The organism is Streptomyces sp. NPDC085596 (genome assembly GCF_044541565.1).
GTDB lineage: Bacteria > Actinomycetota > Actinomycetes > Streptomycetales > Streptomycetaceae > Streptomyces.
Genome location: NZ_JBITTC010000004.1, coordinates 476350 through 591692 on the forward strand (window position 1 = coordinate 476350; position 115343 = coordinate 591692).

The 115343-nt window shown below is 72.2% G+C and carries 92 protein-coding genes and 2 pseudogenes (2 of these 94 only partly in view); 47 read left to right on the plus strand and 47 right to left on the minus strand.

Annotated elements, in window-relative coordinates:
• Positions 1 to 806, minus strand: the 5' portion of a protein-coding gene (locus ACIGA3_RS15255; RefSeq protein WP_399714990.1) for a LysR family transcriptional regulator. It extends 109 nt beyond the left edge of the window; 806 of the gene's 915 nt are visible here — the first part of the coding sequence; the start codon lies at positions 804 to 806; its stop codon lies beyond the left edge, outside the window.
• A gap of 102 nt (positions 807 to 908) precedes the next feature.
• On the opposite strand from ACIGA3_RS15255, the gene ACIGA3_RS15260 reads away from it, so the two are divergent.
• The gene (locus ACIGA3_RS15260; protein ID WP_399714993.1) at positions 909 to 1274 is read left to right on the plus strand and encodes a YybH family protein; all 366 of its coding nucleotides are present in this window, start codon (positions 909 to 911) and stop codon (positions 1272 to 1274) included.
• A 31-nt stretch (positions 1275 to 1305) separates the two neighbouring features.
• Here the strand turns inward: ACIGA3_RS15260 and ACIGA3_RS15265 are convergent, their stop codons facing one another.
• The 10 genes and pseudogenes from ACIGA3_RS15265 to ACIGA3_RS15310 all read right to left on the minus strand — a co-directional run bounded on the left by ACIGA3_RS15265 (position 1306) and on the right by ACIGA3_RS15310 (position 11859).
• Positions 1306 to 2040: an isocitrate lyase/phosphoenolpyruvate mutase family protein gene (locus ACIGA3_RS15265; RefSeq protein WP_399714995.1), complete on the minus strand. Its 735-nt coding sequence runs from the start codon at positions 2038 to 2040 to the stop codon at positions 1306 to 1308.
• Positions 2041 to 2194: 154 nt separating this feature from the next.
• Positions 2195 to 3442: an MFS transporter gene (locus tag ACIGA3_RS15270; protein WP_399714997.1), complete on the minus strand. Its 1248-nt coding sequence runs from the start codon at positions 3440 to 3442 to the stop codon at positions 2195 to 2197.
• 150 nt (positions 3443 to 3592) lie between these two features.
• A complete protein-coding gene (locus ACIGA3_RS15275; RefSeq protein WP_399715428.1) occupies positions 3593 to 5161 on the minus strand; it encodes an MFS transporter in 1569 nt (522 codons plus the stop codon).
• A 38-nt stretch (positions 5162 to 5199) separates the two neighbouring features.
• A complete protein-coding gene (locus ACIGA3_RS15280; RefSeq protein WP_399715431.1) occupies positions 5200 to 5505 on the minus strand; it encodes a BBE domain-containing protein in 306 nt (101 codons plus the stop codon).
• 259 nt (positions 5506 to 5764) lie between these two features.
• Positions 5765 to 6325 (minus strand): annotated as a pseudogene (locus ACIGA3_RS15285) (FAD-binding oxidoreductase); the annotation flags it as partial.
• Between the two features lie 117 nt (positions 6326 to 6442).
• Positions 6443 to 6733, minus strand: a complete 291-nt coding sequence (locus ACIGA3_RS15290; RefSeq protein WP_399715000.1) for a hypothetical protein — start codon at positions 6731 to 6733, stop codon at positions 6443 to 6445.
• Positions 6706 to 6897, minus strand: a complete 192-nt coding sequence (locus ACIGA3_RS15295; RefSeq protein WP_399715002.1) for a hypothetical protein — start codon at positions 6895 to 6897, stop codon at positions 6706 to 6708. Before ACIGA3_RS15295 ends, ACIGA3_RS15290 begins: the two co-directional genes overlap by 28 nt.
• A 149-nt stretch (positions 6898 to 7046) precedes the next feature.
• Positions 7047 to 8159, minus strand: a complete 1113-nt coding sequence (locus tag ACIGA3_RS15300; RefSeq protein WP_399715434.1) for an amidase domain-containing protein — start codon at positions 8157 to 8159, stop codon at positions 7047 to 7049.
• 196 nt (positions 8160 to 8355) lie between these two features.
• Complete coding sequence (locus tag ACIGA3_RS15305) at positions 8356 to 9630, minus strand: hypothetical protein (RefSeq protein WP_399715004.1); 1275 nt, start codon at positions 9628 to 9630, stop codon at positions 8356 to 8358.
• Positions 9631 to 9696: 66 nt separating this feature from the next.
• Positions 9697 to 11859: a transglycosylase domain-containing protein gene (locus ACIGA3_RS15310; RefSeq protein WP_399715436.1), complete on the minus strand. Its 2163-nt coding sequence runs from the start codon at positions 11857 to 11859 to the stop codon at positions 9697 to 9699.
• 556 nt (positions 11860 to 12415) lie between these two features.
• On the opposite strand from ACIGA3_RS15310, the gene ACIGA3_RS15315 reads away from it, so the two are divergent.
• From ACIGA3_RS15315 to ACIGA3_RS15345, 7 genes are all read left to right on the plus strand, one after another.
• Positions 12416 to 13204: an SAM-dependent methyltransferase gene (locus tag ACIGA3_RS15315; protein WP_399715006.1), complete on the plus strand. Its 789-nt coding sequence runs from the start codon at positions 12416 to 12418 to the stop codon at positions 13202 to 13204.
• A 133-nt stretch (positions 13205 to 13337) separates the two neighbouring features.
• Positions 13338 to 13889, plus strand: coding sequence for an MSMEG_1061 family FMN-dependent PPOX-type flavoprotein (locus ACIGA3_RS15320; RefSeq protein ID WP_399715008.1), 552 nt, complete (start codon positions 13338 to 13340; stop codon positions 13887 to 13889).
• A gap of 77 nt (positions 13890 to 13966) precedes the next feature.
• Entirely contained in the window at positions 13967 to 14866 is a 900-nt protein-coding gene (locus tag ACIGA3_RS15325) for an ABC transporter ATP-binding protein (protein ID WP_399715011.1), read from the plus strand.
• Positions 14863 to 15840 carry an ABC transporter substrate-binding protein gene (locus ACIGA3_RS15330; RefSeq protein ID WP_399715013.1) on the plus strand — a complete coding sequence of 326 codons (978 nt, stop codon included), beginning with the start codon at positions 14863 to 14865 and terminating at the stop codon, positions 15838 to 15840. The genes ACIGA3_RS15325 and ACIGA3_RS15330 overlap by 4 nt, the downstream gene beginning before the upstream one ends.
• 4 nt (positions 15841 to 15844) lie before the next feature.
• The gene (locus ACIGA3_RS15335; RefSeq protein ID WP_399715016.1) at positions 15845 to 17911 is read left to right on the plus strand and encodes an iron ABC transporter permease; all 2067 of its coding nucleotides are present in this window, start codon (positions 15845 to 15847) and stop codon (positions 17909 to 17911) included.
• Between the two features lie 208 nt (positions 17912 to 18119).
• Complete coding sequence (locus ACIGA3_RS15340) at positions 18120 to 18827, plus strand: FAD binding domain-containing protein (RefSeq protein WP_399715439.1); 708 nt, start codon at positions 18120 to 18122, stop codon at positions 18825 to 18827.
• Between the two features lie 293 nt (positions 18828 to 19120).
• On the plus strand, positions 19121 to 20278 hold the full coding sequence (locus ACIGA3_RS15345; RefSeq protein WP_399715019.1) for a UDP-N-acetylglucosamine--N-acetylmuramyl-(pentapeptide) pyrophosphoryl-undecaprenol N-acetylglucosamine transferase: 1158 nt from the start codon (positions 19121 to 19123) through the stop codon (positions 20276 to 20278).
• A 100-nt stretch (positions 20279 to 20378) separates the two neighbouring features.
• On the opposite strand, the gene ACIGA3_RS15350 is transcribed toward ACIGA3_RS15345, so the two are convergent.
• From ACIGA3_RS15350 to ACIGA3_RS15360, 3 genes are all read right to left on the minus strand, one after another.
• Positions 20379 to 22100: an MFS transporter gene (locus ACIGA3_RS15350; RefSeq protein ID WP_399715022.1), complete on the minus strand. Its 1722-nt coding sequence runs from the start codon at positions 22098 to 22100 to the stop codon at positions 20379 to 20381.
• Between the two features lie 72 nt (positions 22101 to 22172).
• Complete coding sequence (locus tag ACIGA3_RS15355) at positions 22173 to 22643, minus strand: MarR family winged helix-turn-helix transcriptional regulator (RefSeq protein WP_399715025.1); 471 nt, start codon at positions 22641 to 22643, stop codon at positions 22173 to 22175.
• A 117-nt stretch (positions 22644 to 22760) separates the two neighbouring features.
• A complete protein-coding gene (locus tag ACIGA3_RS15360; RefSeq protein WP_399715027.1) occupies positions 22761 to 23414 on the minus strand; it encodes a heme oxygenase (biliverdin-producing) in 654 nt (217 codons plus the stop codon).
• Between the two features lie 236 nt (positions 23415 to 23650).
• On the opposite strand from ACIGA3_RS15360, the gene ACIGA3_RS15365 reads away from it, so the two are divergent.
• From ACIGA3_RS15365 to ACIGA3_RS15375, 3 genes are all read left to right on the plus strand, one after another.
• A complete protein-coding gene (locus ACIGA3_RS15365) occupies positions 23651 to 25156 on the plus strand; it encodes a purine-cytosine permease family protein (protein WP_399715030.1) in 1506 nt (501 codons plus the stop codon).
• On the plus strand, positions 25153 to 25722 hold the full coding sequence (locus ACIGA3_RS15370; RefSeq protein WP_399715033.1) for a cysteine hydrolase family protein: 570 nt from the start codon (positions 25153 to 25155) through the stop codon (positions 25720 to 25722). The genes ACIGA3_RS15365 and ACIGA3_RS15370 overlap by 4 nt, the downstream gene beginning before the upstream one ends.
• Before the next feature lie 274 nt (positions 25723 to 25996).
• The gene (locus ACIGA3_RS15375; RefSeq protein WP_388998405.1) at positions 25997 to 26401 is read left to right on the plus strand and encodes an SseB family protein; all 405 of its coding nucleotides are present in this window, start codon (positions 25997 to 25999) and stop codon (positions 26399 to 26401) included.
• 201 nt (positions 26402 to 26602) lie between these two features.
• On the opposite strand, the gene ACIGA3_RS15380 is transcribed toward ACIGA3_RS15375, so the two are convergent.
• The gene (locus ACIGA3_RS15380) at positions 26603 to 27004 is read right to left on the minus strand and encodes a MarR family winged helix-turn-helix transcriptional regulator (RefSeq protein WP_399715036.1); all 402 of its coding nucleotides are present in this window, start codon (positions 27002 to 27004) and stop codon (positions 26603 to 26605) included.
• 233 nt (positions 27005 to 27237) lie between these two features.
• Between ACIGA3_RS15380 and ACIGA3_RS15385 the strand changes: the two genes are divergently transcribed.
• The 4 genes from ACIGA3_RS15385 (at position 27238) to ACIGA3_RS15400 (ending at position 30525) form a co-directional block, all read left to right on the plus strand.
• On the plus strand, positions 27238 to 27522 hold the full coding sequence (locus tag ACIGA3_RS15385) for an ArsR family transcriptional regulator (protein ID WP_399715039.1): 285 nt from the start codon (positions 27238 to 27240) through the stop codon (positions 27520 to 27522).
• A gap of 222 nt (positions 27523 to 27744) precedes the next feature.
• Entirely contained in the window at positions 27745 to 28581 is an 837-nt protein-coding gene (locus tag ACIGA3_RS15390) for an undecaprenyl-diphosphate phosphatase (RefSeq protein ID WP_399715042.1), read from the plus strand.
• 127 nt (positions 28582 to 28708) lie between these two features.
• Positions 28709 to 29467, plus strand: a complete 759-nt coding sequence (locus ACIGA3_RS15395) for a FadR/GntR family transcriptional regulator (protein ID WP_399715044.1) — start codon at positions 28709 to 28711, stop codon at positions 29465 to 29467.
• A 41-nt stretch (positions 29468 to 29508) separates the two neighbouring features.
• A complete protein-coding gene (locus ACIGA3_RS15400) occupies positions 29509 to 30525 on the plus strand; it encodes an asparaginase (protein WP_399715442.1) in 1017 nt (338 codons plus the stop codon).
• Positions 30526 to 30548: 23 nt separating this feature from the next.
• Here the strand turns inward: ACIGA3_RS15400 and ACIGA3_RS15405 are convergent, their stop codons facing one another.
• Entirely contained in the window at positions 30549 to 31757 is a 1209-nt protein-coding gene (locus tag ACIGA3_RS15405) for a D-alanyl-D-alanine carboxypeptidase family protein (protein WP_399715047.1), read from the minus strand.
• Positions 31758 to 32033: 276 nt separating this feature from the next.
• Here ACIGA3_RS15405 and ACIGA3_RS15410 point away from each other — a divergent pair, with 276 nt between their 5' ends.
• Positions 32034 to 32921 carry a hypothetical protein gene (locus tag ACIGA3_RS15410; protein ID WP_399715049.1) on the plus strand — a complete coding sequence of 296 codons (888 nt, stop codon included), beginning with the start codon at positions 32034 to 32036 and terminating at the stop codon, positions 32919 to 32921.
• A gap of 86 nt (positions 32922 to 33007) precedes the next feature.
• A complete protein-coding gene (locus ACIGA3_RS15415; protein WP_399715052.1) occupies positions 33008 to 33733 on the plus strand; it encodes a class I SAM-dependent DNA methyltransferase in 726 nt (241 codons plus the stop codon).
• A gap of 23 nt (positions 33734 to 33756) precedes the next feature.
• Here ACIGA3_RS15415 and ACIGA3_RS15420 read toward each other — a convergent pair whose 3' ends face one another.
• From ACIGA3_RS15420 to ACIGA3_RS15430, 3 genes are all read right to left on the minus strand, one after another.
• Positions 33757 to 34338, minus strand: coding sequence for a hypothetical protein (locus ACIGA3_RS15420; RefSeq protein ID WP_399715055.1), 582 nt, complete (start codon positions 34336 to 34338; stop codon positions 33757 to 33759).
• Positions 34339 to 34423: 85 nt separating this feature from the next.
• Positions 34424 to 35143: a ferredoxin reductase gene (locus ACIGA3_RS15425; RefSeq protein ID WP_399715445.1), complete on the minus strand. Its 720-nt coding sequence runs from the start codon at positions 35141 to 35143 to the stop codon at positions 34424 to 34426.
• Positions 35144 to 35207: 64 nt separating this feature from the next.
• Positions 35208 to 35813: a sulfite oxidase-like oxidoreductase gene (locus ACIGA3_RS15430; protein ID WP_399715057.1), complete on the minus strand. Its 606-nt coding sequence runs from the start codon at positions 35811 to 35813 to the stop codon at positions 35208 to 35210.
• A gap of 171 nt (positions 35814 to 35984) precedes the next feature.
• On the opposite strand from ACIGA3_RS15430, the gene ACIGA3_RS15435 reads away from it, so the two are divergent.
• Complete coding sequence (locus ACIGA3_RS15435; protein WP_399715059.1) at positions 35985 to 36809, plus strand: GNAT family N-acetyltransferase; 825 nt, start codon at positions 35985 to 35987, stop codon at positions 36807 to 36809.
• Here ACIGA3_RS15435 and ACIGA3_RS15440 read toward each other — a convergent pair.
• Positions 36764 to 37201 (minus strand): MarR family winged helix-turn-helix transcriptional regulator, encoded by a 438-nt coding sequence (locus tag ACIGA3_RS15440; protein WP_399715061.1) that lies wholly within the window; start codon positions 37199 to 37201, stop codon positions 36764 to 36766. The genes ACIGA3_RS15435 and ACIGA3_RS15440 overlap by 46 nt on opposite strands.
• A 137-nt stretch (positions 37202 to 37338) precedes the next feature.
• On the opposite strand from ACIGA3_RS15440, the gene ACIGA3_RS15445 reads away from it, so the two are divergent.
• Entirely contained in the window at positions 37339 to 38427 is a 1089-nt protein-coding gene (locus ACIGA3_RS15445; protein ID WP_399715064.1) for a hypothetical protein, read from the plus strand.
• A gap of 258 nt (positions 38428 to 38685) precedes the next feature.
• Positions 38686 to 39474: a putative protein N(5)-glutamine methyltransferase gene (locus tag ACIGA3_RS15450; protein WP_399715067.1), complete on the plus strand. Its 789-nt coding sequence runs from the start codon at positions 38686 to 38688 to the stop codon at positions 39472 to 39474.
• A 20-nt stretch (positions 39475 to 39494) separates the two neighbouring features.
• Here ACIGA3_RS15450 and ACIGA3_RS15455 read toward each other — a convergent pair whose 3' ends face one another.
• Positions 39495 to 41576, minus strand: coding sequence for a SpoIIE family protein phosphatase (locus ACIGA3_RS15455; RefSeq protein ID WP_399715069.1), 2082 nt, complete (start codon positions 41574 to 41576; stop codon positions 39495 to 39497).
• A gap of 306 nt (positions 41577 to 41882) precedes the next feature.
• On the opposite strand from ACIGA3_RS15455, the gene ACIGA3_RS15460 reads away from it, so the two are divergent.
• The 4 genes from ACIGA3_RS15460 (at position 41883) to ACIGA3_RS15475 (ending at position 46062) form a co-directional block, all read left to right on the plus strand.
• Positions 41883 to 42764 carry a hypothetical protein gene (locus tag ACIGA3_RS15460; protein WP_399715071.1) on the plus strand — a complete coding sequence of 294 codons (882 nt, stop codon included), beginning with the start codon at positions 41883 to 41885 and terminating at the stop codon, positions 42762 to 42764.
• Positions 42765 to 42850: 86 nt separating this feature from the next.
• Positions 42851 to 43225 carry a hypothetical protein gene (locus tag ACIGA3_RS15465; RefSeq protein WP_399715074.1) on the plus strand — a complete coding sequence of 125 codons (375 nt, stop codon included), beginning with the start codon at positions 42851 to 42853 and terminating at the stop codon, positions 43223 to 43225.
• Between the two features lie 240 nt (positions 43226 to 43465).
• Positions 43466 to 45481 (plus strand): FAD-dependent oxidoreductase, encoded by a 2016-nt coding sequence (locus ACIGA3_RS15470; protein ID WP_399715077.1) that lies wholly within the window; start codon positions 43466 to 43468, stop codon positions 45479 to 45481.
• Between the two features lie 26 nt (positions 45482 to 45507).
• Complete coding sequence (locus tag ACIGA3_RS15475) at positions 45508 to 46062, plus strand: PadR family transcriptional regulator (RefSeq protein ID WP_399715080.1); 555 nt, start codon at positions 45508 to 45510, stop codon at positions 46060 to 46062.
• A gap of 14 nt (positions 46063 to 46076) precedes the next feature.
• On the opposite strand, the gene ACIGA3_RS15480 is transcribed toward ACIGA3_RS15475, so the two are convergent.
• Together ACIGA3_RS15480 and ACIGA3_RS15485 are read right to left on the minus strand one after the other, a co-directional pair.
• Positions 46077 to 46610 carry a hypothetical protein gene (locus tag ACIGA3_RS15480; RefSeq protein WP_399715082.1) on the minus strand — a complete coding sequence of 178 codons (534 nt, stop codon included), beginning with the start codon at positions 46608 to 46610 and terminating at the stop codon, positions 46077 to 46079.
• Positions 46611 to 46770: 160 nt separating this feature from the next.
• Positions 46771 to 47745 (minus strand): fibronectin type III domain-containing protein, encoded by a 975-nt coding sequence (locus ACIGA3_RS15485; RefSeq protein WP_399715085.1) that lies wholly within the window; start codon positions 47743 to 47745, stop codon positions 46771 to 46773.
• A 377-nt stretch (positions 47746 to 48122) separates the two neighbouring features.
• Between ACIGA3_RS15485 and ACIGA3_RS15490 the strand changes: the two genes are divergently transcribed.
• A complete protein-coding gene (locus ACIGA3_RS15490) occupies positions 48123 to 48824 on the plus strand; it encodes a glycoside hydrolase family 75 protein (RefSeq protein ID WP_399715088.1) in 702 nt (233 codons plus the stop codon).
• Positions 48825 to 48867: 43 nt separating this feature from the next.
• Here the strand turns inward: ACIGA3_RS15490 and ACIGA3_RS15495 are convergent, their stop codons facing one another.
• Genes ACIGA3_RS15495 through dhaK form a run of 3 tightly spaced genes read right to left on the minus strand, consistent with a single transcriptional unit; the run spans position 48868 to position 50921 of the window.
• Positions 48868 to 49278 carry a PTS-dependent dihydroxyacetone kinase phosphotransferase subunit DhaM gene (locus tag ACIGA3_RS15495; RefSeq protein ID WP_399715091.1) on the minus strand — a complete coding sequence of 137 codons (411 nt, stop codon included), beginning with the start codon at positions 49276 to 49278 and terminating at the stop codon, positions 48868 to 48870.
• Entirely contained in the window at positions 49271 to 49882 is a 612-nt protein-coding gene (dhaL, locus tag ACIGA3_RS15500) for a dihydroxyacetone kinase subunit DhaL (RefSeq protein WP_399715094.1), read from the minus strand. The genes ACIGA3_RS15495 and dhaL overlap by 8 nt, the downstream gene beginning before the upstream one ends.
• Positions 49883 to 49928: 46 nt before the next feature.
• Positions 49929 to 50921, minus strand: a complete 993-nt coding sequence (dhaK, locus tag ACIGA3_RS15505; protein WP_399715097.1) for a dihydroxyacetone kinase subunit DhaK — start codon at positions 50919 to 50921, stop codon at positions 49929 to 49931.
• 955 nt (positions 50922 to 51876) lie between these two features.
• Here dhaK and ACIGA3_RS15510 point away from each other — a divergent pair.
• Positions 51877 to 52533, plus strand: a complete 657-nt coding sequence (locus ACIGA3_RS15510) for a fasciclin domain-containing protein (RefSeq protein ID WP_399715100.1) — start codon at positions 51877 to 51879, stop codon at positions 52531 to 52533.
• Positions 52534 to 52987: 454 nt separating this feature from the next.
• Here the strand turns inward: ACIGA3_RS15510 and ACIGA3_RS15515 are convergent, their stop codons facing one another.
• A complete protein-coding gene (locus ACIGA3_RS15515; protein ID WP_399715102.1) occupies positions 52988 to 53560 on the minus strand; it encodes a DUF3291 domain-containing protein in 573 nt (190 codons plus the stop codon).
• A gap of 434 nt (positions 53561 to 53994) precedes the next feature.
• Here ACIGA3_RS15515 and ACIGA3_RS15520 point away from each other — a divergent pair.
• Positions 53995 to 54324 (plus strand): annotated as a pseudogene (locus ACIGA3_RS15520) (hypothetical protein); the annotation flags it as partial.
• Between the two features lie 47 nt (positions 54325 to 54371).
• Here the strand turns inward: ACIGA3_RS15520 and ACIGA3_RS15525 are convergent.
• Positions 54372 to 55973 (minus strand): ATP-binding protein, encoded by a 1602-nt coding sequence (locus ACIGA3_RS15525; RefSeq protein WP_399715105.1) that lies wholly within the window; start codon positions 55971 to 55973, stop codon positions 54372 to 54374.
• Positions 55974 to 56084: 111 nt separating this feature from the next.
• Between ACIGA3_RS15525 and ACIGA3_RS15530 the strand changes: the two genes are divergently transcribed.
• The gene (locus ACIGA3_RS15530; RefSeq protein ID WP_399715108.1) at positions 56085 to 56861 is read left to right on the plus strand and encodes a response regulator; all 777 of its coding nucleotides are present in this window, start codon (positions 56085 to 56087) and stop codon (positions 56859 to 56861) included.
• A gap of 209 nt (positions 56862 to 57070) precedes the next feature.
• Here the strand turns inward: ACIGA3_RS15530 and ACIGA3_RS15535 are convergent, their stop codons facing one another.
• Together ACIGA3_RS15535 and ACIGA3_RS15540 are read right to left on the minus strand one after the other, a co-directional pair.
• Positions 57071 to 58441 (minus strand): MFS transporter, encoded by a 1371-nt coding sequence (locus ACIGA3_RS15535; RefSeq protein WP_399715111.1) that lies wholly within the window; start codon positions 58439 to 58441, stop codon positions 57071 to 57073.
• Positions 58407 to 59294, minus strand: a complete 888-nt coding sequence (locus ACIGA3_RS15540) for a MurR/RpiR family transcriptional regulator (protein WP_399715112.1) — start codon at positions 59292 to 59294, stop codon at positions 58407 to 58409. The genes ACIGA3_RS15535 and ACIGA3_RS15540 overlap by 35 nt, the downstream gene beginning before the upstream one ends.
• 52 nt (positions 59295 to 59346) lie before the next feature.
• On the opposite strand from ACIGA3_RS15540, the gene ACIGA3_RS15545 reads away from it, so the two are divergent.
• Positions 59347 to 60798 carry an aromatic amino acid ammonia-lyase gene (locus ACIGA3_RS15545; protein ID WP_399715115.1) on the plus strand — a complete coding sequence of 484 codons (1452 nt, stop codon included), beginning with the start codon at positions 59347 to 59349 and terminating at the stop codon, positions 60796 to 60798.
• Positions 60799 to 60904: 106 nt separating this feature from the next.
• Positions 60905 to 61549 (plus strand): dihydrofolate reductase family protein, encoded by a 645-nt coding sequence (locus ACIGA3_RS15550; RefSeq protein ID WP_399715118.1) that lies wholly within the window; start codon positions 60905 to 60907, stop codon positions 61547 to 61549.
• A gap of 46 nt (positions 61550 to 61595) precedes the next feature.
• Here the strand turns inward: ACIGA3_RS15550 and ACIGA3_RS15555 are convergent, their stop codons facing one another.
• Genes ACIGA3_RS15555 through ACIGA3_RS15565 form a run of 3 tightly spaced genes read right to left on the minus strand, consistent with a single transcriptional unit; the run spans position 61596 to position 62716 of the window.
• Positions 61596 to 62132: a hypothetical protein gene (locus ACIGA3_RS15555; protein WP_399715121.1), complete on the minus strand. Its 537-nt coding sequence runs from the start codon at positions 62130 to 62132 to the stop codon at positions 61596 to 61598.
• Positions 62133 to 62175: 43 nt separating this feature from the next.
• Positions 62176 to 62511, minus strand: coding sequence for a helix-turn-helix domain-containing protein (locus ACIGA3_RS15560; protein ID WP_399715123.1), 336 nt, complete (start codon positions 62509 to 62511; stop codon positions 62176 to 62178).
• A complete protein-coding gene (locus ACIGA3_RS15565) occupies positions 62501 to 62716 on the minus strand; it encodes a hypothetical protein (RefSeq protein ID WP_399715126.1) in 216 nt (71 codons plus the stop codon). The genes ACIGA3_RS15560 and ACIGA3_RS15565 overlap by 11 nt, the downstream gene beginning before the upstream one ends.
• A gap of 556 nt (positions 62717 to 63272) precedes the next feature.
• Between ACIGA3_RS15565 and ACIGA3_RS15570 the strand changes: the two genes are divergently transcribed.
• The gene (locus ACIGA3_RS15570) at positions 63273 to 63590 is read left to right on the plus strand and encodes a DUF397 domain-containing protein (RefSeq protein WP_399715129.1); all 318 of its coding nucleotides are present in this window, start codon (positions 63273 to 63275) and stop codon (positions 63588 to 63590) included.
• 282 nt (positions 63591 to 63872) lie between these two features.
• The gene (locus ACIGA3_RS15575; protein ID WP_399715447.1) at positions 63873 to 64664 is read left to right on the plus strand and encodes an SAM-dependent methyltransferase; all 792 of its coding nucleotides are present in this window, start codon (positions 63873 to 63875) and stop codon (positions 64662 to 64664) included.
• Between the two features lie 14 nt (positions 64665 to 64678).
• Here ACIGA3_RS15575 and ACIGA3_RS15580 read toward each other — a convergent pair whose 3' ends face one another.
• Positions 64679 to 65617 carry a helix-turn-helix domain-containing protein gene (locus ACIGA3_RS15580; RefSeq protein ID WP_399715132.1) on the minus strand — a complete coding sequence of 313 codons (939 nt, stop codon included), beginning with the start codon at positions 65615 to 65617 and terminating at the stop codon, positions 64679 to 64681.
• Positions 65618 to 65831: 214 nt separating this feature from the next.
• Complete coding sequence (locus ACIGA3_RS15585) at positions 65832 to 66062, minus strand: DUF2945 domain-containing protein (protein ID WP_399715134.1); 231 nt, start codon at positions 66060 to 66062, stop codon at positions 65832 to 65834.
• A 136-nt stretch (positions 66063 to 66198) separates the two neighbouring features.
• Here ACIGA3_RS15585 and ACIGA3_RS15590 point away from each other — a divergent pair, with 136 nt between their 5' ends.
• Positions 66199 to 66627, plus strand: a complete 429-nt coding sequence (locus ACIGA3_RS15590) for a cyclic nucleotide-binding/CBS domain-containing protein (protein ID WP_399715449.1) — start codon at positions 66199 to 66201, stop codon at positions 66625 to 66627.
• A gap of 163 nt (positions 66628 to 66790) precedes the next feature.
• Positions 66791 to 67174: an SRPBCC family protein gene (locus ACIGA3_RS15595; RefSeq protein WP_399715136.1), complete on the plus strand. Its 384-nt coding sequence runs from the start codon at positions 66791 to 66793 to the stop codon at positions 67172 to 67174.
• Between the two features lies 1 nt (position 67175).
• Here ACIGA3_RS15595 and ACIGA3_RS15600 read toward each other — a convergent pair whose 3' ends face one another.
• On the minus strand, positions 67176 to 68555 hold the full coding sequence (locus tag ACIGA3_RS15600; protein ID WP_399715138.1) for a DEAD/DEAH box helicase: 1380 nt from the start codon (positions 68553 to 68555) through the stop codon (positions 67176 to 67178).
• 262 nt (positions 68556 to 68817) lie between these two features.
• Here ACIGA3_RS15600 and ACIGA3_RS15605 point away from each other — a divergent pair, with 262 nt between their 5' ends.
• Positions 68818 to 70887: a SpoIIE family protein phosphatase gene (locus tag ACIGA3_RS15605; RefSeq protein ID WP_399715140.1), complete on the plus strand. Its 2070-nt coding sequence runs from the start codon at positions 68818 to 68820 to the stop codon at positions 70885 to 70887.
• A gap of 53 nt (positions 70888 to 70940) precedes the next feature.
• Here ACIGA3_RS15605 and ACIGA3_RS15610 read toward each other — a convergent pair whose 3' ends face one another.
• Positions 70941 to 71426 (minus strand): phospholipase, encoded by a 486-nt coding sequence (locus tag ACIGA3_RS15610; RefSeq protein WP_399715143.1) that lies wholly within the window; start codon positions 71424 to 71426, stop codon positions 70941 to 70943.
• Positions 71427 to 71674: 248 nt separating this feature from the next.
• On the opposite strand from ACIGA3_RS15610, the gene ACIGA3_RS15615 reads away from it, so the two are divergent.
• Positions 71675 to 73204 carry an amidohydrolase family protein gene (locus tag ACIGA3_RS15615; protein ID WP_399715146.1) on the plus strand — a complete coding sequence of 510 codons (1530 nt, stop codon included), beginning with the start codon at positions 71675 to 71677 and terminating at the stop codon, positions 73202 to 73204.
• 184 nt (positions 73205 to 73388) lie between these two features.
• Here ACIGA3_RS15615 and ACIGA3_RS15620 read toward each other — a convergent pair whose 3' ends face one another.
• Positions 73389 to 74696 carry a lysine N(6)-hydroxylase/L-ornithine N(5)-oxygenase family protein gene (locus ACIGA3_RS15620; protein ID WP_399715149.1) on the minus strand — a complete coding sequence of 436 codons (1308 nt, stop codon included), beginning with the start codon at positions 74694 to 74696 and terminating at the stop codon, positions 73389 to 73391.
• Positions 74697 to 74794: 98 nt separating this feature from the next.
• Here ACIGA3_RS15620 and ACIGA3_RS15625 point away from each other — a divergent pair, with 98 nt between their 5' ends.
• Positions 74795 to 75748, plus strand: a complete 954-nt coding sequence (locus ACIGA3_RS15625; RefSeq protein ID WP_399715151.1) for a methionyl-tRNA formyltransferase — start codon at positions 74795 to 74797, stop codon at positions 75746 to 75748.
• Positions 75749 to 75769: 21 nt separating this feature from the next.
• Here the strand turns inward: ACIGA3_RS15625 and ACIGA3_RS15630 are convergent, their stop codons facing one another.
• From ACIGA3_RS15630 to ACIGA3_RS15640, 3 genes are read right to left on the minus strand one after another with little or no spacing between them, the layout of a single operon-like run.
• Positions 75770 to 76654 carry an ABC transporter ATP-binding protein gene (locus ACIGA3_RS15630; RefSeq protein ID WP_399715154.1) on the minus strand — a complete coding sequence of 295 codons (885 nt, stop codon included), beginning with the start codon at positions 76652 to 76654 and terminating at the stop codon, positions 75770 to 75772.
• A gap of 5 nt (positions 76655 to 76659) precedes the next feature.
• On the minus strand, positions 76660 to 77736 hold the full coding sequence (locus ACIGA3_RS15635; protein ID WP_399715156.1) for a FecCD family ABC transporter permease: 1077 nt from the start codon (positions 77734 to 77736) through the stop codon (positions 76660 to 76662).
• Between the two features lie 2 nt (positions 77737 to 77738).
• Positions 77739 to 78728, minus strand: a complete 990-nt coding sequence (locus tag ACIGA3_RS15640) for a FecCD family ABC transporter permease (protein WP_399715159.1) — start codon at positions 78726 to 78728, stop codon at positions 77739 to 77741.
• A gap of 300 nt (positions 78729 to 79028) precedes the next feature.
• Here ACIGA3_RS15640 and ACIGA3_RS15645 point away from each other — a divergent pair, with 300 nt between their 5' ends.
• Positions 79029 to 100856 (plus strand): non-ribosomal peptide synthase/polyketide synthase, encoded by a 21828-nt coding sequence (locus ACIGA3_RS15645; protein ID WP_399715161.1) that lies wholly within the window; start codon positions 79029 to 79031, stop codon positions 100854 to 100856.
• Positions 100857 to 100892: 36 nt separating this feature from the next.
• Positions 100893 to 101108 (plus strand): MbtH family protein, encoded by a 216-nt coding sequence (locus tag ACIGA3_RS15650; protein ID WP_388998100.1) that lies wholly within the window; start codon positions 100893 to 100895, stop codon positions 101106 to 101108.
• A 56-nt stretch (positions 101109 to 101164) separates the two neighbouring features.
• Here ACIGA3_RS15650 and ACIGA3_RS15655 read toward each other — a convergent pair whose 3' ends face one another.
• The 3 genes from ACIGA3_RS15655 to ACIGA3_RS15665 are packed head-to-tail and all read right to left on the minus strand — an operon-like array spanning position 101165 to position 105760.
• The gene (locus ACIGA3_RS15655; protein WP_399715163.1) at positions 101165 to 102229 is read right to left on the minus strand and encodes an iron-siderophore ABC transporter substrate-binding protein; all 1065 of its coding nucleotides are present in this window, start codon (positions 102227 to 102229) and stop codon (positions 101165 to 101167) included.
• A gap of 49 nt (positions 102230 to 102278) precedes the next feature.
• Positions 102279 to 104048, minus strand: coding sequence for an ABC transporter ATP-binding protein (locus tag ACIGA3_RS15660; protein ID WP_399715451.1), 1770 nt, complete (start codon positions 104046 to 104048; stop codon positions 102279 to 102281).
• A gap of 2 nt (positions 104049 to 104050) precedes the next feature.
• Positions 104051 to 105760 (minus strand): ABC transporter ATP-binding protein, encoded by a 1710-nt coding sequence (locus ACIGA3_RS15665; RefSeq protein ID WP_399715166.1) that lies wholly within the window; start codon positions 105758 to 105760, stop codon positions 104051 to 104053.
• 150 nt (positions 105761 to 105910) lie between these two features.
• Between ACIGA3_RS15665 and ACIGA3_RS15670 the strand changes: the two genes are divergently transcribed.
• Entirely contained in the window at positions 105911 to 106360 is a 450-nt protein-coding gene (locus ACIGA3_RS15670) for an RpiB/LacA/LacB family sugar-phosphate isomerase (protein WP_399715168.1), read from the plus strand.
• Positions 106361 to 106408: 48 nt separating this feature from the next.
• Here ACIGA3_RS15670 and ACIGA3_RS15675 read toward each other — a convergent pair whose 3' ends face one another.
• The gene (locus ACIGA3_RS15675; RefSeq protein ID WP_399715170.1) at positions 106409 to 106774 is read right to left on the minus strand and encodes a DUF6479 family protein; all 366 of its coding nucleotides are present in this window, start codon (positions 106772 to 106774) and stop codon (positions 106409 to 106411) included.
• Between the two features lie 143 nt (positions 106775 to 106917).
• Between ACIGA3_RS15675 and ACIGA3_RS15680 the strand changes: the two genes are divergently transcribed.
• The 4 genes from ACIGA3_RS15680 (at position 106918) to ACIGA3_RS15695 (ending at position 111175) form a co-directional block, all read left to right on the plus strand.
• Complete coding sequence (locus ACIGA3_RS15680; RefSeq protein WP_399715173.1) at positions 106918 to 107307, plus strand: ferredoxin; 390 nt, start codon at positions 106918 to 106920, stop codon at positions 107305 to 107307.
• Positions 107308 to 107496: 189 nt separating this feature from the next.
• On the plus strand, positions 107497 to 108018 hold the full coding sequence (locus ACIGA3_RS15685) for a hypothetical protein (protein WP_399715175.1): 522 nt from the start codon (positions 107497 to 107499) through the stop codon (positions 108016 to 108018).
• Positions 108019 to 108066: 48 nt separating this feature from the next.
• Complete coding sequence (locus ACIGA3_RS15690) at positions 108067 to 109626, plus strand: phytoene desaturase family protein (protein ID WP_399715177.1); 1560 nt, start codon at positions 108067 to 108069, stop codon at positions 109624 to 109626.
• Between the two features lie 55 nt (positions 109627 to 109681).
• Positions 109682 to 111175: an acyl-CoA synthetase gene (locus ACIGA3_RS15695; protein ID WP_399715178.1), complete on the plus strand. Its 1494-nt coding sequence runs from the start codon at positions 109682 to 109684 to the stop codon at positions 111173 to 111175.
• Here ACIGA3_RS15695 and paaK read toward each other — a convergent pair.
• The gene (gene paaK / locus ACIGA3_RS15700) at positions 111172 to 112467 is read right to left on the minus strand and encodes a phenylacetate--CoA ligase PaaK (protein ID WP_399715180.1); all 1296 of its coding nucleotides are present in this window, start codon (positions 112465 to 112467) and stop codon (positions 111172 to 111174) included. The genes ACIGA3_RS15695 and paaK overlap by 4 nt on opposite strands.
• Positions 112468 to 112728: 261 nt before the next feature.
• On the opposite strand from paaK, the gene ACIGA3_RS15705 reads away from it, so the two are divergent.
• The 3 genes from ACIGA3_RS15705 to ACIGA3_RS15715 all read left to right on the plus strand — a co-directional run bounded on the left by ACIGA3_RS15705 (position 112729) and on the right by ACIGA3_RS15715 (position 114607).
• A complete protein-coding gene (locus ACIGA3_RS15705) occupies positions 112729 to 112971 on the plus strand; it encodes a DUF397 domain-containing protein (RefSeq protein ID WP_161150257.1) in 243 nt (80 codons plus the stop codon).
• 165 nt (positions 112972 to 113136) lie between these two features.
• A complete protein-coding gene (locus ACIGA3_RS15710) occupies positions 113137 to 114039 on the plus strand; it encodes a universal stress protein (RefSeq protein WP_399715183.1) in 903 nt (300 codons plus the stop codon).
• Between the two features lie 70 nt (positions 114040 to 114109).
• A complete protein-coding gene (locus ACIGA3_RS15715; RefSeq protein WP_399715186.1) occupies positions 114110 to 114607 on the plus strand; it encodes a hypothetical protein in 498 nt (165 codons plus the stop codon).
• 7 nt (positions 114608 to 114614) lie between these two features.
• Here the strand turns inward: ACIGA3_RS15715 and ACIGA3_RS15720 are convergent, their stop codons facing one another.
• On the minus strand, positions 114615 to 115343 hold the end of the coding sequence (locus ACIGA3_RS15720) for an N-acetylmuramoyl-L-alanine amidase (RefSeq protein WP_399715189.1). The gene runs 1239 nt beyond the window's last position; 729 of the gene's 1968 nt are visible here — the last part of the coding sequence; its start codon lies beyond the right edge, outside the window — the gene reads right to left on this strand; its stop codon occupies positions 114615 to 114617.

The following is a 115343-nucleotide window of genomic DNA, read 5'->3' on the forward strand; positions in this document are numbered from 1 at the left end:
ATCAGCGCGAGCACCGCGGGGATGCCGGCGTCGGTGATGGCGATGGTCTTGAGCCCCTCCTGATGCGCGGTCATGGACTCGGAGAGCACCGCGACCCCGAGGCCCCGCTCGGCCAGGTTCATCACCGCGCCGGGCGCGCTGGCCTGCAGGGCGATGGTGGGGGTCAGGCCGAGCGCGGCGGACGCCTCGTCCAGCGTGGCCCGGATACCGGTTCCCTCGGGCAGGCAGACCACGGGGTAGGCGCTGAGTTCGGCGAGGGTGACCCCGTCCTTCTCGGCCAGCGGGTGTGCGTGCGGCACGGCGGCGACGATCGGCTCGCTGATCACCTGCCAGCCGTCCAGGTCCTCCGGCGCGCGCCGGGCGGCGCCGATCAGCGCCAGGTCGACGCTGCCCTCGCGGACGTACTCGACCAGCTTGGCGGAATCGTCCTCGAGCAGACTGATCTCGACGCCGGGGTGCGCGAGATGGAAGCCGGACAGGGCGTCGAAGAGGGGCTGGACGGTGCAGGCGGTGACCATGCCGACGACCAGCTTGCCCCGGACCAGGCCGTTCATCTCGTCCACGGCCTGCCGCAGCGAGTCCATCGAGGACAGCACGGACTTGGCGTGGGCCAGCACCACTTCACCCACGGCCGTGAGCTGGGCACTGCGGCCGGAGCGGTCGATCAGGGTCGCCCCGAGGTCGTTCTCCAGCTGGCGGATCTGCGCGCTGATGCCGGGTTGGCTGATATGCACCAACTCCGCCGCCCTGGTGAAATTGGCTTCCTGTGCCACGGCGATGAAGTACCTCAGCTGCCTGATCTCCATAACTTCAAGTTATCACGCCGATCCGGACGATTGATTGGACTTATTCTCGGCCGATAACGGAAAATTGCCATGTCGATAGCCGGACCGCAGGAAAGGATGATCGTGTCCGAGAACGAGAAGGCCCTGAAGCCGGAAGACCTCACCCGTCTCTTCGTGGAGCGCGCCAACGCGGGTGACGCCGCCGGCCTCGCCGCGCTGTACGACGAGGAGGCCGTGATGGCCTACCCGCCGGGCAGTACCACCGTGGGCCGGGAGGCGATCCGCCGGCTGTGGGAGAAGGTCCTCTCCAACGCGCCGCACTTCGAGCCCGAAGCGCCCCTGCCCACGCTGGTGTTCGGTGACATCGCGCTCACCTCCACGCCGCCCAAGGACGGCTCGGGCGCCCGCGCGCAGGTCGTCAAGCGCCAGGCGGACGGCAGTTGGCTGCGCATCATCGACCAGCCGGAGTTCCGCCCGCCTACCAGCTGACGGTCCGGCCCGGCATCGACAGGGCGGAGGTTCAGGCGGGCAGGGTGCGGGCGATCTCCGTCAGGGACGCCTTGGCGCGTTCGTGCAGTCCGCCGCCGAAGGTGACGCGGGCGGCACCCAGCAGGCCCAGCTCCGCCGGGGACGGTCCGTCCGGGCGGTACAGGGCGTTCAGCGGGGCCGGGACGGCCTTGGACAGCTGGGGCAGCAACTCGGCCGGGGCCAGAATCGGATAGACCACCTCCGCCCCCGCCCCGGTGTAGAGGCGGCCCCGGACGATCGCCTCCTCCGCGTCCCTCGCGCCGTGCAGGAACGTGTCCACGCGGGCGTTGAGCACCAGCCGGCCTCCCGCAGCCGCGACGAACTCGGCCAGCCGGTCGGCGTGTTCGTGGGCTTCCCTGAGCTTGCCCGAGACGTGGTCGGTGTCCTCCAGGTTGCAGCCGACCGCCCCCACGGCGAGCAGCCGCTCCACGATCCCGGCGGGCGGCAGCCCGTACCCGTCCTCGATGTCGACGGTCACCGGGACATCGACCGCGCTGATGATCCGGGCGAGCGCGTCGAACATCTCGTCGGCCGGGGTGGCGCCGCCGTCGGGGTGGCCGAGCACGGCGGCGACCGCGGCACTGGAGGTGGCCAGCACCCGGTGTCCGGCGTCCGCGAACACGCGGGCGCTCACCGCGTCCCAGACGTTGGGGATCACCAACGGGTCGCCGGGGTCGGGCCGCTGGTGCAGCGCGCGGAAGTCCTCGGTCCGGGTACGGCGGGGCACAGGTCGCCTCCTGAGGTCGGATGGCACGGACGAGCCGCCGCCGGCGTAGGCAACAGGTACGGGTACCGGGCCGGATCGAGCAGTTCCGCCGGCTCGGGACTGTCCAGCACACCAGCCGACTCCGGCATGGAGGGTGTCTCGAACCCCCTGAGGTTCAGTCCCGTGCAGGCGTCGACTCCCGCGCCTCGGCCGGGCGTTGAGCCTCCGCCCAGCGTACGGCGGGTTCCATGGCGACGCCCGCTCCCAGGAACAGCGCACCCACGACCAGCCAGCCGCCGGTGCCCCAGGACAGGATGAGCGTGGTCAGCAGCAGCGGGCCGATGAGCCGCGCGACGGCGGTCCCGGCGCCGTAGAAGCCCTGGTACTGGCCCTGCTTGTCGGCCGGGGCGAGGGCGAAGCCGATCTCCCAGGACCCGGAGCCGAGCAGCATCTCCCCGAAGACCTGCACACACGCGGCGACCAGCAGCACCAGCACGGGCAGCCAGACCGAGGTGCCCACAGCCGAGACGGCGAAGCACACACAGGCCACCAACAGCACGAGCCCCGCCTGCCGTACGGCACGCGCGGCGGAGCGCAGCCCGGTCACCCGCGCGGCCATCCGCACCTGGAACAGGACCACGCTGAGCGTGTTGAGCACCAGCAGCGCCGACACCGTCCAGCCCGGCGCCCCGGTCCGCTGCACGATCCACAGCGGCAGAACCACGCTGAGCAGCGGCATGTACAGCAGCATGACCATGTTCAGCAGCGCGACCAGGGCGTACGGACGGTCCCGGAGCACGGTGAGGGTGCGTCCGGCGGGCCGGTCGGCCTCGGGGAGCTGTCGGGCAGGCGCGGGCAGCCGGCCCAGTACCCAGGCGGCCAGGACGAAGGTGACCGCGTCGATGGCCAGCGCCGTGAGGTACGACCCCTCGCTGTCGAGCTGGAGGGCGATGCCGCCGAGCGCAGCACCGAGGACGAGGCCCGCGTTGACCGTCGACTGGAGGTACGCCCGTGTCCCGGTACGCCGGGCGGGCTCCACCAGCCCGGCCAGCAGGGCCTGCCGGGCCGCCGCCAGCCCGCACTGGCAGCAGGTGTACAGGCACACCGCGGCCAGGAAGGCCGGGTAGGTCCGCACGAAGAGCAGGGAGGCGATGGCGGCGCCGGTCGCCAGCGACATCAGGACGGCGATCCCGCGCGGCCCGCGCCGGTCGGCGAGATGGCCGAGGGGCACACCGACGACGGCACCGAGCGCCCAGCCGACGGTGAGCGCGGCGCCGATCTGCGTCGGGGACAGTCCGATGACCCGGCTGAAGTACAGCACCGAACACACGTAATAGGCGCCGTCACCCACGGAGTTGGTGAGCTGCGCCAGGGCCAGGGTCCTTGGCGGGCCCGGCGGGGGGATGATCCGGCTGACGCGCATTCGGTTCCTTCCGTACGGGTCCGTGGTGGGAGGAGTCTTCAGGGCAGTGGTGGGGCGCGCCACCGGAAAACGGCTCGACCCAGGGCAGGTGCCGGCGCAGGGCAGCGGCCGCCTCCCTGCCGGCGGGAGGCGGCGTGGGCGTCGTACGGCTCAGCTCTCGGCGGCCACCGGCGACTGGCCGGGAGCGTCCTTCGCCTCGGGCATCGGCTGCTGGGCCGCCTGGAAGTCGGCGGGCCGGATCAGCACCAGCGCCAGCACACCGCCGAGCAGTGCCAGGCCCGCCGACACGGCGAGCAGGGTGTTGAGGCCGTCCACGAACCCGGTCGTGGCGATCTGCTGCACCTTCTCCCCGTACTGCCCGGGCACCAGCCCCACCGCCCGACGGGTCTCGCCGCCCCGCGTCAGCGCGGCCAACTGGTCGCTGCGCCCCGCCAGTTCCGGCACCCCGCGCAGCCCGTCCCGGAACCGCTCGCTGATGACCCCGGCGAAGGTCGAGCCGAGCACCGCGACACCCGCGCTCACACCGAGCTGACGGAACGTGCCGTTCACGCCCGAGGCCATGCCGGCGCGGGAGAAGTCCACGACGCCCACGGCCGTGGAGGCCAGCGGGGGATTCACCAGACCGGCGCCGATTCCGCCCAGCACCAGGCCGGGGATGAAGTGTTCCCAGCCGCTGGACTCGGTGACCCCGCCCATCAGCAGCAGGGCGACACCGACCAGCAGCAGCCCGACCCCGATCAGATAGCGGGGCTGGACCTTGGCGCTGAGCCGGCCGGCGACCAGGGAGGCGGCCAGCATCGACAGGGACGCGGTGAGCAGCCGCAGACCGGTCTCCAGCGAGGAGTAGTCCAGTGCCTCCTGGAAGTAGATGGCCAGGAACAGGAACATGGCGAACAGCGAGCCGTTCATGGCGAAGGCGGCGATGGAGCCGCCGACGAACGTGGGGATGCGGAACAGCCGCAGATCGAACATGGGCTGCTCGGACTTCGCCTCCACCAGCAGGAAGGCGAGCAGCAGCACCGCGCCCACCACCAGACCGGTCACCGCGCGGCCGTCGCTCCACTCGGTCTCACCTGCGCGGATCAGGCCGTAGACCAGGGTGGCGAGGCCGCCGGTGAGCAGGACGAAGCCGGGCCAGTCCAGCTTGCGGGCGAACGGAGACTTCGACTCGTCCACACGCAACGCGATGATCAGGGCCACGATGACACCGATCGGCACGTTGACCAGGAAGATGCCGCGCCAGCTGATGCCGCTGGAGATCAGACCGCCGGCCACCGGGCCGACGGCGGAGGCCAGGCCCGTGACCATGCCCCACACGCCGAACGCCATGCCGCGTTCCTTGCCCTGGAAGCTGCCCGCGAGCAGCGCCAGACCGGTGGCGAACATGACCGAACCGCCGACGCCCTGGAGCACCCGGGACAGGATCAGCATCAGCGGGGACTGCGCCATACCGCACAGCAGCGAGGCGAACGTGAACAGGGCCACGCCGATCGCGTAGAGGCGCTTGCGCCCGAACCGGTCGGCCAGCGTGCCGCTCGTCAGCAGGAAGGAGGCCAGCGCCAGCGCGTATCCGTCGATCACCCACTGGAGGTCGGCGAAGCTCGCCTCGAGGTCCCGCTGCACATCGGGCATGACGACGTACACGATGGTGGTGTCCAGCAGGAGCATGAACGTCCCGCCGCACACCCCCAACAGGGTCCACCATTTCTTTTCCATCATCTTTCCTTCTGCTGTCCGGAGCGGTCGGCCACGGCCCGTCAGCGGGGGCCGGGGGAGAGGATGGGCCTGATGTTGTGGTTCAGCCGGAAGAGGTTTCCGGGGTCGTACGCGGCCTTGATCCGGCGAAGGCGCGCGTAGTCGTCGGGTGCGTACGCCAGTCGCACCTGGTCCGGTGTCGCGTCGGCGCCGTACAGGAAGTTCAGGTTGCGGCCCGTGGTGAGCGGGGCCAGTGCGCCGGTCAGCCGGGTGTGCGCGGCGCGGACGGTGTCGGCGTTCGCGTCGGTGACCCGGTCGAGCACCGTGAGCAGATAGCGGGCCGAGCGGTTGCCGACGGAGTTCGGCACGCGCGGCGGCCGGGACTGTCTCCGTCCAGCGCAGGTAGGCGTTCAGGACGCGCTCCGCCGTGGTGCCGTCGAAGTACAGTCCGCCGCCGTACAGCCCGGTCACCGGGACCAGGTCCACCTCCAGGCCGGTGACCAGGCCGAAGTTGTCCCGGCCGCCGCGCAGCGCCCAGAAGAGGTCGGGGTCGCTGTCGGCGGTGACCTCGCGGGGCCGGCCGTCGGCGGTGACGCACTCGACGCGCCGGACGTGGTCGGCTGCGTACCCGAACTTCCGGGCCATCAGGCCGATTCCGCCGCCCAGGGTGTAGCCGACCGCGCCCACGTCCGGGGCGCTGCCGCTGAGCGGGGCCAGGCCGTGCGGCGCGGCCGCCTCGATGACCTGCTTCCACCGCACGCCCGCGCCCAGGAAAGCCGTGCGGGCGGCCGGATCGACGCGCACCTCGGTCATCCGGCGGGTGCTGACGACGACTCCGGTGTCGGCGGGCAGCGCGGGGCAGTGCCCGGTGGCCTGCACCCCGACCGGGAGATCACGTGCGGCGGCGAACTCCACCGCCAGCTGTACGTCCTTGGGCTCGGCCGCGCCGACGACGAGCGCCGGGCGGTGCGGCCGGTGGGTCTGGTAACGGGCGCGTTCCTCGTCGTAGCCGTCCTGGCCCGCGGCGAACAGGGGTCCGCTCACGCGCTCGGCCAGTTGCCCGGCGGCCGCACTCAGTTCCTCGCGCGCGGTGGGCGGTTCGGGGCGAGCGGGCACGGTCCGTTCCTTTCGTCGAGGAACGACAGTGCCGCCTACGGGGGGACGCAGCGGCACTGCCGTCCCCTTCATGGTCCCGACGTCGCGATCAGAAGTCCAAGACCTGGTTTTTCTGGGATGCCGAACTTTTGGTTATGGATCGGCGCGGCAGTACCGCCGCGGCCCGCGAGCGGTGTCCGCCGGCGCCGCTCACTCCCGCTCCTGGAGCCGCTCCCGCAGCGCCGCCTTCTCCTCCGCCAGCATCCGCAGCCGCTCCCGCACCGGCTCCAGCGCCTCGGCCAGCTCCGCCTCCGAGTAGCGCGGGGTAATGTGCTTGGGGCAGTTCCAGAACAGGCCCTCCACCCGGATCACCATCAGCTGCTCCAGCGGACCGTCGGTGTGCGGATCGGCCAACTTCTCGTGCAGCTCCGGGAACTCGGCCGGATCACGCGTCTCGGCGCGGCCGAAGATCTTCAGCCGGGTGGGGTTCGCGTAGTCCATGACAACCCGTCGCGGGCCATGATGAAGTCCGCCTCGTCGGGACCCAGCCGGTCCGGCTCCTCGGTGTCCCGCGCCAGCAGCCGCGCCATGGCCTCGGCACTGCCCCGCTCCTCCTGCACGCCCCGCACGTTCTTGGTGAACGCCAACCGCGCATACCGGCTCATCCGGTCCCCCTGAAGCCGCACCCGCCGAAACCTGGTCGGTGCACGACCATAGCCAGGCCGCGACCCACCGCAAAGGACCGGCACCCACACGCGCGAAAGCCCCCGTACGACGCCGGAACCGGCGCGCCGTACGGGGGCCCTCGCTCACCTCAGGTGCGGTAGGCGAAGAACGCCGCCGTCGGGTAGGACGCGACGAGGCTCGCCACCGACCGGTTGTAGGTGTTGGTGGAGTGGTACGTCACGTAGGGCACGCCCTGGGCGTCGCGCTTCGTGACGATCATCGTGTGGTCCTTGGACCCGTCCTTGTTGAAGTCCATCTGGACGACATCACCGATGTCGGCCTGATAGACGTTGGCAAGGCTGGTGACCCGCTTCGAGGACAGCGCGAACCAGGAGAACTCGTTCACACCGACGAAGGAGTCCGACTGGATGTCGGCGTTGCCGAACCACTTGTGGAAGTCGTTCGTGTAACCGGGAACGTGCTTCCAGCCACCCGCCTTCAGCGACTGGCTGACGAAGTTGGTGCAGTCACCACCCGCGCCGGCCCCGTTGAAGTCGGGGTACTCGGAGTTGTACTTGCTCCAGTACTTCGTCGCGTACGCGACCATGGCCTGGTAGTCGTAGCCGGACGCGGTGAGGTTCTTCGGGTTCGCCGGAGCGGGCCGCGTAGTGGCCGCGCGAGGCGCCTCCGGAGGGCCGTCGTCCGCCTTGACGGTGACCTTGGCGACCTCGGGCTTCGCCACCTGGTTCACCGCGAGATAGCCCTCGTCGGTGTCCCGGATGCGGGTCAGCTGCCAGTTGCCGCCGCGGTCCGCCTGGAACGTCAGCTCGTGGTGGGCCTGGAAACCCGTGGTCGGGGGCTGGGAGCCCGTGACCTTCTTGTACGTGAGCGACGTCGTCTCGGTGACGGCCACCGTGGCACGCCGTCCCTTGACCTGCGTGGCGTCCAGCTTCACGCTGGTGTTGCCCGCGCTGTACTGCTCGCCCAGCGCGGCCAGACGGCCCTTGCGGCCGCGCAGCTGGCTGAGCGCGGAGTCCTCCTGGCGCGACTGCGTGCCGGACATGCGCACATCGCCGGAGAAACCGGAGGTCCGCTGCTTACGGTCCTCCGTAGCACCGCCCACCAGGGCCTGGGTGCGGTCGGTGAAGACCGCGTCCGCCAGCTTCTGGAAGGTCGCCTTGGTCGCCGTGTCGACGGTCGGGTCGTCGGTGACCGCCGCGCCCGCACTCCAGTTGGGCAGCAGGGCGACGCCCGCCACCACGGAGGCGGCCGCCGCCGAGATTATGGTGGCGCGGCTCCGCTTACGGCTCAATTTCCTTGACTTCAATGATGTTCCCCTCTACGCCGGTACACAGACCGGGACTCCGGTGACAGAGACCGGGCGAACGCATCTTCGCATGCCGTGTGCGATGGATGTGAAGACGGGATGCACAAGTGGAACCAGACTGTTTCACAGGTCACTTGACGACCGAGGACCAGTCGGGCGACTGAGCCGGGTCCAGACTGCGCAGCCGGGCCAGCGTCTGCGGTGTCTGCACGTCCATCCAGTCCGCCAGCTCCTTGAACGACACGCACTTCACGCCCTTCTTGACGCACACGGTCTTGACCACCTGGTCGATGGCCCGCATGTAGATGCCGCCGTTCCAGTCCTCGAAGTGGTTGCCCACGAACAGCGGCGCCCGGCTGCCGAAGTACACCCGGTTGAAACCCGCCATGTACGAATCGACCGTCTGCTGCTCCCACTTGGGGAAGTCGGCCGGGTTGCCCTGGGTCTCGCCGTCCGACTGGTTGTACAGGAAGTTGAAGTCCATCGACAGGCCCTGGTACTTGCCCGACTCGTACGGCAGCATCTGGAGCGGGAAGTCCCAGATGCCGTCCTTCTTCGCCGGCCAGATCTGGAAGTCGCCCGCGGAGCTGGCGTCGTAGCGCCAGCCGTAGTCCTTGATTGCCTTCAGCAGGTTCTTCTGGCCCTCCAGACAGGGCGCCCGGCCGCCGGTGACCTCCTTCTTGAAGTCGAAGGGCAGCGGGTCGATGTCCTTGTAGCCGGTGTTGGTCTTCCAGCGCTCCACGAACGAGAAGAACTGGTCGATCTCGCTCTTCCACTCCTTGACGCTCCAGTCGCCGCCGCCCTTGGCGCCGCAGAAGTGGCCGTTGAAGTGGGTGCCGATCTCGTTGCCGTCCTCGTACACCTTGCGCAGCTGCTCCACGGTCTCGCGGATGTGCTCGTCCGTGGCGTAGTCGATGGCGGCGGCGCCGGGCGAGTGCTGCGGCGGGTGGTAGAGGTCCTTCTTGGCCTTCGGCAGCAGGTAGATGCCGGTGAGGAAGAACGTCATGTGGGCGTTGTACTGCTTGGCCAGCTCGCGGTAGTGCGAGAAGAGGTGGTCGCTGCCCTCCAGCCCGCCGTCCCAGGAGAAGACGACGAACTGGGGCGGTTTCTCACCGGGCTTGAGCCGTACGGGCTTCAGCGTGCCCTGCTGAGGCCCGGTGTAGGACGTGGAGCCGTCCCCGAGCACCTTGGTCTTCCCGTCCCACTTCGGCTCCGCGGACGCGCCGGGCTCCTTGGCGGGGGAGACCGCCGACGCTATGTCGTCGTCGTGGTCCAGCAGCAGATATCCCGTGACCGTGGAGACGAGCACGAGCAGCACGGCCAGGGCGATGACGGCGGGGCGCGAGACGCCGCGGCCCTCGGTGGTGCGTGCCTTGCGACGGCGTCCTGTGCTCGACGACTTCATACGGATCGATCTCCGGTGCGGGTTGCGGGTGTGGAGCCGGGAGGGGGTGGGCCGGTGCGGCGGGGGTCAGCCGACGCCCACGGCCCGCGACCAGATTCCGTACGGCACGCTGTTCTCGCGGGTGCCGGCCAGACCGTCCAGCGGCAGCGGCTCCAGGCTCTTGCCCAGGTCGATGCGGTAGACGACGATCGCGGTCGACACCGACTTGAGGGTGCCCGTGTACCAGAGCGCGGTGTCCTTCTCGGTGGTCCCGTCCTTTCCGGCGGCCGGGGCGGTCGCGGCGGGGGTGGGGTGGGAGGTGCGGAAGTTGTCCCCGAGCGCCTCGCTGACCTGACGGGCGACCTGCGGGCTGACCGCCCGGCGCCGGTCGGGGGCGTCCAGCCGGACACCGGCGCCGTTGCGGGTGACACGGCGCACCGAGTACGGCTCGGTGTGCCTGCCCTCCGCGGCGAAGGTGGCGTAGCCGCTGGCCATGCGGATCGTGCTGGGCGTGGAGGTGCCGAGCGACAGCGCGGGCGTCGCCGGGCCGAAGCTGGAGGAGAGCAGCCCGGCCGCCTGCGCGGTGGACTTCACCTTCTCCAGCCCGGTGTCCATGCCGAGCTGCATGAACGGCGTGTTCACCGAGCGGGCGAGCGCCTGGCGCAGGCTGATCGGCCCGTAGGAGCGCTTGCCGTCGTTGTGCGCGGCGACCTTGCGGCCGCTGCGGTCCCAGTAGGGGCCCTCGGGGGTGGTGACGGGCACCGCGTCGTTGCCGTCGTACACCGACTCCGGGGTGACCGGGGTGGCCGGGCCCTCACGGGTCTTGTGCACACCGTGTTCCAGGCCGGCCGCGTAGACGAACGGGGTGAAGGCCGAACCGGCGGGCACGGTGGTCGCGTTGGACTCGTTGTAGCCCTGCTTGCGGTGGTCGGGGCCGCCGTAGACGGCGACGATCCGGCCGTCGGTGGCGACCGACGCGGCCCCGTAGTGGGCGGTGCGCGCGCCCTTGGGGTCCTTCTTCAGCGCCGCCTCGCGGGCCTTGGTGACCGCGCCGGTCAGCTCGCTCTCCCGCTTGCGGTCGAAGGTCGTGTAGATCTGGTAGCCGCCGAGGTCGAACTCCTTGTCCGACAGATGGGCGTTCTTCCTGGTGTACTGGGAGGCCAGCTCCACCAGATAGTCGCTCTGCTTGCCGGTGTCGTAGATCTGGAGGGTCTTCAGCGGCTCGGGGAACTTGGTGTACTTGGCGCGTTCGGCCGGCGACAGCTTGCCGATCTTGACCATGCGGTCGAGAATCCACGACCAGCGCTCCACCGCCCGGCGGTGGTTGGCCGCGCTGAGGGTGGGGTCGTACAGGCCGGCGCCCTTGAGCAGTGAGGCGAGCATGGCGGCCTCGCTCGGGTTCAGCTTGCTGACGTCCTTGCCGTAGTACGCCTGGGAGGCGCGCTGGATGCCGTAGGTGCCGCGCCCGAACCAGCTGGTGTTGAGGTAGCCCTCGAGGATCTTGTCCTTGCTCATCCGGTTGTCGAGCTTGAGGGCGATCATCGCCTCGGTGAGCTTGCGGCTGAGGTTCTGGTCCTGGTTCAGATAGACGTTCTTGACGTACTGCTGGGTGATCGTGGAGCCGCCCTCGGTGTCACCCTGGCCGACCGTGCGCCACAGGGCGCGGGTGATGCCCTTGGCGGAGATGCCGGGGTCGGAGTAGAAGCTCTCGTTCTCCGCCGCGAGCACCGCCCACCGCACGCCCTCGGGGATGTCCTTGAGCGGCATCGCCTGGCGGCGGACCCAGCCGGTGCGGGCCATCGGGGTGCCGTCGGACCAGAAGTAGACGTTGTCCTGCTGGGTGGCGTACGAGTTGAGGTTGGTGGGCACGTCGGTCGCCGCGTACGCCACGGTCAGGAAGAGACCGGTGATCCCGGCCGTGGCGAGCCACCCCGCGAGCCACTGGCGCCAGGACGGCATCCAGCGCCGCCAGCCCTCCCGGCCCGGACGCGGGTACTCCGGCCGCAGCTTGCGCACGTGGGGGGCGGCGAGTTCGGCGTAGGGGGCGAGCCTGGCGGTGACCGGCGCCAGGAGGCGGCGCAGTACGGCGAGCACGGTCAGCAGCGGGGCCAGGACACCCGGGACGCGGGGGCCGCCCGGCTCCTCGGTGACGGCGGGCTCGGGCTTCGGCGCGGGACGGGTGCCGTCCAGCGCGACGATCTTGAGCTGCATCGTCTCGTCCGGGCGGATCGTGCCGACCCGGAGCTGCATGGTGGCCTCCGGCTCGAACGCGGGGCCGTCCGGGGTCTCCTCGGGCTCGTGCCCTGCCTCCTGGTCCGGCTCCTGCTCCTGCGTACGGCGTCCCCACGCCCGTTTCGGCGCCGCGCGCCGCCCTCTCCCGCGACGGCCGCCGTCGTTGGCGTCCGCCCCCCGCCCTGCCTCGGTCACGACAGGTCTCCCTCCCCACTCGGCCTTGCTCGCGTGGGCAGACGGACCGGCCGGAATCGGCGACCACCACGGTGGCACCGACGGCCATTTTGTTTCCCCCTGGCCCCGTGTCTGCCCGCGAGCTTCACAAATTATCAGCTAATACTTTCGAAACCTGGAGACCAGGGTCGGTCATGGGTCACACCCCGGTCCCCGGGTGATCGACCCCGGTCACCCACCCCGCGCCGACGGCCCGCGCGGACGGCCCGCGCGCCTGGCTCCCGGGGTGGTCCATAGGTACCCCGGCCTGGTCAACTCCCGTGCCACGCATGCAGAATGACGTCCATCACTCGATGATCGTCTGTGTTCGCACCGGCCAGAATCATGACGGAGTCCGCCCATGACCACCGCCACACCCGGCCCCCGGCAGATCGACACCAGCACGGCCCACCCGGCGCGGGTGTACGACTGGCTGCTCGGCGGCAAGGACAACTACCCCGTCGACGAGGCGGTGGGAGAGCGGCTGCCCCCTGAGGCGCGGGACGGCGCCCGGCAGAACCGCGCCTTCATGAACCGCGCGGTCGCCTGGCTCGCCGCGCAGGGCGTCGACCAGTTCCTCGACATCGGCACCGGCATACCCACCGAGCCGAACCTGCACCAGATCGTCCAGCGGATCGTGCCGACGGCCCGGATCGTATACACCGACAACGACCCGATCGTGCTGCGGCATGCCGAGGCGCTGCTGGTCGGCCGTCCCGAGGGCGCCACCCAGTATGTGGAGGCCGATGTCCGCGACCCGGCCGCGATCATCAAGAACGCCCGGCAGACGCTCGACTTCGACCGGCCCATCGCCCTGTCCCTGATCGCCCTGATGCACTTCATCAACGACGACCAGGACCCCTACGGGCTCGTCTCGAACCTGCTCGCCACCCTTTCCCCGGGCAGCTACCTGGTCCTCTCCCACGCCTCCTCCGACATCTTCCCGGAGCTGTCGGCGCAGGTCACGGCCGAGTACGCCAAGGGCGGCATCCGGCTCGGCTTCCGCGACCGCGCGGGCGTCCAGCGCTTCTTCGAGGGCCTGGAACTGGTCGAGCCCGGCCTCGTCACGGCCACGGAGTGGGTCAAGGACGGCGAGGCCCCGGCGGCCGAGAAGAGCGGGATCTACGCCGGGGTTGCGCGCCTCCCCTGAACAATTCCACTTAGGTAAGCCGAACCTAACTTCCGATAATGTGTGCCGGGCAATCAGCCGGGCCCGCAGCGTGGGTCCGTGTGACACGGCTGCGGGCCGGGCGTTCCGGCGCGCATGTACCACGGGAGTCGGCTTGTCCCAGATCATCGACGCGACGGCGCGGCAACCGGACGGTGCGGACACCGGCGGCTTCGTGGAACTGGGCTCGCGGGAGGAGTTGCGCGCGCTCCTGGGCGAGCCGCTCCCCCTCGTCATCGACAAGGTGCACCGTCAACTGGACGACACCGACCGGGACATCCTCGACCGCTCGCCCTTCTGCCTGCTGGCCACCTCCGACCGCCAGGGCAACTGCGACGTCTCGCCGCGCGGCGACGGCCCCGGTTTCACCCACATCCTGGGCCCGTCCACGCTGGCCATCCCCGACCGCCCCGGCAACCGGCGGGCCGACAGCTTCCACAACATCCTGGACAACCCGCACGCCGGACTGCTCTATCTGATCCCCGGCGGCACCGACGTGCTCCGGGTCAACGGCCGGGCCCGCCTGCTCACCGACGCGCCCTTCTTCGACGCGATGGCCCAGAACGGCCGGCGCCCCCTGCTCGCGCTCGTGATCGACATCGACGAGATCTATCTGCACTGCCCGGCGTCGCTGCGCCGCTCCGGCCTGTGGAACCCCTCCTCCTGACCGGAGGGCTGACCTCGGGGGAGATTGCCCCGGTCAGAGGGTGATCAGCCGAGGTAAGGATAGGCTAACCTTCCTTCGTGAGTTCCGGTGAAGAGACAACCGAGGTCCCCCGTACGCGCGGTCATGAACTGACCGCCCGTGACGTGACCGTGGCGTACGACGGAACGGACGTGGTGCACCAAGTGGCCATCACGCTCCGGCCCGGCCAGGTCACGGCGCTCGTGGGCCCCAACGGCAGCGGCAAGTCCACCCTGCTGCGCACCGTCGCCCGCCTCCAGCGCCCCCGCACCGCCACGCTCACGCTGGCGGAGCAGGGGCAATCGGGGGAGGGGAACGGGGAGAACGCTGCGGCGGTCGACGGACTGGCCCTGACGGCCCGCGAGTTCGCCCGCCGCGTCGCCCTGCTGACCCAGGGCCGCCCCACCCCGGGCGGGCTGACGGTGCGTGACGTGGTCGAGTTCGGCCGCTACCCGTACCGCAGCCGCTGGACCCGCGCGGACGCGGGCGGCGCGGACGCCGTACGGCGCGCCCTCGCCCTGACCGACCTGACGGACCTCGCCGAACGGGGAGCCGAACACCTCTCCGGCGGCCAGCTCCAGCGGGTCTGGCTCGCCAGCTGCCTCGCCCAGGAGACCGGGGTCCTCCTCCTCGACGAACCCACCACCTACCTCGACCTGCGCTACCAGGTCGAACTCCTCGACCTCATGCGGGACCTGGCGGACGACCACGGCATCGCGGTCGGCGTCGTCCTGCACGACCTGGACCAGGCCGCCACCGTCGCCGACCGGATCACCCTGCTCCGCGCGGGCCGGATCATCGCCGACGGCGACCCCGTCGACGTCCTCACGGCCGAGCGCCTCACCGCCACCTACGGCATCCGCATCGACGTCGACACCGACCCCTTGACCGGCCGGCTGCGCACCCGCGCCATCGGCCGCCACCACGCACGCACCGGAAGGCTCAGCACCACCTCATGAGACGCCACCTCATCGCCCTCGCCGCCCTGTCCGTCGGCACGCTCGCCCTCACGGCCTGCGGCACCACCGAACCCGCCGCCTCCGGCACGGACAAGGGCGCCGCCAAGAGCATCACCCTCACCGACGACACCGGCGCCAGGATCAAGCTCGACGGCCCGGCCAAGAAGGTCGTCGGCACCGAGTGGAACGTCGTGGAGAGCCTCGTCACGCTCGGCGTGGACCCGGTCGGTGTCGCGGACGTCAAGGGCTACAAGACCTGGGACACCGCCGCCCCGCTGCGCGGCACCCCCAAGGACATCGGCACCCGTGGCGAGCCCAGCATGGACACCATCGCCTCGCTCAGCCCCGACCTGATCGTGGCCACCACCGACCTGCCCGCCGCCGCCGTCAAGCAACTGCGCAAGATAGCCCCGGTACTGGAGGTCAAGTCGGCGGACGCCGCCGACCAGATCGGCCGGATGAAGAAGAACCTCGACCTCATCGCCAAGGCCACCGGCACCACCGCCCAGGCCGAGAAGGCCGGCGAGGAGTTCGACGCCAAGGTCGCCGAGGCGAAGAAGAAGCTCGCCGACGCCGGCCGCGCCGGTGACCGGATCGCCTTCGCCGACGGCTATGTCGCCGCCAACCAGGTCTCCCTGCGCGCCTACACCGACGGCTCCCAGCTCGGCTCCGTCAACAAGGCCCTCGGCCTGAAGAACGCCTGGAAGCTCAAGGGCGACCCCGCCTACGGCCTCGCCGCCACCGACGTCGAGGGCCTGTCCTCGCTCGGCGGCGACGTGCGGTTCGCGTACATCGGCAGCGACAGCGAGGGCGACCCGTTCAAGAAGGAACTCGCCAGGAACGCCGCCTGGAAGGCGCTGCCCTTCGTCAAGAAGGGCGACGTGCACCGGCTGCCCGACGGCATCTGGATGTTCGGCGGCCCCAAGTCCATGCAGGCGTACATCGACGCCCTGACCGGCGCCCTGACGAAGTAGCACCATGGCCGTCACCGCGACAGTTCCCGCCACCGGCCGAGCGGCCGTCACCACCCGGACGGGCGCGGTCGCGGTCGCGACCCTGCTCGTCCTGCTGGTCGCCGCCCTCGCGGTCGTCGACATCGCGCAGGGCACGGCGGCCGTCGGCGCGCCCGAGGTGTGGAAGGCGCTCACCGGGCGCGCCGACCCCGGCGACGCCTCCGTCGTCGTCGCCTCCCGGCTGCCTCGCGCCGCCGCCGGGCTCCTCGTCGGCGCCGCCCTCGGCATCGCGGGCGCCGCCCTCCAGGCCGTCAGCCGCAATGTGCTCGCGGCACCCGACACCCTGGCCGTGAACGCGGGCTCCTACCTGGCCCTCGGCCTGCTCACCGTCACCGGCGTCTCGCTGCCCCTGCTCGCCTCCTCCGGCGTGGCCTTCGCCGGGGCGCTCGCCGCCGCTGCCGTCGTGCTGTCCCTGTCCGGCCTCGCCGCGGGCACCGTACGGCTCGTCCTCGCGGGCAGCGCCGTCACCCTCGGGCTGTCCTCCGTGACCGACGCCCTGCTGCTGCTCTTCCCCGAGCGGACCAACGGCCTCTACCAGTGGAACCAGGGCAGCATCGCCCAGAACGGCTTCGACGGCGTCCTCCAGATGACCCCGGTCGCCCTCGCGGGCGTCGCCGGACTGCTCCTGACGGCCCGCCGGATGGACGCCCTCGCCCTCGGCGACGAGACCGCGCGCGGACTCGGCGTACCGGTCCGGGGCACCCGGATCACCGTCGTGGTGTGCGCCTCGCTGCTCGCCGCGGCCGCGGTCACCCTCGCCGGACCCGTCGGCTTCGTCGGCCTGTGCGCCCCCGCGCTGGTACGCCCCCTCGCCCGGCGCATCCGGCCCTTCGTCCGGGTACGGGCCGCGCTGCCCGTCGCCGGACTCACCGGCGCCGGACTGGTCCTCGGCGCGGACGTGCTGCTGCGCCTGCTGGTGTCGGCACAGTCCGCCGTGGCCGTGCCCACCGGTGTGGTCACCAGCCTGCTCGGCGCGCTGTTCCTCGTCGGGATGGCCGCGCGGGCGCGCGACACCGGCGCCTCCGGCACCCCCGAGCGGGGACGCCTGGTCGGCCGGACCACGTACCTGGTCACGGTGGCCGTGCTCGTCCTCGTCCTGGCCGGCGCCATGGTCGCCGGGGTGCTGCTGGGCGACACCAAGCTCCTGCTGGGCGATGTCGCCAACTGGGCGGGCGGCCTCGCCGGACAGTCCGTCACCCTCGTACTGGACACCCGCGTGCCGAGGGTCCTCGCGGCGCTCCTCGCGGGCGCGGCGCTCGCCCTCTCCGGCACCCTCGTGCAGGCCGTCACCCGCAACCCGCTCGCCGAACCCGGCATCCTCGGCGTCTCCGGCGGCGGCGCGCTCGGCGCGGTCCTCTTCGTGACGACGGCCCCGTCGGCCGCGTCCTGGGGCATCGCCGGGGCCGCGTTCGCCGGGGCGGGAGTGGCCGCCGTGGTCGTCTTCGGGCTCGCCGCCCGAGGCGGGTTCGGGCAGAACCGGCTGGTCCTGGTGGGCGTCGGCGTACAGGCCGCGACGACGGCGCTGATCGGGCTGCTCATCGTGCTCACCGACCCGTTCAACGCGACCAAGGCCCTCACCTGGCTGTCCGGCTCCACCTACGGGCGCACCCTGACGGACACCCTGCCCGTGGCGGGCGCGCTCGCCGTGGGGCTGGTGATTGCCGTCGCCCGGCGCACCGAACTCGACCTGGTCTCCCTGGACGAGGACACGCCGAGACTGCTCGGACTGCGCACGGCACCCGCCCGGTTCGGGCTGCTGGTGGCCAGCGTCCTGCTCAGCGCCACGGCCGTCGCCGCCGCGGGCTCCATCGGCTTCGTCGGCCTGGTCGCCCCGCACGCGGCACGCGCCCTCGTCGGCCGTCGCCACACACGGGTGATCCCGGTGGCCGTCATGCTGGGCGCCGTCCTGGTCTGCGTGGCCGACCTGATCGGCCGCACCGTCATCGCCCCCGCACAGCTCGGCGCCGGTCTGATGACCGCGGTCATCGGCACGCCGTACTTCCTGTACCTGCTGGTCCGCACCCGGCGCTGAACCGACAGCGCCCTCCCGAACCTTCGGGCCGTCACATCCCGGTGTGGCGGCCCGAAGCGCGTTTTCAGCGGGGCGACCAGGGGGCGCGAAGGGGCGCACGGGGCGCGCGTCCATGAGCCCTGTACGCGCCCCTCAGTGAGCGGCGAGAATGCCCCTGGCGGCGGAGGCGGCCGCTCGCCGGACCCCCGAGGAAGGCAGGTTGGCCACTGTGCTGCTGCGTCTGCCCACGTCCGTTTCCGAAGCGCGGGACTACCTGGCCGAGGGAGCCGTCCCCGTGGGCGGCGCCACCCTGGTCTGGGCCACCTGGCAGCGCGACGGGTTCCCGGCCCAGGCCATGTCGCTGCGCGAACTGCCCGAGGCCAATGTCCTCGGCCCTGAGGAACTGGGCGGCGCCGTCGTCCTGAACCGCGTGGACGACCGGGTCCCCGAGGTCCTGCGCCGAGCGGCGGCCGCGGTCGGCACCGGCGCCGTGCGCCGCGCGGCCACCGTCGGCGGCAACATAGCGGGCAGCACCCTGCGCTGCCTGCTCCCGGCCGCCCTCGTACTGGACACCCGCGCCTCGGTCCTGACCTCCACCGGTGTCCATGACACCGACCTGGCCGAGGTCGTCGCCAAGAGCCCCGTCCTGCTCAGCCTGCGCTGGCGCACCCCCGTCGCCAGCGCCTACCGCAAGCACGAGGGCGAGCCGGGCGGACCACCGCCCCTCGTCGTCGCCTCCGCCCTGTACGCCCTCGGCGAGGGCCGCCACCGGCTGAACATCGCCGTCCGCGACGGCTACGAGGTCATCAGCGAGAGCACCGAGTGCGGCACCGACCCCGAAGAGCCGCTGGAAGCACTGCGGTCCACCCTGCTGCACGACATCCCGGCCGCCCGCACGGCGGTCCACGACCAGATCAACGGTCTGCTGCCCCGCTGAACCGGACACGGAAAAGGGGGCCCGGCACACACCGGGGACCCCTTTGTCGTGCGCGGCTCAGACCGCGCGCGCTCTGGACCGCCCGGCTTCCGCGTGTCCCCCTGCGCGAGAGGCCGACGCGCGGTACGTCACCGGACTGCGCGGAACCGCGTGCGACTTCACCGTTACGACGAAGTCCGGGCGTCGGCGGACGCCGACTTCCTTGACGTGCCGAGCTGCCCCGTGCGCCCGCGACTGGCGGCCGCAGCACCCGCTACTGTGGCGGCTCGTCTGATCCCCGAGGAGTCGTCCCGATGACCAGCGCCCCGTTCCGTCTCGTCGTCACCGGTGGCGGCACCGGCGGCCACACCTACCCCGCGCTCACCGCTGTGCGCACGCTCGAGGCCCGCCTCGCGGCGCAGGGGCGCGGACTCGAAACGCTGTGGATCGGCACCGCCGACGGCCTGGAGGCCCGCGTCGCTCCGGCTGAGGGAATCCCCTTCACCGCAGTCGTCACGGGCAAGATCCGTCGCGCCAGGAACCCGATCAAGCTGGCGTCCCCGGCGAATGTGCGGGACATGGCACGGGTCCCGATCGGCGTGCTGCAAGCCCGCCGGGCGATCGACGAATTCCAGCCCCATGTGGTTCTGGCGACCGGCGGCTACGTAGCTGTCCCGGCCGGTCTGGCCGCGAGGATGTGCCGTCTCCCTCTGGTCCTGCACGAGCAGACTGTCCGGCTGGGCCTGGCGAACCGGAAGCTGGCGGCCTTTGCGGCTCGGATCTGTGTGTCGTCGGAGTCGACACTGCCGCTGCTGTCCGAAGCGGCTCGGTCCGTCGCGGTGGTCACCGGCAACCCTGTCCGGCCGGAGGTCCTGACCGGGCACGCGGACAAGGCGGTCCAAGCCTTGCAGTTGCACGGCTTCGACCGGCGGCTGCCTACCGTGTACGTCACCGGCGGCGCGCAGGGCGCCCAGCAGATCAACGAGCTGATCGCCGGGGCGCTTCCGTGGCTGCTGCGGCAAGCGAACGTCATCCACCAGTGTGGGCCGGCGAACGTCGACGCGCTCCGTGCCGGGGCGGCGGGCCTGCCTCCCGAGCTGGCCGGCCGCCATCACCTCACTGGCTTCGTCGGGCCAGAGCTGCCGGATGTCCTGGCGCTTGCCGATGTCGTCGTGTCCCGCTCCGGCGCCGGCACTCTGGCCGAGCTGACAGCACTGGGCAAGCCTGCGGTGTTCGTGCCGCTGGCGTCCGCTGCCGGGAACGAGCAAGCCCACAACGCGCGGCATTTGCAGGATTCCGGAGCTGCGGTCTCCCTTGAGGGCGATGTCACCGTGGACCAGGTGCGCGGCGCGATGGGCCCGCTCCTGTCCGATGCCCACCTGCGCAGGGCAATGGCGGAGCGGGCCCGTGCGCACGGCCGCCCGGACGCGGCCGACAGGCTCGTCGACGAGATCCTCTCGGCCGCGCGCTGACTTACCGGATGTGGAGTGCCGTCCTGGCCGCGACGAGGATCTTCATCCTGCTGCGCCCACTGTCTTGAGGCACCGCGCGAGCGCGGTTGTCGTACGGGGATCAGACCGCGCTGTCACGCAGCTCCGCCAGCGAGCCCCTGGTCAGCTGCCGGGGCATGGACTCGGCGTCCACCAACAGCACGTCGCAGGGCGCGTCGTGGGTGAGGGCGGAGGTGAGGCTGCCGTCCGCGAACTGGGCCAGCGGACCGCGCGGCGAACGGCCCACCGCCACCGCCCGCGCACCGACCCGCGCCGCGTGCTCGGCCAGCACCCGCCCCGAGGCGGCATGGTCGCCCACGCTGGTCAGGACCTGCCCCGACGCGGTCACCCCGTGCGCGGCCAGCCGGGCGAGATGGGCGGTCACGGCCGCCCGTGCCTCCTCGGCACCCTCCGGCTCCACGGCCTGCCCCTCCACCACGACCGTCTCCCGGACGTGCACGACCTCCAGCGGGCTGCCGGTCTCCCGCGCGAGCCGAGCCGCCGCGTCCACGATGGCCGGAGCCCCGCCGTGCGCCCCGACCGCCACGATGACCCGGGGCACGTCGGTCCCCGCCGGCTCACCGACAGCGGTGAGCGAGGGCGCCACGACCGACGCCTCCTCCGGCCGCTCCTCCGCCTTCCGCAGCAGCCCGTGCCCACTGGCCAGCACCGGAATGGCCAGCACGAAGGTCGCCGCGCCCAGGTAGAACGGCACACTCAGATCGGTGGCGTCCGCCAGCTTGCCCGCGACGAACGGCGCGAGACCGCCGCCGATGAACCGCAGGAAGCCGTACGAGGAGGAGGCCACCGGGCGCTCGACGGGGGAGACGAGCATGACGGCCTGCGTGGTCAGCGTGTTGTTGATGCCGATGAAGGCTCCCGAGGCGATGACCGCCACGATCACCACCGTGGGACTGCCGACCCCCGCGGCGATGACCGTCATCACGATGCCGAGGCCCAGCAGGTTGGCGTACAGCACCGGCGCCGTGCCGAAGCGGGCCTGGAGGCGCGGGGCGAAGAACACGCTGAACGCGGCCACCAGCAGACCCCAGCCGGTGAAGACCAGGCCCAGCTCATGGGCGTCCAGCTTCATCGGGTAGGGCGCGTAGCCCAGCATGGTGAAGAAGCCCCAGTTGTAGAGCAGGGCCATGATGCCCATCGTGAGCAGGCCCCGGTGCCTGAGCGCCTTCAGCGGGGCGATGGGTGACGTGGGCCGGGCGGGCTTCGGCATCGAGGGGACGAAGGCCAGCGTGGCGACCAGCGCCACGGCCATCAGCGCGGCCACCCCGAAGAACGGCCCGCGCCAGCTGATCGCCCCCAACTCCCCGCCCAGCAAAGGGCCGACGGCGATACCGAGGCCGAGCGCGGTCTCGTACAGGATGATCGCGCCGCCGAATCCGCCGCTGGCCGAGGCGACGATCACGGCCAAGGAGGTGGCGATGAACAGGGCGTTGCCCAGTCCCCAGCCCGCACGGAAGCCGACGATGCCGTTGATCGAGTCGGTGGTCCCGGCCAGTGCCGCGAAAACCACGATGACCGCGAGGCCGACGACCAGCGTGCGCTTGGCGCCGAACCGGCTGGAGAACCAGCCGACGAACAGCATGGCGACGGCCGTCACGATCAGATAGCTGCTGAACAGCAGGGACACCTGGCTCGGCGTGGCGTGCAGACTGTCGGCCAGGGCGGGCAGGATCGGGTCGACCAGGCCGATGCCCATGAACGAGATCACGCAGGCGAACGCCACGGCCCAGACGGCCTTCGGCTGCCGGAACGGGCTCGCGGCCCTTCCACGCGGTGCACTCATTACCGCTTCTCTCCAGTCAGGTCGCTCTCCCCGGCCCTGCCGTGGCGGCGCCGGAGAGATCCGACGGATGGCTCAGGAACGCTGCTGGCGGTCCTGTATCGCGCGGGCCAGGGCCGGCAGCGCGACCCGCACGGCCTGCCGCTCCGGCTCGGACAGTTCCCCGACGAGCTGCCCCAGCGCCTCGGCACGCTCGGCCCGGCGCTCCCGGAACACCTCCTCGCCCAGCTCGGTGACCTCCACCAGCACGCCCCGCCCGTCCGTGCGGTCGGCGACGCGCCGCACCAGCCCCCCGCGCTCCATGCGGGTGACGAGCTGGGTCATGTTCGGCTGGGTGGCGTTCTCCGCCCGCGCCAGCTCGGTCAGCCGCTGCGGCCCCTCACGGCCCAGCCTGCCGAGCGCCGAGGACGCGGCGGTGCTGAGGCCCCCGGCCGTGGCGCTGCGCCGCACATGGCGCACCAACTGCTCCACGGCGAGCATCAGATCCTCGGCGGAGGTATCGGGGGAGGTCCCGGCGGCACCGCTGTCCATAACCCGCTTATGCATAAGCTCATTATGCAGATACGTGTACGGTGAAGCAAGTTTTCGGGCGTGGAGAAGCCCGGCACGGCCCCGCCGAAGGGGACCGCGCCGGGCCGGAGAGATCAGCCGCCCGCGGGCAGGTCAGGCGCTGGCCGGGAAGAGGGTGCCGAGGTCGGTGAAGACCGCGTTGTTCAGCGCGAACGCCGACCGGCACTCCTCCACCACGCGCCGTTTCTCCAGCTCGTCCACCGGCAGCGCGTCGAGCCGCTCGCGGTACTGGCGTTTGAAGGCGGCCGGATTGTCGATGCCCTCGAAGACATAGAAGCGGACGCCGTCGCCCTTGCTCTCCAGACCCCAGGTCCGCTCCGCGATCCGCCGGATCACCTGACCGCCCGACAGGTCGCCCAGATAGCGGGTGTAGTGGTGGGCCACATAACCGGCCGGCCAGGTCTCGGCGACCTCGGTGACGCGGGCCGCGTACCGCTCCGTCGCGGGCAGCGGGGCCACCCGGTCGCGCCAGTCCTCCCCGAGGAGGTGCCGCAGATCGCGCTCCAGCTCGGCCACCCGCCGCAGCTCCGGCCGGAGGAACGGGCCCGCGACCGGATCGCCCTCCAGAAGGGTGGCGGAATCCTCCAACGCGCGGTAGACGAAGAGGAGTTGCTCGGTGTACCTGGTGAAGGCGTCCACGCCGAACCGGCCGCCGAGCAGATCGCTCATGAACGGCGCGTGCTCGGCCTCGGTGTGCCGGTCCTGGCTGGCGGTGCGGATGACCGACGAGAAGGGGGGTGTCGACAACGCTGCCTCCCTGGCAATGCCCGCGGTCACGCGTACGGCCTGGGGCCGCCGCGTTGCCGACCGGGTGTCGGCAACGTGCTTAGGGTAGCCTAACCTGATGCGAATCGGGAGAGCGGTCAACGCCCTTCCGCCCGAACACCCCCGCCCGGCCCACCGGCTGACGCCGGGTCGTTCCTTGCGCCCCTCCACCCACCCGCCTAGCTTGGACGCGACACGTCAGGACAGGTAGGTCGCCGATGACGCAGCCGCAGCAGCCCCACGACAGCGGAGCCGACGGCCGCCAGATCCAGCTGGAGACCCACGGCCTCGACGTCATCGGGGACGCGGAACGCAAAGGCACCCCGAGCACCCTCTTCTGGCCCTGGTTCGGTGCCAACGTCAGCGTCCTCGGCCTCAGCTACGGCGCCTTCGCCCTCGGCTTCGGCATCTCCTTCTGGCAGGCCCTCGCCGCCGGAGTCCTCGGCATCGTCGCCTCGTTCCTGCTCTGCGGCCTCGTCGCCGTAGCCGGAAAACGCGGCTCCGCGCCCACCATGGTGCTCAGCCGGGCCGCCTACGGAGTGCGCGGCAACCGGCTGCCTTCCGTGCTCTCGTGGATGCTCACGGTGGGCTGGGAGACCGCACTCGCCTCACTCGCCACCCTCGCCACCGCCACCGTCTTCAGCCGCCTCGGCTGGGGCGGCGGCGCCGAGACCAAGGCCGTCGCCCTCCTCGTCGTCGCCGCGCTCACCGTGGTCGGCGGCGTCATGGGCTTCGACCTGATCATGCGCCTGCAGACCATGATCACCGTCATCACCGGCGTGCTCACCCTGGTCTACGTCGCCCTCGTCGCCGACCACGTCCACTGGTCCACCGTCAGCGCCATCCCGGCGGGCTCGCCCCAGCAGTTCATCGGCGCGCTGGTGTTCATGATGACCGGCTTCGGACTCGGCTGGGTCAACGCCGCCGCCGACTACTCCCGTTACCTCCCGCGCTCCTCCTCCAGCCGCGGCGTCATCGGCTGGACCACCCTCGGCGCCTCCGCCGCCCCGCTGCTCCTGCTCGTCTTCGGCCTGCTGCTCGCCGGGTCCTCCGACCGGCTGAGCCACGCCATCGCCGCCGACCCCATCGGCGCGCTCACCACCATCCTGCCGACCTGGTTCCTCGTCCCCTTCGCCCTGGTGGCCGTGCTCGGCCTGGTCGGCGGCGCGGTGCTGGACATCTACTCCTCCGGCCTCGCCCTGCTCTCCGCCGGACTGCGCGTGCCCCGCTATCTGGCCGCCCTCGTCGACGGCGTCCTGATGATCGCCGGCTCCTTCTACATCGTGTTCTTCGGCGGCGCCTTCCTCGGCGACTTCATGGGCTTCCTCACCACCCTTGGCGTCCCCATCGGCGCCTGGTGCGGCGTCATGCTCGCCGACCTCGCCCTGCGCCGGCGCGACTACGACGAAGGCGACCTCTACCGCCCCGACGGCCGCTACGGCGACGCCCCCGCCCTGCCCCTCGTCCTCACCGTCGGCGCCACCGCGATCGGCTGGGGCCTGGTCACCAACACCGCCGCGGGCTGGCTCAGCTGGCAGGGCTACCTTCTCGGCCCGCTCGGCCTCGGCGGCCGGTCCGGCGAGTGGGCCTACGCCAACCTCGGTGTCCTCGTCGCCCTGGCCCTCACCTTCCTCGGCACCCTGCTGCTGGGCCGGGGCCGGGTGCGCGCGCAGGAGGCACTCTCACCGAGCCCGGCCCCGGCCCAGGGGATGCACGGCGCGTGAGCACCGCCCCGCCGGCGAAGCCCGTACCGGGACTGCTCGCCGTCATCGACATGCAGCGCGTCTTCGCCGATCCCGGCAGCCCCTGGGCCACCCCGCGCTACGCCGAGGCCGCGGCGGGGGTGGCGCGGCTGCTGCCCGCGTTCGGGGACCGTGCCGTGTTCACCCGCTTCCTGGCCCCCTCCCGGCCCGCCGGGGTCTGGCGCGCCTACTACGAACAGTGGCCCTTTGCCCTCCAGCCCCCGGACGCGGAACTGTGGCGGCTGACAGCGGAGTTCGCCGGCTCGGGCGCTCCCGTGCTGGACGCGGAGACCTTCGGCAAGTGGACGCCGGAACTCGCCTCCCGTCTTGCCCCCGGCTCGCGCCTGGTCCTGGCCGGGGTCAGCACCGAGTGCTGCGTCCTCACCACCGCCCTGGCCGCCGCCGACGCGGGCACCGAGGTGGTGGTGGCGGCGGACGCCTGCGCGGGCGTGGACGACGAGGCGCACGCCAAGGCGCTGCACGTGCTGGACCTGTACCGGCCCCTCGTCCGGGTCACCACCGTCGATGCTCTGCTGGCCGGGGCCTAGGCCGGGGCCGGGGCCGAAGCCGGGTGCTGAGTGGTGCGGACTCCGCCGGCCGCGATCGGGGGCCTGCCGTCTGATCGGGTGAACCGCTCATCGGCCCGCGACGGCTCCGCGCACCGCTCGGCCCCAGGGAACGCCGAGACCGGGACCTGGCCGGGGCGCCGCCCTGCCGGAAACCGGCACGCATGCTCCGGGCCCGGATGGGTACGCGGCCGAGAGCGCGCTCGGGCCCCGGCCCGGCGTGAGCCCGTACGACCGCACTACCTGGGGATGTGCCATGGAGACACCCGCACACGACGACCTTCCGACGCCGACGCCCGCTCAGCAGGCGCTGGACGTGCTGACCGTCAACACCGACGACCAGGCCGCCCTTGAGACCCTCGCGCACAGTGACGTGCTCGTCCCGATGCCCGACGAGGCGGTGGACGCGGAGGGCGCCGACTCCACGATGGTCGCCCTGCCGGTTCTCGAGCAGCCCGGCGGCGAGCAGGTGGTTCCGGTGTTCACCTCGGAGCTGGAGATGGCCGGGCTGCTGCCCTCCGTGTCCCGCTACCGGCTGATCCAGCTCGGCGCCCTCGCCGCCCAGTGGCCCGAGGAAGAACTCTCGCTCACGATCGACGGCAGCTCGGAGCACGGGCTGACGCTCACCTCGCAGGGCGTGCGGACACTGCTGGCGCGCTGAACCGCCTCACGTATGGCGGAGTCGCACATGGGCGGCTTCGCCATACGGGTGTTGTCCGGTTAGGCGTGCCCGGCTATGTGTGTCGCACCTATGGGTGTGATGCCCATGTGCGCTGCGTCCACGTGTGTCGTGTCGCGCCTGTGTGTGCCGGGCCTACGTGTGTCACGCCCATGTGTGCCGCGTCCATGTGCGTGCCGGAGGTCAGTCCCTGGACTCCGCCAGCATCCGCTCCAGCACCCCCCGCTGCAGCGGCAGCACCTCCGCGTGCAGCTCGCGGCCCTTGCGGGTGAGGCTCACCCACACCCCGCGCCGGTCCTCCGCGCACACCGAGCGCTGGACCAGGCCCTCCTTCTCCAGCCGTCCGATCAGCCGCGAAAGCGCGGACTGGCTGAGGTGGACCCGGCCGACCAGGTTCTGCACCCGGCAGTGGTCCCCCTCGGTGGGGGTCTCCGCCGCCAGGATGTCCAGCACCTCGAAGTCGCTGGCGCCCAGGCCGTGCGGATGAAGGGCACGGTCTATCTCGCACATCGTGCGCGCGTGCACCGCGAGGATGTCCCGCCAACGCTCTTCGAGCCGGGCACCGTCGCCCGTCTTCACTGCCATACCCGCACCGTAGCACCGATCCAGCCAATCGTTGACTGTGCAACTAGTGCGGGCGCAAGCCGCCGTACGGGCGACTCCGGCCCTCCGGCCTCACCTCGCCCCGCCACGGACCCCACGCCGCCCGCCGTCCGGTACCGGACAACACGCACCGGGAGCCGGACGCACCCCCGCCGCCTGAGCCACAGTGGGACCACGGCACACGAGGGACCCAGGGGAGGGGAGGCGGCGTACACATGATGGGCACGCCCTCGGGCCGCATACGCCAGACCGTCCTGGACTGGCTCAAGGACCCGGCGGCCCACTTCCCTCAGGCGAGCCTCGACCCCCTCGGAACCGGCGTCACCACGCGCGCCGTCGCCGCCAAGCTCGGCGTACCCCGCCGCACCGCCGCCGCCCACCTCGATTTCCTCGCCCGCCTCGGCCTGCTGCGCACCCGCCGCCGGCTGCTGCGCACCTACTACCGCCGCGACGAGGCCCGTATCGCCGAGGTGGCCCAGCTCTTCGAGAAGAACTGGTGACCCTCGCTTCTCGGGCAATACGGGCACCGACGGTAAGAAGTCGTTGTGAGCGAGCCGGGTTCCGCCCGGAGCGCGCGTGGCCCCGTTCCGTCCCACACCCTTGGTGCCTCTACGCTGCCGTACGCGCGGGCGGCGCTCCGGAGCGGTCCGCGCCGGTGCCGTACGGGCGCGGTAAGACGTGTCCGCACCGCCGTCGCCCCCCTCTCCCCAGAACTGGAATCCATGAGCGCCATCTCTGTCGGTCAGGCCGTCGTCCTCGGAGTAGTGGAGGGGGTGACCGAGTTCCTCCCGGTGTCCTCCACCGGCCACCTGAAGATCGCCGAGGGGCTCATGAGCATCCCCGTGGACGACAAGTCCGTCGTCGGGTTCTCCGCGGTCATCCAGGTCGGTGCCATCGCGGCCGTGCTCGTGTACTTCTTCAAGGACATCAAGCGGATCGTGACCGCCTGGTTCCGGGGCCTTTTCAACCCCGAGCAGCGCTACCGGCACGACTACAAGTTCGCCTGGTGGGTGATCGCCGCCACCGTCCCGATCGTCGTCGTCGGACTGGCCGCCAAGCCGCTGATCGACGGCCCGCTCGCCTCCCTCTGGGTGGTCGCGGGCTCCCTGATCGTGGGCTCCGGCGTCATGTGGGCCGCGGACCAGATGGGCCGCCACAAGCGCGGCGAGGACGACACCTCCTTCAAGGACGCGATGCTGGTCGGCTGCTCGCAGATCCTCGCGCTGCTCTTCCCCGGCTTCTCCCGCTCCGGCGCCACCATGTCCACCGCGCTCATCCTCGACCTCGACCGCGTCGCCGCCACCCGCCTCTCCTTCTTCCTCGGCATCCCGGCCCTCACCGGCGCCGGTGTCTACGAGCTGAAGGACGCCCTCGGCGCCGGTGTGAGCGCCGCCCCGCTGGTGGTCGGCACCGCCGTCTCCTTCGTCGTCGCCTACGCCTCCATCGCGTGGCTGCTGAAGTTCGTCGCCAAGCACTCGTTCAACGCCTTCGTGATCTACCGGATCGTCGTCGGCGTGGCCCTGATCGGCCTGCTCGCCACCGGCACGCTCAGCAACTGAGCGAGCGCGCCACCGCACGGGGTGCGGACGTCCGGACACACGGGCGCCCGCACCCCGTTCGCGTTCCGTTCGCGTCCCGGCTCGTCACGCCTTGACAGGTTCTGCCCTCAGACCGCACGATCGCTCCGTGAACCTGTCAGACAGCCAGACAGGTGGCCCGGCCCCCCGGCGCGTCAGCGCCATGGAAGCGGTCCTCGGCCACCTCCGCGGCGCCATCGAGCGCGGCGAGTACGCGATCGGCGACAAGCTGCCCTCCGAGGCCGAGCTGTGCCGCACCCTGGAGGTCTCCCGGCCGGTCGTGCGCGAGGCGCTGCGCGCCCTGCACACCATGGGGCTCACGGTGTCCCGTACCGGCAAGGGCACGTTCGTCGTCGCCGACGCCGTCGAGGACCCCACCTTCGGCGACTACGCGGCCAGCGACCTGCTTGAGGTCCGACGCCACATAGAGGTCCCGGTCGCGGGGTACGCCGCCCGGCGGCACACCCCCGAGGACCTGGACCGGCTGACCCGTCTCCTGGACCGCATGGAGCGGGAGACGGACACCACCGCGTGGGTCGCCATGGACACCCTCTTCCACCTCGCCGTCGCGGAGGCCGCCCGGAACCCGGTCTTCCGCAAGGTGATCGAGGAGATCCGCGACGCCCTCGCCCGCCAGTCGGCCTTCCTCACCGAGCTGGGCGGCCGCCGCGAGCAGTCCGACCGCGAGCACCGCGCCATCGTCGACGCGCTCGCCGCGGGCTCCGAACACGACGCCGTCGCGGCCATGACCCACCATCTCGACCGGGTCGCCAAGACCCTCACCCGTATCGTCCGCACCGCGGGCGCCGCCACACCCCCGGCGCTGCCCGTACAGAGCGGACCGCAGACCGCCGGAGCCGGCGCGTGACCCGCGCCCAGGCCACCCCCGACCCCGTGACGCAGGCAGTGATGCACAACAGCTCCCCCCTCGACGCCCCCGTCGTCCGCGAACCCCGCCACACCCCCGTCGCCCACCTGGTGCGCGGCGGAGTCGTCGAAGGCGTCCACCACGGCTCGGTCGTCGTCCTCGACACCGACGGCCGGACGCGGCTCCGGCTCGGCGACACCGAGGCGGCCTTCTACCCGCGCTCCGCGCTCAAGCCCGTCCAGGCCGTCGCCATGCTGCGGGCCGGGCTGCCCCTCGACGCGGACCTGCTCTCCCTGGCCGCCGCCAGCCACTCCGGCGAGGAACGCCATCTCGCGGGCACCCGGCGCATCCTCGAACTCGCCGGACTCACCGAGGCCGACCTGCGCAACACCCCCGACATGCCGTTCGACCCCGTCGTCCGCGACACCTGGGTCCGGGACGGCCGGGGCCCCTCCCGGCTCGCCCAGAACTGCTCCGGCAAGCACGCCGCCATGCTCTGGACCGCCCGGCTCAACGACTGGTCCCTGGACGACTACCTCGACCCCGCCCACCCCCTCCAGCAGGCCATCGCCGAGACCGTCGAGGACCTCACCGGGCAGCGGGTCGCCCATGTCACCGTCGACGGCTGCGGCGCGCCCCTGTTCGCCGTCTCCCTGCACGGACTCGCCCGCGCCCTCGCCCGCATCACCACCGCCGCCCCCGGCACGCCCGAGGCGCGCGTGGCGGACGCGATGCGCGAGCACGCCGAGATGGCCTCCGGTGTCCGCCGCGACGTGGCCGCGCTGATGCGGGCGGTGCCCGGCCTGCTCGCCAAGGACGGCTTCGAGGGCGTCCAGGTGGCCGCGCTGCCCGACGGCCGCGCCATCGCCGTGAAGATCGCGGACGGCGCCGACCGGGCCCGTATCCCCGTCGCCGCCGCGGCGCTCGCCCACGCCGGGGTCGACCCTGCCCTCCTCACCGCCTTCGCGGGCGCCCCCCTGCTGGGCGGCGGCAGGCCGGTGGGAGCGGTGCGTACGGTGCGGGAGCTGGAGCCGGCTCCGCTGGTGCCCTGCGTCTGATCTGGCCGACCGGGTCGTTCCGGTCAGGCTCTGGTGCCGCTGCCGCTGCCGCTGCCGCTGCCGCTGCCGGTGTCCTTGCCGCCCTTGCCGCGCAGGGCCAGGGTCACACCGGCCGCGCCGAGGATGACGATCCCGGCGATGGTCGCGGTCCGCGTCCAGTCGGTGTCGTCGTCCGGCGCCGGAGAGGTGGCCGCGGCGACGGGGATGGCGGAGTGCGTGGGCTCCGGTGTGGTGCGCAGTCCGTCCAGCGAGCCCACCGGGTCCACCCGTCCGGCGGCGGCGAAGCCCCAGTCCAGCAGCTGGCGCGCCTCCTCGTACACGGCGAGCCCGCCGCCCTCCTGAGGGTTCATCACCGTGACCACCAGGGTGCGACCTCCCCTGCGGGCAGCGGCCACCAGGGTGTTGCCCGCGTTGCTGGTGTAGCCGTTCTTGATGCCGATGATCCCCGGATACGGAGCGACGCCGTCCTCGCCGGTCAGCAGCCGGTTGGTGTTCTCGATGGCGAACGGCCAGCCCTCTCCGGGGAACTGGGCCTGCGCGGTGGAGCAGTACCGGGCGAAGTCGGGGTTGTGCAGCCCGGCCCGGCCGAACACCGCCAGGTCGAACGCCGAGGACACCTGGCCGGGGGAGTCGTAGCCGTCGGGGGAGATGACATGGGTGTCCATCGCGCCCAGCGTGCGCGCCTTGGTCTGCATCCGGGCGACGGTCGTGTCCACACCGCCGTCCAGGGCCGCCAGTACATGCACGGCGTCGTTGCCGGAGCTGAGGAACACGCCTCGCCACAGGTCCGCCACCTGATAGGTGTGGCCCTCCTCCACCCCGACCAGGCTGCTGCCCTCGCCGACGTCCGCCAGCTCCTGGTAACTCACCTTGTGCTGCTGGGTCGCGGGCAGCGTCGGCAGGACCGTCAGCGCGAACAGGGTCTTCAGGGTGCTCGCGGGCGGCAGCTTGCGGTGCGCCCCGTCGGCGGCGAGCACATCACCGCTGTCGGCGTCGGCCACCAGCCAGGACAGCGCCGAGAGCTGCGGTGTCTCGGGGGCACCGGCGCGCGGGCGCACCTGGACGCCGGAACCGTAGAGCAGGGACGGCTGCGGGACGGCCGCCCGTGGTGCGGGCGGTGCTGGTTCCCCGCCGCCTCCGGTGGCGGCGGCCGCGGGCGCGAGGGCCAGCGCTCCCGCCATGCACAGGGAACAGACGGAAATGGTCGCCCGACGTGAGAATCCGGTGCTCATATGATCAACGTAGGAAGATCGGCGTGGTGCGGCGAGCTGTCCGCGCCGGACGGCTGAGCGGAGCAACCCGGATGCCGCACTCGGGGGCCATGTGGCGGCGCTCTGTAGGTGGCCGCTGTGGGTGGGCTGTGAACACACCCCAATGTGCTCTGACGTATGACGGGACGACATGGTGTGGCGCCACATGTGTCCCGCCCCTACCACCCGTGTCCGGATGCGGTAACGATCCCGGACGAGCGGGGTACTTGAGCGTCAACTGTGCCCTATCGTCACGACATGTCCACGCCACCGCAGCAGCCCGCGCAGCCCGCCGACCGGCCGCCGCAGCCCGGACCGCCCGCGCAGCCGCCCTCGGTCCCGCCCCAGCCGACCGCGTACCCCTACCCGAGTCCGCAGTCTCCGCCGCCGGTCCCGCAGTCCCTTCCGCCGGGCCCCTTCCAGCCGCCCACGATGCCGAGCGGCCCCCAGCCGGGCAACCCCTACGCCCAGCCCCCGCAGTACGGCCCGCTGCCGGTGCCGGCCCGGGCCGGTGGGAGCGGTGCCGCCGGACGGGCGGTGCTGTGGGCCGTCGTCGGAGCGGTCGTGGCCTCCGCCGCCTGGGCGGCCGGCGTCTTCCTGATCGGCGCCGCGGCGGGAGCGGCGGACCTGCGTGGCTACGCGGCCCCGTCCGACCTCTGCTCCCGCGCGGACTACACCTCGTTCAAGGACGAGTACACCGCCGGCGACTCCTCGCCGACCCACAGCTCCCTCAAGGACCCGGCGCTGGACGAGAGTTACTGCAGCGCGAGCCTGAAGAAGTCCGGCTCCTCCTACGCCGACGCCTACCTCTCCATCCAGCTGGACCTGCACAAGAAGACCGACCCGGGGCCCGAGTTCACCGCCACCTGGAAGAACTACGGGGACAGCCACACCGGTTACGACGTGGGCCCGGTCGAGAACATCGGCGACGAGGCGTACCTCGTGACCCGCGACACCACCAGCGGCACGTCCAGCGGCTCCCGCTACGCCACCCTGGCCGTCCGCGACGGCTGGGTCACCTACACGATGAGCTACAGCGCCTACCTCTCCTCGTACGACCCCGACAAGGACCCGCCGAAGATCGACGAGATCTCGGACTGGCTGAAGACAGACACCCAGAACACGCTGGACCGGCTGAAGGACTGAAAGGGCTCTCGCCGTATCGGATGCCGGCCGCCACCGACTTCCTCGCCCAGCCGTGACCCGGCGCCCCCGCGCCCTACCCTGGAGCCATGTTCAGCCCCGAGGGTCCCACCACGCGTGAACTGGCCGTGCAGGCGCTGTCGTCCGTCGAGCGGGGCTACGACCTGCTCGCGCCCAAGTTCGACCACACGCCGTTCCGGACGCCCGCCTCGGTGCTGGACGCCGTGGCGAAGGCGCTCGGACCGCTCGGCCCCTTCGAGGACGGGCTCGACCTGTGCTGCGGCACCGGTGCCGGGCTGCCGGTGCTGGGCGGTCTGTGCCGCCGGAGCGTCACCGGGGTCGACTTCAGCGCGGGCATGCTCGACGTGGCCCGGCGCGGACAGGGCGAGGGCGTCGCCCTGGTACGAGCCGATGCCCGCGCGCTGCCCTTCACCGCCGCCTTCGACCTCGTCGTCAGCTTCGGTGCGTTCGGGCACTTCCTGCCCCGGGAGCTGCCCGGCCTCTTCACTCAGGTCCACTCGACGCTGCGGCCGGGCGGGCGGTTCGCCTTCCCGGTGCTGGCGCCGCCCCGGCCGTCGAGCCCCGCGTACTGGATGCTGCTCGGCTTCGACGCGGTGATGCGGGTGCGCAACGCCGTGTGGCGGCCACCGTTCGTCATGTACTACCGCGCGTTCCGCCTCGGTGACGTCCGCAGGGAACTGGAGCTGGCCGGGTTCACCGTGGAGCTTGAGCCGCTGCCCGAGTTCGGTCGGCGTACCGACGGCAGCCCCCGTGCCCGGCTGGTGACGGCGCGGCGCGCACCGGTGAACTCGTAGGCTGGTTGCGGCATTGCGCTTCCTCACGCGCGCCGTCGCGTCCACCTCGGGCCGGTGCGTGCCCAGGCACGCTCCCACTCGTCCAGCCGGTGCCGCAGCGCGACCCGCCGCTCCACCGCGCGGGCCAGCAGCACGAACGTGGCCGTGCCGCCCGCCACGCCCAGGCCGACCGCGACCGTGTGCTGCCAGACGGCGATGTCGTTCGGCGGCGGCGCCACCGTGTGCCCCCGGCCGTCGAACCAGACGGTGACCGCGTCACCGGCGCGCGTCCCGGCCGGAACGTGGGCGACGGCGGTACGCGGCTTCTGCCCCGGCTCCGTCCAGCGGACCTCGGCACGGTAGCTGTGCCCACGGTCGCCGTGCACCGTCGGCCGGGCCGCCGGGCGGCCTAGCACCTCGGCCCGTACCGAGTGCCGCTCGGCCCGCTGCTCCTCGGCGTGCGTCCGCGCCCGGTCGTAGGTGTACAGCCCGGCCGCCGTCCCTGCCAGCGGCGCGACCACGCACAGCAGAACGGCGACGAGCACCACCACCCACGCCTCCACCACGTCCGACCGCCGCCGCAGCGGATTGTGCCGGCGTCGGCGACCGTGCGACCGAGTACGCATGTCCACACCCGTCAGGTACCCAGCACGACCCGACCTCGCGCACCCGGCGCGCCACGAGCTGCCGTCGGCTCAGCAGCTCAGCAGCTCAGCCGAAGCGTTCGATGCGGATGCGGTCCACCGGCTGACCGGCCGCGACGAGGAGACGGGAGGCATGTTCGGCGAAGCCATTGGAGCCGCACACATAGGCTTCCCACCCACCGGACGGCTGCTCGGCCAGGAGCGGCGCCACATGTGCGGCCGACATACGGCCCACCGGCACACCCGCCGGGGCGCTGCGGGTGAACACGGCCGTCGTCTCCGCGCCCAGCTCCCCGGCGTAGATCAACTCCTCCGGGCCGCGCGCCGACACCAGCATCCGCACCGGCACCGACAGACCCTGGGCACGGTGGTGCCGGACCATCGACATCAGCGGGACGATCCCGGAACCGGCCCCGAGCAGCAGCGCCGGACGGTCACCCGGCCAGGCGAAGAAGCCGCTCAGCGGGCCGCGCACCTCGATCCGGTCACCGGGCCGGGCCACCGTGTGGAACCAGCCCGAGACCTCACCGTCCGGGACGCGGTCCAAGGTCAGCTCGATGTGCCCGGAGCCGTCCGGAGCGGAGGCGATGGAGTAGTGGCGCTGGGCCACATAACCGTCCTCCGCGGTCAGCCGCAGCATCAGATGCTGGCCGGGCAGATGCCCCGCCCACTCCGGCACCGCGAGCCGGAACGTCGACGCGTACGGCGTCTCCCGCCGGACCTCGGTCAGGGTGGCCGTCTGCCACTCCGCCGCCACCTGCTCGCTCACCGCGATCCGGCCGGGCACCGCGAAGCGGGCCGGGGGAGCGGCGGGCGCGGACTCGGGCGCCCCCAGGGTCTCGTACGTCTGCTCAGTCACCTCGGTACCGCTGTTCCTCCCACGGGTTGCCCCGCTCGTGATAGCCGTTGCCCTCCCAGAAGCCCGGCTCGTCGTGGTCGAGGAGGGTGAGGCCCGCGATCCACTTCACGCTCTTCCAGAAGTACAGATGCGGCACGATCAGCCGCGCCGGACCGCCGTGCTCCGGGGCCAGCGGCACGCCGTCGTGGTCCCAGGCGATCCAGGCCCGGCCACCGGTGAGATCGGCGAGCGGCAGGTTCGCCGTGTACCCGGTGTGAGAGCAGGCCAGCACATGTGTGGCGGACACATGTGGCCGCGCCATAGCAAGGAACGCGTCCAGCGAGACCCCGCCGAAGCGCACACCGAACCTGGACCAGCCGGTCACACAGTGGATGTCACCCTCGTACACCGAGCCGGGCAGCGCGTGCGCCTCGTCCCAGTTCCAGGTGTGCGGCCGCTCCACCAGTCCGTCGACGCGGAAGGACCAGTCGGCGGCGGCGAGGTCGGGGGTGACCTCGGCGGACAGGACGGGCCAGTCGTCGCCCGCGTCGTACTGCCCCGGAGGCAGTCCGGGACGGGAGACGCGCCGACGGCCCGTGAAGCCTCGGGTGACGTTCATGGCTCAACCGTACGCTCCCGCCACGGCTGCCCCGCCCCTGGTCAGTGCCCCGGCGGGCGACATCGGCCACACTGCGGACGCCGTCGGGAATAGCCGCCCCGCCGCCGTAATTGGGGGAAGTGCCGACGCGCCGCCGCGCCGGTGAAGGATGAGGGAAGCGAGGACATCAGCATGCCCGAGGCGTACGTCTCCACGCGGTACGACGGCCGGGAGGCCGCCACCCCGGCCGGCGCGGACCCCGGCCCCGCCGGGACGGCCGTCCCGCACCCGCTCGACAACGCCGCGCGCGCCTCCCTCACCGGCCCGCACGCCCACTTCGCCGAGCGGTACGGCCGGGTGCTCCGGTACCCGGTCGAGGTGTCGCCCTGGCTGGCCCTGCCCGACGAACCCGAGGCCGGCGACTGGGCCGAACTAGCCGCGCTCGCCGGACCCGGCACCGAGGTGCCGCTGCTCGGCTACCGGGGCCGGGTGCCGGAGGGCTGGGAGATCACCTTCGACGTGCCCGGCGTGCAGCTGGCGGACGACGGCGTGGCGGCCGCGCCGGACCCGGAGGCGGTGCCGCTCGGCCCGGCCGACGTGCCGGAGATGCTGGACCTCGTCGCGCGCACCCAGCCCGGCCCGTTCCAGCCGCGCACCATCGAGATGGGCGCCTACCTCGGCATCCGGCGCGACGGCGCCCTGATCGCCATGGCGGGGGAGCGGCTGCGTCCGCCGGGCTGGACCGAGATCAGCGCGGTCTGCACCGACCCGGCCTTCCGGGGCGAGGGGCTGGCCACCCGGTTGATCCTCGCCGTCGCGCACGGCATCCGCGAGCGCGGCGAGCGCCCGTTCCTGCACACCGGCGCGGGCAACACCGGCGCCATCCGCCTCTACGAGTCCCTCGGCTTCCGGCACCGGCTGGACACCAGGTTCTTCGGCGTGCGCGTACCCCTCGGCCAGCAGCCGACCGCCTACTCGGAGCCGCCGGAGGCCCCCGCGTTGTACCGCTCCAGGTAGGCCGCGAAGCGGATCAGGTCGTCCTCCGGCCAGTCGGCGAGCCGTTCCCGGAAGGCGGCCCGGCGGCTCCGGGTGACCTGGGCCAGGATCTCCTGGCCCGCGTCGGTCAGATGCAGCACCTGTACACGGTGGTCGTCCGGGGCGAGCCGCCGCTCGATCAGACCGGCCCGCTCCAGCGCGCCGACCTGACGGCTCACCGTCGACTTGTCCAGCGCGTAGTGCGAGGCCAGGTCGGTCGCCCGGCAGCCGCCGCGCTCCTCCAGATGCCCGAGCAGCGTGTACGACACCAGCGACAATTCGGGGTGCATCCGCCCCGCCGAGGCGCGGGCCCGGCGCGCGAACGCCGTCATCTCGCGCTGGATCGTCTCGACGGCCGTTTCCGCCGCCGTCATGAGAACACCTTGGTCATGAGAACACCTTCGCCATGAGAGCCCCCTCACGGAACTCCTCCGAACCGTCCGAACGATTCTGGTTGTATAGTACAACTTGAACGTGAGTTGTATAAGGCAACCAATGGAGGTTCCAGTCGATGAAATCACCGGCACTGCGTCATGTGCTCACGCACCTGATCACCCCGCTGCTGATGTGCATAGGTATGGGGCTCGCCTATATGGGAGCCTTCGTCACCCCGGAGCCCCACCACATGCCTGTGGCCGTGGTCGGCGCCGGACCCGAGGCGAAGGTGTTCGCGCAGACGGTGAAGGACACCGCGGGGGACAAGCTCGACGTCCGTACCGTCTCCACCCGGGCCGCCGCCGTCGAACTGCTGAAGGACCGGCATGTCACCGGCGCCTATGTGCCCAGCGCACATGAGCCCGAGCTGATCGTGGCGACCGCCGCGTCCGACACGGGCGCCACCGTCGTGGAGAAGATCTTCACGCCGGTAGCCGCGCACCAGGGCGCCCCGCTGAAGGTCACCGACATCGCGAAGCCGGTCTCCGACGACCCCACCGGACAGGGCCTGTTCTTCCTGCTGATCGCCATCAGCATCGGCTCCTACGCCTCCGTCGCCGCCATCGGCGCGGCCGGTGCGGCGCTCGCGGTACGGGTCCGGGCGCTCATCGCGGTCGGCGTGGCCGCCGTGGTCGGCGGTATCGGCGCCCTGCTCGCCGGGCCGGTCTTCCACCTCGCCCACCACGACCTGGGCACCCTGTGGGCCATGGCGTGGCTGTACTCGGCGGGCATCCTCCTCATCGGCGTCGGCCTGCACACGTTCCTCAAGCGCTGGACCACGCTCGCCATGATGGTGCTGTTCGTGATGCTGAACTTCACCAGCTCGGGCGGTTTGTTCCGGCCCGAGCTCCAGAACGGCTTCTTCGGCACCCTGCACGCCTTCTGGAACGGCGCCGGCTTCGTCGAGGGCATCCGCTCGCTGCTGTACTTCGGCGACGACGGCATCGCCCGCGATGTGTGGACCCTCGTGGCCTGGCTGGTCGTCGGCATCGCCGTCACCGGGATCGCCGCCCTCTGGGAGCGTCCGGCCCGCCGGACCCCGGAAGAGGTGCCGGCCGCGCAGGACACCTCGGCCGCCGAGGCAGAACGAGAGGCCGAACGAGAGGCCGAACGAGAGGCCGAGCGCGAGGCCGAGGAGGAGACCGAGGAGAGCGTGGCCGTCTGAGCCACCGCGGAGGTACGACCACCGGCCGAGCCAGGAACCCGCTCCCGCCCGGAGAGCCTGGCACGGTATGGTGGCCGCCTGGTCGCGCGGAGTGCGCGGCCGGTGCGACCGAGGAGGTGAGACCCATCAACGCTGTGTCAGCCAGGGTGCTCTCTCCTCGTGCCCGTGCCGTGTGACGGCGCGGACCAATGCGACGGTGACCGCGAGAGCGCCTTGAGGCCCCAGGTCCCCGAAAGGCTCCAGGCTCTTATGGCCGCCATGCCCGCATCACCCTCTCCGCTCGCCGACCCGTCCCCCCTCGTGGCCGCACTGCGCGCCGCCGGCTGTGTCTTCGCCGAGGACGAGGCCCGACTGATCCTCGCCACCGCCCGCAGCGCCGACGAGGCCGCCGCGATGGCCGGGCGCCGTGCCTTGGGGCTCCCGCTCGAACACGTCCTCGGCTGGGCCGAGTTCCACGGCCTGCGCATCACCGTCGAGCCCGGCGTGTTCGTACCCCGCCGCCGCACCGAGTTCCTCGTCGACCAGGCCCTGGCCCGCGCCCCGCACGCACGTGTGGTCGTGGACCTGTGCTGCGGCTCCGGCGCACTCGGCGCGGCCCTGGCCGTCGCGCTCGACGGCGCCGAGGTGCATGCCGCCGACATCGACCCGGCCGCCGTACGCTGCGCCCGCCGTAACCTCGCCCCCCACATGGGCCGCGCCCACACCGGCGACCTCTACGCGGCGCTCCCCGCCGAACTGCGCGGCCGCGTCGGCATCCTGACCGCCAACGTCCCCTATGTGCCCTCCGCGGAGGTCCCTTTGCTCCCCGCCGAGGCCCGCGACCACGAACCCGCGACCGCGCTCGACGGCGGCCCCGACGGACTCGACGTCCTGCGCCGGGTGGCCGCCGGAGCGGCCGAGTGGCTGGCCCCCGGCGGCTGCCTGCTCTCCGAGACCAGCGCACGCCAGGCGTTTGCCGCCAGAGAGATCTTCGCCCGGGCTGGTCTCGACACACATGTGGCGGTCTCACATGAGTGGGACGCACATGTGCTGATCGGCGTGCGGTGATCGGCGTGTGGTGACCCGGCCTACGACAAGTCGCGGGCCCGTGCGATGAGTACGGCCACGTCGTCGTGGTTGTCCGGCTGGTACAGCGTGTCCAGGAGGTGCTCGCAGACCTCCTCCAGCGGGCGGTCCGGGGCGTCGGCCAGCAGGGACAGCAGCCGGTCCAGGCGCTCGTCCAGTGAGTGGCAGCGGGTCTCCACCAGACCGTCGGTGTACAGCACCAGCTCGTCGCCGGGCTCGAAGTCGACGGTCACGGTGGAGAACTCCACCCCACCCACCCCCAGCGGCACACCCGTGGGCAGGTCCAGCAGCTCCGGCGGCCGGCCCGGACGGACCCGTACCGGCGGCAGGTGCCCGGCGTTGGCGATCAGACACCGGCGCTGCCGCGGGTCGTGGACGGCGTACACACAGGTGGCGATGGAGTGTTCCGTCGCTGCCGTGGCCTTGTCCAGCTGTTCCAGCAGCAGTGACGGGTCGAGGTCGAGCGAGGCGAGGGTGGTGGTGGCGGTGCGCAGCAGGCCCATCGTGGCGGCCGCGCTGATGCCGCTGCCCATCACATCGCCGACGACCAGCGCCGTCTTGTCGCCGTCCAGCGGAATGACGTCGAACCAGTCGCCGCCGACCTCGCTGGTGGACCCCGCGGGCTGGTAGCGGGACGCCACCTCCAGCCCCGTCGTCACCGGCGGATGGCTCGGCAGCAGGCTGCGCTGGAGGGTCAGCGCGGTGCTGCGGGCGTTCTGGTACCAGCGCGCGTTGTCGATCTGCACGGCAGCGCGCGCCGCCAGCTCCCGCGCCAGCAGCACGTCGTCCTCGTCGAAGGGCGCCGGGTTGCGAGTGCGCTTGAGGTCCAGTGCGCCCAGCACCTCGCCGCGCGCGATCAACGGCACGGCCAGGTACGAGTGCAGCCCGGCCCGGCTCAGCATGACGGCGGCCTCGGGCGAGCGGGCGATGCGCGGCAGGTCCTCGTCCTTGACCCGAGGCACGTGCACCGCCTCGGCCGTACGCACGCACTCGGTGACCAGGCGGTCCGGGCCGTACCAGGCGATCCCGCCGGGCCGGTCGGCCGCCCGCACGGCGTCGCCGCCGTCGTCCGGGCGCACCGCGAGCGCCCGGATCACGGCCGGCTCGGACGGCCCGAGCGTGCTGCGCCGGCCCTCCACGACGGCGTCCAGCAGGTCGACGGCGGCCACGTCGGCCAGCGCCGGTACGGCGACCTCGGCCAGCTCGCACGCGGTGCGCTCCAGCTCCAGCGTCGTCCCGATACGGGCGGAGGCGTCCGCGATCAGGGCGAGCCGGCGCCGCGCGTTCTCCGCCTCCACCGCCGCTCGGTGCTGCTCGGTGATGTCGACCAGCGACAGGGCGGCCCCGAGCACATTGCTCAGCGCGTCGTCCAGGCGGTACAGGGAGAGCGACCAGGTGTGCTCGGCCTCCGGGTCGGCCGGGGTACGGCCCACCACGGTCCGGTCGATCACCGGGTCTCCGGTCGTCAGCACCTCCCGCAGCGCCTCCTCCATCACGTCGGCGTCCAGCAGTGGCAGCACCTCGCGCGGCGTGCGCCCCTCGTGGTGCTCGGCCGCGACCCCGCTGAGCCGTTCCAGCGCCGGGTTGACCGAGACGAACCGCAGCGCGGTGTCCAGGACGGCGAGCCCGATGGGGGACTGGTGCACCATCCGCTCGGACAGCGCCACGTCGTGCTCCAGCCGCCGTACCGTCGACTGGTCGGCGGCCAGACCCAGCGCGTACACGTCGCCCCGGTCGTCCAGCAGACGCATGTTGCGGAACTCCACCAGTCGGGTGGTGCCGTCCTTGCGGCGGATGGGGAAGCCGCCCGCCCAGCTCTGCCCGGTGCGCATCACGTCCTCGAAGAGCTCACCGACCAGTTCGATGTGCCGTTCGTGCACCATCAGCCGGGCCGCGTACCGGCCGAGCGCCTCCTCGGCGGTGTACCCGAACAGCTCCTCGGCCTGCGGGCTCCACAGCACGATGCGGCCCCGGGCGTCCAGCACCACGGAGGCCACGCCCAGCATGTCGAGCAGCCCGCCGGGCCGCACCGGGCCGCGCTCGGGCTCGCCGTTCCCGGCCGCCTGAGTCTCGGCTGCACTCATGCCACGCACCGCCTTCGCCCGTCCGCACGGCACGCCGTCCCCCGTGCCGACTCCCCTTGTTGTACCGCGCTCACCCCCGGCTCGCCGAGGCCGTGGTCCCAAGAACCCTCCGCGTCCACCATCTCTCACTCCGGCCTCCGGCGTACTCCCCGGCCCCAGTGGCCACGTGACGCGTGTGACGGACGTCGTCCAACGGGCCGGGAGAGTTCACCGTCATCTTCCTTGATTGGTCTGTACATGCCTACGCGGGCGGGCCAGACTGTCCGCCGACCGAGTGTCCCCACCCCCCTCACGAGGAGTCGGCCCATGCCCGCCCCTGCCCGAAAGCGCCGCCACGCGTTATCCGCCGGACTCGTCACCCTGGCCACCGCCGCCGCCGTGTCCCTGGGCGCCGCGGCCCCCGCCTCGGCGGCGGACACCTGGACCGAGACCGGTTCCGACCGCGCCGACCCGCTGACCGAGAGCCAGGGCCTGACCTCCGTGGAGGTCCCGGCGAACAGCCCCAACCGCTACACCGGCATCGGCACCATCCCGGTCGGCGTCTCCAGCCGGGGCTGGAACCACGTCGGCGACCCCGACGCCTCGTACAACGGCTACTACATCGAGCCCTACCAGCGGGACTCGGGCAACTCCAAGATGTACCGGGTGCAGGCGCCCGGCGGCGCCTGGTCGGAGTACACGCACACGCTCGCCCCCGGCGAGGCCATGAACAACTCCTGGTCCGCCATCTCGCCCGACGGGCAGTGGATGCTCTCCGGCGAGTGGGGCACCATGAACCGCCTGCTGGTCTTCCCCACCCCCGGCGTCAACCCCGCCACCTCGCCCTCGGCCGACCTGAAGCTGGCCTCCAACGTCACCCTGGACCGCCCCGTACGCGACGTGCAGGGCTGCGACTTCTCCGGGCCCACCACGCTGCTCTGCTCCTCCGACGACCCGGAGGGCACGCTGTTCGGCATGACCAAGCCGCTCCTCCAGATCGACCTGTCGGCGACGCCGAACGGCACCTCGAACGTGTCCGGCCATGTGACGGCCCTGCGCCAGCTCCCGCTGCGCAGCTCCTGCTCGGGCAGCTTCGAGACCGAGGGCATCGACTACGACCGGCGCAGCGGCATCCTGCGGGTGATCGTCGTCTCGCCGGGGTTCTGCGTGATCACGGACAGCAAGACGTACAAGTTCACCCGGAGCTGACTTCGCGGGTCCGCCGGATTCCGGGGGGATGGCCGGCGCGGGCCGGGGTACCCGACCAGCGCGGCACGGCCAGGAAAGGAGCGGACATGACGAACACGGAGGCATCGCACCCGGAAAGCGTCTCGGTGGAGATCAGCGGGTGTTCGCCGGACGACGCGCGCGTGGTCTTCGATGTGCTGAGCGCCTGCTTCGCGTCGGACCGTGACGCGAGCGACGCACCGCAGCAGCAGGACGAGACGCGCCCGATGGTGTGGCTCGGTACGTACGACATCGCGGACTCCCACACCGGGAAGTGTCCGCCCGCCAAGCTCAGCTCGTCCGTCCAGGCGGACGTGCAGGGCGGGTACTGGGCGGTGGACCGGTTCCGGGAGGCGCTGGACGAGATGTTCATCGTCCAGGAGACCGCCACGGCCTCCGGTGACCAGGAGCGGGAACTCCACCTGCTGCTGGGCAGCCGCTGACCCGCATCCCTCGTACGAGGTGCCCCGGCCGACCCCCGTCGGCCGGGGCACTCTGCTGTGTGGCCTCCGCCGGTGTGCGCCACGCCTATGTGTCCTCGGCCTATGTGCGCCATACCCATGTGCGCCACACCCACGTGTGCTCCGCCTATGTGCCCTCCGTCCCATCCTTTTGCAACTAGTTGCAAAAAGGGGAGCGGTTGCTCTACAACAAGAAGCGACCGCACCCCCACGGAGGGCCCGATGAGCCGTTACCCGCACCTGATGTCCCCGCTCGACCTGGGATTCACCACCCTGCCCAACCGCGTACTCATGGGCTCCATGCACGTGGGTCTGGAGGAGGCCGAGCGCGGCTCCGAGCGGATGGCGGCCTTCTACGCGGCCCGCGCGCGCGGCGGAGTGGGCCTCATCGTCACCGGCGGCATCGCCCCCAACGACGAGGGGCGCCCCTACGAGGGCGGCGCCAAGCTCACCACCGAGGCCGAGGCGGAGGAACACCGCGTCGTCACCGACGCCGTCCACCACGAGGGCGGCCGCATCGCCCTCCAGATCCTGCACTTCGGCCGCTACGCCTACCATCGCGACCTGGTCGCCCCGAGCCCGCTCCAGGCCCCGATCAGCCCCCACGTCCCCCGCGAGCTGACCGATGCCGACATCGAGCGGACCATCGAGGACTACGTCCGCACCGCCCGCCTCGCCCGGCAGGCCGGATACGACGGCGTCGAGATCATGGGCTCCGAGGGCTACCTCATCAACGAGTTCATCGCCGCCGGCACCAACCAGCGCACCGACCGCTGGGGCGGCTCGTACGAGAACCGGATGCGGTTCCCCGTCGAGATCGTCCGCCGTGTCCGCGAGGCGGTCGGCGAGGACTTCATCATCATCTACCGCCTCTCGATGCTGGACCTCGTCCCCGGCGGCTCCTCCCTGCCCGAGGTCGTCACCCTCGCCAAGGCCGTCGAGGCGGCCGGCGCGACCATCATCAACACCGGCATCGGCTGGCACGAGGCCCGTATCCCCACCATCGCCACCTCCGTGCCGCGCGGCGCCTACAGCTGGGTCACGAAGAAGCTCATGGGCGAGGTGTCCGTGCCCCTGGTTACCACCAACCGCATCAACACCCCGGAACTCGCCGAGGAGTTGCTCGCCGACGGCCGCGCCGACATGGTTTCTGTGGCCCGCCCGATGCTCGCCGACCCCGACTTCGTCGCCAAGGCCGCCGAGGGCCGCCCCGAGGCCATCAACACCTGCATCGGCTGCAACCAGGCGTGCCTGGACCACACCTTCAGCGGCAAGATCACCTCCTGCCTGGTCAACCCCCGTGCCTGCCACGAGACCGAACTCGTGCTCACCCCGACCCGGCTGACGAAGCGCGTCGCCGTCGTCGGCGCCGGACCCGCGGGCCTGGCCTGCGCGGTCTCCGCCGCCGAACGCGGCCACCAGGTCACCCTGTTCGACGCCGCGCACGAGATCGGCGGCCAGCTCAACGTGGCCCGCAAGGTCCCCGGCAAGCAGGAGTTCGACGAGACCCTGCGCTACTTCCGCCACCAGCTCGACGCGCACGGCGTCGACGTACGCCTCGGCACCTGGATCACCCCCGGCGACCTCGCCGGGTTCGACGAGGTCGTCGTCGCCACCGGCGTCACCCCGCGCACCCCCGACATCCCCGGCATCGACCACCCGCGCGTCGTCGGCTACCTCGACGTGCTGCGCGACGGTGCCCCCGTCGGTGACCGCGTCGCCGTGCTCGGAGCGGGCGGCATCGGCTTCGACGTGGCCGAGTTCCTCACCGACGCCGGCGACAAGGCGAGCGAGGACCCCGAGACCTACTTCCGCACCTGGGGCGTCGACACCGACTACGCGGCCCCCGGCGGCCTCGCCGTGCCCAGTCGCCCCGCGTCCCCGCGCACCGTCCACCTCCTCCAGCGCAAGGCCGGCAAGGTCGGGGCCGGACTCGGCAAGACCACCGGCTGGATTCATCGCACCGAGCTGAAGCACCGGGGCGTCACCATGGTCCCCGGCGTGCGCTACGACCGGATCGACGACGCCGGACTGCACATCACCGTCGGCGAGGAGAGCCACGTCCTGGAGGTCGACACCATCGTCCTGTGCACCGGCCAGGAACCGCGCCGCGACCTGTACGAGCAGCTGGTCGCCGCCGGCCATAACGCCCATCTGATCGGCGGCGCCGACCTCGCGGCCGAACTCGACGCCAAGCGGGCCATCAAGCAGGGCACCGAGCTGGCGGCGGCGTTGTAGAGGCCGCGCGTCCCTAGGATGAGCCCATGTCACTCCCGCACGCCATCCTCACCGCCCTGCTGGAGAAGCCGTCCTCGGGTCTGGAACTGACCCGGCGGTTCGACAAGTCGATCGGCTACTTCTGGTCGTCGACCCACCAGCAGATCTACCGCGAGCTGGGGAAACTGGAGGCCGAGGGGTTCATCCGCGCCCTGCCGTCCGCGCAGCCCGCCCGTGGGCAGAAGAAGAGTTACGAGGTTCTGCCCGCGGGCCGCGCCGAGCTGGCCCGCTGGACCGCAGCGCCCCAGGACCCCAAGCCGCTGCGGGACGCGATGCTGCTCCGGCTGCGGGCGGCGGCGGTGGTCGGCACGGCGGGCCTCGCGGCCGACATGCGGCGCCATCTGGAGCTGCACGAGAGTCAGTTGGCCGAGTACCAGGAGATCGAGAAGCGCGACTTCCCGCCCGGCCGGGACTCCCCGCAGGACCGGCTGCGCCATCTGGTCCTGCGGGCCGGGATCGACCTGGAGACGTTCTGGGCCCAGTGGCTCACCGAGGCGCTGAAGGAGTTCCCCGAGCTGGAGCCGGACGCGCCGGAGCAGTGATCCGGGCCCGGTGGTCAGTACCGCCGGTGCGGCCTCGGCCGTCGGCGCAGGAACCAGGCGCCCGCGATGACCGCCGAACCCACCAGCGCCGCGCCCGCCCCCAGGGTGAGCGTGCCGTAGTCACGGGTCGAGCCGCCCAGGCCGCCGGCCACGCCCCGCGACGGTGTGGGAGTGGCGGCGCGGGTCGGGGTGGCGGGCGCCGACACGATGACGACCTGGGTGCCCGCCGAGACGCCGTTGGAGCACCTCACCATCACCGTGTACGTCCCCGGCGCCACCGCCGACCAGGCGGCCGACTGGCTGACCGTCGTACCGGACAGCGCGACCTGGCGCCCCTGGGCGAAGCTCGTCCGCCCGCTGCCCAGCAGGGAGGCGGTGCCCCAACTGCCGTTGTTCTGGACGCAGGCGCTGGTCACCACCGACACATTGGTACCCGTGGTGCTGACGGAGATCCCCGCCACGGCCGCGGACGGCCCGGCGAGCGCGAGGGGCAGCGCGACGGCGGCCAGAGGAGTGGCGGCACGGGAGAGAAATCGGGAGTAGCGCATGGGCTCGCCTCCGGCGGCACGGTGGCGGTACGTCCCATGCGCCGCCTGGGGTCGGGAAACATCCGTGCTGCCCCAGAAGCAGCCAACGCGGCCCCACACGGCGCCGCATGCGCAGGGCGTCCGCACAGGTGACGCACTCCGCCGTCCGGGGTCCGCCCGGTCAGCGGCCCGTCGTGACGGTCCGTTCCGCCGAGAAGCCGCCCCAGGTGCCGTCCGGCAGCCGGGCCCGCAGCCGCACCCGGTGGACCTCCCCGGCCTCGCGCCCGGCGTACAGGCTGTGGTGCGCGCGGCCATGTGGTGGCGTGCCGCCCCAGACCAGGGAACTGTCCGTGCCCCCGTCCAGCCGGATCTGGTACTCGGCGATCACCCCGTCCACCCGCGGCGGGTCCCAGGCGAGATCGAGGTAGTACGACCCTGCGGAACGGCGGGAGGTCACGTCGAATCCGCTCGGCGCGGTGCCCCGGCGGTCGTCCGTGCCCGGTGTGGTGAGCCGGACCGGAGCGCTCGCGGGGGAGAGGTTGCCCGCCGCGTCCTGGGCCCGGACGGTGAACGTGTAGCGGGCGCCGGGGCGCAGTCCGGTGACCACGGTCGCGGTCTGGCCGCCGCCCACTCCGTGGATCTTCACCCCGCCCTGCTGGACGGCGTACGACCGCACACCCCGGTCGTCGTGCGCGGCCGTCCAGGACAGCTGGACCGCGCGGCCGTCCACCACCCGCCCGGTCACGCGGTCGGGGCGGCTCGGCGCCGAGTGGTCTGCCGCCACATAGGCGGGCGTCCGGGCCTGTACTTCCCGGCTCGGCGGCCCGAGGCGTCCGTCCGCGCTCCGGGCCCGCACGGTGAAGACGTACGGGGTGGACGGCTTGAGCCTGGTGACATCCACCATGTGCTGTGCGGCCGGTACTTCACCGACTTTTGTGGTGCCGCGATATACCTCGTAGGTATGGACGCCGGACCCGGCCGCGTTCCACATCACATGGACGCTGGTGGCGCTCCCCGCGTCGGCGGTGACACCGGTCGGAGCACCGGGAGCCGGGCCGTCGTCGGACCCGCCGTCGGGCGTACCGCAGGAGACGGCCAGCAGGAGGGCCGCGCAGACCGGCACGCAGTGGCCGGGGCGGAGGGGAACACGTCGCACGGCGCTGCCTCCCGGAGGCCCGCATCACGGCAAAGGTTCGGACCAATATGGCGCCCGCCGGGCCACCCCGGCAAGGGGGCCGTGCTGGTGAGAGTGTCCGGGCATTACGTATGCTGTGGTTTCCCTGAGGCGTGAACTACCCCGGCATGGAGGCGAGTTCACGTCCGTGGCGCGGAAACGCTGTCGTCGCCGAACCCGCGCCGACGCGGGCGGCCGGGGGCCGGACCCTCGCCGGTCCGGCCCTCCGGCCCCCCGTGAGCTGCTCCATCCGGCCGCAGAACGTGCCCTATCCGGCCGCAAAGCGGCAGCCGTACGCGCCTCTCGCCACCCACGTGGGTGATGGTGTCCGGAATGTCCCCTACGGGAGGTTCTCCAGCGTGCGTTTTCCGTCGTTGACGCCGGTCCTGGCCGGTGCCGCCCTGCTCGCCCCGACGCTGCCGCCCGCCGCCGCTGCCGTACCCCTCGGTGAACGGCCCGCGACGCGCTACGAGGCACCGGTGACCGCCGCCGAACTACGGGCCAGGACGCGCGAGTGCGCACAGGTCTCGCACGGCCGCTACCGCGAGGACGCCGCAGGCCCCGCCGAGATCCCGGTGTGCGGCACCCGCGACGCGGTGTTCTGGAAGGCGGACCTGGACATCGACTGCGACGGCCGGCCCGGCGCCCGCTGCAACCGCGGCACCGACCCCTACTTCTCCCCGGCCACCGCTTTCCCGCAGTCCGACGGCCGCCCGCTCGACGCCGAACGGCTGCCCTACATCGTCATCCCGCCCACCAGCACCATCTGGGACCACCGCGCCCACGGCGTCCGGGGCGGCTCCGTGGCCGCCGTGCTCTACCGCGACCGGGTGCGGTACGCCGTCGTCGGCGACACCGGCCCCCGCGACATCATCGGCGAGGCGTCCTACGCCACCGCCCGCGCCCTGGGCATCGACCCCGACCCGCGCGACGGCGGAGCCCCTTCCGGCGTCACGTACATCGTCTTCCGCGACACGCGGGCGCAGCCGATCGAGGACCACGCGGACGCGGTGGCCAAGGGGGAGGAGCTGGCCCGGAAGTTCGTCGGGCGCACGGGCTGACGGCGTGCGGGCCGGCCCCCGGTGGCGGGGACCGGCCCGGCGCTCACACCTTGCGGTAGGCGTACGCCTCCGTCGCGGAGGCCACCACCGCGTCCAGACCGGCACCCGTCGCCGCCGTCACCACGGCGGCCACCGCGCCCTCCACGAACGGGGCGTCCACCAGGCGCGTATCGGCCGGGAGTTCGTCGCCCTCGGCGAGCAGCGCCTTCACCGTGAGCACCGCGCTGCCCAGGTCGGTGAGGACCGCGACCCCCGCGCCCTGGTCCACGGCGGCCGAAGCGGCGGATATCAGCTCGGCGCTGGTGCCGAAGCCGCCGCCCTCCGTACCGCCCGCCGCGGCGACCGGCACCACGGTGGCACCGCCCGCCAGGGCCTTCGCCAGCCCGGCCACCGACTCGGCGACCTCCGCGCTGTGCGACACCAGCACGATCCCGACATACTGCTCGTCACTCATCGGAGCCTCCCTCCGCCGCCGTCACCAGCGCAGCGATCAACAGGGCCGACGAGGTGGCGCCGGGGTCCTGATGACCGATACTGCGCTCCCCGAGATAGCTCGCCCGCCCCTTACGGGCCTGCATCGGGGTCGTCTCCACCGCGCCGGACTCGGCGGCCCGGCGCGCGGCGTCGAAACCGTCACCGAGCGCCTCCACGGCCGGGATCAGCGCGTCCAGCATGGTCTTGTCACCGGGCGCCGCCCCGCCGAGCGCCGTCACCCCGTCCACTCCGGCCCGCAACGCCTCCGCCAGCTGCGCCTCGCTGACCTCGGGCGCGTCCCCGAGCACCTTCCCGGCCCGGCGCAGCAACGTGCCGTACAGCGGCCCGGACGCCCCGCCGACCGTGGAGATCAGCTGGCGGCCGGCCAGCGTCAGCACGGCACCCGGCGTGTCCGGTGCCTCCTTCTCCAAGGTGGCCAGCACGGCCGTGAAGCCGCGCTGGAGATTGCTGCCGTGGTCGGCGTCGCCGATGGCCGAGTCGAGGGCGGTGAGCCGCTGTGCCTCCCGGTCCACGGACGCGGCGGTCGCCGTGATCCAACGGCGGAAGAAGTCGGCGTCGAGCACTGGATCTCCTTGGCTGGTAGGGATGTTGACCACTGACTCCGCCGTATCACATCCCCCAGCGCAGCGCCGGGGTCCTGACCGGCGCGTCCCACAGCCGCAGCAGTTCCTCGTCGACCTGGCACAGGGTGACGGAGGCGCCCGCCATGTCGAGCGAGGTGACGTAGTTGCCGACGAGCGTGCGGGCGACGGCCACGCCCCGCTCCGCCAGCACCCGCTGCACCTCGGCGTTGAAGCCGAACAGCTCCAGCAGCGGGGTGGCGCCCATGCCGTTGACCAGGACCAGCACCGGGCCGCGCGGCGTCATGTCGTCCAGGATGGCGTTCACCGCGAAGTCGGCGATCTCCCCGGAGGTCATCATCGGGCGCCGCTCCCGCCCCGGCTCACCGTGGATGCCGATGCCCAACTCCAGTTCGCCCGGCGGCAGATCGAAGGTGGGGGAGCCCTTGGCCGGGGTGGTGACGGAGCTGAGGGCCACGCCGAAGCTGCGCGAGCTGTCGTTGACCTGGCGGCCGATGGCCTCCACCCGCTCCAACGGCTGCCCCTCGGCCGCCGCCGCACCCGCGATCTTCTCCACGAACAAGGTCGCCCCGGTGCCGCGCCGGCCGGCGGTGTAGAGGCTGTCGGTGACCGCGACATCGTCGTTGACGAGGACCTTGCCGACCTGGATGCCCTCGTCCTCGACGAGTTCGGCGGCCATGTCGAAGTTGAGCACGTCACCGGTGTAGTTCTTCACGACGAACAGCACCCCGGCCCCGCTGTCCACGGCCGCCGCGGCCCGCGCCATCTGATCCGGCACCGGCGAGGTGAACACCTCTCCCGGACAGGCCGCGGCCAGCATGCCCGGCCCGACGAACCCGCCATGCAGCGGCTCATGCCCCGACCCGCCCCCGGAAACGAGCCCCACCTGCCCGGCCACCGGCGCGTCCCTCCGGACGATCACCCGGTTCTCCACATCCACGTTCAGATCCGGATACGCGGCCGCCATCCCCCGCAGCGCATCCGCCACCACGGTCTCCGGGACATTGATCAACATCTTCATCGGTACCTCCTGATGAGGCGAACAGACGGGCCTATGGGCAAGTATTTTTGCTGGTCAGGCTGGGTTGGCTCAGTTTCTGATCTTGGCGGTCCCCGGCGGTCGGACGCGAGCTTCGGATGCTGACCTCATGCTGACTCTCGTCTTGGGCTGCCAGGTGTGGGTGGGCGGTCTGTGACGTTGAGATGGCAGTACTACTGTCGGCAGTATCGACCTTGCGGCTACGAAGGTCACGTGGAGCGGGGCACGGGCTTGTGCTCGCCCCGCGCATATTCGGTCCTGCGGAGCACGCGGTTACTTCGAGCGCCGCGGCATGTCTGCTGGTGCGCTCGGCCGGTAGGGGTGTAGTGCGCGCGAGGCATACAGCCGGTGCGGCCAGGTGGCGGAATTGACTCAAGGTCCAGGGGGCCGCATCAGCCATATGGGTGATCGCATGAACGTGTGAGCCAGACTGCTGTAGTGAGCAGGTGGACCCGTGACTTCGCGGATGCTCGGCGCCGTCCGATTCCTTCTCGACCTCGGCCGCGCGACCACGTCCTTGCCGAGCGCCTCGCCACCAGCCCACGATCCGACATCACCGTCGTAGGCCGTTCGGGCGAACCCGGGCGCGGTGGGCAGTCCAGGGGGAGGCGCCGTTGCGGATCACCGGCACCTGGCCATGACGAGGTGGGGGGGCGGACTCCGCCGAGACTCTGATCGCGCAACACCCTGTGCCGAACCGCCTGGTCCGGGAGATTTTTCACCCGGCAGGGAATCTGACCAATCCGTACCGGCGGCGGAAACGGATTCCCTCCGTGAAGGAAGATCAGGCCGGTTCCGCGACCCGCCGGACCGCACTGCTCACCGGGTGCACAGGGTCGCGCCGATGATGTCGGCGCTGGGGCCCACGCGTCCAGTCTTCCTTCTGCGTTGTTTCTGAACGGCAGCATGACGCTGCAGCGTTGAACTGGAGACTCTGATGAACACCCGTACCCGTCGCACCGTGGGCCTGCTCGCCGTCGCCGCTGTACTGCCGCTGACACTCAGCGCCTGCTCCGGCAGTGACTCCGACAAGTCCGACTCCAAGGACAAGGCGTCGGCTTCGGCCTCCGCGGGCAACGGCATGGGCGGCTCCTCGGACAGCAGCGCGAGCAAGATGGATCAGCCGTTCGGCTCCGCCTGTTCCTCGGTGCCGAAGAACGGTGCCGGTTCCTTCGACGGGATGGCCACGGACCCGGTCGCCACCGCCGCCTCGAACAACCCGGCGCTGTCCACGCTGGTCGCGGCCGTGAAGAAGGCCGGTCTGGTCGACACGCTGAACAACGCCCAGAACATCACGGTGTTCGCGCCGACCAACGACGCCTTCAACAAGATCCCGAAGGCCACCCTGGACAAGGTTCTGGGCGACAAGGCCCAGCTGACGAAGATCCTGACCTACCACGTCGTCGGTCAGAAGCTCGTGCCGAAGGACCTGGAGAAGGGTTCCTTCGACACCCTGGAGAAGTCGAAGGTCATGACCTCGGGCTCCGGCGAGTCGTACACCGTGAACGGCTCCTCGAAGGTCGTCTGCGGCAACGTGAAGACCGCCAACGCCAACGTGTACATCGTCGACACCGTCCTGATGCCCAAGAGCTGACTCAGCGGGCGACGGGCGGCCTGCCCGTCGGGACGCATGACGGGGCGCGCCGGCACATCGCCCCACCGGCAGTGCCTGCCGCCGCCCCCCCCACGCGCCGCAGAACGGCAGCCCAATGCCTGACGATCCCTCCTCAACCACTCCACCTGCCAATGCCTTCGTTCCAGTGCCGGGCTGCTGGATCTGTGCCCTCCTGGCGACCGTTGCCCGCGAGGCGTGGTGCGGCCAGGACGGCCTGACCACCCGCGACTGGCTCTCGGTGACCGCCAGCGGCATGGTGCACTGCATGGCAGTCCACAACTGACCGGTGCGGTGGTGACGGACGGACTCCGCGGCGCCCGCACGGTGGCTTCGCCGAGCGGGCGTGCCATCCGGTCCGCACCGGAAGGGAAGGCCGGTTCCCCTCCGTCAACCAGGCCGACTCTGCGAGCGGTTGGGGAGCGCGCGGAGTCTGTCACGCAGAGTCGGCCCGATGTGGTGAGGGGGAGTCGGCCATGGTGCGGCTGATCCGGGTCGGAGTTCCCTCCGGGGTGAACGAGTGGTGGAAGGTGAAGGCGTGCGGCGCGGAGCCGTGGTCGTGGAGGTGTTCCAGCCTGGAAACCCCGTCCTGCCAGGTGGGTGTCACGCCGTCGGCGGCCCACCAGAACACGTGAAGCGGGTGCCCTGTCCGCTCGAACCAGTCGTGACGCCTGTTCAGCGCCTCACGGTGCAGACCGGTGTAGACGGCGTCGAAGGCGGGGCGCAGGTCGGTCCAGAGCGAGAGGGTCGCGGCCAGGGCGGTGGTTTCCACCGTACGGCCCTTGCCGTACCAGGTCGGTACGGCGAACTCTCCCCATGCACCCCAGTCCGCCTCGAAGAGCGTGCCCCGGTCGGCGTCTGCCGCTTCGGCATGAGCGAGGTACCCGGGGTGCCGGCTGATCTTCCGGTAGACGGCCGCACCGATGTCGTAGAACTCGCGCGTGAGAGGTGCGGGATCGGCGAGAGGTGACTTCAGGACGCCGAATGTGTACAGCGCAAGATGGGGCATGCGTCTCTCCCTGGTTGCGGGTGCCGGGTGTGGACCCGGTGCGGCGGCGTACGCGTGGGGCGAGGATTCGTGCGACGTGACCGACTCGTCCCGTCGCGGGTGGCTCAACCTGAGGGAACTCCTGGGCGACCGTGGGCGGTTGCCGAGGACCAGGTGAAGGTAGCTGCCTCTGCGGGCCATGTCGAAGTTGCGTTTTCCCTGCCCAAGTGGCCTGCTCGTCCGCCCGCTGGTCGACCGTACGGGGTTCCGCGGCACCACCCTCCCCGATGCCATCGCCCGGGCCACCGAGACCGGGTGGATCACCCGACGCTGAGACGCGAACCGCGCCCGCACCAGCCCGGACAGGCTCTCGCCACAGGCCCCTCCGCAGTACGAGCTCTGGCGACGGGCGCCGATCACAGTCAGCGGACGCGTGGCCGGCCCGGCCCGATGCGGGGCACGCGGACGCCGGCACCTGGGGAACCGCTGCCCAGGTCTTCCTCGCCGGTGGTGCCCACGACACCGACGACCAGCACCTCCCGTTGCAGGTCAAGCCGGCCACGCGCGTCACCGTCAACGCCTCGCCGGAGCCGGTCGTGGCAGGGAAGACGATCACGGTGACCGGGCGGGTCACACGGGCGAACTGGGCCACCCACACGTATCAGGGGTACGCGGGCCGCACGGTGAGCCTGCAGTTCAAGGCGGCGGGCGCCTCCTCGTACAAGACGGTCAAGAAGGCGACGTCAAGCAGTGCGGGGACGCTGAGGACCACGGTGAAGGCGACCGGGCCGCAGACGCCGACGCTGTTCCTCGCGCTGTCCGCGCCGGGCGATCACCGCCCCTGGAGCGCCACCGTCTCGGAGTTCGAGTCGTCTGACTCGCTCGGCTCCGTGGGCTTGCTCGCCAGTGTGAAGACGATGCGGGTGCCGCCGGTGTGCTCGAGGTCGACGAAGATGGTTCCGCCGTGGAACTCGACGATCTTCTTGCACATCGCGAGGCCGATGCCGCTTCCCTGGTACCGGTCCTTGGTGTGCAGCCGCTGGAAGATGACGAACACCTTCTCGGCGTACTCGGCGGCGATGCCGATGCCGTTGTCGGTGACGGCGAACCGCCAGAAGTCACCATCCTGCTCGGCGGAGATGTGGACGACCGGTGTCTCGCCGGGGTGGCGGAACTTGATGGCGTTGCCGATCAGGTTCTGCCACAGCATGCCCATCTGCGTGGAGTCGGCGATCAGGGTCGGCAGTTCATCCCGGGTGATCACCGCTCCCGATTCCTCGATGCTGACGCTGATGGCGGTGAGGGTCCGCTTCATCACCGTGTTGAGGTCGACGCTCTGGTGGGTGTTGTGGACGCGGCCCACGCGGGAGAAGCCGAGCAGGTCGTTGATGAGGGTCTGCATGCGGTTGGCGCCGTCGACAGCGAAGTCGATGTACTGGTCCGCCCGTTCGTCGAGCTGTCCGCCGTACCGCCGTTGGAGCAGCTGGGTGAAGCTGGACACCTTCCGCAGGGGTTCCTGCAGATCGTGCGAGGCCACGTATGCGAACTGTTCCAGCTCCGCGTTGGACCGCTTGAGGTCGGCGGACTGCGCGTCCAGGCGCAGTCGGGCCTCCTCGCTGAAGTCCAGTGCCCGCACGAGCCGTTGGCGCATGGACTCGATCTCGCCGCTCAGTTGCCGCAGGTCGGCGGGGCCGGTCGGGGTGATCGGATGGCCGAAGTCACCGTCCGTGATGGTCCGGGCGTCCGCCCCGATCCGTGCCAAAGGCCCTGTGATACCCCGGCGCAGCGCCTCGGAGACGATGACGGCGAGGGCCACGATGACGGCCGCGATGGCGGTGAAGATCCAGTTCCTCAGTCGCATCGTGGAAGCCAGATCCGCCCTGGCCGACGCGCGGTCGGCGCGCAGTCGGTCCTGCTGGTCGGACATGGCCACCCGCACGGTGTCGAAGGCCGTCTTGCTCTTGGCCGCGTTCTCAGTCGCCAGGGGAGAGGGCTTGCCGGCCGGTGAGGCCGCGATCGGCCGCGCGGTCTGCGCCTGCCACTTCTCGATGTGGTCCTCGACGTCCTTCAGGTCGCGCAGGCGTGCGGCGTTGCCCTGGAGGAGGTCCGACAGGTTCTTCGTGTAGGTCTTCTGCTGGCTGAGCCCCTGCCGGTACGGCTCGAGGAAGTCCGTGGTGCCGGTGAGTCCGTAACCGCGGATGCCCGTCTCCTGGTTGAGCAGCGCCGATTCCAGCCGGATCGAGGTCGTCAGCGCGGGCGATTTCACGTCCACGAGGTTGTCGCTGATCGACGCGGTCCGATCGAGGACCCAGGCTCCGGTCGCCCCCAGCAGCGCCAGGACGGACATTGCGACGGTGACTCCGAGGCGAAGCCAGCGCCGAGTCGTCCACTTGGACAGCTCCCGCACATGCGGCGGCTTCTCATCGACGGTCATCCTCTGTCTCCTCCGCAGTGACGGCTGCGCTCACAGCGGCGCAGCCACACCCTAAAGGACAGTGACAACTGTTGTTGTCGCGGGTGATGCCGAGGGCTTACTCTGCTGGTCATGCCTGGCAAGAACTTCGTCGTGCCGACCGCCCCGCAGGACATGGCCGCGCTCGCGGACGCGGCGGTCGACGAACTCGCGCGGCGTATCACCCATCAGGTGACGGAAGGCATCTCCCGTTCCCTGCTACCGGATGATCCCTCGCACGCGCTGACCCGGCTGCACGTGCTGACGCATCTGCAGCGGGCCGCCGAACGCCTCCAGCGCGCGGCGGCCGTGGACGCCGCCCGCGCGGGCGCCGGCTACCCCCAGATCGGCGAAGCCAGCGACATGACGCGCCAGGGCGCCCGGCGCCGCTGGCCGGGACTCTTCACCCACTCCAATGAAGCACCCACGGAGCATCCGATGATGACCACCCCCACCCGCCCCTTCGACGTACTGCTCGTCGAAGACGACGTCGCCGACGCCCTCCTCATCGAGGAGGCCCTCTCCGAGCGCGGCGCCCGCAACCTGGTCCAGGTCACCGACGGAGTCGCCGCGCTGGAGCACCTGCGCGCCCCGGACAGCGTGCGTCCCGACCTCATCGTGCTCGACCTCAACATGCCGCGTATGAACGGCCGCGAACTGCTCCAGATCCTCAAGGCGGACGAGGAGCTCCAGACCATCCCCGTAGTCGTCCTCACCACCTCAGCCGCCCCGGACGACGTCACCAGCGCTTACCACAGCCACGCCAACGCCTACGTGACCAAGCCCGTCAACCTCGCGGAGTTCGAGCAGGCCGTCCAGAGCATCGACACCTTCTACCTGGAGACCGCCACCCGGCCGCCGCGCGGCTGACGCCGGTGGCCTTTCACGATGTGCCGCTGTCGGCGGGCTCGTCGAGCGTGCCCTTCAGGTAGCGCTCGCGCAGGGTCGCCTCGACGGGAACGAAGGCGGTGATCTGCCCCCGCTCGGCCTCGAACAGCCCGGAGGCGTGAAAGCCCCCGACCGGGGCCGACGTCGGTGATGTGGGTGATGTGGACGCGCCGCCGTCCGTGGGCCGGTGGTCAGTCCAGGGATACGTTCTTCGTCTCCGGGGCCCATGCCAGCGACGCGGCCAGGCCGCAGGCGAGTACGAGGGTCAGCGCCAGCATGGTGGGGGAGAACCCGGCGTGTTCGAGGCTGAGCGGCAGCAGGAACGTGCCGATCGCGGAGCCGATGCGGCTCATGCCGTTGAGCAGGCCGACGCCGGAGCTGCGCAGGTCGGTCGGGAACAGCTCGGCCGGGTAGACCTGGTCGAGGTTGACCGCCGCCGACATGGTGAACGTGAACACCAGGAACAGCGGGAAGAGCAGGCCCTTGGGCGCGTCGGGCCAGACCGCCATGGGGGCGAGCGCGGCGATCAGCACGACGAAGGACCAGATCGTCAGCCCGCGCCGGCTCATCTTCGCCACGAACCACAGGCCCGCCACACTGCCGCCCAGCAGGAACAGGTTCAGCACACCGTCGCTGGTGGTGTCCTGCTCGCCCACCCCGATCTTGGCCAGGACCAGCGGCAGGAAGGTGTAGATGGCGAAGTACGGCACCACCTGGGCGTTGTAGAAGATGACCCCGAACGCGGTGTGCCGCCAGTACGCGCGTCCGAACAGGTCGCGGTAGCGCGCCCGCGGCTTCTCGGCGGTGGCGCGCGCGATCCGCGCCAGTGACGCGAGCGCGTCCTCGTCGCCGCCGAGGCGGCGCACCACGGCCCGCGCCTGGTCGATGTGGCCGCGGGCGAGGAGCCAGCGCGGCGACTCGGGCACGCCGAGCCGCAGCAGCACCACCGCCAGGGCGGGCAGACTGCTGGAGGCGAGCAGCCAGCGCCACGCCTCGCCCCCGAGGCCGACCACCCAGTTGCCGAGGAAGAACGCCACGACGTAGCCCACCGTCCACATGACGGTCAGGGAGGCGAGCAGGCCGCCTCGGTAGCGGCGTGGCACGAACTCGGCGACGAGGGTCGGGCCCAGCGCGTAGTCGGCGCCGATACCGATGCCGATCAGCAGCCGCAGCACGAACAGCTGGGCGGGACCGGTCACGAAGAACTCGGCCGCCGACGCGACCGCGATGAGCAGGAAGTTGTACGTGTAGAGGCGCTGTCGGCCGATGCGGTCGGCGGCCCAGCCGATGACGACGCTGCCGAGGAAGATGCCGATCAGCGCCGCCGCGCCGAGCAGTCCCTCCCACACGGAGCCGAATCCCAGCTGGCCGGCGATCACCGGCAGGGCGATGCTGATGATGCCGAGCTCGTAGCCGTCGGAGTAGTTGGCGCAGAACGTCAGCGCCGTGATCCGTAGGTGGAAGCGGTTGAGCGGGGCGTCGTCGAACGCGGTGGCCGCTTTGTCGCTCCCGGAGGGGCCGGGGTTGTCACTCCCGGAGGAAGAGGTCCTGCTCTGCGGCATGGTCTTCGAAACCTTCCAGTCGTTGCCGGGCCGAGGCGCCGGCCGCGTCGGCCATCGCCTCCACCAGCGCCACGGACAGCGAGACGACCGCGGCGTGCGAGTCGAACACGAACTCGGAGGCGACTGCCGCGCTCAGCACGTCGTCGGCGAGCGGGGTGAGCGCCGTGACGAGCCGGTCCGTGATCAGAAGTGTGTGCAGGCCCAGGGACCTGGCCTGTATGAGGGCGGCCTCGCTCTCCCGCGGGTAGCGGGGGAGCGCGACCATCACCAGCGTGCGGGCGCCACACCGGTGGGCGTGCCGCACATGGTCGCCTAACACACTGCCCGAGTCGGTCAGCAGCCGGACGTCCGGATGGATCTTGGTGGCAAGGTAGGCGAACGAGGCGGCCTGCGCGGCCGACACGCGGTACCCGACGACGACCAGCGGAACGGACGCCATCAGCCGTTCGGCGATGGCGCGCAGCCGGGTCTCGTCGGCGAGCTGGGCGCGCAGTGCGGCGAGGTTGCGCAGATCGGCGTCGACGGCGGCCTGGAACTTGTTCCCACCGGGCTCGATCGCCGGCTCGGTCGTCGCGGTGCGCAGATAGCGCCGGAACTCCGCGTACCCGTCGAAGCCGAGCAGGGTGACGAACCGGGTCACCGACGGCTGGCTCACCTGGGCGTGCTCCGCCAGCTCGGCACTGGTCAGCGCGGCGGCGTCGCGCGGCCGCTCGGCCAGGTAGCGGGCGATGCGCCGCTGCGCGGGCGTGAAGCGGTGCGCCGTGAGCAGCTCGTGCAGCGACCGGGGCACCAGGTTCTCCTTCTTGCCGATGCGGTTGTTGCGGGCTCGGTTCTTGCCAGCGCGATGAATCAATAGTTACATGCCGTTCGCAGGAATGAATGAACTGCTGTCAAGAGAGGTGGCGATGACCGACTCCAGCCGCATCCTGATCAGCGGCGCGGGACTGAGGTGCGCCGACGTGGTCCGCGTGGCGCGGCGCAGCGCGTGGCCGAAGCTGGCGCCCGACGCGCTGACCAGGGCGGCACAGAGTTACGAACTGGCCGTGGAACTGGGCGCCAAGGGCGCGGTCTACGGCAGGACGACCGGCGTCGGCGCCAACCGCCACATCGTCGTGGACCCCGACGGCGCCGACCTGCACGGGCTGCGCCTGCTGCGCAGCCACGCCGGCGGCACCGGCACCCCGCTGCCCGACGACGCGGTACGCGCCGTCATGGCCGTCCGCCTCAACCAGCTCGCCGCCGCCGGCAGCGGAGTGCACCCGCGGCTGCTGCGGGCGCTGGAGCAGGCCCTGCGCGTCGGAGCGCTGCCCCTCGTGCACACCCGTGGCGCGATCGGCACCGGCGACCTGACCGCGCTGGCCGAGATCGCGCTGACCCTCGCCGGTGAACTGCCCTGGGAGTCCGGGGGCATCGACCCGGTCGCGATCAGCCCCGGCGACGCGCTCGCGTTCATCTCCAGCAACGCCGCGACCCTCGCCGAGGCCGTACTCGCCTGGCACGACCTGTCCCGGCTGCTGGCGGCGAGCCATGTGGTGACCGCGCTGACCTTCTGCGCGCTGGGCGGCTCGGCCGAGGCGTACGACGAGCGCGTGCACGCCTCGCGGCCGCACCCCGGCGCCGTACGGTGTGCCGCGGAGCTGCGCCGCCTGCTCACCGCGGGCGGCGACCTGCCGCCCGGCCGGCGTCTCCAGGACCCGTTCGGCCTGCGGGCCTTCCCTCAGGTGCAGGGGCCCGCACTGGAGGCAGCGGCCCACGTCGAACAGGTACTGGAGGTCGACCTCAACGCGGCGGCGGAGAACCCGCTCATCGATGCCGAGACCCAACAGGCTTACCACCACGGCCAGTTCTCCACCGCCCCGGTCGCGCTGGCCTTCGACTACCTGCGGGCCGCGCTGCACCACACCGCGGAGCTGTCCGCCGCGCGCCTGAGCGACCTCGTCGAACCGGACCTCAGCGGACTGCCGCCGTTCCTGGCCGACGGCCCCGCGGGCAGCTCGGGCGTCATGATCCTCGAGTACGTCGCCCACGACGCCCTCGGCACCCTGCGCCACGCGGCCTCCCCGGTCACCCTGGGCACCGCGGTCATCTCCCGCGGCCTGGAGGACCACGCCAGCTTCTCCACGCACGCGGTACGCAGCACGGTCGCGGCGACGGCTGCCTATCGCACGGTGCTGGCCTGCGAACTCCTGGGCGCGGTAAGGGCGTTGCGGATGTCCGACGCGGTACTCCCCGACACCCCGCTCCGCCAGGCGTTCGCCATGGCCTCGGCGGGTCTCCCGCATGTGACCGAGGATCATCCGCTGAGCGCGGAGATCCAGCAGGCGGAACGGCTGCTGGACCGGTTGGCGGTGCTGTAGAGGGACCGGCGCCCCGGTCCCTCGGGCTTCCTCGGCAATCGATCAGCGATGAGTTTCACCGGCCCGGCCAGTCTCACCACCGTTGTCGACAGCCCAGGAGGAACACGTGGCTCAGTTGTTGCGGGTGCAGAACTTCAATGTCTCCAGCGATGGGATCGGGGCCGGGGAGGATCAGACGCTTGAGAGGCCGTTCGGGCATGTCGATCCGGGGCGGCTGTTCTCGTGGGCCGGCGCCACGGCGAGTTGGCCCATGCGGACCGATCCCGGTGGGAGCCGGGGGCTGGACGACTACCTCACACGGGACTACGCGCGGAACATCGGCGCGGAGATCATGGGGCGCAACAAGTTCGGTCCGCAGCGCGGGCCTTGGGAGGACCTTGAGTGGCAGGGGTGGTGGGGTGACGAACCGCCTTTCCGTACCCCGGTGTTCGTCCTGACCCACCACAAGCGCCCCTCGATCACGCTGTCCGACACCACGTTCCACTTCGTCGAGGGGGAACCGGCGGAGGTTCTCGCACAGGCCAAGGAGGCGGCGCAGGGGAAGGACGTCCGGCTCGGCGGCGGGGCCACCACCATCCGGGAGTTTCTCGACGCCGACCTGGTCGACACCCTGCATGTGACGGTGTCGCCGATGGAACTCGGGTCCGGGGTACGGCTCTGGGAGTCCCCGGACGAGCTGCTCGACCGGTTCCACCTGGACGTCGTACCCAGCCCGAGCGGGGTGACGCACCACCTGTTCTGGCGCAAGTGACCAGCGCTCAGGGCAGCTCCGGTCCGGGGCTGCCCTGAGGTAGGTGCTACTCCTGGTCCGCGCCGGTCAGGGCGTCGGTGACCATGCGGGTGGCGAAGTCACGGTCGTCGGACATCCGGTTGATGTGCTCCGCGAGCAGGACGGCCGTCCCTTCCAGCGGGTTCATCTCGGCGTCGGTCCAACGCCCGTACTGCGCACGCCACAGGCTGGGGCTCAGGCCGAGGCCCGAGGAGATGAGCAGGCCGGCCATGATGGGGATGACCTCGGGGCGGAAGGTCTTCGGCATCTTGCGCATCGTGGTCACGAGGGTGGGCACCACGGACTCGATGACGTCCTGGTCGTGCGCCTCGCAGGCCAGCCGCAGCCACTTCATGAACAGGTAGATCAGCGTGCACGTGCCGTCCAGCAGCGCGTCGAGTCCCGTAGGGCCCAGGGACGCGGCGAACTGGTCGAGCAGACGCTGGTATTCGGGGTCGACCTCGGTCTTGTCGTCGTAGATGGCCTGGAGCCGAGAGTCGATCATCAGGAGCGCTGCACCCACATCGCCGACGGGCGCTTCCGAGGGATCGCAGGGTGATGACACGGAACTCCTCTCACGGGGCCGCAGCGGGCCGCGCGGCACGTACTCACGGTAGACCGCCGATCGGACGGGGGGTGAGGAAACCTGATGAATCACCTTTACGTGGTGGACCCTGGCGGGGCGGTGTACTTCGACGGTCGTGCTCGTTCTCCCAGACCATGAGAAGCACTTGAGGATCGGCGCCGCACGCCCTGGCGTAGATGACGGTGAATCGGCGACTGGGGAAGCGCTGCCCGGCGAGGATGTCGGCGACGTGGTCGAGGCCCGTACCGATCTTGTGGGCCAAGGTTTCCGGGCTGATGTGGGCTTGCCTGCGGACTTGTTCCATGACGTGTCCGATGTGGGCGGCGCTGCTGGCGGTGTGGCTGGATTCAGGTGACATCGTGGGCCTCGCCGGCGTCGGAGTCGTGGTGACGCTCCGTCTCGGGAGTGGGCTGGGTGTTCGTGTCGGGGGCGTGCGGGCATCGCTGTCCGGCCATGCGCAGCAGCACCAGACAGGCACCCGCCGCGGCGATCCAGTGCTCGGACTGGTGCGCGAGGAACAACTGCCCGGCGGGACCAACGGCGGCTTCCAGTGCGTCGATCACGCAGAGCGGGCACCGCCGGCCCCCACGCGCGGTGCGCGGGCGGGCATGGCGCGGTTTACGGCGCCGTCGCCACGGGGAGGGGGACATCGCGGCCTCCTAGGAGGAGTCGTGGACACGGGGCCCCGGCCGATGACGGCCAAATCACGCACCGGGGCCCCGATGCCGCTCGACGCGTCGCCGAGCAGGACGGACGCTAGGTCGAACTAAGGCCATTTGGAATCCACTTGGGCAGCGGAATGCGGCATTTCCCGTGGAGTCGGCGCCGTATTGCCAGCGGGATACTTCATCGCCTCTGGGGGCCACGTTCGATTTGCGGAGAGAGTGCGCCCTGTTTGTGCGCCGCGTCTGTTCCAGTTGAGAGCCCCGGTGTCGCGACCCGGCTCGTCGTCTCCGCTATGACTGTACGAATGCCGCCTGCATACTCCATGCCTGGCGCATATTCCCCCGTCCATTTCGGCCGGGCCTGAAGCGAGGTGAATGCGGCCGCTCGCGCGACGCACTTGCATGCGAGAGGTCGACAGTTGAATCGAGACATTGTTGATTGCAGCGTGCATACATGACGCCGCGAGCGGTGAACCTCTCATCGTCTGGGCCGGGATGCAATTGCATCCCGGCAACGGGGAGTTCATTCACCGCAGGAGGTCGCCCGGTGAGGAAACCGACGGTTGTGGGGCGGCACGGCTCGAACGGGGCCGGCGTCGCGTGGCGGAAGAGTTCGTACAGCCTGCCCGAGGGATCGTGCGTGGAGATCGCGCAGCCGTCCGGCGATCAGGTGCTCTTCCGTGACTCCAAGACCCGGAACGGCCCGGTCGTGGCGGTCACGAGGGGGACTGCTGCCGCATTCACCGCCGCGCTCGACCGCGGCGAACTCTGAGGCAGGTGAGGGGAGGCGCCGGCCGCCAGGCCGGCCGGTGTCCTTCGGTGGCCCCTCGTGCGCGCGTGGGTCTGCACGCCCCGTACGGCGTCAATTTGGCACGGGCCCGTTCGGAAGGCTGTGAATACCGTTCACCTCTGGACATCGCTGATGAACGGTCGGTATGGATAGGGACAATGCAAGTGCATTCCGCCCCTGGCGAGACGGGGGGGAAGGGGATGCCTGGGAGGGAGCACTGTGGGGGAGCAGGCCGCGCAAGGGCACGAACAGGGCAACGGTGATGTGTTCTTAGGGCAGGATCAGCCTCATAGTGCGCGGATGTACGACTACTATCTGGGCGGCAAGACCAATTACAGCGTGGACCGGGAAGCGGCCCAGGCGGTGATCAGGTTGTTCCCGGCGATCGAGACCGTGGCCCGGGTGAACCGTGCCTACATGCACCGTGCCGCACGCTACTTGGCGCAGCGGGGAGTGCGGCAGTTCATCGACGTGGGAACCGGCATCCCCACTGCGCCCAACCTGCACGAAGTGGTCCAGGACGTCGCGCCGGAGTGCCGGGTCATGTACATCGACAACGACCCCATCGTGCTCGTCTACGCGGACGAGCTGCTCGCCGGAACTCCCGAGGGGCGAACGGGCTTTGTACAGGCGGACGCCATTGATCCGGATGCGGTTCTTGCGGCGGTAGAGGCCGAGAATGTTGTGGATCTCGGCCAGCCGGTGGCCCTCAGCCTCCACGCGCTGCTCCACTTCATCCCCGACGACAGGGACCCCTACGGCATCGTCCGCGGCTTCATGGACCGCCTGGCCCCCGGCTCCTACCTGAGCCTGACCCACTGCACGGGGGACTTCGCTCCTGAGACGTGGCAGGCCATCATCGACACCTACGTCCAGCGCGGAACCCCCGCTCAGGTACGCAGCCGGGCGGAGGTTGTGCGCTTCTTCGGCGGTCTCGAACTCGTGGAACCCGAAGTGGTGTTGGCGCACCAGTGGCATCCGCAGGTCGGCAGCGGGCCGGGGGTTCTCAGCGAGCGGCTCGTGTCGCTGTATGCCGGCGTGGCGCAGAAGCTCTGACAGCGGCGATCGAGTCACTTATAGCGAACCAGTAGGTGCTGCAACCGTCGCCGCATGGCGTGGGAGTCGAGCGAGCGGGTAGCGAGTGCGTCGAACGCCTTTACGCGCCGATCCACCATCTCTTCGTCCTCGATGACCAGGCCGCCGTCGTACCCCTCGGTGAAGACGATCGTGGGAAGGAGACGGCCGGCAAAGTCAAAGATGGTCGTGGGGCCGAGTTCGACGTGCACGTCGAACTCGTACAGCGGGGCGAGGCGAAGCTGAATCCGGGGGTTGGACGTCAGCGTCAGGTCGATCAGGTGCTGCAACTGCCCGCGCATGATGGCCGCTGATCCGACGGGACGAGCCAGTGTGGCCTCGTCGACGACGCAGAGCAACTTCTTGTCCGCAGCGGCGAACTGCTTTTGGCGCGTTGTGCGAAACCTGACCAGCTCGTCGTACGTGCTCGCGGGACCGCGACCCCGCTCGATCAGCGCGCGGGCGTACTCGGGAGTCTGCAACAGGCCGTGCAGATAAGCGGGTTCGAAGGACCTGACCCTGCTCGCCATGTCCTCGAAGCTGACCACGGCCTGGAGGTACTTCGGCGTGACCGCGGACCAGGGCTGCCACCAGGTGGGCCGGTGGGCGGCCGCCGCCAGCTCTTGCAGATTTCCCTGTTCCTCCGGAGTCGTGATCCCGTAGGTCTCGAAGAACTTCGGCAGGTCACGCTGCTTGGGCGAGTTGGTGCCGGATTCGATCCGGCTCACCTTCGAGGACGAGACTCCGAGATGACTGGCCGCCTCACCCAGACTCAGGCGGGCGCTTTCCCGGCTCAGGCGCAAGGCGTTGCCCAGCACCTTGCGCGCCGCGCCTGGCGCTGCCTCGTTCTGGAGGTAGCGCACCGCTCCCCTGCGCCCCGCCCTTTGGCCGGCGCCGTCATCGAACTCCGCGGGGGCGGGCAACTGCTTGGACACTTGTGCTCCTTGATTCCCTGCACGAATCGTGTTGCTCCAGGCACACATAGTGCCCGCCGATGCCCGTGGCGGAGTGAGAATCGTAAAAATGTCCAGTTAATGCTCACGCCCTGCCCGGAAGCCGCCCGCCACCGAGCTCCACTCAGAGTCAGGTGGCAGGGTGGATCGTGGCAACATGGCGCGGCATGGCGGGAGTTGGCGCTGTCACCGGCCGCTACGACTTCCCCTTCTTCCTCAGCGCCGAAGGCTTGTGCACCGCGGTCCGGCCCGACTTGTCGCTGCGGACCTCGTACTGGGGGTCGTCCGGGGAGGCGTCGACCGTGCGGTCGGCGGCCTTGGTGCGGTGGGTGATTTCCTGTTCGACCTTGCCGGTGGTCTCGGTGCCGTGGGTGCTCCAGGCGACCTTGTCGCCCTTGGCCGGGCGGTTCTTGCCGGAGTCGTTCATGGGGGCTCCCTGGGCCGGGGATTTCTTACCACCCTGGCCGGGCACTAGCCCGTTCGCACCTGGGCGCGGGGTTGGGGGCGCTTCCGGGGGTACACGGTGGGGCGTAGGACCGTGGCCGATCAAGGAGGACGTGGCGATGGACAGCGTGCGCGAGATCATGACGGGGAACCCCACGACGGTGGACGGCCGGGAGTCGGTGACGTCCGTGGCGCGGACGATGCGTGACGGCGGGGTCGACGTCGTGCTCGTGGTGGAGGGCGGCAGCCTGCGGGGACTGGTCAGCGATCACGACCTCGTCGTACGGGCGCTCGCGGACGCGGCCGACGCCGACGAGATGACCGTGGCCGAGGTGGTGCACGGGGGTCTCGTCACCGTGGACATCGACGACGGTCTCGATACCGTCGCCCGGTTGATGGAGGAGAACTCGGTCCGGCAGGTCGCCGTCATCGAGAGCGGCACACCGGTGGGCGTCGTGAACGCGAGCGACCCCCGCCTCCAGGGCCGCTCCGGCCGCATCGACTCGCCCACACCCGAGCACGCCCGCAAGTCCGGCAGCGACAGCTAGACCACTCAGCACCACTCGGTCGTCAGAGGGCACCGACCGGCCGCCCGGCCCCGACCCCGGTCTCCGCATGACGCCGGATGCCGGCGGACCACCGCGGATCGCTCGCCGCGCAGCCCTTCACCCGCCCCCGTAAATTGGGCCGGAAACCGCCGGGAGGACAGACATGCGGCACACCGTCACGGTCGCGGGCCCCGCAGCGCCCGATGTGGTCTGGGAGCGGTACGCGCGGTACGAGGAGTGGGCGCACTGGGCGCCGCATCTGCGGGCCGTCCGGACGGAGGGCGACGTGATCCGGCCGGGCGCCCGGGGTGAGGTGGAGGTGGCGGGGTTCCTGCGCGGGAGCTTCGTGGTCACCGAGGTCGACCAGCCGAGCGGCGCCTGGACCTGGAAGGTCACCTTCCTCGGCATCCCCGTACAGGTGGGGCACACCATGGAGCCGCACGGTACGGGCACGCGGGTCGCCGTCGATCTGACGGCGCCCCTGCCGGTGCCCCTGGTCTACGCGCCCATGGTCGACTGGGCGCTGCACCGGCTCACCCGCGTCTGACTCAGCGGCCGCGCCGGATCTGGGCCGCCCGACGGGCCTCGGCGAGCTTGCGGGCCTCGTCCGTCTTGCGGGACGGACGGCCGCCGGTGCCGCCGCTGGACGTGCCCTTGCTGGAGCCCATGCCGCGGAAGGGCGCGTTCGTGTTCTTGGGGCGCGCCGCCGCCGGACCGCCGTCGAGCGGGGTGCCGGACGGCTTGCGGGCGCCGGTGATCCGGCTCAACGCGGCCTCGCCCGAGCGCACCTTGGTGACCGTCGGCTCGATACCGGCCTCGGACGTCACCTTGCTCAGCTCGCGCCGCTGACCCGACAGCACCAGGGTGACGACACTGCCCGAGCCGCCGCCCCGCGCGGTGCGGCCCGCGCGGTGGAGGTAGTCCTTGGCGTCGGCGGGCGGGTCGACGTTGACCACGAGGTCGAGGTCGTCGATGTGCAGGCCGCGCGCCGCGACGTTGGTCGCCACCAGCGCGGTGATCTGCCCGTCCTTGAACTGCGCGAGGGTCCGGCTGCGCTGCGGCTGGGACTTGCCGCTGTGCAGGGCCGCCGCGTGCACCCCGCTGGCCCGCAGATGCCGGGTGAGCTGGTCGACCCCGTGCTTGGTGTCCAGGAACAGCAGGACACGGCCGTCGCGCGCGGCGATCTCCGTCGTCACGGCGTACCGGTCCGGCCCGTGCACGACCAGGACATGGTGGTCCATCGTCGTGACGGCGCCCGCCGACGGGTCGACCGAGTGGACGACGGGGTCCTTGAGATGGTCGCGGACCAGGTCGGCGACGTCGTGCTCCAGCGTCGCGGAGAACAGCATGCGCTGACCGTCGGGCCGTACCTGTTCGAGCGCCTCGGTGACCTGCGGCAGGAAGCCCATGTCGCACATCTGGTCGGCCTCGTCGAGGACGGTGACGCGTACACGGCCCAGACGGCACGCCTTGCGCTCGATGAGGTCGTGCAGCCGGCCCGGGGTGGCCACGACGACCTCGGCACCGTCGCGCAGCGCGGCGATCTGTCGGCCGATCGACATGCCGCCGACGACCGCGGCCATCCGCAGCCCCAGCGCGCCGGCGTACGGGGTGAGCGCCTCGCAGACCTGCTGGGCCAGCTCGCGGGTGGGCACCAGGATCAGGGCCAGCGGCTGCTTCGCCTCCGCCCGCCGGCCGGCCGTACGCGCGAGCAGCGGCAGGCCGAAGGCGAGCGTCTTGCCGGAGCCGGTGCGGGCGCGCCCGAGGACGTCGCGTCCCGCGAGGGCGTCGGGGATCGTGGCCGCCTGGATCGGGAAGGGCTCGCGCACATCCAGCTCAGCGAGCTTGCGCTGCACCGCGGGCGGCAGGTCCAGGTCGGCGAAGGAGGCGGCCGAGGGCTGCGACTCGGCGGGGTCCGGGTGGTTCATGACAAGCCTTCCGCAAGAGGGGACGTACCGAGGAAGGCCCGGTAGGACGAGGTACGGCGACCGAACGGGCGGAGTCACCGACCGTCACTACCGTGCAAAAGTTTCACGCTAACACAAGGGGCGTACCGGGGACCGGTCGGCCTCGTGCCCCGGCCCGCTCAGGCAGGAGCGGTTCGGGGGCGCACGGCATAGTGGTATGAGCTGATGCAAAAGACGCGGCCCGTGTGCTCGTGCCGGGCCGGTCGACGGGAAGGCGACAGGTATGGGTGCCAAGGACCTGTGGGACCACGGGCCCGGCCCGGCCCAGGACCGGGCGGTCAGGGTGCCCGGTGGTCTGCTCGACCTGCTGCACGCCTCCGCCGTGGTCATGGACGCCGAGGGCCGCATCGTCCTGTGGAGCCCCGAGGCCGAGCAGCTGTTCGGCTACGACCCGAGCGAGGCGCTCGGCCGGTCCATCGCCGAACTGCTGGCGCTGCCCGAGGACGCGCGACGCATCCACGAACTGTTCATGCGGGCGCAGGTCGGCACGAGTTTCGCGGGTGTCTTCCTCGCCCGGTGCAAGGACGGTTCGACCCGTTCGGTCGAATACCGCAAGGGTCGTCTGCACGACCCCGAGGGGAACGTGCTCGGGCTGGCGCTCGCCGCCGACGTGGACACCGTGCGCCGGGTGGAGAGCGATCTCGCCCTGTCCGAGCTGCTGATCAACCAGTCGCCCGTCGGGCTCGCCGTGTTCGACACCGAGCTGCGCTGGATGCGGATCAACGACGCCCTGACCACCGCCAACGGGGTGACCGAGGAGGAGGTCGTCGGCCGGCGGCTGGGGGACACGCTGCCGGGGGTGGACACCGAGGCCATCGAGGCCGCCATGCGGCAGGTGCTGCGCACCGGCGAGTCGATCCTCGACCACCGCACCATCGGACGCGTCCCCGCCGACCCGGACCACGATCACGCCTGGTCGGAGTCGTACTACCGGATCGAGGACCGGCACGGGAAGGTGCTGGGTGTCGCGGTGTCCGTCGTGGACGTCACCGCGCGCCACCTCGCCGCCGCCGAGATCGCGGCCGCGCACCGGCATCTGGCCACCCTCTCCGAGGCCAGCGCCGACATCGGCAGCACGCTCGACCTGCGGCAGACCGCGCGGGAGCTGGCCGAGGCCGTCGTGCCCCGGTTCGCCGACCTGGCCACCGTCGACCTGCTGGAGTCCGTCGCCACCGGCCGGCGGACCGCCGCGGGTGACCAGGCCCGGTTCCTCACCGTCGCCGTCGCCCCCGCCGACCCGGACGACGACATGGGCGGCGCCGCGCTCTGGGACGACCTCGCGACCGAGGAACCGGCCCCGATGATGCGCCGCAGCGTCCGTGAGGGGACCCCGGCCATGATCCCCCGCGTGGACGGCGCCGCGCTGCGCCGGATCTCCGGCGACGAACAGGCCGTCGCGGCGCTCCGCAAGGCGGGCGTGCGCAGTTACCTCGTGGCGCCGCTGGTCGCGCGCGGCACCGTGCTCGGCGTGCTCAGCCTGTACCGCACGGGCAACACCCGCCCCTTCGACAGCCGCGACCTCCAGATGGTGTGCGAGATCGTCGGCCGTGCCGCCATCAGCGTGGACAACGCCCTGCTGTACGGCCGCGAGCGGGACACCGCGCTCACCCTCCAGCGCAGCCTGCTCCCGCAGACCCCGCCCGACCAGCCCGAGGGCCTGGAGATCGCCGTCGGCTACCGTCCCGCGGGCAGCGGTACCGAGGTCGGCGGCGACTGGTACGACGTACTGCCGCTCAGCGACGGCAAGGTGGGTCTGGTGGTCGGCGATGTGATGGGCAGCGGTGTCCGGGCCGCCGCCATCATGGGCCAATTGCGCACCACCACCCGGGCGTTGGCCCGGCTCGATCTGCCGCCCGCCGAACTGCTCGCGCACCTGGACGAGACCGCCGCCACGCTCAGCGAGTCCTTCGCCACCTGTGTCTACGCGGTCTGCGACCCCAAGCGCGGTACCTGCACGTTCTCCTGCGCGGGCCACCTCCCGCCGGTCCTCGTCCAGCCGGGCCACGAGGCCACGCTCCTCGGCATCCCCACCGCCGCGCCCCTGGGTGTCGGGGGAGTGCCCTTCGGCACGCTGGAAGTCGAGCTGCCCGAGGGCTCCTTGCTGGCCCTGTACACCGACGGTCTGGTCGAGACCAGGTACGACGCCATCGACGTGGGGCTGCACTCCCTCTGCCGGGCCCTGGAAGGCGCGACCGGTTCCCTGCAGCAGACCTGCGACATGCTCCTCGACACGGTCGACCACTCCTCGGCCGACGACATGGCGCTGCTGCTGGCGCGGTTCGGCGGGGCGTAGGTCCGGACACACCCGCCGGGCGCGCCAACTGCTGGCGCGCCCGGCGGGGTTGGTCAGGCGCGGGCGGTGTCCGCGCCCTTGAGGCCGAAGATGTCGACCGCGTGGTAGTAGGTCCACGCCGTCGAGTTGCAGGAGGTCTTGGTGGCGCCGGAGTAGTTGTTGCAGACGCGCTTGAGGTCCTCGTAGAAGGCGGAGTCGATACGGGACTTGTTCGCGGAGAAGGTGCCGGCGGCCTTGTAGTTGCGGTAGCCGAAGTCGTGGCGGGCGCACGCCGTCTGGAAGGGGAAGCCGAACGGGTTGTCGGGCGAGGAGCTGCAGTAGTCCGTCGACCAGTCGAAGCCGTAGGCCGACCAGGCGCCCTGGTTCCCCCGGGCGGAGACCCACGCGTTGTAGCTGGCGGCGCTGGTCTGGGTCCAGGAGCTGAGCACCTGCGGCTTGTCGGCGGGGGCCGCCGAGGCGTCGCTCGCGAGTACCAGCACCACGGGCAGTGCCAGTGCGGCACCGGCGGCGGCGAGGGAGACGGCGTGGGGACGGCGCATGGAAGACCTCCGGAGTGTGGGGCCCAGCAAGCCTCGCGGGGTTTGCGAGGCGGGGTCAGCTTGGACCACCGCTCCGCCGCATGAACAGTCCATGTCAAAGAATTCTTCGCGGAATTTCAACAAACTGTCAGACCGAATCGGGTCCAACTCGCCTAATTCGGCGCGGACATCGCGGAGTGGTGACGGAGAGATAAGGTAAGGCTAACTTTAGTTCGTACTGGGTGATCGTCGGTGTGGATGGAGGCTTGATGACGGACTTCGTGAGCGTCGAGCGAGAGTCGGCGGGCCAATGGGCGTCCCTGCGAGCGGCTTTGACGCTCCATCAGGTACGGCTCGGTGCGGGCGGACCGCTCGCCCGGGTGCGGGTCGCCGAGGGCCGGGTGACGCACATCCACATGGACGCGCGCACCACTCCCCTCGGGGACGGCGACCGGGTGCTCGGTCTGGAGGGCCGCGTGCTCCTGCCCGGCCTGTGGGACGCCCACGTCCATCTCGCGGAGTGGGCCGCCGCCCGGCACCGGCTCGACCTGGCCGGGACCGGCTCCGCGCAGGCCGTCGCCGACCTCGTACGGGCGCGCGGCGGAGTCAACGACCGTACGGTGCTCTACGGTTACGGATTCCGCGACGGACTCTGGCCCGACGCCCCGCACAAGAGCCTCCTCGACGCGGTGCTGCCCGACCGGCCGGTGGCCCTCGTCAGCGCCGACCTGCACGCCGTCTGGCTGAACTCCGCCGGCCTCGCCCTCGCCGGCCGGCCGGGCCACCCCACCGGACTGATCCGGGAGCACGAGGCCCACGAGGCGCTGTCCGCGCTGCCCGCCGCCCCGGCCGCGACGGTGGACCGCTGGATCGCCGACGCCTGCCGGGCCGCCGCCGCGCGCGGCGTCACCGGCGTCATCGACTTCCAGTACGGCGACACGGTCACCGACTGGGAGCGCCGCTCCGCCGACAGTCCGCCCGCCGTGCGCGTCGCGGCCGCCGTCTACCCGAGCCGGCTGGACGCGGCCCTGGCCCGAGGGCTGCGCACCGGGAGCGAGATCGGTGCGAGCGGGGGACTGGTACGCGTCGGCCCGCTCAAGCTGTTCACCGACGGCTCGCTCAACACGCGTACTGCCCTGTGTCACGACCCCTATCCGGGTCTTGAGGGCACGGACGGCGCCCACGGCATCGAGGAGACCGCGCCCGACGAGCTGATACGGCTGATGCGACGGGCCGCCGCCCACGGAATCGAGCCCGCCGTGCACGCCATCGGGGACCGGGCCAACACCGTGGCCCTGGACGCCTTCGCCGCCGTCCGCTGCCGGGGCCGGATCGAGCACGCCCAGCTGCTGAACCCCGAAGACCTGCCCCGCTTCGCCGAGTTGGGCGTCACGGTCGGTGTACAGCCCCGGCACGCCACCGACGACCGCGATGTGGCCGACCATCACTGGGCCGGGCGCACCGGCCGCGCCTTCGCCTACGCCGGCCTCCTCGCCGCCGGGGCCCGGCTGGAGTTCGGTTCGGACGCCCCCGTCTCCCCGCTCGATCCCTGGCTGGCCATCGCCTCGGCTGTCACCCGCACCGACGACGCCCGTCCCGCCTGGCATCCCGAACAGCGCCTCACCGTGCCGGACGCGCTGGTCGCGGCCGCCCGGGGGCGCCGCTCCATCAGGGTCGGGGACCCCGCCGACCTGGTGGTCGTGGACGTGGACCCGCTGGAGGCGGACGCGGGCACGCTGCGCACGATGCCCGTGCACGCCACGCTGACGGACGGCCGCTGGACGCATGGACCGTACTGAGCGCGGGCCGCACGAGCGCGGGCCGTGCGTGCACGGGCCGTGCGTGCACGGGCCGTGCGTGCACGGACGAGGACTTCCGCTGATGTCCCGCGGATGTCTTCGGCGGCCCGCCGGCCCTCTGAGGCAAGGCCCCGGAGCCCCGGCGGGACCGTCCGCCAGAGCTCCGGGGAGTCCTTCCGGTGGGTCAGGCGGGGACCCGGCCCGCCAGCACCGAGCGGTGGATCTCCGCCGCGCGGACCGCGACCGTCGACAGCAAGGTGCTGGTCAGGCCATGGGTGTGCTCGGTGCCGCCCTGGAGGTAGATGCCCGCGGTGACCTCCGGCGCCGTCTCGACCCGGTGATCGCGACCCACCCGGATCTCGTCCTCCTCGTCCCGCAGGCACAGCTTGGCCGCCTCGCCGAGCAGCGGGGTCAGATCGCGGGGGCGATAGCCGGTGGCGAGGACCAGCACGTCGGTGGGGAGCACCTGGCGCTCCCCGGTGGGGAGGAACTCGACGGTGACGTCCAGCGCGCCGTCCGCGCCCGTGTCGACCGAGCGGACTCGGGAGACGTTGAGGAAGCGCAGCCGCTCCCGCCCGGACACCTTCTCCCGGTACGCGGTGGCGTACAGAGACTCGATCAACTCCATGTCGACCACGGAGTAGTTGGTCGAGCGGTGGTAGTCGAACAGGGACTGCTTCACCTCCGAGGGCGCCGAGAAGTAGACGTCGACCGCCTCCGGGTCGAAGATGCGGTTGGCGAACGGGCTGTCGTCGGCCGGGGTGTAGCCGTACTTGGCGAAGACGGAGCACACCTCCGCCTCCGGGAAGGTACGGTGCAGGTAGTCCACCGCCTCGGCCCCGCTCTGCCCGGCACCGAGCACGACCACGCGCCGTACCGGGGTGTCCGAGTCGGCCAGTTGGACCGAGCGTGGGATCAACTGGCTGTTGTGCCAGACGTGTTCGCCCAGTTCCAGACCGGGTGGCACATGCGGCTCCAGTCCCATCGCCAGGCTGATGTTGCGGGCCCGGTGGGTCACCGTCTCCCCGGGGCGGGCGGTGTCGCGGGAGGTGACGTCGAAGTACGCCACCCGGCCGTCGTCGTCGCGCACCGGGTCCACGGCGATCGCCTCGCTGCCGTACGCGACCAGGTGGGACACCCGCTCGGCCGCCCACTCGAAGTACTCGTGGAACTCCATACGCAGCGGGAACAGCGTCTTCTGGTTCAGGAAGTCGATCAGCCTGCCCCGTTCGCGCAGGAAGCACAGGAAGCTGTAGTCGCTGGTCGGGTTGCGCAGCGTGACGAGGTCCTTCAGGAAGGACACCTGCATCGTGGCGTCGTCGATCAGCATGCCCCGGTGCCAGCCGAAGCCCGACTGGCGTTCCAGGAACAGGGCGTTGAGACGGTGGCCTGCCGAAAGGCCCGCGTTGTGTTCCTCAACCGCTATGGACAGAGCGAGATTTGACGGTCCGAAACCGATACCGAGAACGTCGTGGACGACGTCGGAACCCATGCGCGGTGACTTCACCTTGGCATCGCCTCCCTCAGGCAGGCCCATGCTAGATAAGGTAAGGCTTACCTAGCAATGGAGTCTGTGAAGGGAAGGGCTGTATGCGGGTCGTCATGCTCGGCTACCAGACCTGGGGTCACCGCACGCTTCAGGCGCTGCTCGACTCCGAGCACGAGGTCGTCCTCGTCCTCACCCACCCCAGGAGCGAACACGCCTACGAGAAGATCTGGGACGACAACGTCGCCGAACTCGCCGAGAAGCACGGCGTCCCCGTACTGCTGCGCAACCGCCCCGACGACGCCGAACTCCTCGCCGCCGTAAAGGAGTCGCGCCCGGACATCATCGTCGCCAACAACTGGCGCACCTGGCTGCCCCCGGAGCTGTTCGACCTGCCGGAGCACGGCACCCTCAACATCCACGACTCGCTGCTGCCTTCCTACGCCGGTTTCTCCCCGATCATCTGGGCGCTGCTCAACGGGGAGGAGCGCGTCGGTGTGACCGCGCACCGCATGAACGGCGAACTCGACGCCGGGGACGTCCTGGTGCAGCGCTCGGTGCCGGTCGGGCCCACCGACACCGCGACCGACCTGTTCCACCGCACCGTCGACCTCATCGCGCCCCTCGTCCGTGAGTCGCTGGACCTCATCGCCTCCGGCCGTGACGCCGGCCAGTGGATACCGCAGGACCGCTCCCGCGCCAGCTTCTTCCACAAGCGCTCCGCCGAGGACAGCCGCATCGACTGGGGCTGGCCCGCCGAGCGCCTGGAACGCCTCGTACGGGCCCAGTCGGACCCGTACCCGAACGCGTACGCCTACCACCGCGGGCAGCGGCTGCGGATCGTCTCCGCTGCCGTCTCCGAGGGCCGTTACGGCGGCACGCCGGGGCGGATCTTCATCCGCGAGGGTGACGGGGTGGTCGTCGTGGCGGGCGCCGACGCGCACACCGGGCGCTGCCGGGGGCTGCTGGTGAAGCGGGTGCGCACGGACGACGGCACCGAGTACGCGGCCGCCGACTACTTCCGCACCATGGGCGGTTACCTCACCTCGCGTCCCTGAGCCGCGCGCGGCGGCGGCCGGTCAGTCGACGGCCGCCGCCGGTACGGCTTCCGCCAGGCCGGCGCCGTCGTCGTGGTGACGGCCCAGCGGGATGACCAGCGGGGTGCCGCTGACCGGGTCCGGAGCGATCCGGCAGCGCAGCCCGAACACGTCCGCCACGGTCACCTCGGTCACCACCTCGGCGGGCGCGCCCTCGGCGACGATACGGCCGCCCTTCATGGCGATGACGTGATCGGCGTACCGGCACGCCTGGTTGAGGTCGTGCAGCACCATCACCACGGTCCGGCCCTCGCGCCGGTTGAGGTCGGTGATCAGGTCCAGTACGTCGATCTGGTGGGCCAGGTCGAGATAGGTCGTCGGCTCGTCCAGCAGCAGCACCGGGGTGCCCTGGGCGACGGCCATGGCGATCCAGGCCCGCTGCCGCTGGCCGCCGGACAGCTCGTCCACCGGCCGGTCCGCGAGATCGGTGAGCCCGGTCGCGGTGAGCGCCCCGCGCACCGCCTCCTCGTCCGCCGCCGACCACTGCCGCCACCAGGTCTGGTGCGGTGAACGCCCCCGGCCCACCAGGTCGGACACGGTCAGCCCCTCCGGCGCCACCGGGGTCTGCGGCAGGATGCCCAGCTTGCGGGCCAGCTCCCGCGTCGGCACCTCGCGCAGGGCCACCCCGTCCAGCTCCACCACGCCCTGGCGTGGTGCCAGCAGCCGGGCGAGCGCCCGCAACAGGGTCGACTTCCCACAGGCGTTGGCGCCGACGATGGCCGTGATGCGGCCGGTCGGCACGGTGAGGTCCAGGTTCTCCACGACCGTCCGCCCGTCGTAGGCGAGCCGCAGTCCGCGGGCACCCAACTCCGGTCCTGAAGTCGGTGACTTGGTCGCACGCGCGATGCGCGGTTCGGTGGTCGACATGTGCATCAGCCTCCAGAGCCCGCGCGGTTGGCGCGGATGAGCAGCCACAGCAGGACCGGCGCGCCGAGGGCGCCGGTGACGATCCCGACCGGCAGTTCCGTTCCGGGGACCGCCTCGCGGGCGAGGAGGTCGGCGCCGAGCACGGTGAACGCGCCGGTGAGACCGGAGACAAGAGGGGGCGGCGACGAGGTGCCCGCCACCCGCTGGGCGATCTGCGGACAGGCCAGCGCGACGAACGCCACCGGCCCCGCCGCAGCCGTACCGAAGGCGACCAGGCCCACCCCGGTCAGCAACAGCGCCAGCCGGACCGGCTGGACGGGCGTGCCGAGCCCGGCCGCCACGTCGTCGCCGAGCTGGAGTGTGCGCATCATGCGGCCCAGCCCCAGCGCGGGTGGCAGCAGGACGACCGTGGCCAGGGCGAGGGTGTCCACCTGCTCCCAGGTGCGCCCGTTGAGGTTGCCGACCAGCCAGCCCACGGCCTCCTGCGCCTGGAACCGGTCGCCCCGCGCCACCAGGAAGTCGGTGGCGCTGGTGCAGATCCAGGAGACGCCGATACCGACGAGGATGATCCGGTACCCGGTGGTCCCGCCCTTCCACGCCAGCGCGTACACCAGCAGCGCGGTCGCCAGCGCGCCCAGGAGGCCCAGCGTCGACAGGCCGAGGCCGCCCGTCCATCCGAGGACGACGGCTGCCACCACCGCCGTGCCCGCGCCCTCGGTGAGCCCGATCATGTCGGGGCTGGCCAGCGGGTTGCGGGTCATCGTCTGGAACACGGCCCCGGACACCCCGAAGGTCACCCCGACCAGTAGTCCGGTCAGGGCGCGCGGCAGCCGGAGGTCCTGGACGACGGTGACCGTGCCGGGGTCGCCCGCGCCGACGAGCGCCCGGACCACGTCGGGGAGGCTCACCGGATAGTCGCCGAGGGCCAGGCCCCAGCAGAACAGCAGGAACGCGCCGACGGCGACGGCGGCCCCGGTCAGCAGCAGCCGGGGGCGCAGCATCCCGGAGACCGGGGGGACGCCGAGCCGGAAGGGCCGGTCGCGCAGGACGGGAGGCGCCGTGATCTTCGTGGGGACGGACATGCTCACACCTCCGCGAGCTTGCGGCGCCGGACCAGGGCGATGAAGAACGGGCCGCCGAGGAAGGCGACCAGCACACCGGCCTGAATCTCGGTGGGGCGGGCCACCGTCCGGCCCAGGATGTCGGCGGCGAGCAGCAGCGCGGGCGCGATCGCGGCGGACAGCGGCAGCAGCCAGCGGTGGTCCGGGCCGATCCCGGCGAACTGGGCGAGGAGCCGGGCGATGTGCGGGACGACGAGGCCGAGGAAGACCACCGGGCCGATGACCGCCACCGACGCGCCGGTCAGCAGCACCACTGCCGCGACCCCCTGGAGCCGGACCAGGCCGAGCCGCCGGCCGAGGGAGGCCGCCACGTCGTCGCCCAGCGCCATGCTGTTGAGCGCGGGCGCGCAGGCCAGGGCGAGGACGGCACCGGCCGCGAGGAAGGGCAGGATGCGCAGCAGCTCGCCGGAGTCCTTGTCGGCCAGCGACCCCGCCGACCAGAAGCGGTAGCGGTCCAGCGCGTCCTGGTCGGTGAGCACCACGGCGCTGGTCAGCGACGACAGCAGTGACGTGACGGCCACCCCGGCCAGCGCCAGCTTCACCGGGGTCGCCCCGGACCGGCCCAGCCGCCCCAGGAAGAACACCAGCACGCTCGCGGCGAACGCCCCCGCGAACGCGAACCACACATAGCCGTACAGCGAGCCCACGCCGAACACCGCGACGGCCACGACGATGGCGAACGACGCGCCCGCGCTGACCCCGAGGATGCCTGGGTCGGCCAGCGGATTGCGGGTCAGGGCCTGCATCAGCGCACCCGACATGCCGAGCGCGGCCCCCGTGGTCAGGCCGAGCAGCGTACGAGGCACGCGTACCGACCAGATGACGTTGTCCACGAGCCGGCTCGGCGGATGGCCGAGGACCGAGCGGACGACCTGGTCGAGCGGGACATTCAGCGCGCCCAGCGCCACCGACAGCACGGACAACAGCAGGAGCAGCGCGACGACCAGGGTCACCAGCCCGGTGGTGCGGAGCCCTCTTTCTTGCCTGCTTCCTTGGGGCACGTGCCGGTCTCCATACCGTCGGTCCGAGGTGTCGCCGAGAGGGGGGAGCGAGTCATCTCCCTTGCTGGAAAGGCCAGTTGGGGAGCATGGCGGCAGCCCTGACAGCGACTTAGGTGAGCATAACCTCAGTCGCTGTGACGTGGGCCGCCGAATCCGTAAGGGGACTGTTGGGTTAGGCAAACCTCACCTTACTATGCGAGCGGTCGCGGCTCCGCTGAGCCGTTCCACACCTATGGGGAGGCACGGGCAGCTGTGTCGGACAACTCGCTTCGTTCTCGCACACCTTCCTCGGTACCGGCTCCGGCTCGGGAGGCGTACTGGCGGGGGAGGTTCGCCGCACCGGCGCCCGAGACCCCGTTGCCGCTCGACCGGCCCTACCCGAACCGCCCGGACGGCCCGGCACCGCGCGCCGAACGCACGGACCAACTCGGCATCGAGGCAAGCGAGAACACCCTCCTCGCCGCCTTCGTGGCCCTGCTGCACCGCTACGCCGCGGCCCCGGCCACCGAGGTGACGGTGGCCCACGAGGGACTCCCGCTGCGGATCACCGTCGACGGCTCCGTCTCCTTCGGCGAGTTGTGCGCCATGGTCGCCGAGGCACGGGCCGAGGCCGAGGCCCACCGGCTGCCCACCGCCGAACTGCTCCGGCTGCTCGCCCCCGGACCGACCCGAGGCGGCGGCGCGTTGTGCGCCACCGGGTTCGGGCCCGCGCCCTGGGCCGAGGGCGGCCCGCTGGACCTCGCGCTCTCCGTGGCCGACGACACGGTCCGGGCCGACCACCGTGCCGACCTGTTCGACACGGCCACGGCCGACCGCGTCCTCGGCCACTACCGCACCCTCCTCGCGGACGCCATGGCCCGCCCGGACACCGCCGTGGCCGACCTCGAACTCCTCACCGACGACGAGCGGCACCAGATCCTGACCGGCTGGAACGACACCGCGCACGACGTGCCCGCGCACACCTGGCCGCGCATGTTCGCCGGCCAAGTCGCCGCCCGCCCCCAGGAAGTGGCGCTCATCCACGAGGACGTCCGCCTCACCTACGCCGAACTCGACGCCCGAGCGGCCCGGTTGGCGCACGCCCTGGTCGCACGGGGTGCCGGACCCGAACAGGTCGTCGCGCTGGCCGTACCCCGCTCGGCCGACATGATCGTGGCGCAGGTCGCCGTCCTGAAGGCGGGCGCCGCCTATCTGCCCCTCGACACCGACTACCCGGCCGACCGCATCGCCTACATGCTCGACGACGCCCGGCCGGTCTGCCTCGTCACCACCGCCGAGACGCTGCCCGACCTGCCGCCCGGCACCGACCCGCTCGTCCTCGACGCCCCCGCGACCCTCGCCGAGCTGGCCGCCCATCCCGCCCACGATCCGGTGACAACAGCCGAGTTGACGCCCGCGCACGCCGCCTACGTCATCTACACCTCCGGCTCCACCGGCCGCCCCAAGGGTGTCGTCCTCTCCCACGCGGGTGTCGCCAAGCTCGTCGCCACCCAGCGCGAGCGGTTCGGGATCGGCCCGCACAGCCGCGTCCTCCAGTTCGCCTCGCCCAGCTTCGACGTGGCCTTCTGGGACCTGTGCCTCGGCCTGCTCTCCGGCGGCCGCCTCGTCGTCGTCCCCGCCGACCGCCGGCTGCCGGGCGAACCCCTCGCCGCGTACGCCCGCGAGCACGGCATCACCGTCATGATCCTGCCGCCCGCCCTGCTCGCCGCCCTGCCCGACGACGTCCGACTCCCGCCGCACGCAACCCTCCTGGCGGGCACGGAACGTGTCTCGCCGGAACTGGTCGGCCGGTACGCGGGCGGCCGGATGATGTTCAACGCCTACGGACCCACCGAGGCCACCACCAACTCCACCCTCGGCCGGTGCGATCCGCACACCCCGCCCGGCACCATCGTGCCCATCGGCGTCCCCGACCCCGGCACCCGCGCCTACGTCCTCGACGACCGGCTGCGGCCCGTCCCCGCCGGGGTCACCGGCGAGCTGTACCTCGGCGGCGCCGGACTCGCCCGCGGCTATCTCGGCCGGCCCGGACTGACCGCCGAACGCTTCGTCGCCGACCCCTTCGGCGCCCCCGGCGAACGGCTCTACCGCACCGGAGACCTCGTCCGCCGGAAGGCCGACGGACGGCTGGAGTTCCACGGCCGCGCCGACAGCCAGGTCAAGATCCGGGGCTTCCGCATCGAGCCCGGCGAGATCGAGTCCGTGCTGCGCTCCCACCCCGCCGTCGACCAGGCCGCCGTCGTCGTCCGCGAGGACCGGCCCGGCGAGCGCCGCCTCGCCGCCTACGTCGTCCCCGCCCTGGACGCCGCCCCGACGCCCGAGGCCGGGGTCGCGGACTGGAAGGACCTGCACGAACTGCTGTACTCGGCGGCCGGTGCCGAGGACTTCGCGGAGAACTTCGCGGGCTGGAACAGCATGTACGACGGGCAGCCCATCCCGCTCGCGGACATGCGCGAGTGGCGCGCGGCGACCGTCGCCCGCATCCGGGAACTGCGGCCCCGGCGGGTGCTGGAGATCGGCGTCGGCAGCGGCCTGCTGCTGTCCCGGCTCGCACCGGACTGCGAGGCGTACTGGGGCACCGACCTCTCCGAGGAAGCCGTACGCGCCCTCACCGCCCAGGTGGCCGGCGTCCCCGAACTGGCCGACCGGGTGACCCTGCTGGGCCGGCCCGCGCACGACCTCACCGGACTGCCGCAGGGGTACTTCGACACCGTCGTCGTCAACTCCGTCGTGCAGTACTTCCCCGGCGGCGACTACCTCACCGGCGTGCTCCGGGACGCGGCCGCCCTGCTCGCGCCCGGCGGTTCCCTGTTCATCGGTGACGTGCGCAATCTGCGGCTGCTGCGCACCCTGAGCGCCGCCGTCGAAGGGCGTCGGGCCGAGGGCGATGACAAGGAGGCGTTGCGCGCCGCGGCAGACCGGGCCGTCGCCTGGGAAGGTGAACTCCTCGTCGACCCCGACTACTTCGCCGCCCTCGACGGCTTCACCGCCGACATCCGGATCAAGCGCGGCACCCACCACAACGAACTCACCCGCTACCGCTACGACGTGGTCCTGCGGCCGGGATCGCGGTCCGCGCACGACGACGTACCCGAGACGCCCTGGCCCGATCTCGGCTCATCCCAAGCTCTTTCAGAGCTACTGGCCACCGATCGCCCGCTGCGCGTCACCGGCATCCCCAACGCCCGCCTGGCCGACGACCTGAGCGCCCTCGCGGCCCTGGACGACAGCAGCAGGCCCGCCACCGGCCCCTACGGCGTCGACCCCGAGACCCTGCACGAGATCGCCGCCCGGCACGGCCGCCGCGCCCACGTCACCTGGGACGGAGACACCGAGGACGGCGCCCTCGACGCCCTCTTCACCCCCGAGGACGCACCGGCCCCCTACCGCAGGGGCACCGGCCACCCCCTCACCAACCGCCCGGCCCCCTTCCGCAACGTCACCGCGCTCATGGCCGCCCTGCGCACCCACGCGGCCACCGCGCTGCCCGACTACATGGTCCCGGCCGCCTTCGTCCCGCTGGACCGGCTGCCCGTCACCCCCAGCGGCAAGCTCGACGCCGCCGCGCTGCCCGTCCCGGACCGCACCCTGTCCACCGGCGGCCGCCCGCCGGCCACCGCCCGCGAACGACTGCTGTGCGAGCTGTACGCCCGTGCACTGGACGTGCCCTCGGTCGGCGCCGACGACGACTTCTTCGCGCTCGGTGGCGACAGCATCGTGGCCGTCCGCCTCCTCGTCCTCGCCCGCCGCGCCGGACTGGAACTGACCCCGCGCGACGTGTTCCGCCACCGCACCGCCGCCGAACTGGCCACCGTGGCCCGCACCGGCACGGCGGAGGCGGATGGCGAGACGGTGCCCTGGGCGGTTTCGGCACCGGAAGACCTGGACACCGAGTTCACGGTGGACGAAGTCCTCCCGCTCGGCCCGCTCCAGGAGGGCTTCTTCTTCCACGCCCTGGTCGACGGCGCCGAACACGACGCGTACGTGGTGCAGCAGGTCATCGAGCTGGCCGGACCCGTCGACGGCACCCTGCTGCACACCGCCGCCGAACGGCTGCTGGACCGGCACGCCCCGCTGCGCGCCTGCTTCCGGCAGACCCCCGACGGCCGCCCCGTCCAGCTCATCGCGTCCGGGCTCGCACTGCCCTGGCACGAGACCGACCTCACCGCCGAGGCCGACCCCGCCACCCGTCAGGCCCGCGCCGACGCCGTAGCCGCCGAAGAACGGGCCAGGCACTTCGACCTCGCCCGGCCACCGCTGGTGCGCTGCGCGCTGATCCGGCTCACGGACGAGCGGAGCCGACTCGTCCTGACGTTCCATCACATCGTCGCGGACGGTTGGTCTCTACCTGTCCTCCACCGTGAACTGCTCGCCCTGTACGGCGAGAACCCCGGGCCACTGCCCGACGTCACCCCCTACCGCTCCTACCTCCGCCGGATCGCCGGCGCCGACCGCGAAGCCGCCCGTGCGGCTTGGGGCGGCGCGCTCGCCGGGGTCGAGGAACCCACCCTGCTGGTGCGCACCCCGGCCCGCCCCGGACCGGTCGAACCGGCGCAGATCCGCGTGGAGTTGACCGAGCGCGTCACCGCCCGCCTGACCGCCCGCGCCCGCGAACGCGGGGTCACGCTGGGCACCCTCGTGCAGGGGGCGTGGGGCCTGCTCCTCGGTCGCCTGACGGGACATCAGGATGTCGTCTTCGGTACCACCGTCGCCGGACGGGACGCCGCCGTGGACGGTATCGAGTCGATGATCGGCGTGTTCATCAACACCCTGCCGACCCGGCTGCGCTGGGCGCCCGGTGACACCCTGGGCGCGGTGCTGGACCGGTTGCAGGAGGAGCAGAGTGCCCTCCTCGACCATCAGCACCTCGGTCTCGCCGACATCCAGCGGGCCGCCGGGCACGCGGGCGGCGGCGAACTCTTCGACACCCTTGTGGTGTTCGAGAACTACCCCGGTGGCGAGGGTACTTCGGGCATCACCGACCCGAGCGGCACGATCTCGGTCGCCGGGCACGCCTTCCACGACGCCGTGCACTATCCGCTGTCCCTCGTCGTCAAGCCCGGCCGCCGTCTCGACCTGCGGCTCAAGCACCACACCCGGCGCCTGGACGCCGACGCCGTGCGGGCCCTCGCCGGCCGGCTCACCCTGCTGCTGCACACCCTCGCCGACGACCCCGGCACCCGCGTCGCCGACCTCACCCTGCTCACCCCGCGCGAACTGGCCGACGCCCACCCGGCGGGGGAGACCCACCCGGTCCCGGACACCACCCTCGCCGCCGCCTTCACCGCGCAGACCGCCCGCACCCCGGACGCCACCGCCGTCGTGTACGAGGGCACCACACTCACCTACGCCGAACTCGACACCCGAGCCGAGCACTTGGCGGCCCGGCTGCGGGCGCGGGGCATCGGGCGGGAGCGGTTCGTCGCCGTCGCCGTGCCCCGGTCGGCCGAGCTGATGGTGGCGCTGCTGGCCGTGCTGAAGGCGGGGGCCGCGTATCTGCCGCTCGACCTGGACTATCCCGCCGACCGGCTGGCGTACACACTCGCCGACTCGGGCGCGACCACCGTCCTCACCACCACCCGGGACGCCGGGCGGCTGCCCGCGGCCGACGGGCTCGACGTGCTCATGGTGGACGACCGCACCGAGGAGCCGCTGCCGGACCTCCCGCCGCAGGACCCCGCCCGCCCCGACGACCCCGCCTACCTCATCTACACCTCCGGCTCCACCGGCCGCCCCAAGGGTGTCGTCGTCACCCACCGAGCCATCGTCAACCGGCTGGCGTGGATGCAGGGCGCGTACGGTCTGACCGCCGAGGACCGGGTGCTCCAGAAGACCCCGGCCGGGTTCGACGTGTCGGTGTGGGAGTTCTTCTGGGCGCTGTGCGAGGGCGCCACCGTGGTGCTCGCCGCGCCGGACGGCCACCGCGACCCCGGCTACCTGGCCCGGCTCGTCCGGGACGCGGGCGTGACCACCCTGCACTTCGTGCCCTCGATGCTGGAGGCGTTCCTCGCCTCCGAGGAGGTCACCGCCGACCTCGCCTGGGCGGCCGGTCTGCGCCGCGTGTTCAGCAGCGGCGAGGCGCTGCCCGGAGCCGCGGCCCGCCGCTGGCGCGAGCTGACCGGGGTCCCGCTGCACAATCTGTACGGTCCCACCGAGGCCGCCGTCGACGTCACCCACCACGCCTGCGACGACGCCCCCGACACCGTCGTGCCCATCGGCCGGCCCGTCTGGAACACCGGTATGCGCGTCCTGGACTCCTGCCTGCGCCCCGTACCGGACGGCGTGCCCGGCGAGCTCTACCTCACCGGCGTCCAGCTGGCCCGCGGCTACCACCGGCGCCCCGCGCCGACCGCCGACCGCTTCGTCGCCGACCCCTTCGGCGCCCCCGGCACCCGCATGTACCGCACCGGCGACCTGGTGAGCCGCCGCGCCGACGGCACCCTCGACTACCTCGGCCGCACCGACCGCCAGGTCAAACTGCGCGGCAACCGCATCGAGCCCGGCGAGATCGAGGCCGCCCTGACCCGGCACCCGTCCGTCGCCCGGGGCGCGGTCGTCGTCCGCGACCACCGCCTCGTCGCCTACGCCGTCCCCGCGCCCGGCGCCACCGTCGACCCCGCCGAGCTGCGCGCCGCGCTCGCAGGGGCGCTGCCCGCGCCGCTGGTCCCGGAGGCGTACGTCGTCCTCGACGACCTCCCGCTCACCCCCAGCGGCAAGCTCGACCAGGCCGCGCTGCCCGTCCCCGAGGCCGAGCGCGCCGCCCGCCGCGAGCCCTCCGGCCCCGTGGAGCGCGAGCTGACCGGGATCTTCGCGGCCGTCCTCGGCATCGCGGACGTGGGCCCCGACGACGACTTCTTCCGGCTCGGCGGCGACAGCATCAGCTCCATCGGCGTCGCCGCCCGCGCCCGCGCGGCCGGTCTCGACGTCAGCCCCCGCGACGTCTTCACCCACCGCACCCCCGCCGCCCTCGCCGCCGAGACCCGGACCACGAGCGCCACCCCGGCCGGCACGGCCGCCGCCTTCACGCTCACCGACGCCGAACACGCCCGCGTCCGCGCCCTGGCCGCCCCGGCCGAGGTCGCCGACGTATGGCCGCTGGCCCCGCTCCAGGAGGGCCTGTTCTTCCACTCGGCGTACGACGAGGGCGCCCTCGACGTCTACACCGTCCACGAGACCTTCGACTCCGCCACCCCGCTGGACACCGCCCGGCTCCGCGCCGCCGTACGCACCCTGCTCGACCGCAACCCCGGCCTGCGCGCGGGCTTCACCAGCGACGGCCTCGACCAGCCGGTGCAGTTCATCGTCGCGGACCCGGAGATCCCGCTGGAGACGGTCGACCTCTCCCACCTCACGGCCGGCGAACAGGAGCGCCGTATAGAGGAGTTGACCGACGCCGAACGGGCCCGCAAGTTCGACCTGTCCAAGCCCCCGCTGTTCCGGCTGCTCCTGCTGCGGCTCGGCGCCGAGCGCGGCGACCGGCTCGTCATCGGCCGCCATCTGATCCTCTGGGACGGCTGGTCCGCCTGGCTCTTCCTGGACGAGCTGTTCGGGCTCTACGAGACCGGCGGCGACCCCAGCTCCCTTGCCGCGCCCGGCAGTTACCGCGACTACCTCACCTGGCTCGCCGCCCAGGACGACACCGAGGCCACCGCCGCCTGGCGCACCGCGCTCGCCGGACTCGACGAGCCCACCCTCCTCGCCCCGACCGCCCCCGACGGCCTCGAACCGGTCATCCCCGACCAGCTCGACACCCACCTGAGCGCCGAACTGGGCGAGCGGCTCCGGGACACCGGCCGCGCCCACGGCCTCACCCTGAACACCCTGCTCAACGCGGCCTGGGGGCTCACCCTCGCCACCGCGACCGGCCGCGCCGACGTCGTCTTCGGCACCACCGTCGCCGGACGGCCCAGCGAGGTCCCGCACGTCGGCGACATCATCGGCCTCTTCCTCAACACCGTCCCCACCCGCATCGCGCTCGACCCGGCCGAGCCGGTCCTCGGCCTGCTCCACCGCGTCCAGGGCGAACGCCTCGACCTCATGCCGTACGAACACCTCAGCCTCGGCGTGCTCCAGGCCGAGACCGGGCACCGCAAGCTGTTCGACACGCTGTTCGTGCTGCGCAACAACGACACCGAGGAACGCCTCGCCGACCTGCGCACCCGGCACGGCGCCACCGCCGTCGCCAACGTGGACGCCACCCACTACCCGGCCAACCTCGTCGTCACCCCCGGCCACCGCATCACCGTCACCCTCACCCACCGGCCCGACCTCGTCCCGGCCGACCGGGCCCGCGCCCTGCTCGACCGGTTCACCCTGCTCCTGGACCGGCTCACCGCCGACCTGACCGCCCCCGTCGGTTCCCTGGACCCCCTGCTGCCCGCCGAGCACACGGCACTGCGCCGCGAACAGGAGGCGAGCCGGGTCCCCGACCCCGAGGACACCATCGCCGACCTCCTCGCCGCCCAGGCCGCCCGCACCCCGGACGCGCGCGCCCTGGTGTGCGGCGAGCAGACGCTGACGTACGCCGAACTCGACGCCGAAGTCAACCGGTTGGCGCGGCTGCTGATCGAGCGGGGCGCCGGCCCGGAGCGGATCGTCGCGCTCGGCCTGCCGCGCTCCCTGGACACCGTCGTCGCCCTCTTCGCCGTACTGCGTACCGGCGCCGCCTATCTGCCGCTGGAGCTGGACCACCCCGCCGACCGGCTGTCCGGGATGCTCGCGGACGCCCGGCCCCTGCTCCTGCTCACCACCCAGGCCGTCTCCGCCACCCTCGACGCGGACACGCCCCGCGTACTGCTCGACACCCCCGACACGCGCGCCGACCTGGCGGCGCGGGCGGACACCCCGGTCCGCCGCCGCTTCAGCCTCCAACACCCGGCCTACGTCATCTACACCTCCGGCTCCACCGGCCGCCCCAAGGGTGTCGTCACCCCGTACCGGGGCCTGACCAACATGCGGCTCAACCACCAGAAGGAGATCTTCGCCCCGGCCATCGCCTCGGCGGGCGGCCGGCGGCTGCGTATCGCGCACACCGTGTCCTTCGCCTTCGACATGTCCTGGGAAGAGCTGCTCTGGCTGGTCGAGGGCCACGAAGTGCACGTCTGCGACGAGGAGTTGCGCCGGGACGCCGAGGCGCTGGTCGCCTACTGCGAACGGCACCGGGTCGACGTCGTCAACGTCACCCCCACCTACGCCCGTCTGCTGATCGAACAGGGCCTGCTCGAAGGCCACGTACCCCCGCTGGTGCTGCTCGGCGGCGAGGCCGTCCCGGAGACGGTGTGGACGGCCCTGCGGGACACCGAGGGGACATACGGCTACAACCTGTACGGGCCCACCGAGTACACCATCAACACCCTGGGCGGCGGCACCCTCGACAGCGCCACCCCCACCGTGGGCCGCCCCATCCGCGGCACCCGCGCCCACATCCTGGACGCCTGGCTGCGCCCCGTGCCCGACGGCGTGCCCGGCGAGCTGTACATCGCCGGGATCGGCCTGGCCCGCGGCTATCTCGACCGGCCCGCGCTGAGTGCCGAACGCTTCGTCGCCGACCCCTTCGGCGAGCCCGGCGAGCGCATGTACCGCACCGGCGACCTGGTGCGCCGTAACCCCGACGGCAACCTCGACTTCCTCGGCCGCACCGACGACCAGGTCAAGATCCGCGGCTACCGCATCGAACCCGGCGAGATCGAGGCCGCCCTCAGCCGCCACCCCCAGGTCGCCCAGGCCGCCGTCGTGGTCCGCGACGAACGCCTCGTCGGCTACGTCGTCCCCGCCCCCGCCGGCACCGCCGACCGCACCGCCGCCGAGGCCGCGCAGGTGGGGGAGTGGCAGGAGATCTACTCCGACGAGTACGAGGAGATCGGCACCGCCGTCTTCACCGAGGAGTACGCCGGCTGGGACAGCTCCTACGACGGGCAGCCCATCCCGTTCGAGGAGATGCACGAGTGGCGCGAGGCCACCCTCGCCCGCATCCGCGCCCTCGGTCCCCGCCGCGTCCTGGAGATCGGCGTCGGCTCCGGCCTGCTGCTCTCCCGGCTCGCCCCCAAGGCCGAGGCGTACTGGGCGACCGACTTCGCCGCCCCCGTCATCCGCAAGATCGGCCAAGAACTGCGCCGCGACCCCGAGTTGGCCGCCAAGGTGGAACTGCGCTGCCGGCCCGCCGAGGACCTGAGCGGCCTGCCGACCGGCTACTTCGACACGATCGTCATCAACTCCGTCATCCAGTACTTCCCCAGCGTCGAGCACCTGACCGGCGTGCTGCGCGGCGCCCTGGACCTGCTCGCGCCCGGCGGCGCCCTGTTCGTCGGTGACGTACGCAACCTGCGGCACGCCCGCGTCTTCCACACCGAGATCCAGCGCGCCCGGGGCACCGCCGACGAGGACCTGGAGCGGGCGGTGGAGCGCGGCCTGCGCCTGGAGAAGGAACTCCTGGTCGATCCCGACTACTTCACCACCCTCGGTCACGGCGTCGACCTGCGCACCAAGCGCGGCCACCACCGCAACGAACTCACCCGGCACCGCTATGACGTGGTCCTCTATGCCGGTGAACCGGACGTGGACCTCGGGGGCTTGCCGTCCGTCGACTGGACCACCGCCCACGCCGTCGGCGACCTCGTGCGCGGGGACCGTACGACCGAGGACATCGGCGAGCTGCTCACCGGCATCCTGGCGACGGCCGGACGCTTCGGCGACCGCCCGCGCGGTGCCCGGCCCGAGGGCCTGCGCGTGACCGGCATCCCCGACGGCCGGACCGTCGAGGGCGGTGTCGACCCCGAGGAGCTGCGCCTCCTCGCCGCCGAGTCCGGGCAGCGGGTGCTGACCACCTGGTCGGCGGCCACCGGCACCTACGACGCGGTGTTCCTGCCCGCCGAACCCCGCCTCACCGGCGGCCTGTTCCGTCCCGGCGGCGGTACCCACCCCTATGCCAACGACCCCACCGCCGCCCGCGAGACCAGCGCCCTGGTGCGCAGGCTGCGCGAGGAACTGGGCCGCGAACTGCCCGACTACATGGTCCCGGCCGCCTTCGTCACCGTCGACACCCTGCCGATGAACGCCAACGGCAAGCTCGACGTGCGCGCGCTGCCCGACGCCGAACCCGCCGTCGCCCTCGGCGGCGGCCGCGGGCCGCGCACCCGGCGCGAGGAAGTCCTGTGCCGCCTCTTCGCGGAGGTGCTGGGGCTGCCCGAGGTCGGCGCCGAGGACAACTTCTTCGACCTGGGCGGCCATTCACTGCTCGCCACCCGGCTGGTCAGCCGCGCCCGCACCGAGCTGAACGCCGAACTCGCCATCCGCGACCTGTTCGAGGCCCCCACCCCGGCGCTGCTCGCGGGCCGCGCCGACAACGGCAAGCCCGCCCGGCCCCGGCTCACGGCGGCCGTGCAGCGCCCCGAGCGGGTTCCGCTGTCGGCCGCGCAACGGCGGCTCTGGCTGGTGGACCGCCTCTCCGAGCGGGCCGGGGGAGTGGCGTACAACTTCCCGCTCGTCCTGCGGCTGCGCGGCCCGCTGGACCTGCCCGCGCTGCGCGCGGCGCTGCGCGATGTCGCCACCCGGCACGAGTCGCTGCGGACCCTTGTCGGCGAGTACGAGGGAGAGCCGTACCAGCGCGTCCTCGCCGCCGAGGAGGCCGAGGTGCCGTGCGCGCTGGCCGAGGCCACGGAGGCCGGCCTGCCCGCGCTGATCGCCGCCGCACAACGCCGCCCCTTCGATCTCACCCGTGAACTCCCGCTGCGCGCGGAGGTGTTCCGGGTCACCACCGAGGACCATGTGGTCGCGGTCGTCCTGCACCACATCACCACCGACGAGTGGTCCGACCGGCCTTTCCTGGCCGACCTGGACACCGCGTACGCGGCCCGCGCGGCCGGGACCGCCCCCGACTGGGCGCCGCTGCCGGTCCAGTACGCCGACTACACCCTCTGGCAGGAGGAGCTTCTCGGCCGGCTCGGCGAGCAGCAAGTCGCCTACTGGACACAGGCGTTGAGCGACCTCCCCGAGGAGCTGCCGCTGCCCCTCGACCGGTCGCGTCCGGCCGGGCCCACCGGGCGTGGGGCGGTCGTGCGGCGGGTGGTGCCCGAGGAGACCGGGCGTGCGCTGCGCGAGCTGTCCGCCACCACCGGCACCAGCATGTTCATGCTGCTCCAGGCCGCCACCGCCGCGCTGCTGCACCGGCTCGGCGCGGGCGACGACATCCCGCTCGGCGCCCCCATCGCGGGTCGCACCGACAGCGGACTGGACGACCTGGTCGGCTTCTTCGTCAACACCCTCGTACTGCGCACCGACCTGTCCGGAGACCCCACCTTCACCGAACTCCTGGGCCGGGTGAGGGAGTCGTCGCTCGCCGCCTTCGAGCACCAGGACCTCCCCTTCGACCGGGTAGTGGAGGCCGTCAACCCGCCGCGCGTGGCCGGGCGCAACCCGCTCTTCCAGGTCATGATGGGCTACCACCACCGCCCCGACGGCGACTCAAGCACCCTCCTTGGACTGCCCGCCGAGTGGTACGACATGGACACCGGCGCCGCCAAGTTCGACCTGCACTTCACCTTCGTCGACGAGGCGGACGGGATCGTCCTGCTGCTGGAGTACGCGACCGACCTGTTCGACCACAGCACCGTCGAGCACCTGGCGGGGCGGATGCTGCGCCTGCTGGAACAGACGTCCACCGAACCGGAGCGTCCGGTGCGGGAGTTGGAGGTCCTGGAGGATGCCGAGCGCACGCGTGTCCTCACCGACTGGAACGACACCGCCCGGCCCGTCCCGGACGGCACCCTGCCCGAGCTGTTCCGCGCCCAGGCCGCCCGCACCCCGGACGCCACCGCCCTCGTCCTCGAAGGTGAGCGGCTGACGTACGCCGAGCTGGACGTCCGCGTGGAGCGCACGGCCCGCGTCCTGGCCGGCCTCGGTGCCGGGCCGGAGAAGACCGTCGCCGTCGCGCTGCCGCGCTCGGTGGACCTCGTCGTCGCCCTGCTCGCCACCCACCGCGCGGGAGCCGCCTACCTCCCGCTGGACCCCGACTACCCGGCGGACCGCCTCGCCCTCATGGTCGAGGACGCCCGCCCGGTGTGCGTGATCCGCGACGCTCTGCCCACCGGCCCCGAGGCCGACCTGCCCACGTCGTACGACCCCTGGAGCCCGGCGTACGTCATCTACACCTCCGGCTCCACCGGCCGCCCCAAGGGTGTGGTCGTCCAGCAGGCGGGCATCGTCAACCGGCTGCTGTGGATGCAGGACACCTACGGTCTGACCGCCGAGGACCGGGTGCTCCAGAAGACGCCGTCCAGTTTCGACGTGTCGGTGTGGGAGTTCTTCTGGCCGCTGATCACCGGCGCGGCGCTGGTCCTCGCCCGGCCCGAGGGGCACCGCGACCCCGCCTATCTGGCCCGGCTCATCCGCGAACAGGACGTCACCACCGTCCACTTCGTGCCGCCCATGCTCCAACTGTTCCTGGAGGAACCGTCCGCCGCCGAGTGCACCGGGCTGCGCCGGGTGCTGTGCAGCGGCGAGGCCCTGCCCGCCGCCCTCACCCGCCGATTCCACGAGGTGCTGACCGCCGGACTCCACAACCTCTACGGCCCCACCGAGGCGTCCGTCGACGTCACGGCTACCGAGATCGGCCCCGGCGCGACCACCGTGCCCATCGGCCGCCCGGTGTGGAACACCCGCACCTATGTCCTGGACGCCGGTCTGCGGCCGGTACCCCCCGGCGTGGCCGGTGAACTATATCTGGCGGGTGTGCAGTTGGCCCGTGGCTACCTGGACCGGCCCGCGCTGACCGCCGAACGCTTCGTCGCCGACCCGTACGCGCCCACACCCGGCGCGCGCATGTACCGCACCGGCGACCTGGCCCGCTGGACGGCGGACGGTGCGCTCGAGTACCTGGGCCGCACCGACGACCAGGCCAAGGTGCGCGGCTTCCGCGTCGAGCCCGGCGAGATCGAGGCCGTGCTCACCGCCCACCCGTCCGTCGCCGGCGCGGCGGTCGTCGTCCGAGACCAGGCACTCGTCGCCTATGTGGTCCCGGACGGCGAAACCCTGGACGCGACCGCGCTGCGTGCCCACGCGTCGGCCACGCTCCCGGCCCACATGGTCCCGGCGGCCTACGTCACGCTCGACGCGCTGCCGCTCACCCCGAACGGCAAGCTCGACCGCCGGGCCCTGCCCGACCCCGACCTCAGCACCAACGGCGGCCGGCCGCGCACCCCGCGAGAGGAGATCCTCTGCGGTCTGTTCGCCGACGTGCTGGGTCTGGAGAGGTTCGGCGTCCACGACGACTTCTTCGCCCTCGGGGGCCACTCGCTGGCCGCCATGCGCCTGGTCAGCCGCGTCCGCGCCGCCCTCGGCAGCGACCTCTCGTTGCGCACGGTCTTCGACGCGCCGGCGCCGGCCCGGCTCGCCGCCCGCCTCGACGTGGACCGAACCCCGGCCCGCCCCGTGCTCGGCACCGGGCGCCCCCACCCGGAACGGCTGCCCCTGTCCTCCGCCCAGCGGCGGCTCTGGCTGCTGCACCAGGTCAACGGCCCCGACCCCGCCTACAACATCCCGTCCGTCTGGCGCCTCACCGGCACCCTCGACCGCGACGCCCTGCAGGCCGCCCTGAACGACGTGGCCGCACGGCACGCCCCGCTGCGCACCCTGTTCCCGGCCGTGGACGGGGTTCCGTACCAGCAGGTGCTGGACCAGGTCCAAGTGCCGCTGCACACCGCCCCGTACGCGGATCTGGCCGCCGAAGCCGCCCATCCCTTCGACCTCGCCGACGAACTCCCGCTGCGAGCCGTCCTGTCCGAGGCCGGCCCGCAGGAACACGTCCTGCTGCTCCTGCTCCACCACATCGCCACCGACGAGTGGTCCGACCGCCCGCTGCTCGCCGACCTCGGTACCGCCTACGCGGCCCGCACCCACGGCCGGGACCCCGACTGGACTCCGCTGCCGGTGAGTTACGCCGACTACACCCTGTGGCAGCACGACCTGCTGGCGGCCGCCGAAGCCGACCTGCTGGCCCACTGGACGGACACGCTCGCCGGAATCCCGGCCGAGCTGAACCTGCCCACCGACCACCCCCGCCCGGCCGAGTCCAGCGGACGCGGCGGCACCGTCGGCTTCACCGTGCCGCCCCGGCTGGAGCACGCCCTGCGCGCCCTCGCCCGCGACCACGGCGTCAGCATGTTCATGGTGGCCCAGGCCGCCGTGGCGGCACTGCTGCACCGGCTCGGCGCGGGAGACGACATCCCGCTCGGCGCCCCGGTGTCCGGCCGTGCGGACGAGTCGCTGGAGGACCTCGTCGGGTTCTTCGTCAACTCCCTTGTCCTGCGTGCCGATCTGTCCGGCGACCCGACCTTCGCCGAACTCCTCGCCCGCGTCCGGGAGAGCGGCCTCGCCGCCTACGAACACCAGGACCTGCCCTTCGAGCGGCTGGTGGAGGCCCTCAACCCCGAACGCTCCCTGGCCCGGCACCCGTTGTTCCAGGTCATGGTCGTCCACCTCACGGGCCGGAACGAGGGGCCCGTACTGCCCGGTCTCACCGCCCACCGCGAGACCGTGGGCCAGGACAGCGCCAAGTTCGACCTCAGCTTCGACTTCGTAGAGGAGGAGGACGGCATCCAGGGCTGGATCGAGTACAGCGCCGACCTGTTCGACGAGCCGACCGTCCAGCTCCTCGCCCGCCGGCTGGAGTCCCTCCTCGAACAGGCCGCCGCCGACCCCGGCCGCCGAGTCGGCGCGCTCGACGTCCTCCGCGACGACGAACGCGCCCTGGTCCTCACCGGCTGGAACGACACCACCCGGACCGTCCCCGACGGCACCCTGCCCGAGCTGTTCCGCGCCCAGGTGGCCCGCACCCCCGAGGCCACCGCCGTCGTCTTCGAGGGCACCGCCCTCACCTACGCCGAACTCGATCAGCGGGTGGACCGTCTCGCCCGCACCCTGGCCGCGCACGGCGCCCGTCCCGAGACCACCGTGGCCGTCGCCCTGCCCCGATCCCTCGCCCTCGTCGTCACCCTGCTCGCCGCACACCGCGCGGGCGCCGCCTACCTGCCCCTGGACCCCGGCCACCCCGCCGCCCGGCTCGCCCACATGCTCACCGACGCCGATCCCGCCTGCCTGGTGACCACCGACGGCATCGACCTCCCCGACACCGGCACCCCCCGCCTGCACGTGGACACGGACGGCACGCCGGAGGACCCGGCCGACGCCCCGCTGCCCACCTCGTACGACCCCCGCCACCCCGCCTACGTCATCTACACCTCCGGCTCCACCGGCCGCCCCAAGGGCGTCACCGTCCCGCACGGGGGCATCGCCAACCGGCTGCTGTGGATGCAGGACGCCTACGGTCTGACCGCCGAGGACCGGGTGCTCCAGAAGACGCCGGCCGGGTTCGACGTGTCGGTGTGGGAGTTCTTCTGGCCGCTGATCACCGGCGCCACCCTGGTCGTGGCCAGCCCCGAGGGGCACCAGGACCCGGCCTATCTGGCCGGACTGATCCGCGAACAGGGCGTCACCACGGCCCACTTCGTGCCGTCCATGCTGCGCGCCTTCCTGGACGAGCCGGCCACCGCCCACTGCACCGGACTGCGCCAGGTCATGTCCAGCGGCGAGGCCCTGCCCGCCCCCCTCGCCGCCCGCTTCCACCGCGTCCTGCCCGGCAGCCGCCTGCACAACCTCTACGGCCCCACCGAGGCATCCGTCGACGTCACCGCGTACGAAGTCCCCGCCGACCCGGCCACCGTGCCCATCGGCCGCCCGGTGTGGAACACCCGCGCCTACGTCCTCGACGCGGGTCTCGGCCCGGTACCACCCGGCGTGGCTGGTGAACTGTATCTGGCGGGCGCCCAGTTGGCCCGTGGCTATCTGAACCGGCCGGGCCTGACCGCCGAGCGGTTCGTGGCCGACCCCTTCGGGGCGCCCGGCGCCCGGATGTACCGCACCGGGGACCTCGCCCGCTGGACCCCGGCCGGGGAGCTGGAGTACCTCGGCCGTGTCGACGACCAGGTGAAGCTGCGCGGCTTCCGTATCGAGCTGGGCGAGATCGAGGCCGCGCTCACCGGGCACGCGGGGGTCGCCCACGCGGTCGTCGTGCTGCGCGAGGACCGGCTCGTGGCGTATGCCGTGCCCGCCGAGGGCTCGCACCCGGACCCCGCCGAGCTGCGCGCGCACACCGCCGCCACGCTGCCCGGCCACATGGTCCCGGCCGCCGTCGTCCTGCTCGACACGCTCCCGCTCACTCCCCACGGCAAGCTCGACCGCCGAGCCCTGCCCGCGCCGGACTTCGCCGCCGAGGCCGGCGGCACCCGGCCGCGCACCGAGCGGGAGGAGGCACTGTGCGCCCTGGTCGCCGAGGTGCTCGGTCTCGAACGCGTGGGCGTCGAGGACGACTTCTTCTCCCTCGGCGGTGACAGCATCGTCGCCATGCAGCTCGTCGCGCGGGCCCGCGCCGCCGGGCTGACGTTCAGCCCGCGCGACGTGTTCCGGCACAAGTCGGCCGCCGGACTCGCCGCCGTCGCCACGACGGCCACCGAGCACCGGCCGGACGACTCGCCGCTGCTGCTCGACCTCACCGACGCCGAACGCGCCGAACTCGCCGCCCTGCCGCCCGGCACCGAGGTGCTCCCCGTCTCCCCGCTCCAGGCCGGGCTGCTCTTCCACGCCGCCCTCGACTCCGGCGACGAGGGACCCGACGTGTACACCGTCCAGGTCTCCTACGACCTCGACGGCCCCCTGGACACCGACCGGCTGCGCGCCGCCGCGCAGGGCGTGCTCGACGCCCACGAGAACCTGCGCAGCGGCTTTAGGCACCTGTCCTCCGGGCGGCCCGTCGCCGTCGTCCCGCGCACCGCCGTACTGCCCTGGCGGCAGCTCGACCTCACCGGCGCGGAAAGCGACTGGGAGCGGCTGCTCGGGCAGGAGAGGCGCCGGTTCGACCCCGAACAGCCGCCGCTGCTCAGGCTGTTGCTTGCCCGGACCGGCCCCGACCGGCACCGGCTCGTCCTCTCCCACCAGCATCTGCTGCTCGACGGCTGGTCGCTGCCGCTGCTCACCGCCGAGCTGTGGGCACGCTACGAGGGCCGCACCCCGGCCCCGCCCGCCCCGTACCGGGCGCATCTGCGGTTGCTGGCCGCCCAGGACCCGGCAGCCTCCGCCGCCGCGTGGGCCGACGCCCTCGCCGGGCTCGCCGAGCCCACCCGGCTCGCGCCCGCCGACCCCGACCGGCCCGCCGCCGTCCCGCACACCCACACCGTCGAACTGGACGCCGGCCGCACCGCCGGGCTGGAGGCGTTCGCCCGGAGCCGGGGCGTCACCCTCAACACCCTGGTGCAGGCCGCCTGGGGCGTGCTGCTGGGCAGGCTCACCGGACGCGACGACGTGGTGTTCGGCGCCACCGTCGCCGGACGTTCACCGGAACTCGCCGGGTCCGAGACGATGATCGGCCTGTTCATCAACACCGTGCCCGTACGGGTCCGGCTCCGGGCCAAGGAGAGCACCGCCGACCTGCTGCACCGGCTCCAGGACGAGCAGTCCCGGCTCATCCGCCACCAGCACCTCGGCCTCGCCGACATCCAGCGCGCCGCCGGACTCGGTGAACTCTTCGACACCCTGGTGGTGTTCGAGTCCTATCCCGTGGCCGACAGCGCCGAGGCGGGCGAGTCGCCCCGCGCCACCGTCCGCGAGCACCAGGACTCCACCCACTACCCGTTCGCCTGGGCGGTCGAGCCCGCCGAACGGCTGCGCCTCACCGCCGAGTTCCGCCCCGACCTGTTCGAAGCGGCCACCGTGCGCCGCATCACCGACGCCCTGGCCCACCTCCTCACCGGCATGGCCGCCGACCCCGACGCCCCCGTCGGCAGGCTCGACCTGCTCGGCCCGGACGACCGGCACACCGTGCTGGAGCGGTGGAACGACAACGCCCTGCCCGCAGCCGAACGCCTCGGCACCGTGCCGGAGTTGTTCGCGGCGCAGGTCGCCGCGAGCCCGGACGCGGTCGCCGTCACGGACGGCCGTACCAGCTGGACCTTCGCCGAACTCGACGCCCGGACGGACGCCTTGGCGCGAACCCTCGCCGGGCAAGGTGCCGGACCCGAGCGCGTCGTCGCCCTCGCGCTGCCCCGCACCGCCGACCACATCGCCGCCATCCTGGCCGTGCTGAAGGCGGGCGCCGCCTATCTGCCCCTCGACCCCGACCTCCCCAGGACCCGGCTCACCGGCATGCTCACCGACACCCGCCCGGTCCTCATCCTGGCCACCGGGGACACCGCTCCCGCCCTGCCCGCCACGGACGTCCCCGTCCTGCGCATCGACGCCCCGGCGGACGGCCTCCCGCAGGCCGAGCCCACCGCCCCCGGCCCCGACCACCCCGCCTACGTCATCCACACCTCCGGCTCCACCGGCCGCCCCAAGGGCGTCGTCGTCACCCAGCGCGGCCTGGCCAACCTCTTCCACAGCCACCGCCACGACCTGCACGCGGCCGCCCGCCGCAGCACCGGACGCGACCAGCTGCGGGTGGGCCACGCCTGGTCGTTCTCCTTCGACGCCTCCTGGCAGCCCCAGCTCTGGCTGCTGGACGGACACGCCCTGCACATCGCCGACGACGAGACCCGCCGCGACCCCGAACTCCTCGCCGCCTTCATCCGCGAGCACGGCATCGACTTCATCGAGGTCACCCCGTCCCTCCTCGCCCGCATGGCCGACAGCGGCCTGATCGGCCCCGACGGCGACTGCCCGCTCGCCCTGGTCGGCTTCGGCGGCGAGGCCGTACCCGAGTCGCTGTGGACCCGCCTCGCCGCACTGCCGCACACCGGGGCCGTCAATCTGTACGGACCCACTGAGGCCACGGTCGACGCGCTCGTCGGCCACGTACGCGACAGCGCACGCCCGGTCGTCGGGCGGCCCGTCCATCACTCCCGCGCCTACGTCCTCGACACCGCCCTGCGCCCGGTCCCGCCCGGTGTCACCGGCGAGCTGTACCTCTCCGGACCCGGCCTCGCCCGCGGCTACCTCGGCCGCCCGGAACTCACCGCCGAACGCTTCGTCGCCGACCCCTTCGGCACGCCCGGGACCCGCATGTACCGCACCGGAGACCTGGCCCGCTGGACCGAGGACGGCCTGCTGGAGTTCGCCGGCCGGTCCGACGACCAGGTCAAGATCCGCGGCTACCGCGTCGAACTCGCCGAGATCGAAGCCGCGCTGGACAGCCACCCGGCCGTCGCGCACTCGGTGGTGGTGGCCCGCGAACACCGGCCCGGCATCCGGCAGTTGATCGCCTACGCCGTCCCCCGCGACGGCATGACCGAGGCGGCGGAACCGTCCGTACTGCGCGCCCATGCCGCCGCCACCCTGCCCGAGTACATGGTCCCGGCCGCCGTCGTCGTGCTGGACCGGCTGCCGTCGCTGTCCAACGGGAAGCTCGACCGCGCCGCCCTGCCCGCGCCGACCTTCACCGGAGGAGGACGCGCCCCGGAGAACGACACCGAGCGCGTACTGCGCGACCTGTTCGCCGAGACCCTCGGCCTGCCCGCCGAGGCCGTCGGCACGGACGACGACTTCTTCGCTTCCGGCGGTGACAGCATCGTCGCCATGCAGCTCGTCGCCCGCGCCCGCACCGGCGGACTGCGGATCACCCCGCGCCAGGTCTTCCGGCACCGCACCGTCGCCGCCCTGGCCCTCGTCGCCGTACCGCTCGACCCCGGCCGGCGGCACGCCACCCACGACGACGGCACCGGCACCATCCCGCTCACCCCGATCATGCGCGCCCTCGTGGAACGCGGCGGCCCCTTCGCCGCCTACCACCAGGCCGCGCTGCTCCGGACACCGGCCGACCTCACCGAACCCGGGCTGCTGGCAGTGCTGGAGGCCCTCGCCCGGCGGCACGACATGCTCCGCGCCCGGCTCGTCCGCACGCCGAATCCCGCCCTTCACGTACCGCTGGCCACCGACGCCCGTGACTGGCTCGCCCGAGCCGATGTGCGGGGCGCGGACGAGACCGCGTTGCGGGCAGCCATCGCCCGGTACGCCGAGACAGCCCGCGACGGACTCGACCCCGATGCCGGGGCGATGGTGCGGGCCGTCTGGTTCGACGCCGGGCCAGGCCACCCCGGACGGCTGCTGCTCCTCGTCCACCACCTGGTGATCGACGGCGTCTCCTGGCGTACTCTGCTGCCCGACCTCGCCGCCGCGTGGACCGCCGTCCGGGACGGCCGAACCCCCGAACTCGCCCCCGTGGAGCTGTCGTTCGCCCGCTGGGCGCGGCTGCTCGAACGCCGGGCCGCCGACCCCGCCACCGAGGACGAGCTGCCCTGGTGGACCGGCACCCTGGCCGAGGGCGCGGGGCTGCCGCTGGCCCGCCCGCTGGACCCCGCGCGCGACACCGTCGCCGGCACCCGTCACCTCTCCCTGACCCTGCCCCGGGAGATCACCGAGCCCCTGCTCAGCCGGGCCCCGGCCGCGTTCGGCGCCGGAGTCAACGACGTGCTGCTCACCGCGTTCGCCCTGGCCGTGGGCGACTGGCGGGCCCGCGTTCTGGGCGCCGACCGTCCCGGCGGGCCGGTGCTGGTCGATCTGGAGGGCCACGGCCGCGAGGAGGAGATCGCGGGCGACGCCGACCTGTCCCGCACCGTCGGCTGGTTCACCAGCGTCGTGCCCGTCCGGCTCGACCCAGGCTCGGCCGCCCTGACGGACGGCCCCGCCCTGGACGCCGCCATGGCCCGTGTCCGGGAGCACCTCGCCGCCCTCCCCGCGGCCGGGACCGGCCACGGCCTGCTGCGCCACCTCAACCCGGAGACCGCCCCGCGACTCACCCAACTCGACGACCCGCAGATCGAGTTCAACTACATGGGCCGCTTCGACCGCCCCGAGGCCGCCGACTGGTCCTACGCGGCCGAAGAGTCCGCCGCCGACCTCGACGCCGACCCCGGCATGCCGATGTCCCACGCCCTGACCCTCAACGCCCTCACCGAGGACCGCCCGGAAGGGCCCGAACTCAGCGCCCACTGGGCCTACGCGACCGGACTCCTCACCGAGGAGCAGGTCCGCGACCTGGCCCACACCTGGTTCCGGGCGCTGGAGGCACTGGTACGCCGAGCGGCCCAGCGCCGACCCTGACCCACCCCACCCCGACCGGAAGGCAAGGAGCCCGCCATGAGCAACCCGTTCGAGAACCCCGACGGCGTCTACACCGTCCTCGTCAACGACGAGGGCCAGCACAGCCTCTGGCCCGACTTCGTCGCCGTCCCGCCCGGCTGGACCGTCGTCCACGGCCCCGCGCCCCGTCAGGACTGCCTCGACCACATCGAGACCCACTGGACGGACATGCGCCCCAAGAGCCTGATCGAGGCCATGGCCGACGGAGCCTGACCGGCAGAAGGGGGCGGTCCTGACCTGGGCCCGCCCCCCTTTTCATGCCGAGAACGTCAGGACGTCGGCTGCCCGACCTTCGTCGCCGGCTTGCCGTCCGACGCGGCGGCGAGCTGCGGGACCAGGCGGTCCAGGACGTAGGGAATGCTCAGCACCGTGGACAGGGAGACCGCGTTGCCGTAGTCGCTGGTCTCCTTCACGAACACCTCGCGGCCCCGCTTCACCACGTTCAGATCGCCGTAGACCGGGTCACGGTGCAGCTTGGTGACGGCGGAGGAGAGGTCCGGCACGATCCAGAGAGCCACGCCCTGGTCGAGCAGATCCAGACGCTCCTTGCTGATGTTGGCGCCGAACTTGTCCCCGATCACCTTGTCCAGGTCCTTCGGCAGCGTGAAACCGAGGTCGGACAGCAGCCGGGAGCGCGGGTCCTGGCTGCCGAACACGAACGTGCCCTCGTACGGAGTCGCCACCACCGCCGTCGACTTCGCGAAGCCCGGGTTGGCCTCGCGGGCCGCCGCGAACTTGTCCTGCACGCCCGCCACCAGCTTCTTCGCCTCGGTCTCCTTGCCGAGCGCCTTGCCGATCACCTCGGTCTGCCGCTGCCACGGCACCCCGAAGTCGTTGAACTCCTCCGGCTGGGCCACCACCGGCGCGAACTTCGACAGGCTCGCGTACTGCGACTTGGTCAGCCCCGAGTAGACGGCGAGGATCAGATCAGGGCGCAGCGCGGCGATCTTCTCCACCTGGGGACCGGTGCCGGTGTCCTTCAGCACGGTCGGCGCGGGGGAGCCGCCCAGCTCGTCCTCGGCCCAGGGCCCGACCGCGCCCTTGTAGCCGCCCAGCCACTCGGTCGTGCCCACCGGCACCTTGCCCAGCGCGAGGACGGCGTCCTGGTCGGTCAGACCGACGGTGACGATCCGCTTCGGCTCGGACTTGATCGTCGTACTGCCGTACTTGTGGGCGATCGTCACCGGGAACGCGGTGCCGGCGGAGCCCTTGGCGCCGGAGTCGGGCGAGGCCGAGCCGGAGTCGGAGGAGCCGCAGGCGACCGCGGTCACCGCGAGCAGGAGTACGGAGGTGAGCAGGCCGGTCAGCCGGGAGGCTCTGGTGGCGCGGGGCATCGGTGATCCTTCGCTTCGGGGTGAAAGGTCCTGCGCGGGGGGTACGGGGTCAAGGGCCTGCCTCGGCGGGGGAGCGGCTGCCGGACCAGGCGTGCCACAGAGCGGCGTACGCGCCCTCGGCGGCGAGGAGTTCGGCGTGCGTGCCGCTCTCCGCCACCCGGCCGTCGCTCAGTACGACGATCCGGTCGGCGGCGGCCGCCTGGCTGAGCCGGTGGGCGACCACGAGCGCGGTACGGCCGCGCAGCGCGCGCTCGGCCGCCTCGTCCAGCAGCCGGGCGCCCGAACTGCCCGCCTCCGCCGTCGCCTCGTCCAGGACGACCACGGGCCGGTCGGCGAGCAGCAGCCGGGCCAGCGCGAGCTGCTGGGCGCGGTCGGCGGTCAGCCGGTGCCCGCCGTCGCCCACGACCGTGTCCAGCCCCTCGGGCAGGGCCTCGGCCCAGCCCAGGGCGCCCACCGCCGTCAGCGCCTCGCGCAGCTCATCGTCGCTCGCGTCAGGGCGGGCCAGCCGCAGATCGTCGGCGAGGGGGCCGGCGAAGACATGGACCTCCTGGGTCACCAGTCCGACCAGGCGGCCGGAGGCGTCCGGTCCGACGCCGCCGATATCGACACTGCCCGCCGTGGGGGAGTGCAGCCCGGCCACCAGCTTGGCCAGCGTCGTCTTGCCCGCACCCGTGGTGCCCACCAGCGCGACCCGCTCCTTGGGGCGCACCTCGAGGTCCACCCCGTGCAGCACCGGACGGCCCGGCACATACGCGTGCGAGACCCCGGTGAGCGTCACCGACGGGTCGGCTGCCGGAAGGTCCGCCGACTCGGCCTCCTTCGCCGCGGGTTCGTCCACCACACCGACCAGGCGGGCCAGTCCGGCGGTCGCGGACTGGGCGTCGTCCAGCAGCACCAGCGCGGTGTTGACCGGGCCGAAGAGGCTGTGGAAGTACAGGGCGGCCGCCGTGGCCGTACCCACCGACGCCGAACCGGAGCGCACCAGCCAGAACCCGGTGACCAGCACGGCGGCCAGGCCCAGGTACTCCGCGATGTGCAGCCGGGAGTAGAAGCGCAGCACCAGCCGCACCCCGCGCATCGTCAGCTCCACCGCCGCCCGCGAACGCGCGGTCACGCGCTCGGTGTGGCCGTCCTGGAGCCGGTGCGCGCGTACGGTCCGGGCGCCGCCGATGCTGTCCAGCAACTGCTGCTGCTGCGCCCCGGCCGCGATCCGCTCGCGTCCGTACAGCGGGACCGCGTTGCGCACGTACCAGCGGGCGGTGTGCGCCTGCACCGGCACGGCGAGCAGCGCGGCCAGCAGGAACCGCCAGTCCAGCAGGGCCAGCGCGCCCAGGGTCAGCACGATCGACAGCGCCGAGCGGGCCAGCTCGGGCAGCGCGCCGCGCACCGCGTCCGCGACCCGGGAGACGTCGCGGGTGACACGGGCGTTCAGGTCGCCGGAGCCCGCCCGCTCCACCCGTTCCAGCGGCAGCGCCAGGGCACGCTCCACGAACAGCTCGCGCAGCCGGGCGAGCACGGTCTCGCCGAGCCGGGACACCAGCGACATGCCGAGCGCGGTCAGTACGCCCTGCGCCACCGCCACCCCGGCCAGCGCGGCCACCGGCCAGGTCAGCGTGCCCGGCGCGCGGTGCTCGGTGACCAGGTCCACGATGTGCCCCAGCAGCGGCTGGGTGACCAGCCCCACGGAGGTGGCCAGCACCAGCAGCCCGAACCCGCCGAACGCCAACCCCCGGTGCGGGCGCAGCAGTTCACGGACCACGGCGCGAGTGCGGGCGGCGGTTGCCGTGGGGAGGAGAGCCGGGTCGTCGGTCTGCTTCATGTTCATGCGAGCACCGCCGTCCGGTAGTTGGCGTCCGCCCGTACGAGCTGTTCATGGGTGCCCTCGGCGCCGACCCGGCCGCCGTCGAGGAGGACGACGCGGTCGGTGACGGCGAGCAGCGCGGGGCTGTTGGTCACCACGACCGTGGTGCGCCCCCGCCGAATCTCGCGCAGCCCCTCCGCGATACGCGCCTCGGTGACCGCGTCCACGGCGGTCGTCGGATCGTGCAGCACCAGTACGGGCGGATCGGCGCGCAACGCCCTTGCCAGCAGCACCCGTTGGCGCTGGCCGCCGGAGAGGGAGCGGCCGCCCTCGCCGACCTCGGTGGCGGTGCCGTGCGGCAGGGAGCGGGCGACCTCGTCCACACGGGCGGCGGCGAACACCCGCTCCGTGAGCGGGTCCTGGGCCGTGCCGGTGGCCTCGTCCGCCGGTGCCACGTTCGCCGCCAGCGACCCGCCGAACAACGCGGCGTCGTGCGCGGCCACCAGGACCGCCGCCCGGAGCGCTGCCGGGTCCAGCCGGGTCAGGGGTACGCCGTCCAGCTCGACCGAACCCGTCTCCGGGTCGTGCTCCCGGCCCAGGCAGCGCAGCAGGGCCTCGGCACCGGCCGGGTCGGTCACCGCGATCCCGGTCAGGAGCCCGGCGGGCAGATCGAGGTCGACGCCCTCCGGACCACCGAGCCGGACCCCGCGCAGCCGCAGCGCACCGCGTACCGGCTCCGGCACCGCGTCGTCACCGCCGCTCACGGCCGGCGCGGCGGCCAGCACCCCGGCGATCCGGGCGGCGGAGGCGCGCCCCTGCGCCAGCTCGGCGTTCACCCAGGCGAAGGTCTCCAACGGGCCCAGCAGGAACAGCGCCAGTCCCACCGCCGACACCAACTGGCCCAGCGAGAGCGACCCTTCGAGGGCCAGCCGCCCGCCCACCAGGGCTATCAGCGCGATGAAGCCGCCCGTCAGGGCCAGCACGAGCCCGGTCTGCCAGGACTCGGCGCGGGCCGCGCGCAGCGTCGCCGCCAGCGACACCCGGCTGGTGCGGCGGTACCGCTCCACGGCGGCCCGCTCGGCGCCCAGCCCCTTCAGCACCCGCAGCCCGGCCACCAGGTCGGCGGCCACTCCCGAGGCGTGCGCGGCCCGGTCCTGCTCGGCCTCGCTGCGCCGCTCCAAGGGCTTGCTCAGCAGATGCCCCAGCCACAGCAGCACCGGCGTGCCGAGCAGCACGATCAGCCCCAGCGGTACCGACGTCACCAGCAGCGCGACCGCGCTCACCGTGATGCCCGCGACGGCCCACATCCCGCTCATCAGCGCCATGTTGACCGCGCCGACCCGCTTGGCGTCCTCGGTGGCCACATTCGCCAGCTCGCCGGGGAGCAGCCCCGCCTCCGCGCCGCCGCGCGGGTCCAGCACCCGGCGCACCACCGCGAGCCGCAGCGCGTGGGCGGCCTCCTCGGCGGCGCGTTCACCCGAGCGTGCGCCCAGCCGGAAGCTCCACGACAGGCACACGTACATGACCGCGAGCACCGCCAGCCACAGCAGCAGCCGCCCGGCATCCTGGCCGGCCACCGCCTGGTCGATGACGACGCCGATGAGCACCGGGACCAGGGCTTCCCCCAGCTGGTGCACGCAGCCGAACCCCGCGCCGAGCGCGACGCGCCGCGCCTGCCCCCTGACCGAACGTGTCAGGACATCGCGCCCCGACGGTTCCCCTGATCCCACCAGCCACCCTCCGGAAACCGGTCAACTTAGGCAAGGCTACTCTAAGTAAAAGCGGTGGCGTCAATCCCATCCGTCGGTCTCGGGGGCCGAGTTGGGTAGCGTGGGGGGTCTGAGTAGGCAAAGCGACCCGGCAGAGAAAAGGGGCGACCCATGAGGATCTCCGTCTCCTCCGACATGGACGAACCGGTGGCCCGTCTCCTCGTGGCGGAGCTGCGCGGCCGGGGGCACGAGGTGCGCGAGCACGGCGCGCTGCGGGCCGGGGCCGACCCGCAGTGGGCGGTGTGCTCGGAGGTTGCCGCGCGGGAGGTGGCCGAGGGGTCGGCCGATCAGGCGGTCGTCTGCTGCTGGACCGGAACGGGCGCCTCCATCGCCGCGAACAAGGTGCCGGGGGTGCGCGCCGCGCTCTGCGCCGACGCCGCCACGGCGGACGGCGCGCGCCGCTGGAACGACGCCAACGTCCTCGCGCTCAGCCTGCGGCTCACCTCGGAGCCGCTGCTGAAGGAGATCCTCGACGCCTGGTTCGCGGCCGCGCCGAGCCAGGACGAGGAGGACCGCCGCAACGTGGCCCACATCGAAGCGCTCGACGTACGGCCACGCTGAGGCGGTCCCCGGTGCCGGGGCCCTTTGGTCAATGGGCGCCCAGGCCGGTCAGTGGGCGCCCAGGCCGCCCCCGCCGAAGGAGCCGCTCGACCCCTTGCTCCAGCGCGGACGGTCCTTGTTCTCACTTGTTCTCGTGCCCATGTTGGTCAGTTCGTAGGGGGTGAGCGCGCGCCCGCCCTTGGGGGTCCGCGGGATCTCATCCGGCTCCCGGTTCTCCTGCACCTCCCGAGTCACACCCTCCGGGGGAAGGTGCGGCTGTTCCTCGGCGCTGGGGCGGGGCGGCTCCCTGTCCTTGATCCGGCTGTTGATCCAGAAGCCGCCCGCGAGCAACGCCAGCACGCCAACGGCCACGACGAAGAGCACCAGGCTGATCAGCCCGCTCGGTGCCGCCAACTGTGTCATCGCGGTGTCCATAACAGTGGTGTACCCCGTACAAACAGTACGAATCGGACACGCTGGGTGTCTGCCCGCGCACCGGCCGTGCCCTGCAACCTCCTGCGTCCACAGGACCGTTGCCCACGCGTTTACGCCGCCGCACCCACGGCTACCCGCCCCGTGTGACACCTCCGCCCCCCTCACGAGAGCAGCTCTACCAATTCCTGGAAGACCGGTTCGCCTGCGCCCAGGCGTGCTCCGACTGCGCGCGGGCCTGTGCGGTGCGCGCCAGCCTCGTCGGCTCGTACGGCACCGCCGGGCAGGAGCGCGCCCGGCGCCTCGGCATCATGTGCGCCGAGGTGTGCGACACCACGTGCCGCGCGCTGTCCGAGGAGGGCCGCGCGGACGGCGAGGGCACCGAGGACGAGATCAGGCTCCAGCTGGAGTGGTGCCGCTCGCTCTGCGTCGAGGCCGCCGAGGCGTTCGACGGCCAGCCCGGCGCCGAGAACGCCGCCACCGCCTGCCGCACCTGCGCCCAGGCGTGCGTGGACTTCATGGCGGCCCTCACCTGACCCTGTCCCCGCGTGCGGCCGCCCGCCCGGGCCGGCCGCCCCGATCCGGCCCGCGTGCCCCACTGGATCTCAAGGCTGTGGAAAGCAGCGCCACTTGCGGCACCCGAGGGACTGGCCGAACAGAGGCCCGCTGCTCCAAGATCTCTACTCCGCCGGCAGTCACCTCTTCCAGTCGCAGGAGCAGAGTTGTTGTTCCACACTCTCCGCCGCGCCGCGCTCGCCGCGGCCCTCGTGCTGCCCGCCGCACTGCTCAGCGGGTGTTCCCTCGTCCAAGGCGCCGGGAGCTGCGACGGCTCCGGCGCCGCACGCGAGGACCTCGCCGCCCAGCCGGTGCTGTCCTCACCCCCCGACGGCGCCTCCGCCCCCGCCAACTACCAGGGCGCGGGCATCTCCACCGGCTGCGACGACGACAGTGCGGGCCCGGCCTGGCTGCACGCGGACCGCGTCTACGCCTTCACCGGCACCCGCCGGGCCGTCGTCGACCACTACGCCCGCATCGCAGCCGCCCAGGGCTGGCGCCGCGACACCGCCTCCCGCGCCGACGCCGCCTGCTGGACCCGGACCGCCGACGGCCGTCGCCTGGTGCTCGCCGTCGACTTCCAGCTCGGCGGCTGGACACCCGCCCCCGACCCCGGCAAGGGCATCGGCTACGAGGTGACCGTCGGCTCCGACGCCGACGGCAGCGCGGAGGGTGCGGGCTGCGCCGACTAGGGTCCGCACACCCCTACCCGGCGAAGATCAACCGTGCTACCAAGAACCATGCCTGCACACGAGGGAACCCGGACGTACGACGCCGTCATCGTCGGCGGGGGACACAACGGCCTGGTCGCGGCCGCCTACCTGGCCCGTGCCGGGCGCTCGGTCCTGCTGCTGGAGCGCCTCGGCAACACCGGGGGCGCGGCCGTGTCCAGCCGGCCGTTCGCCGGGGTCGAAGCCCGGCTGTCCCGGTACTCCTACCTCGTCAGCCTGCTTCCGGACAAGATCGTCCGGGACCTCGGGCTGGACTTCCGGGTCCAGGGCCGCACCATCTCCTCGTACACTCCCGTCGAGCGTGGCGGCCGGGCCACCGGGCTGCTCGTCGGGGGCGGCGAGGAGCGCACCCGGCGGGCCTTCGCCGAACTGACCGGCGGCGAGAACGAGTTCACTGCCTGGCAGCGCTTCTACGGCATGACCGGCGAGGTCGCCCGGCGAGTCTTCCCCACCCTCACCGAACCGCTGCCCAGCCGCGCCGAGTTGCGCACCCGCGTCGCCGACGAGGCCGCCTGGCGGGCCCTGTTCGAGGAGCCGATCGGCGTCGCCGTCGAGGAGAACTTCCACGACGACCTGGTGAGGGGCATCGTCCTCACCGACGCGCTGATCGGCACCTTCGCCGACGCCCACGACCCCTCCCTCGCCCAGAACCGCTGCTTCCTCTACCACGTCATCGGCGGCGGCACCGGCGCCTGGGACGTCCCCGTCGGCGGCATGGGCGCCCTCACCGACGCCCTCGCCGGCGCGGCCCGCGCGGCCGGAGCCGAGATCGCCACCGGGCACGAGGCGATCCGTATCGACACCGACGGCCGCACCGCCGAGGTCGCCTACCGCACCGCCGACGGCGAAGGCGTCGCCGCCGCCCGCCACGTCCTCGTCAACGCCTCCCCGCGCGAACTGGCCGCCCTCACCGGCGACTCGGCGCCCGAGCCCGCCGAGGGCGCCCAGCTCAAGGTGAACATGCTGCTCAAGCGGCTGCCCCGGCTCAAGGACAGCTCCGCCGACCCGCGCGAGGCGTTCGCCGGAACCTTCCACATCGCCGAGGGCTACCAGCAGCTCGCCACCGCCCACGCCCAGGCCGCCGCGGGTGAACTCCCCGCCGCCCCGCCCTCGGAGATCTACTGCCACTCCCTGACCGACCCCACCATCCTCGGCCCCGACCTCGCCGAACGCGGCTACCAGACCCTCACCCTCTTCGGTCTGCACACCCCGGCCCGTCTCTTCGCCCACGACAACGACGCCGTACGCGAGGAACTCCTGAAGTCCACCCTCGCCCAGCTCGACGCCCACCTCGCCGAACCCCTCGCCGACTGCCTGGCCACCGACGCCGACGGCCGCCCCTGCATCGAGGCGAAGACCCCGCTCGACCTGGAGCGCGACCTCGGCCTGCCCGGCGGCAACATCTTCCACCGCGGCCTCACCTGGCCCTACGCCCAGGACGGCACCGGCCGCTGGGGCGTGGAGACCCGGCACGCCAACATCCTGCTGTGCGGCGCGGGCGCGGTGCGCGGCGGCGGGGTCAGCGGAGTGCCGGGACACAACGCGGCGATGGCCGTGCTGGGGGAGTGACGGCCACCGCCGAAGATCTTGACCTCGGGACCGGCCGGCCCGAGGATCGGCTGTCATGACACAGGGACACGGCAGCACCGTCGACGGGGTGCTGCGGCGCAGCGCCCGCCGCACCCCGGCACGCGTGGCGCTCAAGTACGGCGACCGCTCCTGGACCTACGCGGAACTGGACGACGCCGTCTCCCGGGCCGCCGCCCTGCTGCTGGCCCAGGGACTCGAGCGGGGCGACCGGGTGGCCGCCTACGGCCACAACTCCGACGCCTACCTCATCGCCTTCCTCGGCTGCGCCCGCGCGGGCCTCGTCCACGTCCCGGTCAACCAGAACCTCACCGGCGCCGACCTCGCCTACCTGCTCCACCAGTCCGGCAGCGCCCTCACCCTCAGCGACCCCGCCCTCGCCGGCCGGCTCCCGGCCGGCACCCGCACCCTCCCGCTGCGCGACGCAGACGGCTCCCTGCTCGCCCGCCTGGCCGGCACCCCGCCGTACACCGGGCCCGAGCCGCGTACCGAGGACCTGGTGCAACTGCTCTACACTTCCGGCACCACCGCGCTGCCCAAGGGCGCGATGATGACCCACCGGGCGCTGGTCCACGAGTACCTCAGCGCGATCACCGCCCTCGACCTGAGCGCGGGCGACCTGCCCGTGCACGCGCTGCCGCTCTACCACTCGGCGCAGCTGCACGTCTTCCTGCTGCCCTACCTCGCGGTCGGCGCGACCAGCACGATCCTCGACGCCCCCGACGGCGACCGCCTCCTCGACCTGATCGAAGCGGGCCGCTGCGACAGCCTGTTCGCCCCGCCCACCGTGTGGATCGCGCTCGCGGGGCGCCCCGACTTCGCCGACCGCGACCTGAGCGGCCTGCGCAAGGCGTACTACGGTGCCTCGATCATGCCGGTGCCCGTCCTGGAGCGGCTGCGCGAACGCCTGCCCAAGCTCGCCTTCTACAACTGCTTCGGGCAGAGCGAGATCGGCCCGCTCGCCACCGTCCTCGCCCCGAACGAGCACCAGGGCCGCCTCGACTCCTGCGGCCGCACCGTGCTGTTCGTCGACGCCCGCGTGGTCGACGAGGAGGGCGCGGACGTTGCGGACGGCACCCCTGGCGAGATCGTCTACCGCTCGCCCCAGTTGTGCGAGGGCTACTGGGACAAGCCCGAGGAGACCGCGGCCGCCTTCCGCGACGGCTGGTTCCACTCCGGCGACCTCGCGGTCCGCGACGCCGACGGCTACTTCACGATCGTCGACCGGGTGAAGGACGTCATCAACTCCGGCGGTGTGCTCGTCGCCTCGCGCCAGGTCGAGGACGCCCTCTACACCCACGAGGCGGTCGCCGAGGCCGCCGTGATCGGGCTGCCCGACGAGCGCTGGATCGAGGCCGTCACCGCGGTCGTCGTCCCCCGGGGCGACGTCACGGAGGACGCGCTGATCGCCCACGTCCGCGAAGAGCTGCCCGCGTTCAAGGCGCCCAAGCGGGTGTACTTCGTGGCCGAACTCCCGCGCAACGCCAGCGGGAAGATCCTCAAGCGGGAACTGCGGGACCGGCTCGGCTAGCGGGGCCGCAGGTCCACGATCCGGCGGATCTTGCCCACCGAGCGTTCCAGCGACTCCGGCTCCACGATCTCCACGGACACCGACACCCCGATGCCGTCCTTCGCCGCCGCCGCGATCGACCGGGCCGCCGCCTCCCGCACCTCCGGCGTGGCACCCGGACGCGCCTCCGCCCGCACGGTGAGCGCGTCCATCCGCCCCTCCCGCGTCAGCCGGAGCTGGAAGTGCGGCGCCACACCGGGGGTGCGCAGCACGATCTCCTCGATCTGGGTCGGGAACAGATTGACCCCGCGCAGGATCACCATGTCGTCGCTGCGCCCGGTGATCTTCTCCATCCGCCGGAACACCCGCGCCGTCCCCGGCAGCAGCCGGGTCAGATCCCGCGTCCGGTAGCGGACGACCGGCATCGCCTCCTTGGTGAGCGAGGTGAACACCAGCTCGCCCCGCTCGCCCTCCGGCAGCACCTCACCGGTGATCGGGTCCACCACCTCCGGATAGAAGTGGTCCTCCCACACATGCAGACCGTCCTTGGTCTCCACGCACTCCTGAGCCACCCCCGGACCGATCACCTCCGACAGCCCGTAGATGTCCACGGCGTCGATGGCGAACCGCTCCTCGATCTCCCGCCGCATGCTCTCCGTCCACGGCTCCGCCCCGAACACCCCCACCCGCAGCGAGGTGGAGCGCGGGTCCACGCCCTGCCGCTCGAACTCGTCCAGCAGCGTCAGCATGTACGAGGGGGTGACCATGATGACGCCCGGCCCGAGATCCTGGATCAGCCGCACCTGCCGGGACGTCATGCCCCCGGAGGCGGGCACCACCGTGCACCCCAGGCGCTCGGCGCCATAGTGCGCGCCCAGTCCTCCGGTGAACAGGCCATAGCCGTACGCCACATGGACGATGTCGCCGGGCCGCCCGCCCGCTGCCCGGATCGAGCGGGCCACCATGTCCGCCCACACCGAAAGGTCGTTGTCGGTGTAGCCGACCACCGTAGGCAGCCCCGTCGTCCCACTGGAGGCATGCAGCCGCCGCACCCGCTCCCTGGGCACCGCGAACATCCCGTACGGGTAGTTCGCCCGCAGGTCCGCCTTGGTGGTGAACGGGAAGTGCGCGAGGTCCGCGAGCGAACGGCAGTCCTCGGGGCGCACCCCGGCCTTGTCGAAGGACTCCCGGTAGAACGGCACATGGGCGTAGGCGTGCCGCAGCGAGGCGCGCAGCCGCTCCAGCTGGAGCGCCCGCAGCTCCTCGGGCCCGAGCCGCTCGCCCGCGTCCAGCAGGTCCGTCTCGTCCGCCATCGGGACTTCCCTTCGCACACGACACGCGTCACGACACGCCTCACGACACGCAATACGGACGACCGATCATTCGGTCGATCTTGCCGAGGCCAGTAATTCAGGCCATCGCGCCCCGGGCAAGAGGCCGGCCGGGATTTTTCCGCGCGCGGCTCCGTACTCGCGTACACCCACCCGCCCCAAGGTCCCCCTCACGTGGCCTGTGCGCCGTCAGGGCCGGTCGCTAGGCTGAGCCGCGGACGACGTAATGGGAGGAGCACGGACGTGGCCGAGAGCACCATCCAGCAGCAGTCGCTCACGGGCTGGGACAAGCCGGACCTGGACCTCAGCGGGGCCCAGTGGCAGTCCAGCAGCAGGGGTCTGGGCGATGTCCAGATCGCCTTCGTCGAGGGCTTCATCGCGATGCGCAACAGCCGCCGCCCCGAGAGCCCCTCGCTGATCTTCACCCCCGCCGAGTGGGGCGCCTTCGTCTCCGGGGCCCGTGAGGGCGAGTTCGATCTCACCTGATCCACCGGGCGGGGCCCGAACCGGAGCCGACCGGGGGTGTTCCGGCCGCGATTGCCCAACACGCGCCCCGCGGCGCCCTCTCCGGAGCGCCGCCTGAGCCAGGCTGGCCCCGACAAGAGGCCCGCCCCGGCACGGGGAAGGCCGCGTCCCGGGAGGTGAGGAACGATGAGCGCTGTGCCGGTCATCGCCGCGGTCGACGGTTCCGAGGACAGCCTGCGCGCCCTGGACTGGGCCCTTCAGGCCGCCCGCCGCCGCGTCGCACCGCTGCGCGTCATCCATGTGCGCCAGTACGCGGCCTGGGGCGAGGCCGACATCCTCGTCGCCGACCCGCCCGACGAGCGCGGCGACCCGGTCCTCGACGAGGTGCGCGACAGGCTCGCCGGCCGTTCCGGCCTGCCCACCGTGGAGTACGTCACCGTCGAGGGCGTACCCGGCGCCGTCCTGCCCGAACTCGGCGCCGACGCACAGTTGTTGGTCCTCGGCTCACGCGGCCGGGGCGGCTTTGCCAGCCTGCTCCTCGGCTCCAACTCCCTCGCCGTCGCCCGCGACGCCTCCTGCCCCGTGGTCGTCGTCCCCCGGCCCGGCCGCGAGGTGCACGCCGAACCCCCGGCCGAGCACGGACCCCGGGTCGTCGTCGGACTGCACGTCGACAGCCCCGACGACGGCGTCCTCGGCTTCGCCTTCGCCGAGGCGTCGCTGCTCGGCGCCCGCCTCCAGGTGATCGCCGCCTATCCCTGGCCCGTCCAGACCTGGTCGGCCCCCGGTCAGCTGATGCCCCCGCCCATCGACCAGGTCGCCGTCGAGAGCGAGACCCGCGTCCTCGCCGAAGGCTTCCTCGACCCGCTGCGCGCCCAGCACCCCGGCGTCGACGCGGAGGCCGAGGCGCTGCCGGGCGATGCCGCCGGGCATCTGGTCGCCCTCTCGGCGGGCGCCGATCTGGTCGTCGTCGGCCGCCACCGGCGCCGGCTGCGCGTGCCCACCCGCATGCTGGGCTCGGTCACCCAGGCCGTCCTGCTGCACGCGGCGAGCCCCATCGCCGTCGTCCCCGCCGGCCCCGCCGAGGAGTGACCCCGTACGGGCCATGCCGGGAGGGCTCCCGCACGCCGCCCGGCCGGTCCGGGCACGTACCATTGGCCGCATGTCGTTCCTCCGCCGCCGCAGCGCCACTCCCGCCGGACCAGACTTCGACGTGCTGGCCATGGACCCCGGTGACTGGCCCGGCAACCTCGGCGCGGGCCTGCTGCCCGCCCCCGACGGAAGCTGCCAGGGCGTCTTCCTGCGCTACGACCTGTTCGGCGGCCGTGGCCCCGCCATGATCATCGGCAATCTCCCCGAGGGCTCCCCGGCCCGTGAGACCACCGAGGGCGAGATCCCCTTCGAGGTCGCCCAGCTGCTGCTGGCGCTGGACAACGAGGAGGAGGTCACCGTCGTCGGCTCCGAGGACACGCCCGTCCTCCAGGGCGACAACCTGCTGATCGTGCGCCGCCTCAAGCTCTCCGAGGGCCGGGTCTCCTGCGTGCAGTTCGACCGCAGCGACGGCGTCCTCGTGACCATCGCCGCCTGGGACCGCCCCATCACCGACGACCTGTACGCCCTGCTGAAGCCGCTCCCGGCGGAGCTGTTCCAGCAGGGCTGAGGCACCGCTACCGGCGGGCGGCCGCCAGGTCCACGTCCGCCGCGCGGACGAATCCGACCCGGTGGCCGTACTGGATCTCGTAGTACAGGTCCTTGCCGGTGATCACCTGGTGCGAGTCCTCGGTGAAGGTGACCGCGTAGTAGTACTCGCCCGGCATCCGGTCACCGACCACGTACTTCTGCCCGGCCGGGATCGCGTACGGCAGCGGCACCACCGACTGCGCCGGGACGCCCGCCGGGTACGCCTCCTTCTCCGGGTAGGCGCGGCCGTACACCGGGACGCTTCCCAGCCCCGCCTTCGGGGTGATCGTGGCCCCGGACGCGGAGACCGCCGTGGGCTCGCGGTGCGGGTTCTGGAACCACGCCTTCTGCCCCAGGTACCAGATCGCCGTCCAGTCGCCCCAGCGACCCGCGACCACGTACTGCTGACCGGTGGAGACCCGCGAGGACAAATCGTTGACCCCGTCGGTCGGCTCGGTGCCCAGACCGATGTCCTTGATCAGCGGCGCGTTCACATCGTGGTCGGAGTACAGCCGCACCTCACCGGAGCCGTGCGCCGGGCACGGCTCGCCCTTCTTCGTGCAGCCCGTGTACACCGGCTGGTTGGCGGCGTAGTCGGGCAGGATCGTCACCAGACCCGAACGGCTGGTGCCCGTGCGCTTGAAGGGGTGGCCGAGCAGCTGGAAGTAGTGCCGCCAGTCCCAGTACGGGCCCGGATCGGTGTGCATGCCGGGCAC

What these genes read in the sequence shown, in the direction of transcription:
- ACIGA3_RS15530 (WP_399715108.1), top strand. Translation starts at nt 56,085, where the DNA reads ATGCCTGGCAAGAACTTCGTCGTGCCGACCGCCCCGCAGGACATGGCC.
- ACIGA3_RS15355 (WP_399715025.1), bottom strand. Translation starts at nt 22,643, where the DNA reads ATGCATAAGCGGGTTATGGACAGCGGTGCCGCCGGGACCTCCCCCGAT.
- ACIGA3_RS15450 (WP_399715067.1), top strand. Translation starts at nt 38,686, where the DNA reads ATGCCCGCATCACCCTCTCCGCTCGCCGACCCGTCCCCCCTCGTGGCC.
- ACIGA3_RS15335 (WP_399715016.1), top strand. Translation starts at nt 15,845, where the DNA reads ATGGCCGTCACCGCGACAGTTCCCGCCACCGGCCGAGCGGCCGTCACC.
- ACIGA3_RS15625 (WP_399715151.1), top strand. Translation starts at nt 74,795, where the DNA reads ATGCGGGTCGTCATGCTCGGCTACCAGACCTGGGGTCACCGCACGCTT.
- dhaK (WP_399715097.1), bottom strand. Translation starts at nt 50,921, where the DNA reads ATGAAGATGTTGATCAATGTCCCGGAGACCGTGGTGGCGGATGCGCTG.
- ACIGA3_RS15560 (WP_399715123.1), bottom strand. Translation starts at nt 62,511, where the DNA reads ATGTCACCTGAATCCAGCCACACCGCCAGCAGCGCCGCCCACATCGGA.
- ACIGA3_RS15655 (WP_399715163.1), bottom strand. Translation starts at nt 102,229, where the DNA reads ATGCCCCGCGCCACCAGAGCCTCCCGGCTGACCGGCCTGCTCACCTCC.
- ACIGA3_RS15615 (WP_399715146.1), top strand. Translation starts at nt 71,675, where the DNA reads ATGACGGACTTCGTGAGCGTCGAGCGAGAGTCGGCGGGCCAATGGGCG.
- ACIGA3_RS15385 (WP_399715039.1), top strand. Translation starts at nt 27,238, where the DNA reads ATGATGGGCACGCCCTCGGGCCGCATACGCCAGACCGTCCTGGACTGG.
- ACIGA3_RS15415 (WP_399715052.1), top strand. Translation starts at nt 33,008, where the DNA reads ATGTTCAGCCCCGAGGGTCCCACCACGCGTGAACTGGCCGTGCAGGCG.
- ACIGA3_RS15315 (WP_399715006.1), top strand. Translation starts at nt 12,416, where the DNA reads ATGACCACCGCCACACCCGGCCCCCGGCAGATCGACACCAGCACGGCC.
- ACIGA3_RS15375 (WP_388998405.1), top strand. Translation starts at nt 25,997, where the DNA reads ATGGAGACACCCGCACACGACGACCTTCCGACGCCGACGCCCGCTCAG.
- ACIGA3_RS15350 (WP_399715022.1), bottom strand. Translation starts at nt 22,100, where the DNA reads ATGAGTGCACCGCGTGGAAGGGCCGCGAGCCCGTTCCGGCAGCCGAAG.
- ACIGA3_RS15620 (WP_399715149.1), bottom strand. Translation starts at nt 74,696, where the DNA reads ATGGGTTCCGACGTCGTCCACGACGTTCTCGGTATCGGTTTCGGACCG.
- ACIGA3_RS15610 (WP_399715143.1), bottom strand. Translation starts at nt 71,426, where the DNA reads ATGCGCCGTCCCCACGCCGTCTCCCTCGCCGCCGCCGGTGCCGCACTG.
- ACIGA3_RS15710 (WP_399715183.1), top strand. Translation starts at nt 113,137, where the DNA reads ATGAGCGCTGTGCCGGTCATCGCCGCGGTCGACGGTTCCGAGGACAGC.
- ACIGA3_RS15445 (WP_399715064.1), top strand. Translation starts at nt 37,339, where the DNA reads ATGAAATCACCGGCACTGCGTCATGTGCTCACGCACCTGATCACCCCG.
- ACIGA3_RS15480 (WP_399715082.1), bottom strand. Translation starts at nt 46,610, where the DNA reads ATGCGCTACTCCCGATTTCTCTCCCGTGCCGCCACTCCTCTGGCCGCC.
- ACIGA3_RS15675 (WP_399715170.1), bottom strand. Translation starts at nt 106,774, where the DNA reads ATGGACACCGCGATGACACAGTTGGCGGCACCGAGCGGGCTGATCAGC.
- ACIGA3_RS15590 (WP_399715449.1), top strand. Translation starts at nt 66,199, where the DNA reads ATGGACAGCGTGCGCGAGATCATGACGGGGAACCCCACGACGGTGGAC.
- ACIGA3_RS15650 (WP_388998100.1), top strand. Translation starts at nt 100,893, where the DNA reads ATGAGCAACCCGTTCGAGAACCCCGACGGCGTCTACACCGTCCTCGTC.
- ACIGA3_RS15670 (WP_399715168.1), top strand. Translation starts at nt 105,911, where the DNA reads ATGAGGATCTCCGTCTCCTCCGACATGGACGAACCGGTGGCCCGTCTC.
- ACIGA3_RS15365 (WP_399715030.1), top strand. Translation starts at nt 23,651, where the DNA reads ATGACGCAGCCGCAGCAGCCCCACGACAGCGGAGCCGACGGCCGCCAG.
- ACIGA3_RS15465 (WP_399715074.1), top strand. Translation starts at nt 42,851, where the DNA reads ATGACGAACACGGAGGCATCGCACCCGGAAAGCGTCTCGGTGGAGATC.
- ACIGA3_RS15470 (WP_399715077.1), top strand. Translation starts at nt 43,466, where the DNA reads ATGAGCCGTTACCCGCACCTGATGTCCCCGCTCGACCTGGGATTCACC.
- ACIGA3_RS15545 (WP_399715115.1), top strand. Translation starts at nt 59,347, where the DNA reads ATGACCGACTCCAGCCGCATCCTGATCAGCGGCGCGGGACTGAGGTGC.
- ACIGA3_RS15605 (WP_399715140.1), top strand. Translation starts at nt 68,818, where the DNA reads ATGGGTGCCAAGGACCTGTGGGACCACGGGCCCGGCCCGGCCCAGGAC.
- ACIGA3_RS15400 (WP_399715442.1), top strand. Translation starts at nt 29,509, where the DNA reads ATGCACAACAGCTCCCCCCTCGACGCCCCCGTCGTCCGCGAACCCCGC.
- ACIGA3_RS15690 (WP_399715177.1), top strand. Translation starts at nt 108,067, where the DNA reads ATGCCTGCACACGAGGGAACCCGGACGTACGACGCCGTCATCGTCGGC.
- ACIGA3_RS15715 (WP_399715186.1), top strand. Translation starts at nt 114,110, where the DNA reads ATGTCGTTCCTCCGCCGCCGCAGCGCCACTCCCGCCGGACCAGACTTC.
- ACIGA3_RS15585 (WP_399715134.1), bottom strand. Translation starts at nt 66,062, where the DNA reads ATGAACGACTCCGGCAAGAACCGCCCGGCCAAGGGCGACAAGGTCGCC.
- ACIGA3_RS15345 (WP_399715019.1), top strand. Translation starts at nt 19,121, where the DNA reads ATGACCAGCGCCCCGTTCCGTCTCGTCGTCACCGGTGGCGGCACCGGC.
- ACIGA3_RS15275 (WP_399715428.1), bottom strand. Translation starts at nt 5,161, where the DNA reads ATGATGGAAAAGAAATGGTGGACCCTGTTGGGGGTGTGCGGCGGGACG.
- ACIGA3_RS15290 (WP_399715000.1), bottom strand. Translation starts at nt 6,733, where the DNA reads ATGGACTACGCGAACCCCACCCGGCTGAAGATCTTCGGCCGCGCCGAG.
- ACIGA3_RS15270 (WP_399714997.1), bottom strand. Translation starts at nt 3,442, where the DNA reads ATGCGCGTCAGCCGGATCATCCCCCCGCCGGGCCCGCCAAGGACCCTG.
- ACIGA3_RS15390 (WP_399715042.1), top strand. Translation starts at nt 27,745, where the DNA reads ATGAGCGCCATCTCTGTCGGTCAGGCCGTCGTCCTCGGAGTAGTGGAG.
- ACIGA3_RS15635 (WP_399715156.1), bottom strand. Translation starts at nt 77,736, where the DNA reads ATGTCCGTCCCCACGAAGATCACGGCGCCTCCCGTCCTGCGCGACCGG.
- ACIGA3_RS15310 (WP_399715436.1), bottom strand. Translation starts at nt 11,859, where the DNA reads ATGCAGCTCCGGGTCGGCACGATCCGCCCGGACGAGACGATGCAGCTC.
- ACIGA3_RS15525 (WP_399715105.1), bottom strand. Translation starts at nt 55,973, where the DNA reads ATGACCGTCGATGAGAAGCCGCCGCATGTGCGGGAGCTGTCCAAGTGG.
- ACIGA3_RS15495 (WP_399715091.1), bottom strand. Translation starts at nt 49,278, where the DNA reads ATGAGTGACGAGCAGTATGTCGGGATCGTGCTGGTGTCGCACAGCGCG.
- ACIGA3_RS15430 (WP_399715057.1), bottom strand. Translation starts at nt 35,813, where the DNA reads ATGAACGTCACCCGAGGCTTCACGGGCCGTCGGCGCGTCTCCCGTCCC.
- ACIGA3_RS15630 (WP_399715154.1), bottom strand. Translation starts at nt 76,654, where the DNA reads ATGTCGACCACCGAACCGCGCATCGCGCGTGCGACCAAGTCACCGACT.
- ACIGA3_RS15695 (WP_399715178.1), top strand. Translation starts at nt 109,682, where the DNA reads ATGACACAGGGACACGGCAGCACCGTCGACGGGGTGCTGCGGCGCAGC.
- ACIGA3_RS15435 (WP_399715059.1), top strand. Translation starts at nt 35,985, where the DNA reads ATGCCCGAGGCGTACGTCTCCACGCGGTACGACGGCCGGGAGGCCGCC.
- ACIGA3_RS15295 (WP_399715002.1), bottom strand. Translation starts at nt 6,897, where the DNA reads ATGAGCCGGTATGCGCGGTTGGCGTTCACCAAGAACGTGCGGGGCGTG.
- ACIGA3_RS15460 (WP_399715071.1), top strand. Translation starts at nt 41,883, where the DNA reads ATGCCCGCCCCTGCCCGAAAGCGCCGCCACGCGTTATCCGCCGGACTC.
- ACIGA3_RS15380 (WP_399715036.1), bottom strand. Translation starts at nt 27,004, where the DNA reads ATGGCAGTGAAGACGGGCGACGGTGCCCGGCTCGAAGAGCGTTGGCGG.
- ACIGA3_RS15535 (WP_399715111.1), bottom strand. Translation starts at nt 58,441, where the DNA reads ATGCCGCAGAGCAGGACCTCTTCCTCCGGGAGTGACAACCCCGGCCCC.
- ACIGA3_RS15510 (WP_399715100.1), top strand. Translation starts at nt 51,877, where the DNA reads ATGAACACCCGTACCCGTCGCACCGTGGGCCTGCTCGCCGTCGCCGCT.
- ACIGA3_RS15475 (WP_399715080.1), top strand. Translation starts at nt 45,508, where the DNA reads ATGTCACTCCCGCACGCCATCCTCACCGCCCTGCTGGAGAAGCCGTCC.
- ACIGA3_RS15595 (WP_399715136.1), top strand. Translation starts at nt 66,791, where the DNA reads ATGCGGCACACCGTCACGGTCGCGGGCCCCGCAGCGCCCGATGTGGTC.
- ACIGA3_RS15420 (WP_399715055.1), bottom strand. Translation starts at nt 34,338, where the DNA reads ATGCGTACTCGGTCGCACGGTCGCCGACGCCGGCACAATCCGCTGCGG.
- paaK (WP_399715180.1), bottom strand. Translation starts at nt 112,467, where the DNA reads ATGGCGGACGAGACGGACCTGCTGGACGCGGGCGAGCGGCTCGGGCCC.
- ACIGA3_RS15600 (WP_399715138.1), bottom strand. Translation starts at nt 68,555, where the DNA reads ATGAACCACCCGGACCCCGCCGAGTCGCAGCCCTCGGCCGCCTCCTTC.
- ACIGA3_RS15305 (WP_399715004.1), bottom strand. Translation starts at nt 9,630, where the DNA reads ATGAAGTCGTCGAGCACAGGACGCCGTCGCAAGGCACGCACCACCGAG.
- ACIGA3_RS15660 (WP_399715451.1), bottom strand. Translation starts at nt 104,048, where the DNA reads ATGAAGCAGACCGACGACCCGGCTCTCCTCCCCACGGCAACCGCCGCC.
- ACIGA3_RS15515 (WP_399715102.1), bottom strand. Translation starts at nt 53,560, where the DNA reads ATGCCCCATCTTGCGCTGTACACATTCGGCGTCCTGAAGTCACCTCTC.
- ACIGA3_RS15455 (WP_399715069.1), bottom strand. Translation starts at nt 41,576, where the DNA reads ATGAGTGCAGCCGAGACTCAGGCGGCCGGGAACGGCGAGCCCGAGCGC.
- ACIGA3_RS15330 (WP_399715013.1), top strand. Translation starts at nt 14,863, where the DNA reads ATGAGACGCCACCTCATCGCCCTCGCCGCCCTGTCCGTCGGCACGCTC.
- ACIGA3_RS15405 (WP_399715047.1), bottom strand. Translation starts at nt 31,757, where the DNA reads ATGAGCACCGGATTCTCACGTCGGGCGACCATTTCCGTCTGTTCCCTG.
- ACIGA3_RS15570 (WP_399715129.1), top strand. Translation starts at nt 63,273, where the DNA reads ATGACGCCGCGAGCGGTGAACCTCTCATCGTCTGGGCCGGGATGCAAT.
- ACIGA3_RS15440 (WP_399715061.1), bottom strand. Translation starts at nt 37,201, where the DNA reads ATGACGGCGGCGGAAACGGCCGTCGAGACGATCCAGCGCGAGATGACG.
- ACIGA3_RS15410 (WP_399715049.1), top strand. Translation starts at nt 32,034, where the DNA reads ATGTCCACGCCACCGCAGCAGCCCGCGCAGCCCGCCGACCGGCCGCCG.